Here is a 112,681-nt window from a genome sequence, read left to right as displayed (position 1 = left end):
GTCCTCGGCACCGGCGAGGCGGCCACCACTCCGCTGATCTCGCAGATGGAGGACATGACCCGCTGCAGGCAGTTCACGCTGTCCAGCCAGGCGGCGTTCAAGGAGTCGAACACCTCCCCCGCCGACATCGACCACCTGATGATCTACGACGCCTTCGCGCACGTCCCGCTCTACGGCCTGGAGGACATGGGCTTCGTCGGCCGCGGCGAGTCGGGTGCGTTCGTCGCCGAGGGGCACACCTCCCCCGGCGGACGCCTGCCGCTGAACACCAACGGCGGCGGCCTGTCCTACACCCACACCGGCATGTACGGGATGTTCGCGATCCAGGAGTCCGTACGCCAGCTGCGCGGCGAGGCCGCCGCGCAGGTCGACGGGGTCGGCACCAGCCTGGTGCTCGGCAACGGCGGCATGTTCATGAGCGCGGCGACCCTGATCCTCGCCAACCAGCGCTGATCCCCACCACCCGAAGGAGCAGACCCATGGCAAGCACCGACCGACAGGTCGTCATCATCACCGGCGCCGGCCGCGGCCTCGGCCGCGCGCACGCGCTCGAGTTCGCCCGCCGCGGAGCCGCGGTCGTGGTCAACGACCTCGGCGCCGGCCTCGACGGCACCGGCAAGGCCGAGGACCCTGCGCAGCAGGTCGTCGAGGAGGTACGCGCACTCGGCGGCGAGGCGATCGCCAACGGCAGCGACATCAGCGATCCCGAGGGCGCCCAGAAGCTGCTGCAGGACGCGCTCAACGAGTGGGGCAGGGTCGACGTACTGGTCAACAACGCCGGCATCCTGCGCGACCGGATGCTGGTCAACATGTCCATCGACGAGTGGGACGCGGTGATCAAGGTCCATCTGCGCGGCACCTTCGCGCCGATGAGCGTGGCGGCGCAGCACTGGCGTGAGCTCTCCAAGAGCGGCGAGGACGTCGATGCCCGGATCATCAACACCACCTCCTCCTCCGGGATCTACGGCAACCCGGGGCAGATCAACTACGGCGCCGCCAAGGCGGGCATCGCGGCGATGACCGTCATCGCCGCCCAGGAGCTGCGCCGCTACGGCATCACGGTCAACGCGATCGCACCCGCAGCGCTGACCCGGATGACGGAGAACCTCAACCCGAACCGGCCGCAGGTGGCCGAGGGCGAGTGGAACCCGGGCGCGCCGGAGAACGTCTCCCCCGTGGTGGCCTGGCTGGCCTCGCCGTCCGCGCGCGAGGTGACCGGCCGGGTCTTCAACGTACGCGGCGGGCACGTCAGCGTGGCCGAGGGCTGGGTGGCCGGCCCGACCGAGGAGAAGGACGGCCCGTGGACCGTCGAGGAGCTCGACGTGGTGCTGCCGAGCATGATCGCGGAAGCCCGGGCGAACTCGCTCACCAGCGGAAGGACTCCGGAAGCATGAGTCTGGACCAGTCCGTCATCGGCGTACGCTCCGAGCCCGAGGAGCGGTCCTGGACCGGCGCCGACACGCTGCTGTACGCCCTCGGGGTCGGCGCCGGGCACGACGATCCGCTGGCCGATCTGAGCTACACCAGCGAGCACGGCGACGACGCCTGCCCGCAGCAGAAGGTGCTGCCGACGTTCGGGGTGATGGTCACCTGGGGCGCCCGGCGAGGCGGACGGAGGATGGGTGACTTCAACCCCGCCTTGCTGGTCCACGCCGAGCAGGAGGTCGTCCTGCACCGGCCCCTGACCGCGGACGGGACCGTCTCGCTGACGTCCCAGGTGACCGGCATGTACGACAAGGGCTCGGGAGCACTGGTCGCGAGCGAGGCCGAGGCGGTCGACCCGGCGACGGGCGAACCCGTCGTGACCACGCGCAGCTCCGTGTTCATCCGGGGCGAGGGCGGGTTCGGGGGCGACCCGGGGCCCAGAGTCGCCTCGCCGATCCCCGACCGCGATCCCGACGAGCTGGTGACGATGCCGACCTGGCCCGGGCAGGCCCTGCTCTACCGGCTCAGCGGCGACCGCAACCCGCTGCACTCGGACCCGCGCTTCGCCGCGCGAGGCGGCTTCGAGCGCCCGATCCTGCACGGGCTGTGCACCTACGGGGTCACCGGCCGCGCACTGATCGGCACGATCGCCGGAGGCGACGGCGACGCGATGGCCTCGATGGCCGGCCGGTTCTCCGCGCCGGTCCTGCCCGGCGAGACCCTGCGGGTCGCGATGTGGCGCGTCGATGCGGCGACGACCGCCTTCCAGACTCGGAAGGAGGACGGCACGGTGGTCATCGACCGCGGGCTGACCACATGGCGCTGACCGTCGACCGCTCGGGAGCTACTCGGCCACCTGAGCCGCGGGCTCGGCGACCTCCCCGACGAAAAGCCGCTGAGCCAGCGCGATCGCGTGCCGAGACACCCGTCGCGCCTGGCGCTTGGTCTCGCACGCGGCCGTCATCCGGGCCGCCTCACCGATGAGCGCGGTCAGGATGGCGCCGAGCAGCTGGTTCTCGTCGCTGACACCGAGACCGAGCACCTGCAGGTTGCGGCGGATCCACTCGATGTTGCGGCGGCGGCGCATCATCTCGAACCCCGGCGGACCGTCGCCGGCGTAGAAGACGGGCAGCAGCTCGCGGTCCTCCCAGACCGCGTCGAGGTAGGCCAGCGCACCTGCCTCGAACTGGTCGAGCGGGGCCTCGATGCCGCTCTTGCGCGCCTTCGCCACGCTGGCGGCCGCCGCCGCGGCCAGCCGGTCGACGTACTCCTCCCACAGGGCGAGGTAGAGCTGTTCCTTGCCACCGAAGTGGTGGTAGACGCTGCCGACGCTGGAGCCGGCACGGGCGACGACGTCGGAGACACTGGCGACCGCGTAGCCCTTCTCCGCGAAGACCTCGCGCGAGGCGTCCAGGAGCTGACGGCGCGTCTCCTCGGTCTTCGCCCAGCGACGCCCTCCCGGGCGCTGCGATTCGACCTCTAGGGCCATCGTTCACTCCTCGTCGTGGTGCCGGGATCTTCTCACAATATGCGGATTTCCTCTTGACGACGAACCGCTACTGCGTGACTCTTCTCATAGTTCTATTCTAGAAAACGATTCTAGAAACTCACTCTAACCGAAGGAGCGGGCAATGATCGACTTCGCGCTGGGAGAAGAGCACCGAGCAGTCAAGGAGGCCGTACGCCAGTTCATCACCAAGGAGGTGATGCCACTGGAGGACCAGGTCCTCCTCAACGAGCGCAACGGCCGTCCTGCGCTCGAGCCGGGACAGCTCAAGGACCTGCAGGCCAAGGCCCGCAAGTACGGCTACTGGGGCATCAACACGCCGGAGCAGTACGGCGGCATGGCCGCGGGAGCCGTGATGTCGGCGATCATCGCGGGCGAGGCCGGGCGCACGTTCGTGCCGTTCCGCTTCGGCGGCAGCGCGGACAACATCCTCTACGCGGGCACCGAGGAGCAGAAGCAGGAATACCTCATCCCCACCATCGAGGGCGAGCGCCGCAGCTGCTTCGCGATCACTGAGCCCGGCGCGGGCTCCGATGCCCGCAGCATCCGGACCAGAGCCGTTCGCGACGGCGACGACTGGGTGATCAACGGCGAGAAGGTCTTCATCACCAACGGCAACGAGGCCGACTTCGTCATGGTCTTCGCCGTCACCGACCCGGAGAAGGGAGCCGACGGCGGCGTGACCTGCTTCCTGGTCGACCGGGCGATGGGCTGGGAGTCCACGCCCATCCCGACCATGGGCGAGTGGGGCCCGGCGGCGCTGAGCTTCCAGGACGTACGCGTCCCGAACGACCACATCCTCGGCGAGGAGGGCAAGGGCTTCGAGCTGGCGATGCAGTGGATCGGCAACGGTCGCTTCATGATCCCGGCCGGGGCCATCGGCGCCGCCGAGCGGATGCTCGAGATGGCGATCGAGCACGCCAACAACCGTCACTCGATGGGCCAGGCGATCGCCAACTACCAGTTCATCCAGGGCCACATCGCCGACAGCGCCGTCGAGCTCGAGGCCGCCCGCTGGCTGACCCTGCACGCCGCGTGGCAGGTCGAGAACAAGATGGACGCCCGACACACCTCCTCCATCGCGAAGCTGTACGGCACCACCATGGCCAACCGGGTCGTCGACCGTGTCCTCCAGATCCACGGCGGGATGGGCTACACCAAGGAGCTCCCGCTCGAGCGCTGGTACCGCGAGCTGCGTCTGCTCCGCATCTTCGAGGGCACCGACGAGATCCAGCGCCGTACGATCGCCCGAAACCTGCTCAAGGGCAACGTCAAGGTGGGAGCGTCGTTGGCATGAGCACCCTCGACGCCGACCGACTGCAGGAGTTCTTCCGGCCGAAGTCGGTCGCCCTCGTGGGGGCGACCGACAAGTCGGGCTGGTCGCTGAGCACCTACAACAACCTTCTCCAGCACGGCTTCTCCGGTGACGTGCACCTGGTGAACCCCAAGACGCCTGTCGTCCACGGTGTCGAGACCCACCGCAGCCTCTCCGCCATCCCGGGACCGGTCGACCTCGCCTACGTCATGACGCCGATCGAGGTCGTACCGCTGGTCCTGGAGGAGGGTGCGGCCCGCGGCATCCGCAACTACGTCATCCTCACCGCCGGCTACGGCGAGGTCGGCGGGGAGGGCGCGATCCGCGAGCAGGAGGTCGCCGACATCGCCCGCAGGCACGACCTCACCGTGCTCGGGCCGAACGGGAACGGGTTCATCAACGCGGCCGACTCGATCACGCCGTACGGCCTGCCGATCCCCCCACCGCTCCTGGGCGGTTCCGTCGGGGTCGTGCTGCAGAGCGGCGCGCTGGCCAGCAACGTGCTGGCCTTCGCCCAGGCGCGCAACATCGGGATCTCGCTCCTGGTCTCGATGGGCAACGAGACCGCGATGTCGGTGACCGACGTGATGAACGCGCTGGTCGAGGCGCCCGACACCAAGGTGATCGCCCTCTTCCTGGAGAGCATCCGCCACCCCGAGGAGTTCGCCGAGATCGCCCGGCGGGCGCTGGCGGCGGGCAAGCCGATCGTGGCCCTCAAGATCGGCCGCAGCGTCAAGGCGTCCCGGACCGCGCAGGCCCACACGGGTGCGCTGGTGGGTGACGACAAGACCGTCGACGCCGCCTTCCGTCAGCTCGGCGTGATCCGCGTGGGCTCGCTGGAGGACCTGATGGTCACCGCCGGGATGCTCGCCGAGACCGGTCCGCTGCCGGGAAACCGGATCGGCGTCGTCACCCCCTCGGGCGGCGCCTCCGAGATCATCTCCGACCGTGCCGAGGACGAAGGCCTGGACCTGCCGGAGTTCGCCGAGGCGACCACGGCAGCCCTGCGCGAGGTGCTGCCGCCCTTCGCCACGCCCAACAACCCGCTCGACGTCACCGGCTACGTGCTGCTCGACCGGCAGCTGATGTCGAAGGCGCTCGACGTCGTCGCCGCCGATCCCGGTGTCGACGTCATCATGCTCCTCCAGGACATGCCCCGGACGACACCCGACTTCGACCTCGCGGTGGAGACCTACCGGCACACGGGCGGGGTGATCCGCTCCTCGCCCAAGCCGGTCGTGATCGTGGGCAACGTCCTGATCGATGTGAGCGAGACCGGACGGGCCCTTCGGGAGGCGGCGGGCTACCCGCAGATCGCGGGTGGCATCGAGCACGGGATGACGGCCCTGGGCCACGCGGTCCGCTGGTCGCAGACCTACCGGCGTCATCAGGCCGGCGAGGACGCGCCGGTCGAGGTCGAGGTGACGGGGGCGGACGGGCTGCCACCGCGCACCGGCACGTGGACCGAGCGTCATGCATCGGCGTTCCTGGCGGCCCACGGCATCCCGATGGTGCCGTCCCGGGTGGCCACCTCCCCCGAGGAGGCCGCGCGCCACGCCGAGGAGGTCGGCTTCCCGGTGGTGCTGAAGGCGGCCGCCGACGACCTGGAGCACAAGAGCGACCTCGGCGGCGTGGAGCTCGGCCTCCAGGACGCCGAGTCGGTCCGCACCGCGGCGGCACGGATCGCCGACTCCCTCGCGAAGGCTGGCCACGACGGCACCACGACGGTCGTCCAGCCGATGCGCTCGGGAGGTACGGAGCTGCTCGTCGGTGTCGTCCGCGATCCGTCGTGGGGGCTCACCCTGGCGGTGGCGATGGGTGGCATCTGGGTCGAGATCCTCGGCGACTCCCAGCTCCGCCTGCTGCCGGTCTCACAGGCCGAGGCCCGGCAGGCGGTCGAGTCGCTGCGCAGCGCCGCCGTCCTCCGGGGTGCCCGCGGCCAGGCTCCCGTCGACCTGGACGCGCTCGCCGCCGTGGTCGCCAGGATCGGCGCGATCGCCGTCGCTCTCGGCGACGACCTCGAGTCGCTCGAGGTCAACCCGCTGCTGGTCTCCGGGGACCGGATCGAGGCGCTCGACGCCCTGATCACCTGGCGGGGCTGAGCCGGTTCACCGTGGCCCGGGGTGCGATCCGCATCCCGGGCCTCGGCATCCGCTAGGTTGCGTCCCACATCACCCGTCGACGAGGAGTCTCAGATGCCCACACCCGCCCTGCGTTCAGCCCAGATGATGGCGCTCGCGTTCATGAGCATGGTCGTGGTGCTGGGAGTGGTCGTCTACCTCAGCGTCCCCGACGCCGACCTGGCGCTGCCGTCGACGTACGTCATCGGGGGTCAGGTCGTGGCCGGGGTCGTCATCGCCCTGATCCTCTCGACGATCGGGTTCCGGGTCGCTCCGATCACCCCGGGCACCGACCCGGAGAAGGCGAAGGGCGAGGCGCTGCAGAAGCACCAGATGTCGCTGATCCTCCGGCTCGTGCTCAGCGAGCTGGTCGCGCTCGTCTCGCTCGCGCTCGCGTTCATCCTCACCGAGGGCCAGGTGGTGGCGTACCTCGTCGGCGCGGCCATCTCGGTGCTCCTGATGGCCCTCTTCGCCTACCCCTCGGCCGGCAACGTCGGCCGGGTGGAGGCCAGCCTCGACAGCGCCGGGGCGCAGTCGAGGCTGGCAGACACACTCGGCGTGGTCTAGACCGTCAGGTCGATCCCCTCGGCGGCGAGCGCCTCGCGGTAGGCCTCGACGTTGCGCAGCTTCACGTTCTCGTAGCCACGCACCATGTCCGGGAGCTCCGCGATGCGGACGGCCCGGGCGTAGGACTCCTCGGTGAGGTCGGCGGCGAGGCCGGTGACGAGCGCGGTGTAGTGCGCGAGCAGGGCGCGCTCGGTGCGGCGCACGTGGGCCTGACCGAACGGGTCGAGGAACGTGCCGCGCAGGAACTTCAGGGTCGCCAGCAGGCGGAGCACGACGTGGGTGCGCGGCCCGAAGGTCATCTTGCGGCCCTTGAGGAGCGCGCCGAAGACCGGCGGGGAGAGCTTGAAGCTGATCTTGCCCTGGACCTCGGCACGGACCCCGTCGAGGGCGGCCGGGGCGGTGAGCAGCCGGGCGACCTCGTACTCGTCCTTGTAGGCGGTGAGCTTGAACAGGTAGCGGGCGACCGCCTCGGAGAAGCGGGTGTCCCCGGTCACCGCGCGCTCGGCGTTCCAGATCCGGTCGACGACCTCGACGTAGTCGCGGGCGGTCTGCTGGTTCTGGTAGGCGACGAGCTGCGGGGCGCGGAACTCCGCGAGGCGGCGGACCTCACCGTCGAACGTCGCCTGCTCCAGGGCCGGGACGACGATCTGCTCGGCCGGCGCGGTGGCCGTGCCGGTGACCTTGGCGAACTCCTCCGGCGCGGCGACCGAGGCACGACCCCAGCGGAACGCGGCGACGTTGGCGCTGACCGCGACCCCGTTGATGCCGATGGCCTCCTCGATCGCCTCGGCGGGGATCGGGAGCGCGCCGGCCTGGTAGGCGGCGCCGACCAGGAGGAAGTTGGCCGCGGCGGTGTTGCCGAAGAGCGTGTCCGCGGCGGAGAGCGCGTCGAAGGCACGCAGCGAGGACGTCGTGCCGTTCACCCGGGTGAGCAGCTCGTCGTCGGCCGGGTAGGCGATGTCCTTGTCGTAGACCATCGGGCCGGTCGGCGTCTTCGACGTCGACACGACCGCGCGGGTGCGTGCCGGGTCGCCGTAGGCGAGGTTCTTGCCCTCGGCCAGGGTGAGCAGGTCGAAGCCGAGCAGCGCGTCGGCCGAACCCGGGGTGACCCGGTTGGAGGGGTCGATCTGGCCCGGGCCGAAGCGCAGGTGAGCCGTCACCGGGCCCGCCTTCTGGCTCATCCCGACCTGGTCGAGCGACTCCACCCCAAAGCCCGCGCGCAGTGCGGCGGTCGCCAGCACCTGGTTGACCGTCACGATCCCGGTGCCGCCGATGCCGGCCATGAAGACGCCGTAGGTCCGCTCCAGCTCGCCGTAGCCCGGGTCGGCCACCTCGGGCGGCGTCGGCGTGGACTTCTTGGCCTTCTTGGCGCTCGGGTCGGTCTCGACGGCCATGAACGAGGGGCACTCCCCCTCGACGCAGGTGTAGTCGGTGTTGCAGGAGGTCTGGTCGATGCGGGTCTTGCGGCCCAGCTCGGTCTCGACCGGCTGCACGGAGAGGCAGTTGGACTTCACGCCGCAGTCGCCGCAGCCCTCGCAGACGGCCTCGTTGATCACGATCCGGGTGTTGCGGGCCTCGATCGTGCCGCGCTTGCGCTGACGGCGCGCGTCGGCGGCGCAGTGCTGGTCGTAGATCAGCACGGTCACACCCTCGACCTCACGCAGCTCCCGCTGGGCGTCGTCGAGGCGGTCGCGGTGCCACAGGCGTACGCCTGCGGGGAAGTGGGCGCGGCGGTAGCGCTTCGGCTCGTCGGCGACGACGATGATCGCCTTGACGCCCTCGTTCATCAGCTTGTGGGTCAGCTGCGCCATCGCGACCTCGCCCTGCCGCTTCTGGGCACCGGTCATCGCGACGACGTCGTTGTGGAGCAGCTTGTAGGTGATGTTGACGTTCGCTGCCACGCACGCCTGGATGGCCAGCTGCGCGGAGTGGAAGAAGGTGCCGTCACCGACGTTCTGGAAGGTGTGGCCGGCGTGGCTGTAGGGCGCCTGCCCGATCCACTGCGAGCCCTCGCCGCCCATCTGGGTGATGCCGACGACGGCGCTGTCCTCACGCTGCGAGGCGGTCACCAGGGTGTGGCAGCCGATGCCGCCGCCACCCAGGCTCCCCTCCGGGAGCGCGGTCGAGCGGTTGTGCGGGCAGCCGGAGCAGAAGTACGGCGTACGCGAGGTCGAGAGCAGCGGCAGGTCGATCCGGACCGGACCGGCGGGCTTCAGCTCGGCGCGGCCCTTCAGCGCGCGGCGCAGCGGCGCGAGCAGGCGGCCGGCGGTCAGCTCGCCGTCGAGCGGCACCAGCGGGACACCGGCGCGGTCCTTCTTGCCGATGATGACGGGGGCCGACGGCTCGCCGTAGAGGATCTCGCGGATGCCCTGCTCGATGAAGGAGGTCTTGTCCTCGACGACGACGATCTCCTCGAGCCCCTCCGCGAAGGCCTCCACGATGGTCGGCTCGACCGGCCACATCATGCCCAGGCGCAGCACCCGGATGCCGGCGGCCATCAGCTCGTCGTGGTCGAGGCCGAGGTCCTTCAGACCCTGGCGCATCGAGTCGTAGCAGGAGCCGGAGGCCACGATGCCGACCTTGGCGTCGGGTGCCTTGACCTCGATCCGGTTGAGGTGGTTCTCGGCGGCGTACGCCTTGACGACGTTCATCCGGGGGCCGTAGAGCTTCGCCTCGGCGCCGACGATCCGGTCGGGGAAGAGCTCGATCTTGGTCGGCTCGTAGGTGTAGGGGACGCCGTCCCACTGGGTCTTCGGGGTGACCGGGTCCAGGACGCCGATCTCGGGGTTGACCACCCAGGCGCCGTCGGCGACGTCGGCGACGATCTTGAGCGCGACGACGCAGCCGGAGGCGCGGGAGAGGGCGATGCCCTCCATGCCGTACTCGACGATCTCGGAGGCGTTGCGCGGGAAGAGCACCGGGATGCCGAGGCTCGCCAGGGTCCGCTCGCTGACCGCGGGCACGGTGGAGGACTTCGCGGCCGGGTCGTCGCCGACCAGCATCAGCATGCCGCCGCTGGGGTGCGCGCCGTACATGTTGGCGTGGCGCATCGCGTCCAGCGCCCGGTCGACGCCGGGACCCTTGCCGTACCAGACCCCGGTGACGCCGTCGTAGCGCTCGGTGTCGAGGGTGACCGCCGACTGCGAGCCCCACACGGCGGTCGCGGCGAGCTCCTCGTTGAGGCCGGGGACGACGGTGATGTCGTTGTCGGCCATCTCCTTCGGCAGGCCCAGCAGGAGCTGGTCGAGACCGCCGAGCGGGCTGCCCGGGTAGCCGGAGATGAAGGTGCCGGTCCGCAGTCCGCGGCGCTGGTCCAGGGCGCGCTGCTCGACGAGCATCCGCGCGATCGCCTGGATCCCGGTCAGCAGCACGGGGCCGGCTCCGACGCGGTAGCGGTCGGCCAGGTCGTAGGCCTCGAACGATGTCCCAGGCTCGAAAACTGCGGTCATAGGGGTGACTCCTCAATCTGCCGGGCGGCACTGGTGGTCCGTCTGGAGCAATTGCCGGGACCGCCGGGTGAGGCAGTCCCGAGGAACCACCCGCAGGGTGTGCGGGTGGCCTGGGTCACATCATCGTGGATCGAGCCTGCGTGATGCCAATCACCAACGGCGCCCTCACCAGGCGACGCTGAGGTACTGCGTCTCGAGGTACTCCTCCAGCCCGGCCCGCGCGCCCTCGCGCCCGATGCCGCTCTGCTTCACGCCGCCGAACGGAGCCGACGGGTCGGAGACCAGACCGCGGTTGACGCCGACCATCCCGGCGTCGATCCGCTCGGCCACGTGCAGCGCCTCGCCCAGCTCGCCGAAGACGTACGCCGCCAGGCCGAACTCGGTCTCGTTGACGGCGGCGAGCAGCTCCTCGGTGTCGTTCCAGGCCACGATCGGGGCCACCGGCCCGAAGATCTCCTCGCGCAGCAGCGGCGAGTCGGCCGGTACGCCGGTCAGGACCGTGGGCGCGTAGAAGTAGCCCTCCGAGGCGGGGACCTCGGCGCGGTGGGCGACCACGGCGCCCGCGGCCACGGCGGCGTCAACGAGGTCGGTGACGGTGGCGTAGGCCTTGGCGGAGATGAGCGGGCCGATGTCGCTGCCCTGCTCGGCGGGACCGACCTTCAGTGCCTCCACGGCGGCGCCGAGGCGGGCGGTGAACTCCTCGGCGACGTCGGCGTGGACGTAGAGCCGGTTGGCCGCGGTGCAGGCCTGTCCGCCGTTGCGGAACTTGGCGACCATCGCGCCCTCGACCGCGGCCTCGACGTCCGCGGAGGACGTCACCACGAACGGCGCGTTGCCGCCGAGCTCCATCGAGGTGTTCACGACCCGGTCGGCGGCCTGGCGCAGCAGCACCCGGCCCACGCCGGTCGAGCCGGTGAAGGAGATCTTGCGGACCCGGGCGTCGGCGAGCCAGGTGCTGACGATGCCGGGTGCGTCCATGCCGGGGACGACGTTGACGACGCCGTCCGGCACCCCCGCCTCGGCGATCAGCCGGGCGACCGCGAGCGCCGTCAGCGGCGTCTCGGCGGCGGGCTTGAGCACGACGGTGCAGCCGGCCGCGAGGGCCGGCGCGATCTTGCGGGTGGCCATCGCCGCCGGGAAGTTCCACGGCGTCACCAGGGCGGCCACGCCCACCGGCTTGTGCGTGACGATGGTGCGGGTGCCGCCGGCCGGCGAGGCACCGAAGTCGCCGTGCGGTCGCACGGCCTCCTCGGCGTACCAGCGGAAGAACTCGGCGGCGTAGACGACCTCGCCGCGGGCGTCGGCGAGGGACTTGCCGTTCTCGAGGGCGATCAGCGCGGCGAGCTCGTCGGCGTCGCGCAGCATCAGGTCGCGGACCCGGTTGAGCAGGTCGCTGGGGGTGCGGGGCGGCAGCGCCGACCAGGCCGGGAGCGCCGCGGCCGCAGCGTCGACGGCCGCGGTGGCGTCCTCGGCGGTGCCGTCGGCGACGTCGGCGACGTGCTCACGGGTCGCGGGGTTCTCGACCGCGAAGACGCCGGCGGCGCCCGGGCGCCACCTGCCCCCGACGAGGATGCCGCTGCCGGGCTCGAGGGCGTCGAGGTAGCCGGTCTGCACAGGCTCGGTGCTCGTGGTCACTTGGTCTCCTCCAGTGCGGTCGTGAGTACGTCCAGGGCCTCGTCGAGCAGCTCGTCGGAGATGCTCAGCGGGGGCAGGAAGCGGATGACGTTGCCCCAGGTGCCACAGGTCAGGGTGATGACACCCTGGCTGTGAGCGTAGGCGGCGACGGCCTTGGCGACCGCACCGTCGGGGTCGCCGGTGGCCGGGTCGACGAACTCGGCGGCGATCATCGCGCCCCGGCCGCGGACGTCACCGATGCGCGGGTCGGTCTTCTGCAGCTCACCGAGCCTGCCCAGCAGGCGCGCCTCGATCTCGCGCGCCCGGGTGAGCAGGTCCTCGGCCTCGATGGTCTCGATCACGGCCAGTGCGGCGGCGGTGGCGAGCGGGTTGCCGCCGTAGGTGCCGCCCAGGCCGCCGGGGTGGACGGCGTCCATGACCTCGGCGCGGCCGGTCACCGCGGAGAGCGGCAGGCCGCCGGCGATGCCCTTGGCGCTGACGACCAGGTCCGGCACGACGCCGTCGTGCTCGACGGCGAACCAGGTGCCGGTGCGGCCGAAGCCGGACTGCACCTCGTCGGCCACGAAGAGCACGTCGTTGGCACGGCACCAGTCGGCGAGGGCGGAGAGGAACCCGGGGGCGGGGACGATGAAGCCACCCTCGCCCTGGACCGGCTCGATCACGATCGCGGCGAGGTTGTCGGCGCCGACCTGGGTCTCGATCAGGGACGTCGCCCGGGCCGCCGCCAGCTTGCCGTCGATCTCGTCGGCGTCGCGGAACGGGTAGGACATCGGGGCCCGGTAGACCTCGCCGGCGAACGGACCGAAGCCGTGCTTGTAGGGCATGTTCTTGGCGGTCATCGCCATGGTGAGGTTGGTGCGCCCGTGGTAGGCGTGGTCGAAGACCACGACCGCGTCCTTCCCGGTGAACGAGCGAGCGATCTTGACCGCGTTCTCGACGGCCTCGGAACCGGAGTTGAACAGGGCGGTGCGCTTCTCGTGGTCGCCGGGGGTGAGCCGGGCGAGCTGCTCGGCGACGGCCACGTAGCCCTCGTAGGGGGTGACCATGAAGCAGGTGTGGGTGAAGGCCGCGACCTGCTCCGAGACAGCGTCGACCACCCGGGCGGCGCTGGAGCCGACGGTGGTCACCGCGATGCCGGAGCCGAGATCGATGAAGCGGTTGCCGTCGACGTCCTCGACGATCCCGCCGGACGCGCGCGCGGCGAAGACGGGCATGGTCGTGGCCACGCCCTGGCTCACGGCCGCGACCTTGCGGGCCATGAGCTCCTGGGAGCGCGGGCCGGGAAGCGGCGTACGCAGGAGACGGGACTGTTCGAGGGACTGGTCGAGCGGCTCGGTCATGGGATCAGCATGAGCCTCGGCGACACATGTCGTCCAAGACCTTTTGACTACTACAATCATGCCCCATGAGCATGGATCTGCGACTGCTGCGCTACTTCGTCGCCACCGCTGACGCCGGGTCCGCGACGCAGGCCGCCGAGGTGCTGCACGTGACCCAACCGGTGCTGTCCCGGCAGCTGCGCCAGCTCGAGACCAACCTGGGCGTGCCGCTGTTCGCCCGAGAGGGGCGGCGGCTGCGGCTCACCCGGACGGCCGAGGACCTCCTCCCCCGCGCCCGCGACCTGCTCACGCACGCCGAGGACCTCGAGCGCGCGGTCGGCGTGCTCGCCTCGGGCCGGCTCGACGAGCTGCATCTCGCCGTGCCGTCGACGACGCTCACCGACGTGCTCGCGCCGTTCCTGGCGACGCTCGGGCCCGAGGACCCGGTCGCCATGGTCCGCGAGCTCGACCCGCGCGGGGCGGTCGCGGCCGTCCGCGCCGGCGCGGACCTGGCGATCGTCACCCGGCCGCCGGCCCGGTCCCTGGCCTCGCGCGCCCTCGCCGTGCTGCCGGTGTGGGCCTACGTCCGGCCCGGCGACCCGTGGGCGGGGCGGGGGTCCGTGGACGTACGCGACCTGGTGACGCGGCCGCTCGTGCTCCTCACCGACGACCTGCGGCCGCGGCCGATCCTGGACGCGGCGGCCGAGGACGCCGCCGTGGGCTACGGCGACGTCCTCGAGGTTTCCAACGCCCAGGTCGCGCAGGCGCTCGCCGCCTCCGGCCGCGGGATCGCGGTGGTCTCCGACGACCCGCGCTTCGGCCTGGTGCCCCTGCACATCGACGCGCCGGCGGGGCGGGTGCGGATCCGGCTGTACGCCGCGTGGGACCCGCAGCACCACGCCGCCGAGGCGCTCGCCGGCCTGGCCGAGCGGCTCTCGGCGTTCTGCGTCGAGCGCTACGGCGCCGAGGTCGCGGTGCGCTGAGCGGGCACCTTCAGGGCGGTCAGGATCCGCTCGGTGACCTCGGCGACCGCCCCGAGCCCGTCCACGGTGGCGAGCAGGGCGCGCGCGGCATAGCCGTCGGCGAGCGGCCCGGTCTCGGCGGCGTACACCTCGAGCCGCCGGCGGATGACCGCCTCGGTGTCATCGGCCCGACCCTGCTCCCGGGACCGGGCCAGGAGCCGGCCGACCAGCTCGTCGGGGTCCGCCTCGAGCAGCACCACGGCGTCGAGCCCGACACCCGAGGTCTCCAGGATCGCGTCGAGCTCGGCGACCTGCTGCGGGGTCCGCGGGTAGCCGTCGAGGAGGAACCCGCCTGCGCAGTCACCGGCGGCGAGCCGGTCGGCGACCATCGCGTTGGTGATCTCGTCCGGCACGTACTCGCCCGCGTTCATGTACTCCTGTGCCGAGACGCCCAGCGCGGTCCGCTGGGCGACGTTGGCCCGGAAGATGTCGCCGGTCGAGATGGCCGGGACGGCGAAGCGCTCGGCGATGACGGTGGCCTGGGTGCCCTTACCGGCACCCGGCGGACCCATGAGGAGGAGGCGCATACGAGTCGGGGACCTTTCTCGAGGTTGGCGCGCTCACCCCCACGATGAGCGCGCCGGATCAGAGGCTAGGCACCGCTCCGCTGCGATCACGTTGCAATGACCCGGCGAGCGATCTCCTCGCCCACCCGTACGCCGCCGTCGACGTGCTGGAAGCCGTGGCCGGCGACGTCGCTGCTGCCGAACTCGATCGGCCCGAGCGGCTCGCGCAGCACCGCACCCCAGCGGGTCAGGCCACCGAGGTCGAAGCTGGTCCCGTACGCACCGCCGGTGAGCTCCTGGTGCTGCCAGTCGCTCTCCACGAAGGTGAGCGGCTCGAGCGCCGCGTCCCCGAAGTAGGCGGCCAGCGACTCGAGCACCTGGCGCCGGCGCTCGGCGTCGGAGAGCCGGCCTACCGCGTCCGCGCGCTCGTCGGAGACGAAGCCGACCAGCGTGCCGCGCGACTCGCCCTCGGGGGTGTTGTCGTAGACCTCGTGGACCAGCTGCCAGGGCGCGAAGCCGGTGCCGCTGAGCCCGTCGGCACGCCAGAACGGCGTCTCGTACTGCGCCTGCACCTTGATGACCAGCCCGAACGACTGGTGCTCGCGGGCGATCCGGTGCTCGGCCGGAAGCTCGGGGCTGAACCGGATCCGCCTGACCAGGGTCGGCGGCACGGCGAGGACCAGCCGGCGCGCGGCATGGATCTCGGCGCCGACGTGGACAACGGCGCCGTCCTCGTCCCACTCGATGTGCGAGACGTCCTGGCCGAGCCGGACGCGATCACCGAGTCGCGAGGCCAGCGTCAGCGGCACCCGCTGCAGGCCACCGACGACCCGGCGGTCGAGGATCACATCGGCGTCGACGAGGTTGCTGAACGAGCCCGCGCTGGCGGCCATCTGCACGGCCTGGAGGGCGGAGAAGGAGCGGGCGGGCTTCGTCAGCATCGCCGGCCCGATGTAGAGGGCGATGTTGTCGATGGCGACCGGGTCGTCGCACTGCTGCTCGAGCCAGGCGCGGAACGAGACGCTGTCGAGGTGAGCGGCGTCGTCGAGCTCCCACGGCCTGGCCGGGTCCATCGCGGCAGCGAGGCCGTCGAGGGTCTTGGTCAGCTGCGCGATGGCGGCCGCGGTGGACTCCCCCACCGGCAGGTCGTCACCGAAGCGGTGCGCGGCACCGGCCTTGTCGACGTAGAGCGACTCGCCGTCGCGGAAGCGCGGGTAGGTCGACAGGCCGAGCTCGTCGAGGATGCCGAGGAGGGCGTCCTGGTCCGGCGAGACCCACTGGCCGCCGATCTCGAAGTCGGCCTCGGCGCCGGGCGCTCCGTGCGCCTCGGTGCGCAGCCGGCCGCCGACGCGGTCGCGGGCCTCCAGGACGAGCACGTCCTGGCCCGCCTGGGCCAGTCTCCAGGCCGCGGTCAGGCCGGTCACGCCGGCGCCGACCACGATCACGTCGTGGGTGGTCATGTCAGTTCTCCTGTGTGTCGGTGTCGGTAGCGGTGGGGCGCCGGTCGGGGCGCTGGGCCAGCAGCGGGAGGCTCGGGTCCCAGCGGGTGCCGTCGGCCTCGTCGCGCTTGCGGCGGGCGATGCCCGAGAGCGCCTCGAGGACGACCCGGTTGGCGAGGAACGAGGTGATGTCGGCGTGGTCGTAGGGCGGGGAGACCTCGACCACGTCGATCCCGACCACCGGCAGCTCGTAGGCGATCCGCCGGACCGAGTCGAGCAGCTGGCGGGCGGTCAGGCCGCCCGGCTCCGGGGTGCCGGTGCCGGGGGCGTGGCCGGGGTCGCAGACGTCGATGTCGACCGAGAGGAAGACCCCGTCGCACTCGTCGGTGGCGATGGTGAACGCCTCGGTGAGGCACTCCTCCAGGCCGCGGTGGACGATCTCGGTCATCTCGTAGGACCGCATGCCCTGCTCGGCCATCCAGTCCAGCGTCTCGGGCTCGGGCCAGTAGCCGCGCAGCCCCATCTGCAGGAACCGGTCGCCGCGCAGCGCACCGGACTCGATGAGCCGGCGCATCGGCTGGCCGTGCCCGATCAGCGAGCCGAACTCGATGTCGCCGGTGTCGGCATGGGCGTCGAAGTGGATCATCGAGACGCGTCCCTGGCCGAGGTGCTGGGCGACGCCGGCGGCGTCCGGCCAGGCGATCGTGTGGTCGCCGCCCAGCACCAGCGGGATGGCGCCGTTGCTCGTCACGGCGTGGACGGCCTCCTGCAGGTCGCTCACCGAGCGCTCGGCGTCGCCGGAGAACATCTCCACGTCACCCGCGTCGAGCACGCGCAGGTCCTTCAGCGCGTCGACCCGCATCGCCAGCGAGGGCCGCGAGCCGTCGTGGGCCAGATAGCAGGTCTGCCGGATGAACTGCGGGCCGAACCGGGTGCCCGACCGGTGCGACGTACCTCCGTCGAAGGGGGCACCGAGGATGACCACATCGGCACCCTCGTACGTCGCGGGGTCGGCCCAGTCACACCGGTCGACACCCAGGAAGGTGATGTCGGGGCCGAACTGGGTTCCGTAGCGAGCCATGGTGATCTTCTCTCTCGTTCGATTCGTCGGGTGGAGACGGGTTCAGCGGGGTGTGCTCATTCCTCGGTCGGGTCGACGACGAGGAACCGCTCGCCGGGGCGGCGGGCGAGGTAGAGGAAGTAGTAGGCGAGGGCGGCGACCACGACACCGGCCGTGATCACGACGTCCACGCGGGCGGAGCCGACCAGCGCGTAGCCGATCGCGCCGATGACGACCAGCGGCGGGAGCGGCCACAGCGGCATCCGCCAGCCCTGGGCGGCAGGCCCCTGGCGACGGGCGCGGAGCGCGGCGATCGCCACGACGACGTACATCGTGGAGATGACCACCGAGGTCACCCCGAGCAGCGCCTCGATCTCGACGGCGCCGGCCAGGATCGCGCCGGGGATGCCGATGACGAGGGTGGCCAGCCACGGGGTGGCGTAGCGGGGGTGCAGCTTGGTGAGGACGCCGTTGACCGGCGCGGGCCAGGAGCGGTCGCGCGCGGAGGCGTAGACGACCCGGGCGTTCTGGAGCACCATCACGATGACGGCGTTGAGGATCGCGATGGCGATGGCGACGTTCACGGCGACCGCGACGCGCTCGCCGCCCCAGGCGGCGACCCACTGGGAGAAGTTGCCGGAGGCGAGGTCGCCGAGGTCGTCGACCGCGAGGACCGTGGTCACGGTGGGGACGAGGATGACGAGACCGCCCAGGCCGAGGGTCCAGAAGATGACGCGGGCGACGTTGCGGCGCGGGTCGACGATCTCCTCGGAGAGGTAGACCGTGGTGCCGAAGCCGCTGACCAGGAACGTGCTCACCGCGAGACCGGAGATGAGGATCGCCAGGGTGAAGGGCTCCAGGCCGTTCTCACCGATCACGTGCGGCGAGACCAGTTCGCCCGGGCCGCGCTGGACGTGGCCGAGCCCGAGGATCGTGACGACGACGGCGGCGATCATCTCGAGCGCGAGGAAGGTGCCCGTGACGACGGCGTTGGCCTTGATGTTGAGGATCGCGGTGGCGGTCGAGAGGAGCATCACGATCGCGCCGGTCGCGGCCCGCGGCAGCTCCACCAGGTCGGCCAGGTAGTCGGCGGTGCCGAGGGCGAAGATCGGCGGGATCAGCCAGAGCAGCACGCCGGCCAGGGAGAACGTCAGCCAGCCCATCGACCTGCCGAGGGTCTGGGTGACCATCGCGTACTCACCGCCGGAGCTGGCGGTGCGGGTGCCGAGCTCGGCGTAGCAGGCGGCGATCGCGACCGAGACCGCGAAGCCGGCGACGACGGCCAGCACCGCGCCGCTCCCCTGCGTCGCGAACAGCTCCGGGACGATGATGAACAGGCTCGAGGCGGGCGTGATGCACGACAGCACCAGCAGGACCGCGGCGCCGGGTCCGAGCACCCGCGCGAGCCGCCGCCGCTCCGGCGCCGACTTCACCCCCTCGGGGCTCACCTGCATGGATTCGATCATCGCGGGTCTCCTTGTGATGAGGGTACAGCGAGTTTTGAACGCTGTACAAAACTTTGAACGGCATTCAAAGTGACTCAGATCACCGCTAGAGTCAAGGGGTGGGACCGAAGATTTCGCCACGCGAGCACAAGGAGACACTGTCGAGGTGACGCGCACACGCTCCAACCGACGCCTGGAACGACCCCGCGAGCAGGTGCTCGCGACCACCCTGGAGATGGTGGCCGAGGAGGGGCTCGCCAAGGTGACGATGGCCTCCCTCGCCGCCCGGCTCGGCACCAGCGGTGGCCACCTCCTCTACTACTTCGGCACCCGCAACGGCCTGCTCCTGGAGACCCTGCGATGGAGCGAGAACGCCTACGCCGCCCAGCGGGCGCCGATCTTGGAGAAGGCCGAGAAGGACGGCTCCGGAGGCGTCGAGGCACTGCTCTCCTTCGCCGATGTCTACCTCGCCCTCGACGAGCGCGACCCGCGCTGGCTCCTCTGGCTCGAGCTGTGGGCACGGGCGCCGTACGACGCCGAGCTCGCCGCCGCGCAGCGCGCGATGGACGACGAGTGGCACGCCGACCTGGTCCGGCTCTTCGCCGCCGCGCTCCCCGAGCTGCCCGAGCGCGAAGCCGTCTCCGAGCGCCTGCGAGCGATGTGGGACGGCTTCAGCATCGGCATCGTCACCGGCGGCGGGACGACCCTGCGCGAGCGCACCCTCGAGCACACCCGCGCAGTCGTCACCGGACAGGCAGAGTAGCGGGAATGCCGATCGCGTCCTGGTTCCCCGAGGCCCAGCTGGGCATCTTCGTCCACTGGGGCATCTACAGCGTCGATGGTGTCGCGGAGTCCTGGTCGTTCTACGACGGCCGGGTCCCCTACGCCGACTACATGGCCCAGCTCGACGGCTTCACCGCGTCGAGGTTCGACGCCGACGCGTGGGCCGAGCTCTTCGAGCGGTCGGGGGCGACGTACGCCGTGCTCACCGCCAAGCACCATGACGGGGTCGCGCTCTACGACACCGAGGCCAACGACCTCTCCGTGGTCACCAGGACTCCTGCGGGCCGTGACCTGGTGGCCGAGTTCGTCGAGGCCGTACGCCGCCGGGGGCTGAAGGTCGGCCTCTACTTCTCCCACCTCGACTGGTCCCACCCCGACTACGCGACGGTGCGACCGGCCGTGCAGCACCACGTGGTGCAGGACAATCCCTACGCCGTCGCGCGGCCCGGCGCGGAGGAGCCCGAGCGCTGGGAGCGCTACCTGGAGTTCCACCGCACCCAGATCCGGGAGCTGGTGGCCCGCTTCGAGCCGGACCTGCTCTGGTTCGACGGCGAGTGGGAGCGCGACGAGCGGCAGTGGCGCATGCAGGAGCTGCGTGCCGAGCTGCGCGAGCTCGCGCCGGGGCTGGTGGTCAACGGCCGGATGCTCGGCCACGGCGACTACGTGACCCCGGAACAGGGCGTCCCGATCGTGCCGCCGGACGGCCCCTGGGAGCTGTGCCTGACCATCAACGACTCCTGGGGCTGGCAGCCTCAGGACGACAACCACAAGTCACCGCGCCAGCTCGTGCGCACCTTCGTCGAGACCATCGGCGGCGGCGGCAACCTGCTGCTCGACGTCGGCCCGCGCGGGGACGGCACCATCACGCCCGAGCAGACCGAGCGGCTCGAGGCGCTCGGCGAGTGGGTCTCCCGCCACTCCCCCGCGGTCCACGGCATCCGCCGCGGCCTCCCCCACGGTCACTTCTACGGCCCGAGCGCCGTCTCGGCGGACGGCCGCACCCTGTTCCTCTACGTCCTGGACCGCCCCAACGACTACGTCGTGGTCCGCGGCCTGCGCAACCAGGTCCTGAAGGCGTACGTCCTCGGGACGGGCACCGAGCTCGACCATCAGCGCATCGGCGGTCTCCACGACGTCCCCGGCTGGGAGTACGTCTTCACCACCGACGACGCCCTGGACCCGCTGTGCACCGTGATCGCCCTCGAGCTCGACGGCGAGGTCTCGGTCCACCGGGAGCACGAGGCCCACTAGTCGTCCAGGACGTAGCCCAGATATCGCTCCGGGTTCGACAGGAACCGCCGGGTCAGGCTGACCGGCTCGGCGTCGTCGTAGGCGACCTGCTCGATGCGCCCGTCCTCGTCGAGCTGCAGGATCTTCGCGCCGGGCACCGCGAGCAGCGTCGGGGAGTGCGTGGCGATGACGAACTGGGATCCCTGGTCGGCGAGCTCGACGATGCGGGCGACCAGAGCCAGGCAGCCCTTGACCGAGAGCGCGGCCTCGGGCTCGTCGAGGATGTAGAGCCCGTTGGGCCCGAACCGGTGCACCACCAGGTCGAGGAACGACTCGCCGTGGGAGCGCTCGTGGAGCGAGACCCCACCGTAGGCGTCCGAGGAGGCCAGATCGAGCCGCTCGATCTCGGTGGCGACGTTGTAGAACGACTCCGCCCGCAGGAAGTAGCCGTTGCGCGGCCGCCTGAGGCCGCGCTCGACACGGATGTAGTCCGCGAGGGACGACTCGGTGGCGCGCGTCGCGAACCGGAACGAGGTGGAGCCGCCCTCGGCGTTGAACCCCGAGGCGACCGCGACGGCCTCGATGATCGTGGACTTCCCGGTGCCGTTGTCGCCGACCAGGAACGTCACCCGCTCGTCGAGCTCGATCCCGTCACCTGCGGCGAGCTCGCGGACCGCGGGCAGGGTGAACGGGTAGCGACCGGTGTCGTGCCGGGGATCGAGCGCGATCCGAGCGATGAAGCGCTCGTCGAACGGCATGCTCAGCCCGCGCCGGGGTCGATGGGCGGGCGCCGTGTGCCGCTCGGGTCGAGCCGCTCGAGGACGGCGCCGGCGATCTCGGCCAGCTGGTCGACCTGCTCGGCACTCAGCGAGTCGAAGACGTACTCGCGCACCGCGTCCACGTGACCAGGGGCGGAGGTGACCAGCTTCTCGTGACCGGCGTCGGTGAGGCGTACGTTGGTCGCCCGGCGGTCGCCCTCGCAGGCGTGCCGCTCGATGAGGCCTCGGTCGACCAGCCGCTTGACGACGTTGGAGAGCCGCGGCAGCGTCGCGCTGGTGTAGCCCGCCAGCTCGGTCATCCGCAGCGTGTGGTCGGGCACCTCCGAGAGCATGGCCAGCACCCCGTACTCGAAGTGGGTCAGGCCGGCGTCGCGGCGCAGCTGGGAGTCGAGAGCGCCGGGGAGCAGCTCGAGCACGGCGATGAAGCGGACCCATGCCACCCGTTCCGGTGGCGACAGCCAGTTGCCCTCCACGTCAGGGAGTGTGCCGCAGAAAGTTGCTCGGAACAAACACCGCTCGCCTAGAGTTAGTTCAAGCAACAACTATTGGGTCGAACGCAGGAGACCGCCATGACCACCGCACCCGAGAGCACGACCGCCGCCGCGGACGCCCTCCTTCCGCAGGCGCATCCGTTCGCCCAGCACCTGCGGACGGTCCAGGCACGCGAGGCGGTCGACCCGCACCGCGTCTGGACGCCGGCCGACGGGCCGCTGCCGAGCCTCTACCTGTCCCACGGCGGCGGACCGCTGCCGCTGCAGAGCCCGGAGTGGCTCGACCCGCTGCACGCCTGGGCCCGCTCGCTGCCCCGACCGAAGGCCATTCTGGTCATCTCCGCCCACTGGGAGTCGGCGCCGCTCTCGATCAGCGCGACCCGGCCCGACGAGCTGGTCTACGACTTCGGCGGCTTCGACCCGATCTACCACTCGGTGCGCTACGACACCCCGGACGCGAGCGAGCTCGCCCGCACCACCGCGGCGCTGATGCCCGAGACCGAGACCGCCCACCAGCACACCCGCCGCGGTCTCGACCACGGCGCCTGGGTGCCGCTGAAGATCATGTACCCGGCCGCCGACATCCCGGTCGTGCAGCTCTCCCTGCCCACCGAGGACCCCGACAAGCTGCTCGCCCTCGGCGAGCGCCTGCGGCCGCTGCGCGAGGAGGGCGTGCTCGTGGTCGGCTCGGGCCACATGACCCACGGCCTGCCGTTCATCACCCGCGAGATGATGACCGAGAACAAGCCCGCCGGCTGGTCCTCCGACTTCGACTCCTGGGCCGCCGATGCCCTGGACCGCGGCGACGTCGCCGAGCTGGCCAGGTTCCGCACCGCCGCCCCCGGCATGCCCTACGCCCACCCGACCGTGGAGCACTTCACCCCGCTCTTCGTCACCCTGGGCGCTGCCACCGACCCGACGGCCCCAGTCACGACCACCCTCGACGGCTACGGCCTAGGCCTCTCCCGCCGCTCCATCCAGGCGGCCTGACGTCAATTCTTGCGCCGAGGCGTCGATTTCTGACGGCGAGGAGTCAGTTCCTCGCTGCTAGGAATCGACCTCTCGCGCCCAGAAACCGACCTCTCGGCGTCAGAAACTGACGCCTCGCGGTCGGGAGCGGAGTTGGACGGAGAGGACCGGGGCCAGGGGCAGGTGGGACAGCAGGAGTGCCTGGTAGGCGTGGTAGACGTCGGGCTTGCCGTGCCAGATCACGTGCGAGGGACGGTTGTGCTCGTCCAGCTCGTGGTGCCAGCTGCCGAGCTCGCGGTCGATCAGGTACGTCTCGATGTACGCCTCGAACCGCTGGCGCCACTCGTCGTAGACCACCTCGCCGGTGCGGGTGTGCAGGGCGCCGGCCGCGGCGAGCGCCTCCGCAACCACCCAGTGCAGCCGTAGCCGGGTGACCGGCGTGCCGTCCCACGAGGTCGTGTAGACGAAGCCGGGGCCGTCGCCGGAGTCGACCCAGCCGACCTCGACCGCACGCGCGAAGAGCGCCCGCGCGTCCTCGACCAGCCACGACGGCGCGTCCGGCAGGCTCGCATCCAGGTGCAGGAGCAGCCGGGACCACTCCAGCAGGTGCCCGGGCGTGCAGCCGTACGGACGGAAGGGGTCGCCGGGACGGTCGGCGTTGTAGTCCAGCAGCGGCGACCAGGAGAGGTCGAAGTGCTCGGGCAGGTCGTAGCCGTGGGAGCGGGCGACACCGTGGATCAGGTGCTCGGCGATCGCCAGCGCTCGCCGGTGCCACGCGGCGTCGCCGGTGACGTCACCCGCGGCCAGGAACGCCTCCACGGTGTGCATGCTGGAGTTGGCCCCGCGGTAGGCCTCGCCGGAGCGAAGATCCCGCTCGAGGCTGTCGACCACCCGGCCGGAGTCGTCGAGGAAGTGCTGCTGCATCACCCCGAGCGCCTCGTCGAGCAGCGCGTCCGCGCCCGGCACCTCGGCCGCGAAGCCGCTGCTCGCGGCCAGGACCACGAAGGCGTGGGCGTAGGCCTCCTTGAGGGTGCCGACCGGCTCGCCCTCGCCGGAGACCGAGGCGTACCAGCCACCGAGCTCGTCATCACGCAGCGCACCCGACAGCGCCCGGATGCCGTGCGCGGCGAGCGAGGCCGCCTCGGGGACGTCTCCGCGCAGGTGCGCGAGCGCGAAGACGTGGGTCATCCGGGCGGTGATCCAGGTGTGCACCGGCTCGGCCGGATCCGGTCGGCCCGACTCGTCCAGCCACCAGAACCCGGCGGCCGAGGCCGCCGACGCCCGGGCGAACCCGGCCAGCCGGCGGCACTCGGCATCCGCATCGATCATCGGTCGATCATCCCTTGACCGACCCGGCCATCAGCCCGCCCACGAAGTAGCGGCCGAGCAGGATGTAGATGATCAGCGTCGGGACGGACGCGATCAGCGCGCCCGCCATGCTGGCGGAGTAGTCCTGCAGCTGACCGCTCGCCAGGAAGTTGAGCGCGATCGTGACCGGCCCGTTGCGCGAGGTCGAGAAGAAGAGCGCGAACAGGTAGTCGTTCCACGCCGAGGTGAACTGCCACATCAGCACCACCACGAACGCCGGCGCGGAGATCGGCAGGATGATCGAGGCGTACGTCCGGAGCATGCCGGCACCGTCGACCCGGGCGGCCTCGACGAGCTCGACCGGGACCCCCGCGTAGTAGTTGCGGAAGATCAGCGTGGTGATCGGCAGACCGTAGACCACGTGCAGCACGATCAGGCTCGGCACCCCCGAGGGGACGCCGAGGTTGCTCATCAGCTGGACCAGCGGCACCATCACGGCCTGGTAGGGGATGAACATCCCGAACAGGATCAGCGTGAACACCACGTCGGCACCCGGGAACCGCCACTTCGAGAGCACGAACCCGTTCATCGAGCCGAGCACCGAGGAGATGATCGAGGCCGGGATGACCATCGCGAAGGTACGTCCCAGGGCCGGCCCGAGCTGCTCCCAGGCGCGCGCCCAGCCGGCCGTCTCCCAGGACTCGGGAAGCCTCCAGGCGTTGGCGGGGGTGGCATCGCCGAGCCCCTTGAAGCTGGTGACGATCAGGACGTACGCCGGGATCAGGACGATCAGCGCGAAGACGATCAGCAGGACGTACTTGACGGCGCGCCAGATCCCCCGCGAGCGCTCACCCGGGATCTTGGTAGCAACGGCTGCCGGGATGGCATCGGTCGTCATCGGCGGCGCTCCTGACGGTAGGTGGAGACGAGGTAGGGAACGATCAGGATGGCCACGATCAGCAGCAGGACGGTGCCGATGGCGGCCGACTTGGCATAGTCGCCGCGGGTGAACTCGATCCACATCTGCGTGGCCGGCACCTGGGTCGTGTAGTTGGTCTGGCCCGCGATGGCCATGATCAGGTCGAAGACCTTCAGCGACATGTGGCCGATGATGATGATCGCCGAGAGGGCGACCGGGCTCAGCTGCGGGAAGATCACGTGACGGTAGAGCTGCCACTCCGAGGCGCCGTCCATCCGGGCCGCCTCGCGCAGCTCCTCGGGGATGCCGCGGAAACCGGCCAGGAAGAGCGCCATCACGTAGCCGCTGAGCTGCCAGATCGCGGGGACGGCGATCGCGAGGATGCCCCACCGCTCGTGGGTCCACCACGGGTTCTGCAGGAAGCCGAGGTGGAGGGACTCGAAGAGCCGGTTCAGCCCGGAGGCGCGCTCACCCTCGGCGTTGTTGAGCAGCCAGCGCCAGACCACACCGGAGGCGACGAACGAGACCGCCATCGGGAACAGGTAGATGGCCCGGAACAGGGACTCGCCACGAGCCTTGCGCTCCAGCAGCCAGGCCCACAGGAACCCCAGGCACAGAGTGCCGACGAGGAACGTCGCGGTGTAGAGCAGGAGGTTGCGCAGGGAGTAGATGAAGTCGTCGTCGGTGAACAGGTCGCGGTAGTTGTCCAGACCGGCGAACCCCTGGGACGGCCCGATGGTGTGGCGGTCCTGCAGGGAGGTGTTGATGTTCGACCCGATCAGGCCGTAGACGAAGACGCCGATGACGATGACGGTCGGCAGGATCAGGAGTACGGGTGCGACCCACCCGTGGCCGCCGATGCGGCCCTTGGGCCGTCGTGGCCGCTTGACGGCGCTGGGCACCGTGGAGGACATGTGTCCGTCCTTTCACAAAGGGCGGCCGAGGGGCCACGGCAGATGGTGCGGCCGCAGCCCCTCGGACCAGATGGATCTCGTCAGGCTCGGGAGAGCCCGGATCACTCGGGCTTGTTGTCCTCGGCGGCCTCGACGAGGCCTTCCTGGAGCTCGGCGACGTCCTTGTTGCTGCCGAACTTGGCAACCGCGGCGGTGATGTCGGTCAGCCAGTTGACCGAGGTCGCGGCGCCGTGGGCGAGCGAGGACACGATCTCGTCCTCGCCCCACGACTTGATCGCGGTCTGCTGGTACTCACCGAAGTCGGCGGTGTCGGCCGTGGTGCTGGCCGGGATCGAGCCCTTCGCCTTGTTGAAGGCCACCTGGCCCTCGTCGCTGGCGATGGTGTCGAGCCAGGCCTCGGTGCCGTCGGGGTTGGGGCCGTCCACCGGCATGGTGAACGAGTCGGCCAGGAAGTCGAAGACGCCGTCGGTGCCCGGGACCGGGACCGCGGTGTAGTCGGTGCCGAAGGTCTTCTTCTGCTCCTGGAACGCCGCCTCGGCCCAGTCACCCATGACGTTGAACGCGGCCTGGCCGTCGATGACGAGCTGCGTCGCGTCCGGCCAGTCGAGACCCTGGCGGTCGGTGTTGGTCAGCGAGAGGAGCTTGCTGTAGTCCTCCAGCGCACCCTTGACCTCGCTGCCGCCCCAGTCGGTGGTGCCGTCCCACAGACCGTTGTACGCCTCGGCGCCCAGATCGGCGAGGAGCACGGTCTCGAGCAGGTTGACCTGCGTCCAGTCGGTGGCGATCGAGAGCGGGATGATGCCCTTCGCCTTGATCTTCTCCAGGTCGGCGATCCACGCGTCGATCGAGTCGTAGCTCTTGTCGGCCTCGATGCCGGCCTTCTTCAGGACGGCCGGGTTGGCCCAGAGCATGTTGGCGCGGTGGATGTTCGACGGGACGGAGTAGATACCGCCGTCCTGCTTCAGCCGGTCGAGCAGGCCCTCCGGGAACTGCTCGTTCCAGCCCTTCTCCTCGTAGAGGTCGGTGAGGTCCTCGATCTGACCGGCGTTGATGTAGTCGGTCAGCTCGGCACCCGCGTGCGCCTGGAAGGTGGCCGGCGGCTCACCGTTCTGCAGGCGGGACTGGAGCACGTTCTTCGCGTCGCTGCCGGCACCACCGGCGACGGCACCGTTGACGAACTTCAGGTCGGGGTTCTGCTCGTCGAACACCTTGACCAGGGCGTCGAGCCCGGCCTTCTCACTGCCCTCGGCCCACCAGGTGAAGACCTCCACCTCATCGGTGCTGCCGCTCTCGTTGTCGCTCCCGCAGGCGGACACCGCCAGCAGGCTCAGGGCGGCCAGGCCGGCGGCCAGGGCCTTACGCGTTGCGTTCATCTTGAATCCTCCGGTTGCGCGACCGCCACGTCGGTGTGTGATCTGGGTTACTCGCGGTCGCGTGCCGGGACAACGTACGCCTCTCGGTTCTGTCCAGTCAACGCATAACGCAGGACGTTTTCAACCTGAGATCTGTCGCAAATCGACATAATCACCTACAGTCACGGCATGACCACTCCGGAATCGCGGCTGCGCGCCGCCAACCGTTCCCAGGTCCTGGACCTGCTGGGGCGGTCGGCGCCGGTCAGCCGCGCCGAGCTCGCCCGGCGCACCGGACTCTCGCGCAGCACCGTGTCGAGCATCGTCCAGGAGCTGCTCGCCGCCGAGCAGATCGTCGAGACCACCGGCGCCGCGCTGGCCCGTGGCGGCGGGCGACCACCCTCGCTCCTCACCGTCAGCGGCTCTCCCGGCTCGCTCATCGGCGTCGACATCGGCCATCGCCACGTCCGGGTCGCGGTCGCCGACCTCGCCGCGAAGCCGCTCATCGACCACGAGATCCGGCTCGACGTCGACAACTCCGCGGTCGAGACCATCGACCGCGCCGCGGCACTCGTGCGCGAGTGCCTGGCCGAGGTGGGCATCGACCCGAGGACCGACCGTGTCCTCGGCGTCGGCATGGGGATCCCCGGCCCCGTCGACCCGCACAGCGGCATCGTCGTCTCCCCCATCCTCGGGAACTGGATGGACCTGGCACCGGGCGAGGAGCTCGCCCGCCGCATCGGCCTGCCCGTCCAGATCGAGAACGACGCCAACCTGGGCGCGCTCGCCGAGATCGAGTACGGCGCGGCGCGCGACGTCGACGACGTCATCTACGTCAAGGCGTCCAGCGGGATCGGCGCCGGGCTGGTCCTCGCGGGCAAGCTCTACCGAGGGATCACCGGGATCGCCGGCGAGATCGGCCACGTACGTTTCGAGGACAACGGCCCGATCTGCCGGTGCGGCAACCGCGGCTGCCTGGAGAAGGCCTTCGGCGGGTCCCGGCTGGTCGAGCTGCTGCAGCCCGCCTACGACGAGACGCTCACCGTCGAGCGCCTGCTCGAGCTCGCCCAGGAGGGCGACATCCGGGTCAACCGGATCCTCGACGACGCCGGCCGCGCCGTCGGCCGGGTGCTGGCCGACCTCTGCAACCACCTCAACCCGGCGCTGATCGTGGTGGGCGACACGATGCGCCAGTCGGAGTCCTTCGTCCTCGGCATCAAGGACTCGATCGACCGCTTCACCCAGCCCGACACCGCCGCGGCCCTCGACGTGGTGCCCAGCGAGCTCGGCGACAACGCGGGCGTCATGGGGGCGCTGGTGATCGCCGGCTCGGCCGCTCCGGCACAGCCGGGAACAATATGAGCGCCCGCTTACGTTGGGGGTGACGTGACTTCACTCTTCTCGCAGCTGAGCCTGGGTCAGACGACCCTCCCCAACCGCGTCCTGATGGCGCCACTGACCCGGATGCGCGCCTCCCAGCCCGGCGACGTGCCCAACCCGTTGATGGCCGACTACTACCGTCAGCGCGCCTCGGCGGGTCTGATCGTGTCCGAGGGCACCCAGATCTCGCCGCAGGGCAAGGGCTACATGGACACCCCGGGCATCCACTCGGCCGAGCAGGTCGAGGGATGGCGCCACGTCACCGACACCGTCCACGAGGCCGGCGGCCGGATCGCGGCGCAGCTGTGGCACACGGGCCGGGTCTCCCACGAGTCCTTCCACGACGGCGACCTCCCGGTCAGCGCCTCCGCGCTCCCCTACCGCAACCGCACGACCGTACGCGGCGAGGACGGCACCCCCACCCGGGTCAACTGCCCCACGCCCCGCGCCCTGGAGACCGCCGAGATCGCGGACCTGATCGAGGACTACCGTCGCGCCACCCGCAACGCCCGCGAGGCCGGCTTCGACCTCGTCGAGATCCACGCCGCCCACGGCTACCTGCTCCACCAGTTCTCCAGCGCGAGCAGCAACGAGCGCACCGACTCCTACGGTGGCTCGCTGGAGAACCGCGCCCGCCTCACCCTCGAGGTGCTGGACGCGGTCATCGCCGAGTGGGACGCCGAGCACGTCGCCATCCGGATCTCCCCGATCGGCTCGTTCAACGGCCTCGAGGACCCCGAGGGCGCCGAGATGGGGCTCTACCTGGCTGCCGAGATCGGCAAGCGCGGCATCGCGTTCCTGCACCTGTCCGAGCCCGACTGGGCCGGCGGCCCGGAGCTGAGCGACGACTACCGCAAGAAGCTGCGCGCCGCGCACCCCGGCCCGATCGTGGCCGCCGGCGCCTACACCTCGGAGAAGGCCTCCCGGCTGCTCGAGGCCGACCTGATCGACGCGGCCGCGTTCGGGCGTACGTTCATCGCCAACCCGGACCTGCCCCGGCGCCTGGAGCAGAGCCTGCCGCTCAACGAGCCCGACCTCTCGACCTTCTACGGCGGCGGCGAGGCCGGCTACACCGACTACCCCGAGTGGACCGCCTGAGTTCACTCCGGTCTCACCTGAACCCGCACGGCGGAGGCGTCTTCTCTGGCATCGTCCTCCGCCATGCGGGTTCTCGTGACTTCTGCCCTGTCTCTCGCGCTCCTCGGCGGCGCGCTCTCCCCCTCGTCGGCGGCTCAGGCATCCGAGCCCGCCCCTGACCAGGTCGCGCTGGTCGACCCGCTGATCGGCTCCTCGAACGGCGGCAACACCTACCCCGGTGCCGTACGTCCCTTCGGGATGCTCTCCTTCAGCCCGACCTCGACGGCGGGCGACCAGACCAACACCGCCGCGTCGAACGGCTACTCCTACGACACCACGCGGCTGCGCGGCTTCTCGCTGACCCATGTCAACGGCGCGGGCTGCCACCCCGGAGCCGCCGGGGACGTGCCGATCTTCCCGCACACCGCGGAGATGACCGGGTCGCCGACCGCGGACGTGACCGATGCGACGTACGCCTCGGACTTCAGCCACGCCGACGAGCTGGCCGAGCCGGGGCGCTACCGGCTGGGCCTGGCCAACGGCGCCGAGGTCGACACCGCGGTGACGACCCGGGCCTCGGTCAGCGACCTGACCTTCCCGGCGGACAAGCCCGCGAACCTGCTCTTCCGGACCTCCAACTCGCTCAACGGCAGCGAGAGCGCGGTGACGCGGATCGACGAGGCGAGGCGGACGGTCAGCGGGTCGGTGCTCACCGGCGCGTTCTGCGGCCGTCGCGGCAACGGCGGCGGGAGCAACAAGCGCTCCTACTACCGGCTCTACTTCACCGCGCAGTTCGATCGCTCCTTCTCCGGGCACGGCACCTGGGTCAACGGCGAGCTCCAGCCGGGTTCGACCGAGGCACGCGGCGGTGAGGGCTACGAGACCGGCGCAGCCCGCCAGGGGCAGGGCTCGGGCGGCTACGTCTCCTTCGACGCCGACCGCGATCAGACGGTGCGGATGCGGATCGGGATCTCCTACACCAGCCTGGCGGCGGCCGAGAAGAACCTCGCCACCGAGATCGGGCGGCGCGACACCGTCGCCTCCGTCGCCACGGAGGCCCGGGCGGAGTGGCGCCGGGCTCTCTCCTCGATCGAGGTCGCCGGCGGCACCTCGGCGGAGCAGACCGCGTTCTACACCGGCCTCTACCACTCCTACCTGCAGCCCAACGTGATCTCCGACGTCGCCGGCACCTACTGGGGCAGCGACCAGGAGGTGCACCGGATCGAGCGCGGCCAGCAGGCGCAGTACGGCAACTTCTCCGGCTGGGACCAATACCGCGCCCACACCCAGCTGCTCGCCCTCCTCGAGCCGCGCGTCGCCGGCGACTTCGCCCGCTCCCTGCACGCCTACTCCCGCCAGCACGGCGGTGTCTGGGATCGCTGGGTCCACCTGAGCGGCTGGACGCACGTGATGACCGGCGACCCCTCTGCTCCCACGCTGGCCGGGTTCTACGCCTTGGGCGTGCGCAACTTCGACGCCACCGGCGCCTACGAGTCGCTGGTCCGCCAGGCGACCGTGCCGCACCCCGACGGGTTGTCCGGCTATGGCTGCCCGGGCCAGTGCATCGGCCAGCGGCCGAACCTGGCCGACTACCTCGCCAAGGGGTACGCACCCCAGGACACCTGCCGCTGCTGGGGAGGTGCCGCCGAGACCCTCGAGGACGCCGTCGCCGACTACTCGCTCGCCGACTGGGGTCGCCGCCTCGGCGCCTCCTCGTCCGAGACCGACGCACTGATGGAGCGGGCGGGCTGGTGGCAGCACACCTTCAACCCGTCGGCGACCACCACGGACGGCTACCAGCAGGCGCGCAACGCCGACGGGAGCTGGGTCCCCGGCTTCACCCCGTCGACGCAGACCGGCTTCGCGCAAGGGAGCAGCGCGACGTACACCTGGATGGTTCCGCACGACGTGGCCCGGCTGGCGGAGGCCGTCGGCGGGCGCGAGCGGGCGATCGAGCGGCTGGACGCGTTCTTCCACAAGGCCGACGGCTCCTGGCAGCACACCGGCGGCGACGCGCTGCGCTACGACCCGACCAACGAGCCCGGCATCCACGTCCCGTGGATGTACAACGCGCTCGGCGCCCCCTGGAAGACCCAGGAGACGGTCCGCGCGATGGCCTCGCTGGCCTACGGGACCGGACCGCGTGGCCTGCCCGGCAACGACGATCTCGGCACGATGTCGGCCTGGTACGTCTTCGCCGCGATGGGCATCTACCCGCAGGACCCCGCCCGCGCCGAGATGCTCGTCTCCAGCCCCCTCTTCGAGCGCGTCGTGATCCACCGCGGCAACGGCGTCGACATCACCATCGAGTCCCCCGGCGCCGGCGCCGAGAACATCTACGTCCAGGCCGTCACCCTCGACGGCACGCCGCGCACCCGGTCGTGGCTGCCCGAGTCGGTGATGAACCGCGGCGGCACCGTCCGCATCGACGTCGGCCCCTCCGCCAACAAGGAGTGGGGCACCGCCGAGGCCGACCTGCCGACCTACCACACCGACTGACCAACGCCGCCGCTGGTGGATGCGCTCGCGCCGGCGACGTCTCGTCGCCTCGTATCTGCGAAGATGCGGGGCGTGAGCACTTCGACGACGTCACGCGGCAACGCTCTCGACCGGTTCTTCCAGATCAGCGCACGCGGCTCCACGGTCGGGCGTGAGGTCCGGGGTGGTGTGGTCACCTTCTTCACGATGGCCTACATCGTCGCGCTGAACCCGCTGATCCTGGGCTTCGCGGAGGATGTGAACGGCGACCTCCTCGGCGGCACCAGCGGCGACAACCTGGCGGCGATCGCCGCCGGAACCGCGCTGGTGGCGGGCGTGATGACGATCCTGATGGGTCTCGCCGCCAACTACCCGCTGGCGCTGGCGACCGGGCTCGGGCTCAACGCGTTCGTGGCCTTCTCGATCGCCAGCCAGATGACCTGGGCCGATGCGATGGGTCTGGTGGTGATCGAGGGCCTGGTGATCCTCGTGCTGGTCCTGACCGGGTTTCGGGAGGCCGTCTTCCACGCCGTCCCGCGCGAGCTCAAGACCGCGATCTCGGTCGGGATCGGCCTGTTCATCGCGGTGATCGCCTTCGTCGACGCCGGGTTCGTACGCCGCATCCCCGACGCCGCGAACACCACCGTCCCGGTGCAGCTCGGCCCGACCGGGCAGCTCGCGGGCTGGCCCGTGCTGGTCTTCGTGATCGGCCTGGCCCTGGTGATCACCCTGTGGGTGCGCAAGGTGCGGGGCGCGATCCTGATCTCGATCGCGGCGACCACCGTGCTGGCCATCATCGTCGAGGCCGTCACGGATCTCGGCGCGAGCAGCGCGGAGAACCCGACCGGCTGGTCGCTCAACGTGCCGGCCGTGCCGGACAAGATCATCGACTGGCCCTCGTTCGCGACGCTGGGCGAGTTCAACCTGCTCGGCTCCTTCGAGAGCGTCGGCATCGTGACCGCCGTGCTGCTGGTCTTCACGCTCATGCTCGCCGACTTCTTCGACACCATGGGCACGATGACCGCGATCGGCGCCGAGGCCGGGCTGCTGCGCGAGGACGGCACCCCGCCGCGTACGCGCTCCATCCTGGTCGTCGACTCGCTGGCCGCCGCGGCCGGAGGCGCCGGTGGCGTCTCGTCCAACACCTCCTACGTCGAGTCGGCCTCCGGCGTCGGTGAGGGCGCCCGCACCGGCCTGGCGGCGGTCGTCACCGGCGTGCTCTTCCTGCTGACCACCTTCCTGGCCCCGCTGGTCACGGTGATCCCCTCGGAGGCGGCGGTGCCCGCCCTGGTGCTGGTCGGCTTCCTGATGATGCAGCAGGTCAAGGACATCAACTGGGCCGACCCGGAGATCGCCATCCCGGCGTTCCTGACCATCGCGCTGATGCCGTTCACCTACTCGATCTCGGTCGGTATCGGTGCCGGCTTCCTGGCGTACGTGCTCATCAAGGTCGTCCGCGGCAAGATCAAGAGCGTGCACCCGCTGATGTGGCTGGTGGCGGTCATGTTCGCCGTCTACTTCGCGATCCACCCGATCTCGAGCTGGATCGGCTGATGAGCGAGCTCGCGCCGGACTCCAATCGGCAGCCGTTGCGCGAGGTGGTCGCCCGCGACATCCGTCGCAAGATCATGGCCGGTGAGCTGGCTCCGGGCGACCGGCTGCGCGAGCAGGCGCTCGCCACGGAGTACGGCGTCTCCCGGGTCCCGGCGCGGGAGGCGCTGCACGTGCTGGCCCAGGAGGGCTTCGTCGACACCGTGCCGCGACGCGGTGCGACGGTGGCGTTCCCCTCCGCGCAACGGACCCGGCAGCTCATGGTGATCCGGGAGAACCTCGAGATCCTCGCGGCCGGTCTCGCTGCCCGGCGGCGAGGCGGCGACCAGGGCGCGGAGCTGACCGAGGTGCTCGAGCTCGGCACCCGGGCGACCGCCACCGGCGACTACGCCGCGCTGCCGGAGCTGATCGCGCGGTTCCACGACGCCATCGGGATCGCCTCGGGCAACGACGAGCTCGCCAAGATGACCCGCTCGCTGCGGATGCAGGTGCGCTGGGTCTTCGAGATGCAGCTCGAGGAGCGCTCGGACCAGTCCTGGAGGCACCACCAGGAGATCGCCGAGGCGGTCCTGGCCGGGGACCAGGAGCGGGCCGAGTCCTCGATGCGCGCCGACGTCACCCGTGACGCCGACCTGCTCGTCGACCTGCTGGTGGCCCGGGCGGAGCGCCAGCGGTCCTGACTCCGGCTTAACCAGACCGGGCGGCTTCTGAAACGGGGACGAAACCGCGCGCTGTTTGTATACAAGAATGATCGAACGGTATACGGAGCCGCCCGTGCTGGTGGCCGGCAACAGCGTCACCAGGTCGTTCCCCAACGGCACCACCGCGCTCGCCGAGGCGAGCTTCGAGATCCGCGCGGGCGAGTTCGTCTCCTTCGTCGGGCCCTCGGGCTGCGGCAAGTCGACGATGCTCCGCATGGTCGCCGGGCTCGACCTGCCCACCAGCGGCAGCGTCGAGCGCGGGGACGGCGAGGTCGGCTACGTCTTCCAGGACGCCACCCTGCTGCCGTGGCGTACGGCCCTGGGCAACGTGGTCCTCCCGCTGCGACTGGCCGGCACGAAGAAGGCCGAGGCCGAGGAGCGGGCACGCGCAGCGCTCGAGGTCGTCGGGCTGGCGGCGTACGCGGACCATCGGCCGGCCCAGCTCTCGGGCGGGATGCGGATGCGGGTCTCGATCGCCCGCTCGCTGGTCCAGCGGCCGGAGCTGTTCCTCTTCGACGAGCCGTTCGGCGCCCTGGACGAGATCACCCGCCAGGACCTCAACAGCCAGCTCGACACCCTGATGGCGACCGACCCGTTCACCGGGATCTTCGTGACCCACTCGGTCCCCGAGGCCGTCTTCCTCTCCGACCGGGTCCTGGTCTTCTCCTCCCAGCCGGGCCGGATCGTCGCCGACCTGCGCATCGACCTGCCGCGGCCGCGCCCCGAGGGGCTGCGCTTCAGCAGCGAGTACGCCGAGCTGTGCCGCCAGGTCTCCGACGCCCTTGCCGGCGCCCACCGCAGCACCGGCCCGACGTCGGAGGAGGCCGCATGACCACGATGATCGAGACCCAGCCGCAGAGCCGCCCGCTGACGACGGTCCCGTTCCTCCGCTTCGACCCCGGCCACGGCAGCCGGACCGTCCGCTGGGTCGCCCCCGTCCTCACCCTGGTGATCGTTCTCGGGGTGTGGACGCTGGTCAGCACCCAGCTCCTCTCCCCCACCCGCCAGTTCCTGCTGCCCTCGCCGTGGGAGGTGCTCGAGGCGGGCTTCCTGCAGGAGGCCGGCCGGACCGAGATCTTCACGGCCCTGTGGTCGACCACGAGGATCGCCCTGGTCGGTCTGGTGCTGGCGATGGCGATCGGGGTCCTCTTCGCGATCGTGATGAGCCAGGCCCGCTGGGCGGAGGCGTCGTTCTACCCCTACGCCGTGATCCTGCAGACCATCCCGATCCTGGCGATGGTGCCGCTGCTCGGGTTCTGGTTCGGCTACGACTTCACCTCGCGGCTGGTCGTGTGCGTGCTGCACTCGCTGTTCCCGATCATCACCAACACGATGTTCGGCATCGCCTCGGTCGACGACAACCTGCACGACCAGTTCTCGCTCTTCCGCGCCTCGCGCTGGCAGCGTCTCGTCCACCTGCAGCTGCCCGCCGCGCTGCCGGCGGCACTGGCCGGCTTCCGGATCTCGGCCGGGATGGCGGTGGTCGGCTCGATCATCGCCGACTTCTTCTTCCGGCAGGGCCAGCCCGGCATCGGCCGGCTGATCGACACCTACCGGCAGAGCCTCGACACCGACCTGATGATGGCCGCCCTGGCCGCCTCCTCGCTGGTCGGGATCGTCCTCTTCCTGCTATTCGGCGCCATCCTGCGCGCCGTCGAGACCCACCGCTCCCCGCGTCGCTGACCCCCACCCCTGGAGAGAACCCCATGACGTACGCACGTTGGACCCGCATCACCGCCACCACCGCCCTCGCCGCGCTCGCCCTGACCGGGTGCGGCGGCAGCGAGGAGGCGATCGGTGACCCCGACGCCCCGAAGGGATCGCTCGCGGCCGCCTGTCCGGCGACCGTGGTCATCCAGACCGACTGGTACGCCACCCCCGAGCGCTCCCCCGCCTACAACCTGATCGGCCCCGACGGCGAGATCGACGTCGACAAGGGCGCCTACGTCGGCGAGATCGGCGACACCGGGGTCACCGCCGAGATCCGCCTCGGCGGGCCGTTCATCGGCGGCCAGCCCGTGACCGCGCAGCTGTACACCGACGACACCATCGACCTGGGCGTGGTCGCCACCGACATCGCGATCCGCGACTACGAGAAGTTCCCCACCCGCGGGGTGTTCACGATGATGCAGAAGTCGCCGTTCATGGTGATGTTCGACCCCACCAAGTTCCCCGACGTGAAGACCTGGGACGACGTCAAGGCGACCGGCGCGCCGGTCCTGCACGCCCAGGGCGTCAGCTGGGTCGACTACCTGGTGCACGAGGGCCTGGTCGACGAGAAGCAGCTCGACGGCTCCTTCGACGGCAGCCCGAGCCGGTTCGTCGCCGACGACGGCGCGCTCTTCCAGCAGGGCTACGTCAGCAACGAGCCCTACCGCTGGGAGCACGACGTCGCCGAGTGGGCGAAGCCCACCGCCCACCTGATGCTCGACGACGCCGGCTACCAGGTCTACCAGCAGGCGTACGCGGTCCGGGCCGACGACGAGGAGGCGCTGAGCCCGTGCCTGGAGGAGCTGGTGCCGTTGCTGCAGCAGTCGGAGCTCGACTACCTCGAGGACCCGAAGCCGGTCAACGACACCCTGATCGAGATCGCCGACGCCATCAAGGACGGTCCTCCGATCACCCCGGGCGGCAACGAGAACTCGGTCAAGGTCCAGGTCGAGGCGGGGCTCGTCGCGAACGGCCCGGACGGCGCCTACGGCAGCTTCGACGTCGCGCGCGTCGACAGCGTGATCGAGACGATGACCGCCGTGCTGAAGGACGGCGGCAAGGACGTCCCGGAGATCACCGGCGACGACCTGGTCACCAACGACTACATCGACCCCGAGATCAAGCGTTGACCCCTACGCAGGCAAGCACCGTGATCGCTCGCATCCTCGGGGCCCGTACGCCCGCCGGACTGGTCGATCTCAGGATCGACGGCGGCGTTGTCTCGACGGTCTCCGACCCGTCCCCCATCGGGCCGGAGACCGTCATGGATGCCGACGGAGCGGTCGTGATGCCGGCCTTCGTCGACGCCCACGTCCACCTCGACAAGGCGCACCTGCTCGGCGCCGGTGGGCTCGAGCCCACCGGCCCGGGCGTGGGCCCGGCGATCACGCTGATGCAGGAGGTGCGGCGTACGCAGCCCGCGGGGATCGTCGAGGTCGGCGCCCGGCAGGGCGTGGAGTCACTGGTGCGCCACGGGGTCGTGGCGGCACGTGCGCACGTCGAGGTCGACGCCGACATCCGGCTCGACATGCTGGACCTGCACATCGCGCTGCGCGAGGAGAACGCCGAGCGGATCGACCTGCAGCTCTCGGTTTTCCCGCAGAACGGGATCACTCGCGAGGTGGCCGCGCTGATGAGCGCCGCGCTGCGCCACGGCGGCGGGGTCGTCGGCGGCTGCCCGTACGTCGACGACGACCAGGAGGCCCACCTCGACGTCGTCTTCGGCCTGGCCGAGCGGTTCGGGCTCCCGGTCGACCTGCACCTCGACTTCGACGACGACCCGTCGCGGTCGATGGTCGCGGCCGTCGCCGAGCGCACCCGCGCCCTCGGGATGCAGGGCCATGTCACCGTCGGGCACGTCACCAAGCTCGCCGCGATGCCCGTGGACGAGCAGGAGGTCGCCTACGCCCTGATGGCGGAGGCCGGGATCTCGCTGGTCGTGATGCCGGCCACCGATCTCTACCTCGGCGGGACCGGTGAGCCCGGCAGCCGGAGCCTCGCCCCGCTGGAGCGAGCCCACGCCGCCGGGGTGCGGGTCGCGGTCTCGAACAACAACCTCCACAACGCCTTCTCCCCCTACGGCAACGGCAACCTGCTCCAGGCCGCCTGGACGGCCGGGCTGACCCGGCAGCTGGTCGGTCCGCAGATGCTGGACCTGCTCGTCGCCTCGATCACCGAGCACCCGGCCCAGATCCTGGAGCGGGCCCCGCACGGCACCGCGGCGGGCGACGTCGCCGACCTGGTCGTCCTCGACACCGACGACCCCCGACTCGTCGCGCTCCAGGTCCCCTCGGTGCTGGCCTCGACCCGGTCGGGAACACTCGTGCACCGGCAGCGCAGGATTCGTACGCAGACCATGGAGGTCACCTCATGACCAGCAGGACGCTTCGCAACGCCACCCTCGCCGACGGCTCCCGGGTCGACGTCGCGCTGGCCGACGGCCGGATCTCGGCGGTCTCGCCGCCGTCCTCCGCCACGGCCGAGGGCGACACGGACCTGGGCGGCGCGCTCCTCCTGCCCGCCCTGGTCAACGGCCACGCCCACCTGGACAAGACCTTCCTCGGCGCCGGCTGGCAGCCGCACCGCCCCGGCACCACCGTCCGCGAGCGGGTCGCTGCCGAGCACACGCTGCGTGCCGAGGTCGCCGTGCCCGTGGTGGAGCGCGCCCGCGCGCTGGCGGAGCAGATGATCTCCTTCGGCACGGGGACGGTGCGTACGCATGTGGACATCGACCCCGAGGTCGGCCTCGCCGGTCTGGAGGCCGTCCTGGAGGTGCGCGAGGCGCTCCGCGGCCGGCTGCGGATCGAGATCGTCGCCTTCCCGCAGAGCGGGATCACCACCTCACCGGGCACCGAGAAGCTCCTCGAGGAGGCCCTGGCCGCGGGCGCGGACCTCGTCGGCGGGCTGGACCCGGACGGCTTCGACGGCGACGCCGAGGCCCACCTCGACGTCGTCTTCGGCCTCGCCGCCCGGCACGGCGCCGGCGTCGACATCCACCTCCACGACCTGGGCGCGAGCGCCGTCCGCCAGTACGAGCTGATCGCCGCGCACACCCGCATCGAGGGGCTGGGCGGGAGGGTCAACGTCAGCCACGCGTACGGCCTCGGCTCGATTCCCCTCGACCAGGCCCGTCGCGTCGGTGGGCTCTTCGCCGAGGCCGGCGTCGCGGTGCTGACCAACGGGCCGGCCGGGCCGATGCCGCCGGTGCTGGCGCTGCGCGAGGAGGGCGCGACGGTCTGGTCCGGCTCGGACAACATCCGCGACGCCTGGTGGCCCTACGGCGACGGCGACATGCTCGCGATCGCGCGTCAGGTCGCCTACCAGTCCGGCTTCCGCACCGACGAGACCCTCGCCGTCGCCCTCGACCTCGTCACCGACGCCGCCGCGCGGGCGGTCGGGATGGAGGCGTACGGCATCGTCGTCGGCGCGCCCGCGGACCTGCTGGTCCTCGACGTGCCGACGCCGGCGGCGGCGATCGCGGCCGCCCCCACCTCGCGGACCGTGCTGCATGCCGGCGAGGTGGTGGCGACACGCGTCGAGACCGTCGAGCTGGGCGCGATCAGCCCAGCATGTCCTTGACCAGCGGCACGACCTGGGTGCCGTAGAGCTCGATCGAGCCCATCAGGTCCTCGTGACGCACCTGGCCCTGGTCGTACTTCAGGTCGAAGCGGTCCACGCCGAGCACCTTGATGGTGCCGGCCAGCTTCCGGGCGACCGTCTCGGGCGAGCCGACGTAGAGGGAGCCGCCCTCGATCTCGCGCTCGAAGTCGCCGGGGCTGGGCGGCGGCCAGCCGCGCTCGCGGCCGATCTGGGTCCGCATCGCCAGCCAGCCCTCGTAGACCGTCTCGCGGGCCTGCTCGTCGGTGGCCGCGACGAACCCGGGCGAGTGGACCGCGACGCGCTGCCGCGGCACCCCGAACTCGTCCTGGGCGCGCTCGAAGAGGTCGATGTAGGGCGCGAACCGGTCGGCCGGGCCGCCGATGATCGCCAGGAAGAGGCCGAAGCCGTGGCGGGCGGTACGGACGACCGACTCCGGGCTGCCGCCGACGCCGACCCAGGCGGTCAGGCCGTTCTCCGTGCGCGGGAAGACCTCCTGGTCGGTGAGCGCGGCGCGGGTGCGACCCTCCCAGGTGACCTTCTCCTCCTTCAGGAGCGCGGCGAGCAGCTCGAGGCGCTCCTCGAAGAGCTCCTCGTAGTCGGCGAGGTCGAAGCCGAACAGCGGGAACGACTCGGTGAACGAGCCGCGTCCGGCGACGATCTCCGCGCGGCCGTTCGAGACCGCGTCGAGGGTGGCGAACCGCTCGAAGACCCGCACCGGGTCGTCGGAGCTGAGCACGGTCACCGCGGAGCCGAGCCGCAGCCGCTCGGTGCGAGCGGCGACCGCGGCGAGCACCATCTCCGGGCTGGAGACGGCGAAGTCGCGGCGGTGGTGCTCGCCCACCCCGAAGAAGTCGAGCCCGACCTGGTCGGCCAGCACGCCCTCCTCGACGATGTTCCGGATCACCTGCGCGTGGTGCTGCGGCTTGCCCTCGGCGTCGCGGGTGACCCCGCCGAAGGTGTCCAGGCCGAACTCGATCCCAGTCATGCCCGTTGAAACATCAACCAGTGATGGCGCATTCCCAGGGCTGTGCCGGGACCTCATGGGTCTCGGAGGCCAGGTGGCGCCACAACGTCCCGCCGTGCTCCAGGTCGAGCCGACCGTCCGGGCAGGCCTCGGGCGGTACGTCTCGCCCAAGCACGGTGACCGACCCGAGCACCCGGTGCGGGCCGAGGATTCCGGGGGCCAGCGACGCCGCGTCCAGGGTCAGCGACTCGACCAGAATCGGACGTCCGTCGTGCTCGTGGGCCGACCAGGTGGTGCTCACCCGACCGGGCCGCTCGCCGTGGCGGCCGAGGACGAGGGTCTCGCGCAGCGCGAGCCGCGCCCCGGGGCCGAGGGTGACCCGGGTGTCGCGGGTGACGTCGGCGCCGGCGGAGACGACGAACGGCTCGCCGGCCCAGACCAGGGTGGCGTTCGCCGCGAGGGTGATGCGCACCGACCAGGACGCATGGCCGCCGTCCATGTCGTACGCGACCGTCCCGGCCGGCTCGACCAGGGTCAGGCACGCACCCTCCCCCACCTCGACCTCGACCGTGACGTCGTCGCCGGCCAGGAGCATCGCGCCGTCCGGGACCAGCGAGATCCGCGCCGAGCGCGTGTCGCTGGCCAGCAGCATCGGCCGCAGCGCCGGGGCCGTGGCCGGGCCGGCTACGTCGGTCTCGATGCGCACGCGCGTGCCGTCGACCGCTCCGACCCGCACCCGGGTCAGGGCGCCGCCGGCCAGCTCAGGCGTGCTGATGGTCGTGGACATGCTCGGCGTCGTGCTCGTGGGTGTGGCTGCTGCCGTCCGCGTGGAAGTGCGGCGCCATCGGACCGGGGTCGGCCGGCACCAGGTCGCCGCCGCGGTGGCGGGCCAGCTCGGACCGCACCCAGGCGATCAGCGCCTCGACGGAGGCCGGGTCCGTGCGGGAGAGCGCGATGACCGGGCGGCCCTCGCGCACCGACCCCGCGTCGGTGACCATCGCTGTCGGGTCGACACCGACGTACGGGGCCAGGTCGGTCTTGTTGACGACGAGCAGGTCGGCGCGCTCGATGCCGGGGCCACCCTTGCGGGCGACGTCGCCGCCGCCGGCGACGTCGATCAGGAAGATCTGGGTGTCGACCAGCGCCGGGGAGAAGGTCGCGGTGAGGTTGTCGCCGCCGGACTCGACCAGGACCACGTCCAGCGGCGCGAACTCCTCCTCGAGCTCCTCGACCGCGATCAGGTTGGCGGTGACGTCGTCGCGGATCGCGGTGTGCGGGCAGGCGCCGGTCTCGACGGCCCGGATCCGGGCCGGGTCGAGCACACCCGCGGAGCGGAGGAAGCGAGCGTCCTCGTCGGTGTAGATGTCGTTGGTGACCACGCCGATCTCCAGGTCGGCGGAGAGCTCGCGGCACAGCAGCGCGATCAGCGAGCTCTTGCCGGTGCCGACCGGCCCGCAGACCCCGATGCGCAGCCCCCTGCCGTTCTTGGCTCCATCGTTCGTCACAGTTTCAGGCACTGAACAACCTCCTGGTCGTGTCGGCGTGGGCGAGTGCCCACAGGTCGAGCTGGGGTGCGCTGGGCGCGGGAATCTGGTCGGGATCGGTGAGCGGGGCGACCTCGGTGGCGAGCCGATCGGCCTCCGGGAGCAGGTCGTGCACCCAGGAGGTGGCGTCGAGCGGATCGAGGGGCACCAGCTTGAGGGCTGCCGAGGCGACCGTCTGCAGGTCGTCGTACGCCACCAGCCGGCCCAGCGAGGCCGGCGCGAGCCCACCGGCGGCGGCCGCCGCGGCCAGGACGAGCGGACGGCACGGCCGCTCGAGGCGGGCCACCGACGCGACGTGCGGTGAGTCCGGGAACAGGCGCCTGACCAGCCGCAACAGCGCGCGGCCGAGCGTGCGCGAGGTGTCCCGCATCGGGGCCGCGGGGGTGCGGGCCGCCCACGCATCGACGACCGGCTCCAGCGGCAGACCGGCGCGCAGCCGATGCAGCGCCACCGCCGCCGTGCCCGCCTCGACCCGCACGACGCTGGCCAGTCGCGACCGCATGAAGACCGGCACCTGCTCGGCGGTGAGCCCGGCGCGTACGGCTGCCTCCAGCTGGCCCGACTGGGTGTGGCCGGCGACCGGGAGACGGGCGTCGGCCAGCAACATCATGAGCAGGTTCTCGGACATCGCGATCAGAACATCGAGTAGAGCTGGGTCAGCGGCAGCTCGGTCGCAGGGGCAGGCTCGATCAGCTCGCCGTCGACGTGGATGCGGAACGTCTCGGGCTCGACCCGGATGTCCGGGGTCGCGTCGTTGTTGACCATCTGCGCCTTCCCGATCTCCCGGGTCGGCTCGATGCCGACGAGGCGACGACGCAGACCGAGGCGATCGGCGAGTCCGGCGTCGAGCGCTGACGGGGCGACGAAGGAGACCGCGTGGTCCGCACCCGGCCCGACCAGCGCCGGTCGCATGAGCACCGGCTGCGGGGTCGGGATGGAGGCGTTCGGGTCGCCGAGGGCACCCCAGATCAGCGCGCCGCCCTTCATCACCACCTCGGGCCGGATCCCGAAGAACCGCGGGTCCCACAGGACCAGGTCGGCCATCTTGCCGGGCTCCACCGAGCCGACCTCGGCGGCGATCCCGTGGGCGATGGCGGGGTTGATCGTGTACTTCGCGACGTACCTCTTCGCTCTCACGTTGTCGGCCGGACCACCCAGCGGGCCGAGGCGGGCCTTCATCGCGTGGGCGACCTGCCAGGTCCGGCAGATGACCTCGCCGATGCGGCCCATCGCCTGGGCGTCGGAGGAGGTGATCGAGAGCGCGCCGAGGTCGTGCAGCACGTCCTCAGCGGCGATCGTGGTCGCCCGGATCCGGGACTCGGCGAAGGCCAGGTCCTCCGGCACCCGTGGGTTGAGGTGGTGGCAGACCATCAGCATGTCGAGGTGCTCGGCGACGGTGTTGACGGTGTGCGGCAGGGTCGGGTTGGTGGAGCCGGGGATGACGTGCGGCAGCGAGGCGACCGAGAGGATGTCGGGCGCGTGCCCTCCCCCGGCGCCCTCGGCGTGGAAGGCGTGGATCGAGCGGCCGGCGATCGCGGCGACCGTCGACTCCAGGTAGCCCGCCTCGTTGAGCGAGTCCGAGTGCAACGTGACCTGCAGACCGTGCTCGTCGGCCGCCCGCAGCGAGGCATCGATGGCGGCCGGGGTCGAGCCCCAGTCCTCGTGGACCTTGTACGCCGCGGCCCCGGCCAGCGCCTGCTCGGCCAGGCCGGCCGCGGAGACGGTGTTGCCCTTGCCCATCAGCAGCAGGTTGACCGGCAGATCGTCGAGGGCGCGGTGGACGGTCTGCAGATGCCATGGCCCACCGGTGACCGTCGTGGCCTTGGACCCCTCCGACGGCCCCGTACCACCACCCCCGATGGTGGTGGTCCCGGTCGAGATCGCCTCGACGATCTGGGACCGGGACAGCAGATGTACGTGGACGTCGATGGCCCCGGCGGTCAGGATCTTGCCCTCGCCGCTGACCACGTCGGTGCCCGGTCCGATGATCAGGTCGGGGTGGACGCCGTCGGCGATGTCGGGGTTGCCGGAGCGGCCCAGGGCGACGATCCTCCCGCCGCGGATCCCGACGTCGGCGCGGACGATGCCCCAGTGGTCGAGCACGAGCGCGTTGGTGATCACCGTGTCGAGCGCACCCTCGGACGACGGCACCGTGGACTGGTTCATCGACTCGCGGATCGACTTGCCGCCACCGAAGACCGACTCCTCGCCGCCGGCGGTCAGGTCGTCCTCGACCTCGATCCACAGGTCGGTGTCACCCAGGCGCACCTGGTCACCGGTCGTGGGGCCGTAGAGCGCGGCGTACTCGGTCCTGGTGATCTCCACCATCACCCCTCCTCGATCTGGCTGTGCTTGATCTGGATGCCGGGCACGACGCGGGCGCCCTTGAACGCCACGATCGCGACCTCCCGGGACGCACCCGGCTCGAACCGGCGCGAGGTGCCCGCGGGGATGTCGAGCCGGAACCCTTCGGCCGCCTCACGGTCGAAGGAGAGCGCCGAGTTCACCTCGGCGAGGTGGATGTGGGAGCCGATCTGGACCGGCCGGTCGCCGGTGTTGAGGACGACCAACGTACGCCGCTCCGACTCGCTCCGGTCGGTGTTGAGCCGGATGGTGCCGTCGGCGACACGTACGGCTCCGGGACCGCTGGACTGCACGGACATGCTGGCCTCCTCAGGCGATGGGCTGGTGGATGGTGACGAGCTTGCGACCGTCGGGGAAGGTGGCCTCGACCTGCACCTCGACGAGCATGTCGACCACGTCGGGCATGACCTGCTCGCGGGTCAGCACGGCACGTCCCCGCGTCATCAGGTCGGAGACCGAGGCCCCCTCGCGCGCCCGCTCGATCACCCAGGTGGAGAGCAGGGCGACCGACTCGGGATAGTTGAGGAGCACCCCGCGGGCGAGCCGGTCGCGAGCGACCATCCCGGCCACGGACAGGAGCAGCTTCTCGGTGTCGGACGGGGTCAGATGCATGTCGCCAACTCTCTCGACTCTCTAGACGGCCAGCTGGGATCGGACGTGATCGTGTGCCTCGGAGCCGCCGTCACCGCGTGCGGTGATCCGGCCGGACTCGAGGATGTAGTAGGCGGAGGCCGTACGCAGCGCGAACCCGACGTGCTGCTCGACCAGCAGCACCGTGAGGTCGCCGCGCCCGGTGAGCTCGGCGATCACCCGCTCGATCTCGGCGACCACGTTGGGCTGGATGCCCTCGGTCGGCTCGTCGAGGATCAGCAGCCGCGGCCTGGTCAGCAGCGTACGCGCGATCGAGAGCTGCTGGCGCTGACCGCCGGAGAGGAGCCCGGCGCGCCTGCCGAGCAGCTCCTTGAGCGCGGGGAAAAGGTCGAGCATCTCGCTGATCCCGGCCCGGTCGCCGACCAGCTGGAGGTTCTCCAGCGCGGTCATGTCGCCGAAGCTCTGCTGGCCCTGCGGGACGTAGCCCAGCCCTCGCCGGACACGCGCGCTCGGCCTCAGCGCGGTGACGTCCTCGCCGTCGAGCAGCACCCGGCCGCTCTTGGCCCGGACCAGCCCGACCGCCGCCTTGAGCAGGGTCGTCTTGCCCGCGCCGTTGTGTCCCATCAGCGCCACCGCGGCGCCGGTCGGGACCTCGAGGCTGACCTCGTGGAGCACCGTGGTCCGGCCGTAGCCGCCGGTGACCGACTCGATCCTCAGCATCAGGCGTCCTCTCCTAGATAGACCCGCTGCACCTCGGCGTCCTCTCTGATCTCGGCGGCCGTGCCCTCAGCGATCACCTTCCCCGCGTGCAGCACGGTCACGATGTCAGCGAAGCGTCGTACGAAGTCCATGTCGTGCTCGATGACCACGACGGTCCGCTCGGGGCTGATCCGGCGCAGCAGCTCGCCGGTCTCCTCCCGCTCCTCGGCCGACATCCCGGCGACGGGCTCGTCGAGCAGCATCACCGAGGAGTCCTGGACCAGCAGCATGCCGATCTCCAGCCACTGCTTCTGGCCGTGCGAGAGCACGCCCGCGGGCCGGTCCGCCAGCTCCGTGAGCCCCACGGTCTCCAGCACCTCGGCAACCTGCTCGGGTGTTCCCCGTCGCGGCAGCATCAGCCGCCACCGCGCCCGGTGCACGCCGGCGGCGATGTCGAGGTTCTGCAGCACGCTCAGCTCCTCGAAGACCGTGGCCGTCTGGAACGTACGTCCCACCCCGAGGCGGGTGATCCGGTGCGATGCCAGCGCGAGCAGATCGCGTGTGCGATACCGCGCCTCACCACTCCCCTTCGCCAGACCGGTCAGAGCGTCGACGAGCGTCGTCTTCCCGGCTCCGTTGGGGCCGATCAGGAAGTGCAGCCGACCCGGCTCGAGGCTCAGGGACACCCCGTCGATCGCGACGAACCCGTCGAACTCGACCCGCAGGTCGCTCACCTGCAACGTCTCCACGGTCATGCCGTCACCTCCTCCCGCACCCGGGTCTCTGCTTCGTCGGACGTCTTGGCCGCCGAGCGGCGCGAGAGGAGGCCCCTCACCAGCCCCAGCAGCTGCGCCAGCCCGCCCGGCAACAGCAGGATGACCAGCACGAACAGCGCCCCCTGGAAGTAGGACCAGGACCCGGGGAAGGCCTCCGAGAGCGAGGTCTCGGCGTAGCCGACCAGGAGCGCGCCGACGGCCGGGCCGAGCAGCGAGGCGCGACCGCCCAGCGCGACCCCGGCGAGCAGGCCGATGGAGGCGACCACGCCGACGTCGTCGGGCGAGACGATCCCGGCGATCGGCACGAAGAGCGCACCGCCGATCGATGCGAGGACGGCCGCGATGACGTACGCCGCGAGCTTGACGTTGGCCGGGTCGGTGCCGAGGAACCGGACCCGCTCCTCGCCGTCGCGGACGGCGACCAGCAGCTCACCGAAGCGGGTGCGGTAGAGCCAGGCCATCGCCAGGATCGAGACCAGCAGGATCCCGGCGGCGATGAAGTAGAGCATCCGCTTGTTGGCCGGGTCGAACAGGGCGTACCCGAAGAAGCCCTGGAAGTTGTTGAGCCCGTTGGCGCCGCCGGTGGTCTTGACCTGGCCGACGAGCAGGATCGCGAAGGCGGCCGCGAGCGCCTGGCTCAGGATGGCGAAGTACGCCCCCTTGATCCGCCGCTTGAACACCGCGAGCCCCAGCAGGCCCGCCACCAGTGCCGGCAGGACGAGGATGACGACGAGCGTGAGCCCGCCGTTGCGCAGCGGCTCCCACCAGCCCGGCACCGTGGCGTCACCGTAGAGCGCCATGAAGTCCGGCACCCCGCCGGGGCCGGCGTCGGCGAGCTTGAGGTGCATCGCCATCGCGTAGGCACCGATGCCGAAGTAGAGCCCCTGGCCGAGCACCAGCATCCCGCCGCGGCCCCAGGCCAGGCCGATGCCGACCGCCGCGATGGCGTAGCAGCAGTACTTCGCGAGCAGGCCGAGGCGGAAGTCGGACAGGACCGCCGGGGCGAGGACGAGCAGGGCGACCGCGAGCAGCAGCCAGCCGACGTACGGAGAGCTGTGCTTGATTCTCAGGGTCTTCATGCTCATGCCAGGCTCCTGGTCCGGACCGAGAGGATGCCCTGCGGGCGCAGCTGCAGGAACGCGACGATCGCGAGGAAGACGATCACCTGGGCGACCGAGCCGGTCAGGGCGTGGGCGAGGAAGGCCTGCAGCAGACCGATCCCGAGGGCGGCGACGATCGTGCCCTTGAGGTGCCCGATGCCGCCGACCACGACCACCAGGAACGCCTGCACGATGTAGGACGTGCCGAGGTTGGGGCCGGTCGACCCGAGCAGCGTGAGCGCCACCCCGGCCACACCGGCCAGGCCGGACCCGATGAAGAAGGTGGCCCGGTCGGTGCGGCGGGTCGAGATGCCGATGGTCTCGGCGAGGTCGCGGTTGCCGACGGTCGCCCGGATCTGCCGCCCGAGGGCGGTGAACCGGAGCACCATCAGCAGCGCCGCCACGCAGGCTCCTGCCAGGACGATGATGAAGAGCCTGGTCAGCGGGAAGTCGTAGCCCAGGATCGGGATCGACCCGTCCAGCCAGCCGGGCGCGGGCACCTCCTTGGCCGGAGCCCCGAAGATGTCGCGCGCGACCTGCTGCAGGACGAGACCGACACCGTAGGTGACCAGCAGCGTGTCCAGCGGCCGGGCGTACATCCACCGCAGGACGCTCGCCTCGAGCGCCAGCCCGAGGAGCCCGCCGACCACGAACCCCGCGGGGAGCGCGATCAGCAGGCTCAGCTCGGTGCTGGCGACGATGGTCGAGACGACGTAGGCGGTGTACGCGCCGGCCATGATGAACTCGCCGTGGGCCATGTTGATCACGCCCATCTGACCGAAGGTCAGGGTGAGCCCGAGGGCGATGAGGAGCAGGACCGCACCGGCGGAGACGCCGGTGAAGACCTGGGCGAGCAGCGTGTCCAACGGGCTAGTTCTTCCACCAGTCGTAGGACTTCAGGTAGGGGTCCGGCTCGATCGGCTCGTCGCTGGACCAGACGGTGTCGATGAGACCCGCGGAGTTCACCTGGCCGATCAGTGCGGTCTTGGCGATGTGGTGGTTCTCGCCGTCGACCTCCACGGTGCCCTCAGGGGCGTCGTAGGTGACACCGTCGGAGGCGTCGATGACGTCCTCGACGGCGAACGAGTCGGCCTTCTCGACCATGCCCTTCCACAGGTGGAGCGAGGTGTAGGCCGCCTCCATCGGGTCGGAGGTGACCGCCTTGGCGCCGTTGGCCGCCTTGAAATCGGTCACGAACTTCTGGTTGGCCGGGCTGTCGATGGTCTGGTAGTAGTTCCAGGCCGTGTACTGCCCCTCGAGGTTGCCCACGCCGACGCCCGGGACCTCCTCCTCGGCGATCGAGACCGAAAGCACCGGCATCGCCGAGGCGGTCAGGCCCTTGCCCTTGTACTCCTTGAAGAAGGCCACGTTGGAGTCGCCGTTGAGGGTGTTGAAGACCGCGTCCGCACCGGCGGCCTTGACCTTGTCGACGACCGTGCCGAAGTCGGTCGAGCCCAGGGGCTGGTACTCCTCACCGAGCACCTCGATGCCGTTGGCGGCGGCGTACTGCTTGATGATCTTGTTGGCCGTGCGCGGGAAGACGTAGTCGGAGCCGACCAGGAAGATCGACTCGATCTTCTTCTCCTGCTTGAGGAAGTCCAGGGCGGGGATGATCTGTTGGTTGGTGGTCGCGCCGGTGTAGAAGATGTTGTGCGAGGACTCCAGGCCCTCGTACTGCACCGGGTAGAAGAGCAGCGCGTCGTTGCCCTCGAAGACCGGCAGCATCGCCTTGCGCGAGCTGGAGGTCCAGCCGCCGAAGACGGCCGCGACGCAGTCGTCCTGGATCAGCTTGGTCGCCTTCTCGGCGAAGACGGTCGGCTCGGACTGGCCGTCCTCGCTGACGATCTCGAGCTTCTTGCCGAGGACGCCGCCGTCGGCGTTGATCTCCTCGGCCGCCATGGACAGGGACTTGAAGACGGTCGTCTCGCTGATCGCCATCGTGCCGGACAGGGAGTTGAGGAAGCCGATCTTGACGGTGTCACCGCTGGTGTCGACGCAGCTCTCGCTGGTCGCGGTGTCACCGGTCTTGGCGCCGCCACAGGCGGTCGCGGTCATGCCCAGGGCGAGCACCGAGCCGGCCGCGAGGATGCGGCTCGAGAAGTTCGTACGCACGGGATGGGGGTCCTTCCATCGGACAATTGCTCTCGAATGGAAGGAATCTAGGGACGGGTTGTTTCGCCCGTGTGTCAGGCCCGGGGAGGGTTTGTTTCCAGATGGAAACGCCGGACGTCGACAGGGCTCAGGGGAGCGAGTCGAGGGCCGCCCGAAGGTCGTGGACGACCCGGGCGACGGCCTCGGTCCGCTGCCGGGCGCGGAGCTCCCGGGCGACCGAGCTGCCGACCGGCGAGAGGGCGACCACGGCGCGGCGCTTGTCCTCGGCGTGGACCTTCCGCAGCACCAGCCCGCGCTCGGCGAGCCGGTCGACGTGACGGGTCAGGGTGCCGGCCGGGAGGGCGGCGCCGTCGGCGAGCCGCGTCATCGTCTGGCCGGGCTCGTCGAGCAGCACGCTGAGGATGCGCCACTGCTCCGCAGTGAGGTCGAAGTCGGCGTACGCCTCCGCGAGAGCACGCTCGATCCGGCGCTGCGCCCGGGCGAGCAGCACGGCCAGATCCGTGTCCACCGTCTCGGCAACCTTCATGAGTCCTCCCCACGATCGCTGTCTGCCGTACCCTAACCACCCAACGGCTCAATGGTGAGTCATCAGGACAACATTCCGTCCGGGAGCAGGTGTCGATGACCCCACCGTCGTACACGCCGTCCTCCCATGCCCTGCTGGGCCTCGCGCCCCGTCCTCCGGGCGCCCTCTCGATCGCGTTCGTGGTGCCGATGCAGGGACCGACCGGCATCTACGGTCCCGGCTGCCTGGCCTGCGGCGAGCTCGCCGCCGAGGACCTGAACAGCGGCGGCGGGATCGCGGGGAGCCCGGTCGAGCTCGTCGCGGTCGACGCCGGGCGTTCCCCTGACGAGGTGGCCGCCGAGGTCGCGCGGCTCGTCGAGCTCGGCCGGGTCGACGCCATCGCCGGCTGGCACATCTCGGCCGTACGTCAGGCGATCACCGCCCGCGTCGGCGGCCGGGCGCTGTACGCCTTCGCCGCCATGCACGAGGGCGGGGACGACACTCCCGGGGTCTTCATGATCGGGGAGCGCCCGGTCAACCAGCTGCTCCCCGCCACTGCCTGGATGCGGGCCAACCACGGCATCTCCCGCTGGGCGGTGGTCGGCAACGACTACGTCTTCCCGCGCGTCACCGGCTCGACGGCCCGGGCCGCGCTGCACGGGTCGCCCTCGGAGGTCGTGAGCGAGACGTACGTCCCGCTGGGGACCCGCGACTTCGCCGGCGTGCTGCGCGGCCTGGAGGGTGGCGGGCAGGACGGGGTGATCATGCTGCTGATGGGGCAGGACGCGGTGCACTTCAACCGCCAGTTCGCCGCCGCCGGGCTGAGCTCGTCGCTGACCCGGCTGAGCCCTGCCGTCGAGGAGAACACTCTGCTCGCCGGCGGCGTCGGCGCCAACGCGAACGTCTTCGCGGCCGCTGCCTACTTCGACGGCCTCACGACCCCCGAGTCGGCGGGCCTGGCCGAGCGCTACTACCGCCGCTTCGGCGAGTACGCCCCCTCCCTCAACGCCGTGGGCGAGTCCTGCTACGAGTCGCTGATGTTCCTGCGTCAGATCGGCGACGCCTGCGGCGGGCTCGAGGTCGAGCCGGCGCTGCGTCTCACCGACCACCACACCTACTCCAGCCCCCGCGGCCTGATGCGCATGCAGGGCAACCTCGTGGACCAGGACGTCTACATCGCCGCCGCCGACGGCCTCCGCTTCGAGATCCAGGAGCAGATCGCGTACGCCTCCTAGTGTCCGCGTCGCTCCGTTGACTTCGAGTGCACTCCAACTCCTAGCGTGCGCGGCATGACCTTCGAGAACCCCACCCAGGACCCCATCTCCCGCTCCGCGCGCCACGACCACGGCCGCGAGATCCTCGACGCGATCGACGGCGAGGCCGGAGCCCGAGTCATCGACGCGCTCGCCGACATCGCCCCCGAGCTGGGTCACCAGGTCGTCGCCTGGGGCCTTCGGCGACATCTACGCACGCCCCGGCCTGGAGCCGCGGGACCGCCAGCTCGTCACCCTCGGCATGCTCACCGCCCTCGGCGGCTGCGAGCCCCAGCTCGAGGTCCACATCAACGCCGCCCTCAACGTCGGCCTGACCCCCGAACAGATCATCGAGGCCTTCCTCCACTCCGCGGTCTACTGCGGCTTCCCGCGCGCCCTGAACGCCACCTTCACCGCCAAGAAGGTGTTCGCCGAACGCGACCTCCTCCCCCTCGCCTGACCGCAGCATTGGGTCACGCGGCGAGGCTGCGGTCGAGCAGCACCTTGCGCAGCCGGATCTCGGCTGGCGACAGGGTTGGTGGGTCCGGTGCCCTGGTGTCGGGCGGTGGATCTTGTCGCCAGGTGTCGGGTGGTGGGCTGGTGTAGCTGTGCCCGGTGGGTGTGGTGGTGATGATGCTGCCGTCGGGTCCGGGTCGGGCCCGCCAGCCGAGGGCCTCTTTCGCCTGATTGCATCTTTCGCAGAGGCCTTGCAGGTTTGCGGCGCTGGTTTCGCCGCCGTCGGTGTGGCGTTCGATGTGGTCGATGTTTCGGATCGGGGCATCGCAGCCATTGGTGCGGCAGATCCCGCCATCACGCGTCGCGATGAACTCCGCGAGCCCGTCGGGGGCCTTCCTGGAGCGGGACTCCATCGCCACCAGTTGCCCGGTCGGGTCGGTGAACAGGCGCCGGACGAAGACCTCGGCATCAGCGAGCGCTTCACGAGCCCACACAGCAGGGACGGGTCCGCAGCCCTCGACCATGGCGGGCTGATCAGCATCATGGGCGAAGGCCTCGGCGCTCATCACGATCTTGACCTCGATCCGAGGCTTCACACCGCCGCTCTCGCCGCCGGTGACCCGGTCGACAAGGGTGTCGGCCATGACCTGGCCTCGGGTCCGCCCGTCACCGGCAGCACGGGCCGCGTTGGCAGCCTGATCGAGCGCGGCGAAGACCGCGACGCCGTCCTTGACGGGGAGCAGGGCGCCGAGCCAGGTCATCGTGTCCGGGGCCGGCCGCAGGCTGACGCGGCGGTCCTTGGTCGCGTTCGCGGCGCGGGCAACGACGGCGGCTTGGTCGAGGGTGATGGCCAGCTTCTTGGCGGCGTCCTCAAGCTGTCGCAGCCCCATCGACACCGCCCGGGCCGGCTCTCCGGCAGGGCCGGTGGAGCAGAGCTGCTCGTCGATGGCGCGGCGGTCATCGAGGGAGAGGCAGGCGGTCTCGCGGGCCAGGATGGTGGCCTGCCATTGGGAGAACTGCCCCGCCTTCATCAGCGCGAAGGTGTGCGGCATCTCAGCGACCAGGATCTTGGCCAGCCCGAGCAGCTTCGCGCCCTTCTCCGGGGAGACCCGGCGCGCCAAAGCGACCTGGGAGGCCACCCCCTCGCCCAGCTTCCGGGCAGGTACCCCAGCCTCTAACTGGCGCGCATGGACCGCTTCCTCGAGACGTACCGCCGCTTCTGCCTGGACGGCCTCAGCGGCGCACTTAACCTCTTCGAGACGGCTGATCCAGTCGACCAGCTCCCCCTCGGACGCACCCGAAGGTGGCCCAGCGAGGAGTCGATCGACGGTCTCGTTCATACGCCTTATTATATGCGATCGAGCACCATCAAGCGGCCCATTTAGGCTGATCAGAACCACGTTACGCAGTAAGCGAACAAGCCACGTGAACCCGCACCACACCCCTCGCCGCCGCCCCGATACAGGCGAAATCTTTTCTCGATCGGGTGCCGAGTCCAGGATGGCCGCAGGCCACCGGCGAAGCCGGCGGGCGAAGCCCGTCCTTGACGCGGCGCGCGATCGAGAAACACTCAAGGAACGGGTCGGCGGCGAACCCAGAAACGAAAGAACAGTCGCCAACCGAGGTCTCCCGAGGTCTCCCTAAGAAGACTCCTACCCTCCACCAACCCGAAGAGCATCGTCGATCTCGCCCAGCTTCGCCGCAGACAGAACGCCGGCCCGCTCGATCAGATCCTCCCGCGAGAGAGTGGTCAGCCACGTACACGGAGTGAACCCCGGCCGCGGAAGCGCAACCCGAAGGACCCCTTCACAAGGCAGCCCATCCGAGGCCCCCACCCCCACTTCGACACCCAGCCCGGTGATGTCGACCCCCGCCGGAGCGACGACCTGCATCACCTGGATCCCGGACGGGCCCTCATCCGACAACAGCACAACCAGCCGCCGCTCGTCGAACTCCACCCACCAGACTTCGCCACGCTGCACATGTACTCCTGAATCAGGGCGACAGGCCGGCGCCCGCGTGAGGACAGACGATCGTGCGCTCGCCGCAGGTCACAGCGTAGGCCGCTGGTGGTCGGACGAGGCCGGGCGACTCGATCAGCGAGCAGGTTCCCCGACACCCACCGAGAACGCGATCCACGTGTCGACCGCTCCGCCGGCCCCCACGGTCTCGGACCACGACGGATCACCGTCCGCGGTGACCCGCTCCCAGAACCGCGCGGCCGCACGATTCTGGTCCTGGTAGGCGACCGCCCACTCCCCCGGCGCATCGGCGACGACCGCCCGGGCGAACTGGAGCCCGAGCCCGGCCCGGCGAGCGCCGGCGACGACGAAGAAGCTGTTCAGGATGCGTACGGACTCATCGGCGGCTCGGACCAGGGCGAACCCGATCGGATGGGTTCCGGCGGTCAGGATCCAGGCGCGCCAGCCGGGGTCGGAGCGGAGGGCCGCGTCGAGTCGCTCGGAGCGGAAAGTGCCGTCGGCGAACGGAAGGGTGGAGCTGAAACGCGACATGTCGTGGCGGAACAGCAACCAGAGGTGGCGGAGGACGAGATGGTCCTCGGTCCGGGCGAGGCGGGCGATGACCGGGGCCGGGATGTCGTCGAGGTCGGTGTGAAGTGTCGTCATACGCGAAAGCCTCGGGGCGCGGCGCGCTCCGAGGCTTTCCGTCATTCTCTCATGTCGGGCGGCGCGCGGTCCCGGGAAATGGACGGCGGCGGAACGACCCGGGTCACTAGAGTCCTCGGCGATGACCACGGAGACCGGTTCGGACGACAGCAGCCTGGCGCTCATCGGTCCGGACGCCGACCACGAGGATGCGGAAGCCGCACTGCTCGACGCCGGATGGGTGCGCTGCGGAGCGGGCGACTGGGCCATCGCCCTGAGCTCGCCGGCCGGACGTGCGGCAGCCCGGATCAGTCCTTTCGATCCGGCAGGGCCGTACAACACCGCGTTCTACCGCGAGGCGGCTGCTACCGGCCAGGTGCCGGCGCTGTTCGGCCATCGCCGGCTCACGGGCGGTGGGGACCTGCAGATCCTGGAGCTGCTCGAGCGCGTTCCCGAGGACGAGGCGAGGGCGTTCGCGCGGACGATCCAGGAGTCCGGTAGCGGAGTCCTCGAGGTGGCGCTCCGGATCCACGAGCGGCTGAGGCGGGAGCAGCCGTGGCCAGGACCCCTCGACCTCAACCCGACCAACGTGATGCGTACGTCCGACGGCCGGCTCGTGATGATGGACGTGTTCGCCCTCGACGGGCCGCGGCTGTACGGAACGGCAGCGACGGATCCTGATCTCGTGGCTGCGCGGATCCCGGCGAGCGAGCGGCGGTTCATCGCCGAGATCCCGCTCGCCACGACGGGCGGGCGGCAGGACGCGCAGATGCGCGCGATCGGCTCGGCCCTCGACAGGGCCGATGCCCGCAGGCACGCTCAGCAGCCATGACGTACGGCGCCTCGGCCCGGATGATCGCTCACCCGGGCCGAGGCGCCGTCGGCCGGGTCAGGCGATGTGGAAGTCGCTCACGTTGACGTCGACGGCTTCGACGTCGATGTCGAAGTAGTCCTCGACCGCCTCGATCACCTGGGTGCGGATGGTGACGGCGTTGGCCTTGACCGGGGTGCCGTACGCGATCACGTAGGACACCGTGATGTTGGCGACGTCGCCGGCGATGTCGACCACGGTGCCCTCGTCGTCGATGGCGTGTACGCCGTCGACCTTGGCCACGATGTGGTGGACCAGGCGCTCGACGAGGCCCTCGCTCACCGTCGACCTGCCGCGCTCCTCGCGAGCGGCGCGAGCGGCGCGCAGGACACCGGTCAGGGTCGAGTCGGCGGTCGGCTCCGGCTCGAGGACCGGCTCCGGCGCGAAGCCGGGGGCCGGGGTCTCGGACACGATCTCCTCGACCGCGGCGGGCTCCTCGACCGGCTCGGTCACTGCCTCGTCGACGAGCGTCTCGGTCTCCTCGGCCTCGGTCTCGGCCTCGGTCTCCGTGGGCGTCTCCTCGACGACGTCGGCCGGCTCGACGGCCGCCTCGGCCTCCTCGACAGGCTCCTCGACAGGCTCGTCAACAGCCTCGTCGGTCACCTCGGTCACCTGGGTCTCCTCGGCGTCGACCTCCAGCTCGCCCGCCTCGTCGGTCTCGGGAACCAGGACGACGTCCTCGGTCTCCACCGGCGCCTCCTCGGCGGCGACCTCCTCGACAGCGGCCTCCTCGGTCGCACCCTCCTCGACCTGCGTCTCGCTCTCGACCGGCTCGTCCACCTCGACGACCTCGTCGACCTGCGCCGCGTCGCCCTCCAGCGACTCGGCGGGCTCGTCCTCTGCCTCGGCCTCGACCTCGGCGACCGCCTCCGCAGTCTCCTCGACGTCCGACTCGACCGATTCGCTCGCGTCGGCCGGCTCGAAGGACTCCACGACCTCGGGCTCCTCGTCGGCGTCCGCGGTCACCACGGCGTCCTCGACCTCGGTCGGCTCCTCGACAGCGGCCTCCTCGACGACCGCCTCACCCTCCGGCTCGACGACGGTCTCCTCGGCCTCGACCTCGGTGGACTCGATCGCGTCGGCGGGCACGAAGGTGTCCTCGGCGTCGACCTCGGGCTCGACCACCGAGTCGGTCTCGGTGGCCTCGACGACGTCCTCGGTGACCTCCGGGACGACGACCTCGTCCGTAACGTCCGAGGCGTCCGTCGCCTCGGCGTCGGTGGCCTCGACAACCGCCTCGGTCTCCACCGGAGCCTCATCGACCGGCGTCTCCTCGACCGCAGGCTCCTCGACAGCGACCTCCGCGACCTCCGCGACCTCCTCGGTGGTCTCGGCGACGGGGGCTTCGGCGTCGACACCCTCGAGCGGCGCCTCGTCATCAGCCTCGACGGCCTCGGTCTCGGCGACCTCACCCACGACGTCGCTGCCCACCTCGACCTCCTCGACGGCGAGCTCGGCCACCTCGGCGGCCGGGGTCTCCTCGGTGTCGGTGACGACGTGCTCCGGGTCGGAGAGCGGGTCGAGGGCAGGGGCCTCGGCGATGGGCTCGACGAGGTTCTCGACAACCGGCTCGGCAAGCGGGTCAGCGACCGGCTCGGCAACCGGCTCGACGACCGGCTCGACGAGCGGCTCGGCCACCGCCGGGGCGGGGGGCTCGGTGACGTACGCGCTGGCCTCGGGGGTGGCCAGGCTCTCGCCGTAGCCGGGGGCGGAGACGTCGATCGACTCCCCCTCCCCGGCCTTCGGCTGCTCGTTCTTGTGGCGGCTGAAGATGCCGCTGATGAAGTCGGACATGGCGTCGCATTCCTTCGAGTGGAGGGAGGGTTGTGGTCGAGCGCTCACAGCTGGGCGTGATGCTAGGGCCGGCACGCGGTGAGTCGGGTCACGTGTCTTTGATTCCCCTGTCTTGTACCCCAACGGTGACCGCGGTGAGGAGGGTCTGTGTCAAACCTTCCGGGGAGATTCGCCCACCGTTCAGCCAACGTCGGAGACCCGCCGGAGCACGCGCTGTAGAACGACGGAAGAGCACGTACGTCACGACGTTCCGCCCAGGGAGAGACGATGAATCCACTGCTGCTCCCGCTGGTCGCCGCACAGGCCGCGTACGTCCACCGGACCATCGGCAAGGAGCCCCGTCCGGAGGGTCCGACGAAGGGCTTCGTGCCCCGCCCGGAGGCCGAGGGCGGAGCCGACAAGCTGCGCCTGCTGGTGATCGGTGACTCGTCCGCCTCGGGCCGCGGCGCACCCACCCACGACCTCGCCTTCGCGGGCTCGATGGCACGCGCGATCGCACAGCGGACCGAGCGTCCGGTCGAGTGGCGGGCGCTGGGGAAGTACGGCGCGACGAGCGAGCGGATCCGGCACGGCATCCTCACGCAGGTCACCGGCCAGTGGGACCTCGCCGTGCTCCTGGTGGGGGTCAACGACATCCTCGCGCGCCGCTCGGTCGAGGCGTGGACGCGGGATCTGACCGCGATCGTGGAGACCCTCCAGGAGCACGCCGTGCACACCGTGCTCCCGGGGATCCCGGAGTTCGGCGCCTTCCCGTCGCTGCCCCGCACCCTGCGGCGCTACCTCGCCGAGCGCGGGAAGACGCTCGACGTGGCAGCGCGACTGGTGTGCGCCGGGCGGACATCGGTGGAGTGGGTCAGCTCCGCCGACCTCGGTCCCGCCGAGCCGTCCTTCTTCGCGGCCGACGGGTTCCACGCCTCACCGGCGGGCTATGCGCGGTGGGCGCAGGCGATCTGCGACCACCTCGATCTCTAGGCCGACCCAGTGCCGGGCACCACGAGCTGGGCCAGCGGCACGTGGTGCTGACCGGCGTGGACGTCGCGGTCGCGCAGCGAGCCCTGCGAGACCGGACGCGGATAGGAGATCTTGACGACGTTGAGCGAGGGGATCCGGAAGATCTGGACCGACCCGGGATCGACCCGGTAGAGACCGGCGACGACGCCCTCGTCGAGGAAGGTCTCGTCGGCGGCGATCCGGTAGCCCTCGGCGTCGCGCATGAACAGCTCCATCGTGATCCAGAACGGCCCGGCGTTCTTGGAGCGGACCTCGATCGCGAGGTCCCCCAGGGTGGTCTCAGGCATCGTGCTTCTCTCCCATCTCGTCGGTGAGCTCGGTGCGGAACATCGCGGTCGGCGTCAGGCTGTCGACGGCGTGGTTGAGCACGAACTCGTACGCAGCGCCCCGCTCGACCTCGGCCGGCGAACCCGGGAACGCCAGGCTGGGCAGGTAGTCCATGTCCTGGGTCGGCAGGTGGAGCATCAGCGGGTTGGCGACCTTGGCGACGGCGGTGGCCAGGTCCTGGTCGGCGGCCCGGACCAGCAGCATCACCCCGACCTCGCGCGGCGGCTCGGTGGACGGGTCGAGGTCGCCGAGGACGGCGTCGTAGCCGTAGAGGCGCAGGTCGTAGTCGTAGTCGTCGCTGGTCAGACCGAGGGTCTGCTCGACCCGCTGGGTGAACACGACATGCATCAGCGCGGCCCAGCCCTCGATGTCCTTGAGGATCAGCGGGTCCCGGATCGCGGAGAACGACATCGTCTCGTAGCCGGTGATCCGGGAGCCCTCGAGCTTGATCGTGTGCTGCTCGGCGTGGTGGAACCGCGACCCCTCGACCCGCACCCGGCGCTCGTCGAGCGCGGTGTAGACGGCATCGCGCACATCCAGCGTGCCGTCCGGCTCCCGCATCTCGAACGGGTTCGCCGTCTCGTACAGCATGTGGGCGGCGACCGAGATCGGCGTGCACGCGGCGCTCTCGTCGAGCGGCTCGATGGTGAACCCGGTCCGGTCGACGGTCGCGAAGACCCCGCCCGCCCGCGGGTTGGTCGTGCACTGTCCACCGCACTCGACGATCTTGGCCGCGTGCCAGGTCGGCCCGGCGGGCATCCCCTTCAGCAAGGCGTACGCAGCGGCGTTGGCCGTGTCGGTCGCCCGCCCGGCCAGGACCACCTGAGCCCCGGCGGCGAGGGCCTCGGCGATGGGCTCGTGGCCCATCATGGCGACGATGTGGGTGCAGTCCTCGAGGGTCGCGCCGTCGAGGTCTCCCAGCGGCGGCAACGGGTGGATCCGGCCGGCCTCGAGCGGTTCCTTCAGATCGGCGGCCCGCTGCTCGCTGTAGATCCGGGCGACCTTCATCGACAGGCCCTCCTCGGCGAGCAGGCCGGCGACGATCCCGGCGACCCAGTCGACGCCGTCGTCGGTGCCGCTGGTGCCGCACGAGCCGACGATGAGCGGGATCCCGGCATCGGCCGCGGCCCGGAGCAGGAGCCGCAGGTCGCGGGCGACCGCGGCAGCCGTGGTCTTCGGCTTCGAGGCGCCCAGGTAGTAGGGGCCGGAGTCGGTGGAGCCGCCGTCGACGGCGATCACGTCCGCCCCCAGCGCGATCCCACGGGTGATCGTCTCCTCCGGGAACCCGGCGCCGAGCATCCCGCTGGGCACCAAGATGCTGACGGAGTCAGCGGTGTCGCTGGTCATCTGTTGTCTCTCTTCTCGATCAGGTGGGCGTTGACAGCGTGTTTCGGGCAGCCCGCGAGCGCGTCGATGAGCTCCGTGGCTCCCTCGATGCCAGCGGCGCGGCGGGCCTGGGCGGTCTGCCCGGCCAGGTGGGAGTGGACGACGATGCCGGGCACCCCGCGCAGCGGGCTCCCGGCCGGCAACGGCTCCTCGGCGACCACGTCGAGCGCGGCCCCGGCGATCCGGCCCTCGCGTACGGCGGCGACGAGCGCGTCCTCGTCGAGGATCGCGCCGCGCGCGGTGTTCACGAGCACCGCACCGGGCTTCATCAGCGCGAACGCGGCGGCGTCGAGCAGTCCTCGGGTCCGTGGGGTGAGCGCGGTGTGGACCGAGACGTAGTCCGCGTCGGCCAGCAGCTCGGGCAGCTCGACGAACCGTACCTCCGGGTCGCTCCGCTCGGCCTCGGCCACAGCGGTGGTGCACAGCACCGTCATCCCGAACGCCCGGGCCAGCGGCACGACGGCGCGGGCAGCAGCGCCGTAGCCGATCAGGCCCAGGGTCGAGCCGCGCAGCTCGCGGCCGTCCCCGCGCGGCCAGCCGCCGGACGCGACGCCGGTCGCGCTCTCGACCAGCCGGCGGGAGGAGGAGAGCAGCAGCCCGATCGTGTACTCGGCGACGGCGTTGGCGTTGATCCCGGGCAGGTTGCTGACCGTGATCCCGGCACGCGCGGCCGCCTCGACATCGATCGCGTCGTAGCCGACCCCGGTGCGTACGACCGCTCGCAGCCGGTCGGTGGACGCGAGGACCTCGGCGGTGAGCGGGTCGTGCCCGACGAGGGCGCCGTCCACCCCGGCCAGGTCCGCGACCAGGTCTCCGGACGGATAGCGGGTCTCGTGGCCCCGGGAGCGGAGCAGGTCGTCGACCTCGTCGCCGGGCCGCAGGTAGTCGGTGGTGATCAGGATCCGGGCCACCGCGCTCACACCGCCTTCTCGGCGTCGCCGCGCCGCTGGAGGCGGTCGATCCGCACCACGATCACGACCGCGACCGCCGCGACGACGGCGATGTCGAGCAGCATCGTCGGCCAGCCCAGGACGTCCACGGCCCCGCCGATCAGCGCCGGCCCGAGGAAGGCACCCGCCTGCCAGCCCACCGCATAGAGCGCCGCGTACGTCCCGAAGACCCGCGCCGAGGGCGCCAGGTTCCACAGCACGACCACGGCGTTGACCAGGAAGGCCGAGGCACCAGCGGCGCCGATGCAGAACGCCACGACGGTGCCGGTCGGGGTCTGCACCACGGTGCCGAGGAGCATGGCGGCCGCGAAGGTCGCCATGCCGGCGATCATGGTGCGCAGCCGGCCGAAGCGCTCGGCGAGCAGGGCGGTCGGATAGGCCGCGAGCAGGAACGCGACCCCGCTCGGAAGGGTCAGCCCGCCGGCGTCGCCGCGCGACATCCCCAGGGTCTCCATGCCGTAGGGCGTGACCAGTGCGCGCGAGCCCGCCCAGGCGCTGCCGAAGACCAGGATCGCCACGATCAGCAGCAGCCGGCTGCGGTCGGGGTCGCGCACGATCTCCCCGATGGTGTCCCCGATGCGCGCCTGTCCGACGGCCGTCGACTCCTCCGCGGCGTCCTCGGCCGCGTCCTCGGCCACGGCCGCCCGGTAGCCGGGTGAGGAGCTGTCGCGGATCGAGAGGCACAGCACGGTGACCGAGACGAGGGTGATCAGCGCGATCACCGCGAAGGAGAGGGCCAGATGGTCATCGACCAGCAGGATGCTGACCAGGGCCGCGACGATGACGGTGAGGCTGGAGGCGATCTTGACGGCGGCGTTGGCCCGGCTGCGGCGCTCGGGGGCGATGAAGTCGGGCACCAGCGCCTCGCCGATCGGCTTGAACGAGTTCGAGACCAGCGCGAACGCGACGATGACGACGATCAGCAGGGGCAGCGAGTCCGCGGTGTGCGGCAGGGTCACGAACAGCAGCGCCGCCAGCGGCATCCCGACGGCGAGGTAGGGCATCCGCCGGCCCCATCGGGTGCGGGTGCGGTCGGACCGGTTGGCCATCCAGGGCTGGATGAAGATGCCGAGCAGGTTGTCCATGCCCATGATGAAGCCGACCAGCGCGGCGCTGGCCAGGTGCTCGCGCAGCAGCGGCGGCACCTGGCTGTCGTAGAAGTTCCACATCGACTCCTGGGCGAAGACCGCCAGCGCGACGAGGAGGGTGATCCGGCGGGGCCCGAGCTGCCGTGATGGTGCGGTGGGAAGGGTGGTGCTCACAAGACGGACCTCCGTGATCTCAGGACTGTGGCGGCGCTCACAGTAGTTTTGCTACAGCAAAACAGTCAAGAGGTGGCACCGCAGAAAAAGTGGCCTAGGATCTGCTTCATGCCGATCTCCTCCCCCGAGACCACGCCGGAGACCACGACGGTGGCCGAGCGCGTCTATCAGGCCTTACGCAGCCAGATCGGGTCCGGCGAGCTCGAGCCGGGCGCCAAGGTGACCGAGCGAGGCATGGCCGAGCGTCTCGGCGTCAGCCCGACCCCGGTCCGCGAGGCGATCCGGCGGCTCGAGCTCGACGGGCTCGTGGAGCGGGTGGGGCCGCGTACGACCCTGGTGGCCCGGATCGAGGAGGACGCCAGCCACGACCTGGCCGAGGTGGAGGTCGCGCTGCGCGGCCTGGCCGCCCGGTTCGCCGCGCGGCACGCCACCGACGACGAGCTCGACGCGCTCGACCGCCTGCTCGACGAGGCCGACGACCTGGTGATCCTGATCCGGGCACGCCACCGCGACGACAAGCCGGTCGAGAAGCATGCCGACCGCTTCCTCGACGTGCTCGGGCGCTTCAACGAGCAGGTCAACGCCGCGGCCCACAACCCTGTCCTGCTGCGCCTCCTGGAGCAGTCCCGCTCGCTGACCCGGTCGCGGCAGCGCGAGATCTCGCGGGCACACCTCCTCGCCGGCGACGAGTTCGGCGCCGACCGCTACGCCGAGCACCGCGCCCTCGTGATCGCCCTGCGTGCCCGCGACGCCGCCGAGTCCGAACGCATCGTCACCGAGCACGCCGCCCGCGGGCTCCTCGACCTGCGGCGCGAGATCTAGTGGCAGGGGTCTTCACCGGCTTCGCCACGATCAGCGTCCTCATCGCCCTCGGCGCCCTGCTCGCCCAGCTCAAGATCCTCGACCAGCACGGCCAGCGCACCCTGTCGACCCTCGCGTTCTACGTCGCCAGCCCGGCCCTCCTGATCACGGTCATGGACGACAGCGATCTCGGCTTCGTCTTCTCCGGCAACCTGGTCGCCGTCGCCGGCGCCGTGCTGGTCTCGGGCACGCTGATCGTCGTCGTCGCGCGCCTGCGCCGCCGCGACCTGGGCACCACGGTGGTCGCGACGCTGTGCGGCTGCTACGCCAACGCAGGCAACCTCGGCCTCCCGATCGCGTCGTACGTCCTGGGCGACCCGGTCCTGGTCGCGCCGACGCTCCTGCTGCAGATGCTCGTGCTCCAGCCGCTGGCGCTGGTGATCCTGGACGCCGACGCGAGCACGACGAGGCTCTCGTTCTGGGCGATCCTGCGCCGTCCGCTGACCAACCCGATCACCGTCGCCTCCCTGATCGGGGTGGCACTCTCCGTCACCGGTCTCGACCTGCCGACCGCGGTCTCCGATCAGCTGGACCTGGTCGCCGGCATGGCGGTCCCCTCGATGCTGATCGCCTACGGGGTCGCGCTCCGGCTCGGCCCGCTCCCCGGTCGCGGCGTGCCGCCGCTCGACCTGGCCGCCGTGGTCGCGACCAAGCAGGTGGTGCAGCCGGTGGCGGCGTACGTCATCGGGCGGTTCCTGCTCGGGCTCGACGCCGAGGCCCTGCTGGCAGTGACCGTGCTCTCGGCGCTGCCGACCGCCCAGAACGTGTTCGTCGTCGCGCAGCGCTACAACCGGGCCGTGCTGCTGGCCCGGGACGTCATCTTCGTCAGCACGCTGGCGACCGTGCCGGCGATCCTGCTGGTCGTCGTGCTGCTCACCTGAGGCGACGGCCGAGCCCCGACAAAAGACCCTTGCGACCGCATTCCTTCCGGCGTACCCTCGCGATATATCGGGACACTACGCCGACAGTCGAAGCGGCTTTCATCAAAGGGAGACAGCATGAGCAACCTCGACCACCTGCGGGTGAGTGAGGCTGATCGGGAGGAGGCGTCGGCGAGGCTCGCCGAGCACTACTCGACCGGCCGGCTCACCGATGACGACTACTACGAGCGCCTGGACGCGGTCTGGTCCGCGAAGGTCCGCGCCGACCTGGAGATGCTCTTCACCGACCTGCCGAAGACCGCCCCGCAGCCGCCGCAGGTCATCCGCCGCCCCCGCCAGGGCCGCCCGCGAGCCTTTCCGTTGATCGCCTGCTTCCTGCTCGTGGCGATCGGGCTGGTCGTGATGGGCGTGCCGTGGTGGGTCTTCGCCGCGATCGCGGTCGGGGCGCTCGTCTTCCGCAAGGGACACCACCACGGGCACCACCACGGGCACCGTCACCACCAGCACTTCCATCGTTCCGTGCACTGAATTCCGGATTCCATGGCCTCCACGCGGGCTCACCACTAGGTTGTGCCGCGGCCGCCCCGGCGGCCACGACCCCACAACCGAGCCGGTAAAATTGCCGCCAAGATTGTTTACAATATCTCGTGGTGTGCATCACACTGGCGACCTGCCTGCGACCGAGCGGGCGACCAGCCCACGAGGAGTCCCCCGATGAACCGCTCCCCCGCCCGCACCGCGCGCCGCGGTCTGGCAACCGCACTCGTCCTCGCCCTTCCGCTCGCGCTCGGCGCCTGTGGTGGCGGGTCCGCCGACGAGGGTGCCGACGGTGCCACCGAGATCACCGTCGGCGTGATCCCGATCGTCGACGTCGCCCCCATCTACCTGGGAGTGGAGAAGGGCTTCTTCAAGGAGGAGGGCCTCGACGTCAGTCTCGAGCTCGCCCAGGGCGGTGCCGCGATCGTCCCCGCGGTGGCCAGCGGTCAATACCAGTTCGGCTTCTCCAACACGACCTCCCTGCTCCTGGCCCAGACCCAGGACGTGCCGATCGAGGTCGTCACCGCCGGCGTCAACGCCACCGAGGACCCGGCGGCCGACATGGCCGGTGTCCTGGTCAAGGCCGGCAGCGACATCACCTCGCCGAAGGACCTGGAGGGCAAGAAGGTCGCGGTCAACACGCTCAAGAACATCAACACGACCACGACCAACGAGCTCGTCCGTCAAGACGGTGGCGACCCGACCAAGATCGAGTACGTCGAGCTGGCCTTCCCCGAGATCGGCCCGGCCATCGAGAAGGGCGACGTGGACGCGGGCCAGGTCGTCGAGCCGTTCCTCACCATCGGCACCCAGGCCGGCATGACCGACCTCGGCTCCAACTTCGTCGCCGCCGACCCGGGCCTCGCGGTGGCGGAGTACTTCACCTCGACGAGCTACGCCGAGTCCGACGCCGACACCGTCGAGGCCTTCACCACCGCGATGAACCAGTCGCTCGACTACGCCCAGCAGCACCCGGACGAGGTCAAGGAGATCCTCCCGACCTACACCGACATCGACGACAAGGTGCTCGCCGAGCTCAACATGCCGCAGTGGACCTCCGAGATCGACGCCGCCTCGATCCAGAAGCTCGCGGACCTCTCCGAGGCCGACGGTCTGTTCGCCAAGGACCCGGACGTGGACGCTCTGCTTCCGTGACCGTCGCCACCCTGCCCCTGGCCGGCACCCGACCCCAGCGGGTCGCCGGCCGCGGCCGCGACGCCGCCCTGGGCGTCCTCGGCCTGCTCGTCGTCGTCGGCCTGGCCGAGGCGCTGCCGCGTCTCGGCATCGTCGATGACAGCTATCTCCCGCCGGCGAGCGCGATGTTCGCCGAGCTCGTCGACCAGCTCGGCGAGGCCGCGTTCTGGAGCGACCTCGCGGCCACCCTGCGCGGCTGGGCCACCGGCCTGGCCGTCGCGATGGCCGCCGGCATCGTGCTCGGCGTGGTCATCGGCTCGGTCGGCTTCCTGCGCGACCTGACCGCCTCCACGATCGAGTTCCTGCGTCCGATCCCCTCGGTCGCCCTGATCCCGCTCGTCGTGCTGCTCTACGGCAGCCGGCCGACCTCGGCGCTGATCCTGGTCGTGTACGCCTCGTTCTGGCAGATCCTCGTGCAGGTGCTCTACGGGGTCGCCGACGTGGACCCGGTCGTGCGCGACACCGCCCGCTCCTACCGCTTCTCGCGGCTGGCCACCGTCCGCACCGTCCTGTGGCCCACCGCGCTCCCCTACGTCATGACCGGCTTCCGCCTGGCCGCCTCGGTGGCGCTGATCCTGGAGATCACCGCCGAGCTGATCATCGGCGTGCCCGGCCTCGGCAAGTCCATCGGCGTCGCCCAGTCCTCCGGCGCGGTCGAGAAGACCTACGCCCTGGTCATCGTCGTCGGGATCATCGGCGTCCTCGTCAACCTGGTCGCGCGGGCCCTGGAACGGCGCACGCTCCGCTGGCACGTCTCGGTCCGCAAGGAGGCCCGATGAGACTCCTTCGCACCATCGGCTATGCCCTCGCCCTCCCGATCGTGCTGGTCGCGGTGTGGTGGTTCGCCTCGGCCGGCTCCACGAGCGTCTTCTGGCCGCCGCTGTCCAAGATCCTCGGCGTCTTCGGGGAGACCTGGACCGCCGACCGCTGGCGAGGCGACGTGCTGCCGAGCCTGTCGCGGCTCGCGGCCGGCTATCTGATCGCGCTGGCCGGGGGCGTGCTCCTCGGGGTCGTCATCGGCCTCCACCGCTCAGTCCGCGCGTTCTGCGAGCCGACGCTGGAGTTCTTCCGGGCGGTGCCACCGCCGGTCCTGGTGCCGGTGATCGCGCTGTTCCTGGGCTACACCGGCGACGCGTCGAAGATCGTCACGATCGCGCTCGGCTGCCTGTGGCCGATCCTGCTCAACACCGTCGAGGGCGTACGCGGCCTCGACGAGGTCATGCTGGACACCGCGCGCTGCTACCGGCTGAGCGCGTGGACTCGGTTGCGGCAGGTCGTGCTGCGCGGAGCCTCGCCCCAGATCGCGACGGGCGCGCGGCAGGCGCTCTCGATCGGCGTCATCCTGATGGTGATCAGCGAGCTCTTCGGCGCCAACCACGGCCTCGGCGCCTCGATCGTGCAGTTCCAGCGCAGCTTCGCCGTCCCGCAGATGTGGACCGGGATCATCCTCCTCGGAGTGCTCGGCTTCCTGCTCTCGGTCCTGTTCCGTCTCGTCGAGCACTACTCGCTCGCCTGGTACCGCGGCCTGCGCCAGGCCGACCGCGGCGCCTGATCCGCACCTGAGGAGAACCCGTGTCAACTGCGCTGGACGTACGCGGTCTGAAGAAGACCTACACCACCGGCGGCACCTCGCTGGAGGCCATCGAGCAGCTCGACTTCTCGATCGGCCAGGGCGAGCTGGTCTGTATCGTCGGCCCCTCCGGCGCCGGCAAGACCACCCTGCTGCGCTGCATCAGCGGCCTGCTCGAGGCCACCGCCGGGGTCGTCGAGCTCGACGGCACCGCCGTCACCGAGCCGCCGGCCGGGATGGCGGTGGTCTTCCAGGAGTACGGCCGCTCCCTGTTCCCCTGGCTCACCGTCCGGCAGAACGTCGAGCTGCCGCTCAAGGAGAAGAAGATCCCGCGCGCCCGCCGGACCGAGCTGGTCGAGGAGGCGCTGACCGCCGTGGGTCTGGCCGACTCGGCCTCCTCGCATCCTTGGCAGCTCTCCGGCGGCATGCAGCAGCGGGTCGCGATCGCCCGCGCGATCGCGTACGAACCCTCGGTGCTGCTGATGGACGAGCCGTTCGCCGCCGTCGACGCCCAGACGCGGGCCGATCTCGAGGATCTCGTGCGCGAGCTGTGGAAGCGGCTCGGCGTCACGGTTCTCTTCGTCACCCACGACATCGACGAGGCGGTCTACCTGGGTGAACGGGTGCTGGTGCTCTCCAACCGGCCGACGGTGATCCTGGAGGACGTCGCGATCGACCTTCCCACCGAGCGCGACCAGCTGAGCACCCGCTCGGCTCCGCGCTTCGCGGAGCTGCGCGCACGCGTCTACGAGCTGATCCAGAAGGCGAAGAAGGGAGAGCGGCCGGCATGATCGTCGCGGTTCTCGGGCTCGGTGAGGCCGGCTCGGCATTCGTGGCCGACCTGCTGACGGCGGGCGTCACGGTGCGGGCCTACGACCCGGCGGTCGGCGCCCCGCCCGGCACGGTCGCGTGCGCCTCGGAGGCCGACGCCGCCGACGGCGCCGACCTGGTGATCAGCGTCAACTCGGCCACCGACTCGGTCGACGCCGCCCGCAACGCACTGCCCGGGCTGTCGGCGACGACGGTCTGGGCCGACGTCAACACCTCCTCGCCGGGGCGCAAGCGCGAGGTCGCGGCGGTGCTCGAGGGGCGCTGCGCCTTCGCCGACGTGGCGCTGATGTCGACCGTCCCCGGCCTCGGCATCCGGGTGCCGATGCTCGCCGCCGGCCCGGGTGCCGGCGAGGCGGCGCGGCTGCTGGGTGCCGGTGGCGCGAGCGTCGAGGTGATCGACGGCCAGGTCGGCGACGCCGCGACCCGCAAGCTGCTCCGCTCGGTCTTCTACAAGGGCCTCGGCGCCGCTGTCCTGGAGAGCCTGGCTGCGGCTCGCGCCGCCGGGCTCGAGGAGGAGACCCGAAGCGAGATCATGCGCGAGCTCGACCGGGCCTCGGCCGCGACCCTCGACCGTCTCGTCGAGGGCAGCCACCGCCATGCCGTACGCCGCTCCCACGAGATGGCGGCCGCCGCCGAGATGCTCGACGACCTCGGCGTACCCGGCCGGATCGCCCGCGCCAGTCGCGACTGGCTCGAGGAGATCTCCGAGGCCGGGTCCTAGCGGGACGAGGCGACCTCGCGCACGGCCTCGAGGACGCTGGCGAGGTGCTCGCGCACCGCGGTGTCCGCGGCAGCGGGGTCACGCCGGGCGAGCGCCTCGATGATCGCGAGGTGCTGGGGCAGCGAGACCTGGGAGCGACCGGGACGGTAGGCGAGCCGGTACTGGTGACGTACGCTCCGGCCCTGGAGCCGCGCAAGCGTCTCGGCCGCGACCTGCTGGCCGGAGATCGCCACGAAGCGCTCGTCGAGCCGGGTGTTGAGCTTGGAGTAGGTGCCGACGTCGCCGGAGGCGACCGCGGCCGACATCTCCTCGCCCAACCGGCGCAGCTCGGCGATCTCCTCGTCGGTGATCTTCTCGGCCGCCTTGGCCGCGCACAGCGCCTCGACGGCGGCGCGGACCTCGATGATCTCGACGGCCTCCTCGATGCTGACCACCCGCACCCGGGCACCACGGTTGGCGATCCGCTCGACCAGACCCTCGTGGGTGAGGTCGATCAGGGCACCGCGGACGGCACCGCGGCTGGCGCCGAGCGACTCGGAGAGCTCGGCCTCGACCAGGCGCTGGCCGGCGACGAGCTCACCGTCGAGAATGTCGCGGCGGATCGCCTCCGCCACGTCGCGCTGGGTTACCTGGGTCGGCGAGACCGCCACGTGTCCTCCTTGGTCGGGTCCACGGAGCGTACCAATATTGTTGACAATCTTGGTAGACGATCACCCGGCCGCGGGCGCGATGATCCAGACGGCTGCGTCGGTGGGCAGGTCGCCGACGATCGGGTCGCCGCTGTACATCACGATCTCGCCCTCGGGCAGCGGCGTCGGCTCCATGCCACAGTTGAGAACGACGATCAGGTCGGTCCTTGCCCCCAGACCGGGCACAGCCGCGGAGCCGCCGACCCCGCCGCGCCGGAACGAGACGACGCCCTCGGGCGCGTCCAGGATCTCCACGTCCTCATCGGCACCGAGCGCGTAGGCCCGTCGCGCCGCCAGCGCCGCCCGGTAGAACTCCAGCGTGGAGTCCCTGACCCCGTTCTGCGCGGCCACGGTGAGGTCCACCCACTCGGCCGGCTGCGGCAGCCACGGCTGCGTGGGCAGCTCCTCGTCGGGCACCTGGCTGAACCCGAAGGGCGGCTCGAAACCGCTCCACGGCAGCGGCACCCGGCAGCCGTCACGACCGCCCTCGCCGGTCTCCGACCACGGATCCTCCTGGTACTCCGGCGGCAGGTAGACCTGGGGCAGGCCCAGCTCCTCGCCCTGGTAGAGGTAGGCGGACCCCGGGAGCGCCAGCATCGTCAGGGTCGCCGCGCGCGCCCGGTGGAGCGCCTGCAGCCCGTCGCCATAACGCGAGCGGTGGCGTACGACGTCGTGGTTGGACAGGACCCAGGTCGGTGCCGCCCGCGAGGGGCCGAGCGCCTTCAGCGTCGACTCGATGACCTCCGCGAAGGCCTCGGCCGACCAGGGCGCCTGCAGCCAGGAGAAGTTGAAGGCCTGGTTGAACTCGTCGGCGCGTACGTAGCGGCGCAGCTCGGCCGGGCCGGGGGTCCAGGCCTCGGCGACCATCATCCGGTCGCCGTCGAAGGAGTCGATCAGCTTGCGCCAGGCGCGGTAGATCTCGTGGACGCCGATGTTGTCCCACATCGGCGCGTCGGTGACGCCGCGCTCGTACATCACCGCGGCGTCCGAGGTCAGCGCGAGTCCCTCGGGGACGACCTGGTCGCGCAGCTCCTTGAAGAGCCCGTGCGCGATGTCGACCCGGAAACCGTCCACACCGCGGTCGAGCCAGAAGGTGAGGATCTTGGTGAACTCCTCGACCACCTCGGGGTTGTGCCAGTTGAGGTCGGGCTGGTCGTCGTCGAAGAGGTGGAGGTACCACTGCCCGTCCGGGACCCGCGTCCATGCCGGCCCGCCGAAGACCGAACGCCAGTTGGTGGGTGGCTCCTCACCGCTCTCACCGCGGCCGTCGCGGAAGATGTAGCGCTCGCGGGCCGACGACCCAGGGGCATCGGCGAGCGCCTCGACGAACCACGGGTGCGCCGAGGAGGTGTGGTTGGGGACCAGGTCGACGATCACCTTCAGGGCGAGCTCGTGAGCCCGCGCGATCAGATGGTCGGCGTCCTCCAGCGTGCCGAAGATCGGGTCGACGTCGCAGTAGTCGGCGACGTCGTAGCCGTGGTCGTTCTGCGGCGAGGTGTAGAAGGGGCAGATCCAGATCGCGTCCACGCCGAGAGCGGCGAGGTAGTCCAGGTGATCGGTGATCCCCGGCAGGTCACCGAGCCCGTCACCGTTCGAGTCCGCGAACGAGCGCGGGTAGATCTGATATGCGACAGCTTCGCGCCACCATGGCTGGTCCACGTGGATCCCTATCTCCTCAGTTGGCCACCAGTACCCCGATCTTGTCGATGCGATCCTCGGGGTTGTCAAACCGGGCGGCCCGAAACGGCCCATTATTCGAACGGATCCGGCGCCTGAAACGCCGAAAAACCGGGGATGCCCGAAGTCGGCTCGTGGCATGTAGGCTTGTCTGCGTTGAAGGAGGCGTCCCCACGCGCTTCGCGGTTGCTCTCGGTGACCGTTCGTGCAGCACTTGGTCTTCCGCAGAAGCAGAAATCAGGACTCGTGGATTCAACGCCCAAGGGCGGCACGGAGTCGCCCTGTGTACACAAGGATTAGATTCATGACTCAGGGAACCGTGAAGTGGTTCAACGGCGACAAGGGCTTCGGCTTCATCGCCCAGGACAACGGGGGCGACGACGTCTTCGTGCACTTCTCCGCGATCCAGACCCAGGGCTACAAGACCCTGGACGAGAACCAGCGCGTCGAGTTCGACGTCACCCAGGGCCCCAAGGGCCCGCAGGCCGAGAACGTCCGCCCGGTCTGACCAAAGACCTAGCTGACCTTTCAGCAAAGGCAGCCCCGCTCCTGCTTCGGCAGGGCGGGGCTGTCCCCTTTTTCCGGCGTCTCTTCGGGTCAGGCCTCGGGGAGCCTGGTGACGTCGACCCAGCCCCGGGCCTCGCTGATCGTCTCCAGGTCACCGAGGGTGAGCGCGATCGTGGTGTTGGCGCCGCCCGCCGCCGGGTAGACCACGTCGAAGCGCTTCAGCGAGGCGTCGAGCCAGACCTCGGCCGACGCGGGGTTGCCGAACGGGCAGACGCCACCGATCGCGTGGCCGGTCATCGGCTCCACGTCCTCTGCGGCGAGCATCCGCGCCTTGGTGCCGAAGTGGGCCTTGAACTTGGCGTTGGCGATCTTGGCGTCGCCGGCCGCGACGACGAGGATCGCGGCGGTGCGGTCCTCGGTGTAGAGGCTGATGGTCTTGGCGATCTCCGCCGGCGAGACGCCGAGGGCGATCGCGGCGAGCTCGACCGTCGCCTTCGACTCCGCCGACTCGATGATGTCTCCACCACGTCCGAATCGGTCCAGGTGCATACGGGCCAGCTCGATCGACATGCTCGCAGCCTAGCTCCGCGTCCCACCGCCGAAGGAGTCGGCGACCGCGCGGCCGGTGAAGATGCGGTACTCCATCGGAGAGGGCGACCCGAACGGCGACGGCGGCACCGCGCCACAGGCGATGACCAGGTTGCCGGGGCGGCGGCCCTTCAACGTCGCCGGCTCGGCCCCGACGACCATGTCGCCGAGGTCCCGGGCCGCCGCGATGAAGTCACGCGCCTGACGGAACGGCGCCCTGTCGACGAGGTTGGCGACGAAGACCCCGTCGGGGGCGAGCACACGGCGTACGTCCTCGACGAAGGCAGCGGTGGTGAGCTCGGCCGGGGTGCGGCCGCCGGCGAAGGCATCGAGGATCACCAGGTCGGCGAAGCCGTCGCGTACGCCACCGATGCCGCTCTTCCCGTCGACGGGACGCACCTTGATGCCGCTGCGCGGCGGCAGCGGCGCCTCGTTGCGTACCCGCTCGATGACCTCGGTCGAGGGCTCCAGCACGATCTGGGAGGAGCGCGGCCGGGTCGCGTGGACGTAGCGCGCCAGCGTCATCGCGGCACCGCCGACGTGCAGAACTCGCACTGGCCCCGGGGGCAGCCGGTCGGTAACATCCCCGATACGCCTCATGTAGTCGAACACGAGGCGGGTCGGATCCCCCAGGTCGACGGCCGACTGCCGCATCTCGTCGAGCTCGAGCACGTATACATCGTCGGCCATAGCGCCCATACCCTACCCCCCACATGGAAATAGGGGACCTGTTCCTCTATTGTGACCTGCGCGACAACGGCACCATTGCCCGCTATGGATGCATCCTGGATACCCCTAGGGGCATCCAAACATGTTTCCAGATCTACCTCGCCGATCCCCCACACCCCATCCGGCGAGGAACGAGAGGAAGTCAAAGCAGCGTGACAAGCATCGAAGAAGTCACGATCGGGGCGTTCAGCCAACCCCTGGTTGGGATGTCGTTCATCATCTCCGTGCTCGGCTCGTGGGTCGGTCTGACCTGTGCCGCCCGCGCGCGCCGGCGCGGCACCGGCACCGGAGCCTGGCTCTGGCTCTTCGGCGCGGCCGCCTCGATCGGCGGCGGCGCGATCTGGTCCATGCACTTCATCGGGATGCTCGCCTTCGACAGCCACGTGGCGTACGCCCTCGACGTCGGCACCACCCTCATCTCGCTCGCCGTCGCCATCATCGCGGCGATGGTCGGCATGCTCATCGCGACCGCCATGCGCGGCAGCGCGGGCTACATCGTCGGCGGCCTGGTCACCGGCGCCGGCGTGTGCGCGATGCACTACACCGGCATGTACGCCATGGACATGAGCGCCAAGATGGTCTGGAAGCCGGGGGTCGTCGTGGCCTCCGTCGTCATCGCGCTGGTCGCCTCGGCGCTGGCGCTGTTCTTCGCCTTCAACGTCACCACGCTGCTGATGCGCGTGGGCGCCGCCGTCATCATGGGCGTCGGCGTGTGCGTCATGCACTACACCGGCATGCTCGCCCTCGAGATCCACAGCTCCCCCGAGGACAAGCTCGGCCACGTCAGCGGCGCCGACCCGGTCTACCTGGCGATGCCGATCTTCGCGATCTCGGCGGGCATGCTGATCGTGATCGGCTTCGCCACCATGTTCGCGGGCATCAACGACGATCTCGACGACCCGTGGACCCCGGGCCAGCAGGCGGCGTCGTCGAACTCCGGCGCCCACCCGATGCTGCCGCAGCAGCCTGCCCCGGGGCAGCTGTCCTTCCCCGGCCGCGAGCCCGAGCTGCTCTCGCAGCAGCCGCTCCAGCCGCTCCCGACGCGTCAGCCGGCCGCCTCCGGCAGCCCGCAGGCGAACCAGCCCGCCGGCGACAGCATCGGCAACATGTTCGCCCAGCGCCCTCAGCGTCCGACCCAGCTGCGGCCGCAGAACGGACGCTGGACGCCCCGGCCCTACGCCCAGCAGCCCTCCACCGCCTACCCGGAGCGGCGGGCGGACCTGTTCAACCCGCAGGGTGGACAGCCGGGCGAGGAGACGGGCAACGAGCCGCCTGCCCAGCAGCAGCCCCGGGCGCCGCGCAACCCGGGCTGGCTGCCGCCGCGCAACAACAACCTCTAGGGCCTCACTCCCAGAAGACGCGCTCGACCACACCGTGGGCGAGGCGGGTCATCCGTAGGTAGTCGTTGACCAGCTCGTCGGTCGCGCCCGCCGGATAGCCGAGGATGGCCGCGACGGCGTGCTGCTCCACCGGGCCGGCGGGCAGTGAGTCCGCCGGACGGCCGCGCGCCAGAGTGACCGCGTTACGGACCCGGCTGACCATCCGCCACGCCTCGATGAGCGTCTCGGCGTCGTCGGCCCCGATCAGCGAGGCGTCGCGGGCGGCCTGCAGCGCCTCGACGGTGCGCGGCGTACGCAGCCCCGGGACGGCGTACGCATGCCGCATCTGCAACAGCTGGACGGTCCACTCGATGTCGGCGAGCCCGCCCCGGCCGAGCTTGAGATGGGTGTTGGGGTCGGCGCCGCGCGGCAGCCGCTCGTGGTCGACGCGGCCCTTGATGCGGCGCACCTCGATGATGTCGTCCTCGCTCAGCCCGCCCTCGGGGTAGCGCAGCGGGTCGATCATCTCGGTGAAGGCGTCGCGCACCTGCGGGTCGCCGACGACGGCGTCGGCGCGCAGCAGCGCCTGCGACTCCCAGATGCCCGACCACTTCGCGTAGTAGGAGGCGTAGGCCGGCAGCGTCCGCACCAGCGTGCCCTGCCGCCCCTCGGGGCGCAGGTCGGCGTCGAGCTCCAGGGGCGGGTCGGCCCCGGGGAGGGCGAGCAGCCTGCGCAGGTCGGCGATCACCTTGAGCGCGAACTGGGTCGCCTCGCCGGGGTCGGCGCCCTCGACGGGCTGATGGACGAAGAGCACGTCGGCGTCGGAGGCGTAGGAGAGCTCGAACCCGCCGTAGCGGCCCATCGCGATGATCGCGATCCGGGTCGGCGGCCCGGCCAGCTCGCGGCGGCCGACCTCCTCGGCCACGACGGTGCGCAGCGAGGCCTCCAAGGTGGCGTCGGTCAGCCGGGAGAGCGCCGCGCCGATGGTGTCGATGTCGGCCTCGCCGAGGAGCTCGGCGGCCGAGATCCGGAACAGCTCGCGACGGCGGATCGCCCGGATGTGGCGTACGGCCTCCTCGGCGGAGGTGGTGGTGCGCCGGCGCGCGGCGCGGGCGACCATCTCGTCGGTCAGCGCCTCGGCGGAGAGCGGCGCGAGATCGTGGCCGAGCAGGCGCAGCGCCTCGGGCTCGCGCTCGAGCAGCGCCGTGGTGTAGCGCGAGGTGGACAGGATCGTGGCGAAGTGCTGCGCGACCAGGCCCTCGTCGCGCAGCGAGCGCAGATACCAGGGCGTGGCGCCGAGGGCGTCGGAGATCCGCCGGAACCCGAAGAGCCCGGCGTCGGGGTCGGCGCCCTCCGAGAGCCATTGCAGCATCACCGGCAGCAGCGCACGCTGCAGCGCCGCGCGGCGGGAGACGCCCGTGGTGAGCGCCTCCAGGTGTCGCAGCGCCGCCTTCGGGTCGGCGTAGCCCAGCGCGGTCAGCCGCTCCTCGGCAGCCTTCGCGGAGAGGTGGGCCTGGCCGGACGGGATCCGGGCGACCGCGTCGAGGAGCGGTCGGTAGAAGAGCTTCTCGTGGAGGCGGCGTACCTCGATCCGCTGGTGGCCCCACTCCTTCTCCAGCCGCACCACCGGGTCGCGCAGGTAGCCGAGCGAGCGCGCCAGCCAGCGCAGCGACTCCTCGTCGTCGGGGACGACATGGGTGCGCCGCAGCCGGTGGAGCTGGAGGCGGTGCTCCATCCGCCGCAGGAACGCATAGGCCTCGTGCATGGCCTCGCCGTCCTCGCGACCGACGTAGCCGGAGCGGGTCAGCGCCGCCAGCGCGGAGAGCGTGGTCGGCTGGCGGATCCCGGTGTCGGTGCGGCCGTGCACCAGCTGCAGCAGCTGCACGGCGAACTCCACGTCGCGCAGCCCGCCGGCGCCGAGCTTGAGCTCGCGGTCGGCCTCCCGGGACGGGATGTGGGCGATCACCCGGCGGCGCATCGCCTGGGTGTCGGAGACGAAGCCGTCGCGCTCGGCGGCCTTCCACACGAACGGGTTGACGGCGTCGACGTAGGCCTGGCCCAGGGCGAGGTCGCCCGCGGCCGGGCGGGCCTTGAGCAGCGCCTGGAACTCCCAGGTGCTCGCCCAGCGCTCGTAGTAGCCGACGTGTCCGGTGATCGTGCGCGAGAGCGCACCGGCCTTGCCCTCGGGTCGCAGCGCGGCGTCGACCGGCCAGATGGCGCCCTCGCCGGTGTGGGCCGAGCAGACCTGGATCAGGTTGCTGGCGAGCTGGGTGGCGACCCGCAGCGAGACGTCGTCGCCGACTCCCTCGCCGGCCTCGTGGACGAAGATCACGTCGACGTCGGAGACGTAGTTGAGCTCGTGGCCGCCGCACTTGCCCATCGCGACGACGGCCAGCCGGACCTGGTCGGCATCCTCGCCCACCCGCGCGCGGGCGACGGCCAGGGCGGCGTCGAGGGTCGCGCAGGCCAGGTCGGAGAGCTCGGCGGCGACATCGTCGACCGGGAGCTGGTGGGCCAGGTCGCGGGCGGCCAGGCGGAGCAGCCAGCGGCGGTACTCCACCCGCAGCGCGTCGACCGCCTCCGCGTCCGGGACCGTGGCCACCGGGCTCTCCTCGGCCGGGTCCGCGCCGACCACCGCGAGCAGCGATGCCCGAAAGACGTACGCAGCGGGCCTGGTCGTGCCGAGGGTCGGGTCGGCCAGCTCGCGCCAGTGAGCGGGATGACGGGCCAGGTGGTCGGCCAGGGCGGGCGAGGCGCCGAGCACCGAGACCAGCCGCATCGCGGTGCCCTCGTCGCCGGCGAGCTCCTCGACGAAGCCGTCGCCCTGGGACTCGGCGAGCATGACCAGACCGGCCAGTGCCGCGTCGGGGTCGGCCGCCTGACCCAGGATCGCCAACAGCTCGTCGGCGCCGGCGCCGAGACCTGCCAGATCCGCCAGGGCCGTGTCCGGGTCGTTGAAACCGAGCCGGAGCAGCTCGCCCTTGCCTGGCAACGTCATGGCCCCGATTCTGTCACCTGAGCGAGAGGTCAGGCGCTCCAGGGCCTCGGGGTCGGGATGACCCCTCCGCGGGTGCCGCCGGGGGCGACGGCGGCGCTGCGCTCACGGACCAGGCGCGCGAACCCGAAGGCCAGCGGCTGCCAGGTCTTGATCAGCTCCCGCTCGGCGAAGGTGGCCGTCGCGACGACGTCCTCGACGCTGCGTCCGATCTGCTCGAGCTCCTCGACGGACTCCTCGGCCCAGACCGCGACCGCGGCGGCGTCGACCTCGGGGTGGAACTGCACGCCCCACACGGTCGGGGCGAACCGCGCCGCCTGGACCTGCCCGTCGATCGAGCTGGCCAGCTGGACGGTGCCCTCGGGCAGCCGGCCGACGACGTCGCGGTGCCAGTGCATGGCGCGGTCGTCGCCCGCCAGCAGGCGCATCAGTGGGTCGAAGAGGACCTCGGGCTCCCAGGTCACCTGGCGCACGCCCACGGTCAGCCCGAACGGGCTGCGCTCCACGGTGCCACCGAGGGCCAGCGCGGCCAGCTGGTGGCCCAGGCAGATCCCGAGCGTCGGGATCCCGGCCTCGGCGGCCTGCGCGATCCGCTCGCGGGTGACCTGGAGCCAGGGGTGCTCATCGTCGGAGTCGGCGTCCATCGAGCCGCCCATGACGAGCAGCCCCGAGTAGGAGGCGTCCAGCGACGAGAGCGGCGGGATCGGTTCGGCGTATGCCCGACAGACGTCGACACACATGCCCGCCTCAGCCAGCCAATGACCGAACAACGCCGGCGGAACTGTCTCCTCGTGCTGAATCACAAGCACTCGGGGAAGACTCAACGACATCACTCCCACTCTCCCGTTCGATCCAGTGTGGCAGCACCGGATCGGAAGTGTGGAATCGGGCTTGAGTTTCCTTGACAACCAGTTTGCGGGCTCAGATGACCGGGAGCATCCGGGAGCGCTCGTAGGCGGTCACCTGCTCGCGGTAGGCGGCCCATTCGGCGCGCTTGTTGCGCAGGAAGAAGTCGAAGACGTGCTCACCGAGGGTCTCGGCGAGGAGCTCGGAGTCCTCGGCCATCCCGATCGCCTCGTCGAGGTTCTCCGGCAGCGGGTCGATGCCGAGGCTCTTGCGCTCGCGCTCGGTCAGCGCCCACACGTCGTCCTCGGCCTCACGCGGCAGCTCGTAGCCCTCCTCGATGCCCTTCATGCCGGCCGCCAGGATCACGGCGAAGGCCAGGTAGGGGTTGCAGGCGGCGTCGAGGGACCTGACCTCGATCCGGGTCGACTGGCCCTTGAGCGGCTTGTACATCGGCACCCGGACCAGCGCCGAGCGGTTGTTGTGACCCCAGGCGACGTGAGCCGGTGCCTCTCCCCCGCCGATCAGGCGCTTGTAGGAGTTGACCCACTGGTTGGTCACCGCGGTGATCTCGCCGGCGTGACGGAGCACGCCACCGATGAAGCTGCGGCCGGTCTTGGAGAGCTGGTATTCAGCACCGGGCTCGTAGAAGGCGTTGGCGTCGCCCTCGAACAGGCTCAGGTGGGTGTGCATGCCGGAGCCCGGGTGCTCGGTGAACGGCTTGGGCATGAAGCTCGCCCAGATGCCCTGGCTCAGCGCGACCTCACGGATGACCGTACGGAAGGTCATGATGTTGTCGGCGGTGCTCAACGCGTCGGCGTAGCGCAGGTCGATCTCGTTCTGGCCCGGCCCGCCCTCGTGGTGGCTGTACTCGACGCTGATGCCCATGGCTTCGAGCATCGTGATCGCCTCGCGCCGGAAGTCGGCGCCCATCGACTGGGCGGTGTGGTCGAAGTAGCCGCTGGAATCGACGGGGGTCGGCTCGCTGCCGTCGCGCGGGTTGTCCTTGAAGAGGTAGAACTCGATCTCGGGGTGCGTGTAGAAGGTGAAGCCCTTCTCCGCGGCGTTGGACAGGGTGCGCTTGAGGACGTAGCGCGGGTCCGCGTACGACGGCGACCCGTCGGGCATCACGATGTCGCAGAACATCCGGCCCGTGGACGGGCCGTCGGTGCGCCACGGCAGGATCTGGAACGTGCTCGGGTCCGGGAGGGCCAGCATGTCGGCCTCGGTCACCCGAGCGAACCCCTCGATCGCGCTGCCGTCGAAGCCGATGCCCTCCGCGAAGGCGCTCTCGAGCTCGGCCGGCGCCACCGCGACCGACTTCAGATAACCGAGCACGTCGGTGAACCACAGTCGCACGAAACGTACGTCCCGCTCTTCGAGTGCGCGGAGCACGAAGTCCTGTTGCTTGCCCATGCGTGAACACTAACGGTCCGACGTTACAGCTGAGATCTTCGCGCCACGGTCAGCGGCCGGGACCCCTGAAGATCGAGATCACCAGCGCCACCCCGAACCCGGCCAGGGCCGCGCCGAGGACCGACCAGGCGGTGCTCGTGCCGCCTCCGCCGAGATAGCCCATGCCGGTCAGCGCCAGCGCACCTCCGGCCAGGAGAAGCACGACGGCCACCAGCAGCCCAAGAGCCTTACCCACAGTCATGGCACCGCAATCTAGTCTCGGTCTAGGTGATGACCAGGGCGAGGGTCACCAGCGAGGTCATCCAGGAGACGAAGCTGCCGACGAGGAAGTATTCGGTCACGTCGTTGATGCTCGGCCCGTCGCTCTCGCCACGGAACGACTGCAGCTCCGGCCAGCGGATCAGCCCCTTGGCCGCCACCACCAGGCCGGCGGCGGTGAGGCTGCCGGTGAGACCGAGCCCGAAGATCGTCAGCCGCTCGAGCGGGCCCAGGAGCCGTCCGCCCTTGAGATTGTTGCCGGCGACCCCGTCGAGCGGGTTGGCCACCTTGGCGACGTCGAGGACGAGCTGCACCACGACGTTGCCGGTCGAGATCTGGACCAGCAGGCCACCGAAGGCGAGCAGCACGGCCTCGGGGCGCGCCGCCTCGACCCAGGCCCAGGGGGCGTTGTCCGCCCAGGCGGCGACCGGGCCGCCGACCTCGCCGGCCACCGGGGCCAGCAGCACCCCGAGGAAGATCGTCGCGCTCAGCAGGGCCAGCGGGATCCCCGGACGGGGGTTCCTGTCCGACCCCTGCGGCGGGTGGGCCAGGAAGCCCCACAGCACCGCGATCCCGGCGATGACGATCACCGCGGCCAGGTCGCCGCCGAAGAGGGCCGAGAGCAGACCGAACGCGATCACGACCACGGCGCCGATCGCCTCGGGCACCCAGCGGATCCGCCGGAGCGGGTCGATGAGCGCGTGGGCGAAGTCGACCGTGCCCACGCCGATCAGGAGCAGCGCTATCCAGCTCATGCCGCCGCCTCCGTAGCGCAAGCGCCAGAATACGGACACGGCGGCATGATGACCTGATTGTTCGCTCGCTTGCGCTCGCTCATCGAATCTCCCCGAGCAGCTCGTCGGCGCGCACGATCACGGCGATGCCGTCGCGCCGGACGCGCTGGGAGACCGCGGAGGGGGTGATGTCGAGCTCGGCGGCGATGGCCTTCTGAGACATGGCGGAGAGCATGCCAGAAAGCACCGACACCGAGGCTCGATCCAGCCGAGAGAAGAGCTCGTCGCGCGCGACCAGCGCGGCGTTGACCGCCGCCGGGTCCGGCCCACCCGCGTCCTCCGCGGGCTGATACCAGGTCCGTACGCTGCGCGAGGCCGCCTTGTTCTCGGCCCGCTCCGCCGCCTCGATCGCGTCCCGTGCCGACCACCAGCCCGGCCCGTCCTCGACCCGGGGGTCGTCTCGGAGCACGCGGGTGGCACCCCAGCTGATGCCGTGGCGTACGCCGACCACGGGGTGGAGCGCGATCCGCAGCCGGAACGCGGCCCGGATCGCGACACCGACGGTCTCGAAGGCGCCCTGGTACTCGTCGCCGACCGTGATCCGCAGCGGATCGACCGGTTGCCACTGCCGGTTGATCTCCTCGACGGCATCAGCGAACGCCTCGTGGACCTTCGCGCGGTCGGACGTGGTGCGCGAGCCCACGAGGTCGCCGATTACCGTCGCTACATACACCATGTGAAGACTATATCTTCATTTTCGAGTTATGAAGGTATTTGCTTTATTTGCCTCCAGTGAAGCCATTACCTTCACCCCCGCTCTTGGGCCGTTACTCCACCGGGACCCGGGCCTCGATCTCGGCGAGCCAGGCGGCCGGGGAGGCGTCGGACGGCATCCGCCAGTCACCACGAGGCGACATGGTGCCACCGTTGGAGACCTTGGGACCGTTGGGCAGCGCCGAGCGCTTGAACTGGTTGGCGAAGAAGCGCTTGACGAAGACCTCGAGCCAGGAGCGGATCTCCTTCATCTCGTACGCCGTCCGCTTCTCCTCCGGGAAACCCGGGGGCCACTCGCCGGCTTCGACGTCGTGCCAGGCGTTCCACGCCAGGAAGGCGATCTTCGAGGGCGTGAAGCCGTTGCGGACGGTGTGGAAGAGGGTGAAGTCCTGCAGGGCGTACGGGCCGATCTTCTGCTCCGTCGACTGCAGCACCTCCCCCGGCACCAGCTCGGGCGAGATCTCCTGGTCGAGGATCGCCTGGAGCACCTCGTCGGCGGTGCCGTCGAACTGCTCGGTCGTGATCACCCAGCGGATCAGGTGCTGGATCAGGGTCTTCGGCACGCCGGCGTTGACGTTGTAGTGCGACATCTGGTCGCCGACGCCGTAGGTCGCCCAGCCGAGCGCGAGCTCGGAGAGGTCGCCGGTGCCGAGCACGATGCCGCCGCGCTGGTTGGCGATGCGGAAGAGGAAGTCCGTACGCAGCCCCGCCTGGACGTTCTCGAAGGTGACGTCGTAGACCGGCTCGCCGTCGCCGGCCGGGTGGCCGATCTCCTTGAGCATCTGGGTGGCGGTGGGGCGGATGTCGAGCGTCTCGTAGGTCGTCCCGAGCGCCTCCATCAGCTTGATCGCGTTGGACTTGGTGTCGTCGGAGGTGGCGAACCCGGGCATCGTGAACGCGAGGATGTCGGAGGTCGGCCGACCGAGCCGCTCCATCGCCTTGGCGGCGACGATCAGCGCCTGGGTGGAATCGAGCCCGCCGGAGACGCCGATGACGATCTTGGTGTCCGGGCCGATCGACTGGAGCCGCTTCTCGAGCCCGGAGACCTGGATGTTGTAGGCCTCGTAGCACTCCAGCGCGAGCTTGTCGGGGTCGTCGGGGACGAACGGGAACCGGTCGACCTTGCGGCGCAGCCCGTCGCCGGTCAGCGGCGGCGCGAGCTCGAACTCGATCTCGGAGTGGAAGGTCCCCTCGGCCCGCCGGTTGTCGTCGAAGGTGCCCTGCCGGATCCGCTCGGCGCGGATCCGCTCCAGGTCGACGTCGACCACGGTGCGCCGCGGGCCGTCCGGGAACCGCTCGGTCTCCCCCAGCAGCTCGCCGAGCTCGTACGCCATCGTCTGCCCGTCCCAGGAGAGGTCGGTCGTCGACTCACCCTGGCCGGCAGCGGTGTAGACGTAGGCCGCCATGCACCGCGCGCTCGCCGACTGCACCAGGAGGCGGCGCGCGTCGGAGCGGCCCACGGTGATCGGGCTGGCGGAGAGGTTGAGCAGCACGGTCGCGCCGGCCAGCGCGGCCTTGGCGCTCGGCGGCACCGGGACCCACATGTCCTCGCAGACCTCGACGTGGAAGACGAGATCCTTGATGTCGGTGCACCGGAAGAGCAGCTCGTTGCTCAGCGGCACCTCCTCGCCGCCGAGCATGATGGTGCCGTCGGCACCGTCTCCCGTGCCGTACCACCGCTTCTCGTAGAACTCGCGGTAGGTCGGCAGGTAGGTCTTCGGCACCACGCCGAGCACCTCGCCGCCGTGGATCACGACCGCGGTGTTGAGCACCCGGTCGCCGTGGCGCAGCGGGGCACCGACGACGATCACCGACAGCAGCTCCTCGGAGGCCACCACGATCGCGCTGATCGCCGCGTGCACGGCATCGAGGAGGGTCCGCTGCAGGACGAGGTCGTCGATCGAGTAGCCCGAGAGGCACAGCTCCGGGAAGACCGCCACGGCGACTCCCTCATCGGAGCACTCGCGGGCCTGCGCGATCACCTCGCGGGCGTTGGCGGCGGGGTCGGCGACGGAGATCGGGATGGTGCACGCCGCGACCCGCGCGAAGCCATGGGAGTAGGCGGAGTAGAAGTCCACACCCGGAGTCTAGGCGCGATGGCCCGTCCGGCCACCCGATGCCCGCCGCCGACCAGGTGCGACCTCAGGACAGGTCGCGGATTCGGATGTTCCGGTAGGAGACCACGTCCGGGGTGCTGCCGTGCGCCTGGACCCCGACGTGACCGGTCAGTCCTCGGCTGCTGGAGTCGGGGTCGTTCGGGCGACCGGGGAAGGGCAGCCCGGGCAGGTTCTCGAACTCGTTGATCACGACACCGTTGCGGATCACGGTGTAGTGCTGCCCGACGACGCGGACCTCGAGGTCGTTCCAGGTGCCCTTCGGGGTCGGGCGCGCCTCGGCCAGGGTGAGGTCGGCGAAGCCGTAGATCGACCCGGTCTTGCGGGGGTCGTTGCTGCCGCCCTCCGGCGAGTCGTTGACCTGGATCTCGTGGCCGCAGTTGACCGCGATCCAGGAGAGGTTGCCGGTCTCGCTGCCGTTGTACGTCGTCGGGCACCCCTCGACCGGGCCCCACAGCTCGGGGAAGCGCACCTGGACGCCGCTGTTCCCCCGGGCCGGACCGGGCGCGTCGTCGCGGAACTGGAGTCGCAGCGAGAAGTCGCCGAACTCCCGTGCCGGGTACCACAGGGTCCCGAACCCGCCACCCGCTCCGGCGCGGCTGCGGATGGTGCCGTCCGGCACCAGGTCGAAGCCACCGTCGCCGGCGTACGCCCAGTCCTCGAAGGAGTCGGCCGAGCCGTCGAAGAGCTGGTCGTAGCCGGCGACCTTCCCCACCTGGGAGCGGGCGGCAGCGGACTGCAGCCGGCTTGCCTCGGCCCGCGTGACCTCTCCGGCGACGACCAGATCGGCGGTGACGCCGCGGACGTGTGTCACGAAGGCCCCGTGGTTCGGCCACGTCCGCTCGTCGTCGATGACGTCGTTGATGGTGCAGCCGGAGCGCAGGGTGCTGTTGGCGACACCGCTGTCGAGATCGAGGAAGACCACGTGCGGGCGTGCATCGGGCGCCGGGCAGGTCGTCGACGGCGCCTCGGCAGGAGTCGCGGAGGCGGGTCCGGCGGGTCCGGCCAGGCAGAGGGCGGCGAGGCCGAAGACGACCGACCCGATGGCGAGGCGGGTCCGAGTGCGGCGTGGGTGGAGGAAGTGGGACATCGAGACTCCGAACGTCGGGACGCCGAATGAGATGTGATGCGCGTCACGCCGGATGCTAATGGCGACCGCTGCCGACTTTCAACCGTTTCTGAACGACTTTCGTTGGACGTCTGCGAAAGTCGGGTGCGGGGTGCCTGGGGATCAGTGCGCCGGGCGCTCCATCACGATCTCCTCCGGACCGCCGTCGATGGGGCTGGGGACCGAGGCCGTCTCGACGAAGCCGAGCCGCTCGTAGACGGCGTGGGCGCGGTCGTTGCCGACGAGGTGGGTGAGGCGAACGGGCAGGTCGCCGGCCCGGTCGATCACCTCGGCCAGCAGCGCGCTGCCGGCGCCGGAGCCCTGGGAGTCGGGGAGGACGTACAGCTTCCAGAGCATCAGGTGGTCCTCGAAGAGCGAGTAGGAGGCCATCGCGACGACCCGGTCGTCGATCTCGGCGACGAGCACGGTGCCGGCCCTGATCCCGGGCAGCACCGCGTCGGGGGCCCACCACTTCGCGATGCCCTCCTCGACGTACGCCTCCCCGGTGATCGGCGGATACGTCGCCCGCCAGGTCGTCACCCCGACGTGGATCACCGCGTCGAGGTCCTGCGCCGTCGCCTCTCGCACCCGCATGGACGCGACGATAACCAGGAGCGCCGGGACTGTCGTTCGGTTTAGCGTCGGACCGTGCTGATCCGACGCGAACGTCTCGAGGACGTGGCCGACATCCGTGCGGTCACCGCCGCCGCCTTCTCCGGTGTGGAGCACTCCGCACCGTCGATCGAGCCCGACGGGGTCCCCGGCGAGGCGACGCTGGTGGGGTGGCTGCGCGAGGATCCGGGCTGGGTCCCGGAGCTCTCCCTGGTCGCCGAGGCCGACGGCGAGATCGTCGGACACGTGGTGGCCACACGTGGCACGCTCGCCGGCCGGCCGGCGCTCGGTCTCGGTCCGGTCAGCGTCTCCCCCGCCCGGCAGCGCGACGGCGTCGGCTCCGCGCTGATGCACGCCGTCCTCGGCGCTGCCGATGCGATGGGCGAGCCGGTCGTCGTCCTCCTCGGCTCCCCGGCCTACTACGGCCGCTTCGGTTTCGTGCCCGCATCCTCACTCGGCATCGAGGCGCCCGATCCCTCCTGGGGCGACTACTTCCAGGCACGGCCGCTGGCGGCGTACGACCCGGGTCTTCGGGGCCGCTTCGCCTATGCCTCGCCCTTCGACCGACTGTGATCACCACCACAGCGCGGACGCCACCGTGTCGGCCTACGCTGGAGATAGTCCGTGGACTCCATCAGGGAGCTGCGAGATGACACCAGAAAGGCTCGATGATGAGCACGAACCCCTCTGCCGAGGAGACCGCCCCGTACGGCACCGGTGCTGCCGGGAACGCTCCGGCCAAGCCCGTACGCAAGGTGCGCACGCATCATCTTCGCGAGATGAAGCAGCGTGGCGACAAGATCACGATGCTCACCTCCTACGACATGTACACCGCCCAGATCTTCGACGAGGCCGGGGTCGACCTGCTGCTCGTCGGTGACTCCGCCTCCAACAACGTCCTCGGCAACGAGACCTCGCTTCCGGTGACCGTGGACGAGCTGCTGCCCCTGACCCGCGCGGTCTCGCGCAGCGTGAAGCGGGCGATGGTCGTCGGCGACCTGCCCTTCGGCTCCTACCAGGCCTCCCCCGAGCAGGGCTACCTGACCGCGGTGCGGTTCATGAAGGAAGCCGGCGCCCACTGCGTGAAGCTCGAGGGCGGCGCCGAGATGGCTCCAGTGATCAAGAAGCTGACCGAGGGCGGCATCCCGGTCATCGCCCACATCGGCTTCACCCCGCAGTCCGAGCACGTGCTCGGCGGCTACCGCGTCCAGGGCCGCGGAGACGCCTCCGACCGGGTCATCGACGACGCCAAGGCCGTCCAGGAGGCCGGCGCGTTCGCGGTCGTCATGGAGATGGTCTCCGGTGAGGTCGCCGCGCAGATCACCAAGGAGCTGGAGATCCCCACCATCGGGATCGGCGCCGGCCCCGACTGCGACGGCCAGGTGCTGGTCTGGCAGGACGCCTTCGGCATGCGCAGCGGCAAGATGGCCCGCTTCGTGAAGCAGTACGCCGATGTGAAGTCGGTCCTCTCCGAGGGCGCCGAGGCCTACATCTCCGACGTCAAGGGCTCGACCTTCCCGGGGCCTGAGCACACCTTCTGATCCCTCGGGCGATCTCCTGGGAGCTTCGTCAAGGTATGCAGGCCGAGGCACACATCCCGTGCTGAGTTCCACGAGGGATGTGTGGCTTCGGCTACATACCTTGACGAAGCGTCAGCGGTGGGCCGGCCTGGCGAGGCCGACGAGGCGGGCGACCACGAGCGCGACGTAGAAGACACCGGCGACCTGCTCGACCATGACGACCGAGCGCGAGTGGGGTTGGACGGGGACGATGTCGGAGAGGCCGAGCGAGGTCAGGGTCGTGAACGAGAGGTAGAGCAGCTCGAACCAGGTGCGCTGGGTGTCGAACGATCCCGGCCAGATCACCTGCACGGCCGCGAAGAGATAGGCGAAGGCCCAGGCCACGACCGTGAACGCCGCTCCGGTCGCGAAGAGCTCGTCGCGGGTCACCTCGTCGTCGTGGAAGAGGTAGCGGATCATCGCGTAGGAGACGAACATGTAGAACGGCACGTGGAAGAGCGCCGAGACCAGCACGACCCAGCCCTCGTTCGGCGCGACCGCCTCCCAGACCGCGAAGACCGTCGCCGGCGCACCGAAGAGGATCGCGACCCAGGACAGAGCCGGGGTGAGGCGTACGGCCGCGACCGCCACCACGAGCAGCAGCAGCTGGAGCACGCCGATGCCCGCACGCCCGAGGGTCGAGCCGTCGAGGAACGGGTAGGCCAGGACGGCGACCAGCTGCCCCACGAGCAGCACGGCCGAGGGATGCTCCCGCATCGCTTTGAAGGCGTTCGTCACAACCGCACACCCTAGAGCCCACGCGGCCAGTACCGTCGACACCATGCGCGCTGCCATGGCTCTCGCCTCCGTGATAGCTCTTGGGCTCTCCACCGCCGCCTGCGCCGGAGACTCCTCTCCCGCCACGACACCGCCGCCGCTGAACCCGTCGGGTTCGACCAGTGCGCCGGCGAGCGCGTCCTCCTCGGCTCCCGCGGCCGTGCTGCCGACCTCCGACCGGGTGCCGGAGCTCGATGTGCAGGTGGTCAACGACGAGCTCGACCACCCGTGGGACGTCGCCGACATCGGCGAGGACCGGTTCCTTCTCACCGAGCGCGACCGGGCCGTCCTGTCGCTGGTCGAGGGCGGCGAGCGGCGCGAGATCCCGCTCGAGGACAACGACATCTGGGTCTCCGGGGAGACCGGCCTGATGGGCCTCGAGATCGACCCCGGCTTCGCCGAGAACCGGCGCATCTACACCTGTCAGGGATGGAACGACGGCCAGGACGTACGCGTCATCTCCTGGACCCTCGATGCCGGGCTGACCAGGGCCACCCAGGACCGGACGCTGATCGACGGCTTCCCCACGAGCAGCGGCAGGCACGGCGGCTGCCGGCTGCTGATCAGCGACGACGGTGCGCTGTGGGTCGGCACCGGCGACGCCGCCGACGAGAGGAACCCGCGCAGCCTCGACTCCCTGGGCGGGAAGACGCTGCGGCTCGACCCGGAGACCGGCCAGCCGTGGCCGGGCAACCCGTGGGCCGGCGACGAAGGCCCGCGACGGTTCATCACGAGCTTCGGCCACCGCAACGTGCAGGGCCTGGCGCAGCGGGCCGACGGCACCATCTGGTCGGTCGAGCACGGCCCCGACCGCGACGACGAGGTCAACGAGATCACGCTGGGCGGCGACTACGGCTGGAACCCAGGTGCCGGCTACGACGAGTCGGTGCCGATGACCGACCAGGACCTGCCCGGCAAGCAGATCGAGGCGGCCTGGAGCTCGGGCAACCCGACCGTCGCGACCGGCGGCGGCACCTTCATCCCGGTCCAGGAGCGGTGGGGCGCCTACGGCGGGGCGCTCGCGGTCGCCGTGCTCAAGGACCAGGAGCTGCTGATCCTCTCCTTCGACGAGTCCGGGAAGCTCACCGAGGAGCGGGCGCCCGAGGCGATGCAGGACTACGGGCGGCTGCGTACGGTCTCGCTGGCCGCCGACGGTGATCTGCTCGTCACCACCGACAACGGCGGGGAGGACGTGCTGCTCCGGGTCACCCCGCGCTGAGGGTCACCCGGAGCCGATGATCACCGATCCTCGTTGCCGGCGTCGCCCTCCCAGGCCTTGTCCTCCTTGTCCCAGCGCTCGTTGTTCTCCTGCACGTGCTCCAGCGCTCGGGAGGCCTCCGCGTAGGAGGCGTAAGGGCCGAGGCGGTCCTTGGCCTTGCAGCCCTCGTACGGCTCGACGGTCTTGTGCTTGAGGCAGTAGTAGAACTCGCCCGCGTGCTCGTCGCTCATACTCCCAACCTACCGTTGCCCGAGATGTTCGCGTGGGCAACAGCGCTGTTACACGGATTTCAGTAGGTTGCCTCCATGAGCCAGATTTTCGACGCCTACGAGACTCGGGATCCGGCCTATGACGAGATGTTCGTCGGCCGCGAGCTCCGGCCTCCCTATCAACGGCTCGGCGACTCGCTGGGCCGGCTCAGCGAGTCGGAGCTGATCAGCCGGGTCGAGGCGATGCAGGCCAGCTATCTCGACCAGGGCGTCACCTTCGACATCGGCGGCGAGGAGCGGGCCTTCCCGCTCGACATCGTGCCGCGGGTCATCGAGCGGGACACCTGGGCCACGATCGACAAGGGCGTCCAGCAGCGGGTCAGGGCGCTGGAGCTGTTCCTCGCCGACATCTACGACGAGGGCAAGGTCTTCGACGACGGGGTGATCCCGCGCGAGGTGATCACCACCTCCAGCCACTACCACCGCGCTGCCGCGGGGGTGCACCCGCCCAACGGCGTACGCGTGCAGGTCTCGGGCATCGACCTGGTCCGCGACAACACCGGCGAGTTCCGCGTGCTGGAGGACAACGTGCGGGTCCCCTCGGGCGTCTCGTACGTCATGACCAACCGTCGCGCGATCTCGGCCGCGCTCCCGGAGGCGATCGCCGAGCACCGGATCCGGCCGGTGGCCAACTACCCGCAGAAGCTCCTCGCGGCGCTGCGCGCGGCTGCTCCCGCGGGTGTCGCGGACCCCACCGTGGTCGTGCTGACCCCCGGCGTCTACAACGGCGCCTACTTCGAGCACGCGCTGCTGGCCCGGACGATGGGGGTCGAGCTCGTCGAGGGGCGCGACCTGGTCTGCCGCAACGGGCAGGTGCTGATGCGGACGACCAAGGGGCTGGCCCCGGTGCACGTCATCTACCGGCGTATCGATGACGAGTTCCTCGATCCGGTGCACTTCCGGCCCGACTCGATGCTCGGCTGCGTGGGGCTGATCGACGCCGCCCGGATGGGCAACGTGACGCTGGCCAACGCGGTGGGCAACGGCGTCGCCGACGACAAGCTCGTCTACACCTACATGCCCGACATCATCCGCTACTACCTGGCGGAGGACCCGATCATCAAGAACGTCGACACCTGGCGGATGGGCGATGCGTCCTCCCGCGAGGAGGTCCTCGACCGGCTCGACGAGCTCGTGCTCAAGCCCGTCGACGGCTCCGGCGGCAAGGGGATCGTGATCGGGCCGGCGGCCTCGGCCCGCGAGCTGGAGGTGCTGCGCGGCAAGATCCTGGAGGATCCGCGCTCCTGGATCGCCCAGCCCGTGGTGCAGCTCTCGACGGTCCCGACCTTCACCGATGCCGAACCGGAGGGCGCAGGAGGGCACCGCCTCGGGGCGCGGCATGTGGACCTGAGGCCGTTCGCGGTCAATGATGGCGACAAGGTCTGGGTTCTTCCCGGTGGCCTGACTCGGGTGGCGCTCGCAGAGGGCGAGCTGATCGTGAACAGCTCACGTGGCGGCGGCTCGAAGGACACCTGGGTGCTCGCCGGACCGACGTCGTCCCGGCCGTCCGGCCGGGGTCAGAGTCAGGGTCAGAGTCAGGGCCAGTCTCAAGCGCAGGGGGTTGCGTGATGCTGAGTCGCATCGCCGAGTCGATGTTCTGGATCGGACGCTACGTGGAGCGTGCCGAGGACACCGCGCGGATACTCGACGTGCAGACCCAGCACATCCTCGAGGACGCCGCCACCGACGAGGAGACGGCCTGCCGTTCGCTGCTGGCGGTGATGGGCGTCGAGATCCCGCCCACCGAGAAGGTCGGCCTGCCGCAGATGCTGGACATGCTGGCGTACGACACCACCGCACCGACCTCGATGGCCTATGCGCTGGGCGCCGCCCGGGAGTCGGCCCGCGGGGCTCGGGAGACGCTCTCGGTGCCGTTGTGGGAGGCGCTCAACACCACCTACCGGGCGATTCCGGCCGGCCAGTTCAAGCACATGCGGGCGCCGTTCATCTTCGGCTGGGTGCGCGACCGGGTGGCGCAGATCAACGGCACCGCCGACGCCACGATGATGCGTGATGAGTCCTGGCAGTTCCTGATGCTCGGGCGCTACGTCGAGCGCGCCGACATGACCTCGCGGCTGGTGGCGACCACGTCGCTGACCTCCGCCGGCGGTGCCTCGCAGTGGAACTCGACGCTGCGCGCCTGCGGGGCGTACGACGCGTTCCTGCGGGTCAACAAGGGGGTCGAGACCGAGCAGGCCGCTGCCGAGTTCCTGCTGCTGGACCGGATCTTCCCGCGCTCGGTGGTGCACGCGCTGCAGCGGGCCGAGGGGGCGCTGGACACCCTGGAGGGGACCACGCGCCGCGCCGGTTTCACCGACGAGGCCCACCGGCTGATCGGCCGGATGCGGGCGTCGCTGGAGTATCGCTCGCTCCACGACCTGCTCGCGGACCTGCCCGCCGAGATGGAGCGGCTCCAGGTCACCTGCGCCGAGGCCACCGAGGCGGTCACCAAGCGCTACTTCGCCGGCGCCGAGGCGCTGGCCTGGCAGCCGGTCTGAGGAGTCTGATCGAGATGAGCATGCAGTTCCGCATCGTGCACACCACGACGTTCACCTATGAGCGGGCCGCGGTCGCCTCCTACAACCAGGCGCGGCTGACGCCCCTGACCACGCCCGACCAGATCGTGGTCCACCACCGCATCGACGTCTCCCCCAAGCCGTGGACCTATGAGTACAAGGACTACTTCGGCAACGAGGTCACCGCGATCGAGGTGCTCGAGGCGCACCGGACCCTGAAGGTCTCCGCGACCAGCACCGTCCAGGTCGACCGGAAGCCCGGAGCCGCGCCGGTGCTCACCTGGGAGGAGGCCGCCCTGCCCGGGGTCGCGGACCGGTTCATCGAGTTCCTGGGCCTGCCCCCTGTGGTGGCGCCCGACGAGGAGCTCGCGACCCGGGCCAAGGCGATCGCGGCCTCCGCGGCGCTTCCCGGTGAGGCCGCGGTCGAGATCGCCCGGGCGGTCGCCGAAGCCTCGGCCGCGGCGCCGGACGCCGCCCACCAGCTGCTCGGGGCGCTGCGTACGGTCGGGATCCCGGCCCGCTACGTCTCCGGCTACGTCTACCCCGGCGGCGCCCACTCCTGGGTGGAGTGGTGGGACAACGGCTGGCACGGGATCGACCCCGCCACCGGCACCGAGCCCGGCGACGCGTACGTCGGTGTGGGCACGGGCCGTGACCACACCGACGTCGAGCCGCTGCGCGGGATCTACTCGGGCCCCGAGCAGCCGGCCGTCGAGGTCACCGTCGAGATGACCCGGCTCGCCTAGCCACGCTCAGATCGAGGACTCCGCCGCGAGCGCGTTGATGACCTTCGCCAGCGCGATGTCGCGGCTGGTGACCCCGCCGGCATCGTGGCTGGAGAGCCGGATCTCGACGTAGGGGTAGCGCAGGTCGATGTCGGGGTGGTGGTTGGCCTCCTCGGCCTTCGCCCCGATCGCGTTGACCAGCGCGAGACCGGTGATGAAGTCACCGGTCTCCACGCGGGCCACGATGCTGTCCGGGGCGCCGGCCTCGAACGTCCAGCCCGTCAGCTGCTCCTGGGCGACCTGCTCGGCGGTGAGGGTCGTGGTGTCAGGTTCCATACCCCCACCCTGCCATCGCCGAGGTCGTCGCGTCATCCGGGCCACCGCCGAGCTCACTCCTCGCGCTGCGCGAGCCGGTTGCGTACGCGGTAGACGGCTGCGTGATGGTCGTAGTCGTCGCTCATCACGGCGGCCAGGCGCAGCGGGCCGAGCGCGTCCTCGAGCCGGTCCTGACGCTCCAGGACGCGACCCAGGGAGTGCTGGCTCCACGCGTCGCTGGGGTCGCGCTCGACGAGCCAGCGCAGCTCGGCCTCGGCCTTCGCCAGCTGGGCCCGCAGCATGTAGGCCCACGCCCGCATGCTCCGCAGCCCGAGGTTGTCGGGGTCGTCGGCCAGCGCCGGCTCCAGGATCTCCAGCGCCTCCACCGGGAAACGCCGCGAGAGCAGGTCGTGGGCCGTCCGATAGGCCACCTCGTGCGAGGTCTGGCCCGGGAAGACGACAGCCGGGGCTACGTACTCGAAGTCTTCGTTCTCTGTCATCACACCCTCCGAACGTGATACCCCACCACGGTATTCCATCCGAGCCCGCGATGGGAGCACCATGGTGACGGTTAGGAGGTGAACGCGCATGCACGCATCAGTAGGTGACCACCTCGTCGTCATGGGCCAGCACGTCGGCGACCACATGCGAGAGGCCGAGATCATCGAGGTCAGCCACCCCGACGGCAGCCCGCCCTACCTCGTACGCTGGAGCGACAGCGACCACGAGTCGCTCGTCTTCCCAGGTCCGGATGCCCACATCGAGCCCGCCTCGCACTAGACTTTTCCTGCGGACGGGCTGGCCGGGCGATCGCGTCGTAGAGATACGTCGAGGAAAGTCCGGGCTCCACAGGACAGGGTGGTGGCTAACGGCCACCCGGGGTGACCCGCGGGACAGTGCCACAGAGAACAGACCGCCGCTACCCTCCAGGTAGCGGTAAGGGTGAAACGGTGGGGTAAGAGCCCACCAGTCCTCGTGGTGACACGAGGAGCTAGGTAAACCCCACCCGGAGCAAGACCAGACAGCATGCGCTCGAGGGCTGTCCGCCCGAGCATGCGGGTAGGTTGCTAGAGGCCATCGGCAACGATGGTCCGAGATGGATGGTCGCCGACTACAGAACCCGGCTTACAGGCCAGCCCGTCCGCATTTAGGCCTCTGATCAGGCAGGACGCTGATCCAAGGAACCGTCAGTCCGCACTGAGTCGACCGGCCGGTGACCCGGTTGGCGTCCGACGGGGCACACCGAACCTGCGCATGTCCCCGTCGGCAGAGTTGCTCGGAGGAGAACCCTGCCCCGGCGCCGCCGGATCCTCGCGATGGTCAACGCCATGAAATTCTCCGGGTGGTGATCCGTCCTACCTCGGCGTGAAAACGAGGCTGTCCCCGGCCAAGCCTGCAGGGCGAACCTGAAACGCTAGGTTATCGAGGCTGGCGACGCTCCAACCCTCCCGGAACTTGGCCGACTGTCCTGGCTGGAGCGGTCCTTTACCCCGGAGAGGCCTGTGTCTAAGCCGAGCACCCGATCGCCCGGCTCCGACCCGAAGATGGGACCCCAGTCATACTCAGGGTCTCCAATACCGGCCTCCGTGATGAGTGACGTGTCGAACTCCCCGTTCTTCGACTTGTTCTTGACCGTGATGGTGAAGTAGACGACCACCGCCTGGGTGGCCGCTGCTGGATCTTGGGGCCTGACCTCGACAGGCTCCAACACGGTCACCTCCAGGGGAATCCGCTGCACACAGCCAACACTGCCGCCCCTGCAGGTGAAGTGGACCTCCGTCTGGACGGTCTGGCCGTACTTCGAGTTCCGATCCTCGTCCTCATCGGCGTCCGGCGCCGAAGATGCATCAGCGGTCGACCCCTCTGTCGACCGTTCAGTCGGTGAGTCCGCTGCCTTGGTCGACGTGCTTCGTTCACTCCAGACTCCGATGCCAAGAGCCACGGCGATCACGAGCAGGAAGGCACCCGGCATTAGGAGCTGCCGACGTCTCCGGCGACTCGGCCTCAGCCGTCGGAAGGTCAGCTCAGTCCGGAGCGGACCCTTGTCCTCGCTGACCAGCTCCCAGTCAGCGTTCCCCTCCTTCGCCGCTGTGCTGGCCTCCCTGCCGCGGACCACCTTGACGGTCTTGAACTCATACGGTCCATCATCGTCACCCGTCGGGTTCTCCGACATCCCACCAGGTTCATCGATGTGCACCGCTCTGCATCCTTCGCATCAGTCCGGTGCGGGTGCACCGAAGCAGCCAGTCCCGAGGCCTAGGAGAACCTAGGTCGCCGACATATGCCTTGGGGCCGTTTCCGGGCGTGGTCAGAACACTGGCCCGAATGCTGCTTGAGCCACCGACCCCAATCCTGGGTATGCAGTGATCGTCCTGCCGGCCACCTGCGGGTCAACCTCACCAGAGTGGCTTGCGTGGTAAAGACACCTGTATCGGTCCAGTCAGTCAGCCCGCCCCTCGGAACGACGGAGACGATTGGAGAAGCCGGTGCCCGGAATTGAGTGTGAGGTGCTCGACCAGTTCTTCGAGGCGCTAAGAGGCGACGATCGAGTCGCGGAGCAAGTCATCGCTGAATTGGATCCTCTGCTGCGGGGAGCAACGTTACCGACCGCGGCAAGGGTGACCAGAGTTCTGGACGCTGGCAGCGGGGACGAGAACGCATGATCCAGCTCCAAGCCATCCGCATACAGGAGTTCCGCGGAATCCGGGACATGACACTGACCCTCGGCTGCAAGTCCTTCGTCGTGTGGGGACCTAACGGCTCCGGCAAGAGCGGTGTCGTGGACGCCATCGACTTTGCCCTGACAGGAAGCGTGCAGCGCCTCACCGGAACGGGCACTGTGGGCATCAACGTGCGAAAGCATGGGCCACACGTCACGCGCAGGGACGATCCCGAGTCAGCGAAGGTCTCTCTGACCGTTCGTGACCCGGATACCGGCGACGAAGCGGTGCTGATCAGGACGGTGAAAGCACCGGCGAGCTACCACCTCAGTCCCGATACCGCAGAGATGCGCGCAAAGATTGACGACGCCGGTTCTCATCCGGAACTCACTCTGTCTCGGCGGGAGATCATCAAGTACGTCGTCTCCGAGGCGGGCAAGCGCGCTCAGGATGTGCAGATCCTGCTGAAATTGGGGCGGATCGATGAAATCCGCCGAATCTTGAAGACCGCACAAGGAAGCTGCAGCTCCACCAGCAGGAAGGCGAACTCAGACGTAGTGGCCGCCGCGGAGTCACTCAGACGCCACCTCGATCTTCCGAAGCTGCTGATGGAGGACTTCGCGGGAGCCGTCAACCGGCATCGTGAGGTCCTTGGGCTGGAGCCCCTCGACCGGATCACCGCACGATCAGACCTGACTGCAGGCGTGAATCGGGTCACCACCCCAACTCTGAACAAGACGTCGGCGTCCAGCGACGTGAAGGCATTGTCGGATCGGATTGATGATGAGGCCAGGACAGAGCCAGCGCGCGCTCGGCTCGGGGATGCTCTGGCAGACCTCGACGCAGATCCGGAGATCCTTCTAGCGCTTCGCCACCGCACGCTGGTGGAGACCGGCCTCAGCCTGCTCGATGAGGCCATCTGTCCTTTGTGTGACACAGAGTGGTCGGATGTCGACGCCCTTCGCCAACACCTCTCGGACAAGTTGGCGCGATCCGAACGCGCACAGCAACTGGGCAGACGGATTCAGTCAGCTGTCGAGTCCATCCGATCCGATGCGCGCGACCGATCTACACTGGTGGAGACCGTCATTCCCCATGCACGAGTCTTGGGTGCCGTCGAACTGCTGGATCACCTGAGCAGATTCCGCGACGATCTGCAGGATTTCTCCAGATCCGGATTCTCTGTCGAGCAGGTCCTGGAACAACGCGACCGTCTCACTGGTGAACCAGTTCCAATACCAGGACAACTGCGGGAGCTCCTCGATGCACTGGTGCTAAAGATCGAGGCGGTGCCGGACAACTCAGAGGCCTCTCAGGCAACAACCTTTCTGACTCTTGCCTCCGAGCGGTGGACGAAGCTCTGCCAAGGCAGGTCTGCGGCCAAGAAGGCACGAACCGCGATGGAGGCCGCCATCGCTGTCTATGAGACATACTGCAAGACCGCAGACAGCTTGCTGACCTCGCTGTACGAGGAAATCGAGGTTGAACTCAGCTCCTTCTACCGGTTCATCAACTCGGATGAGGACAAGACCTTCAAGGCAACCCTGGAGCCGTCCGCGGGATCCCTCGACCTCAAGGTCGGGTTCTATGGCCAGGGAATGTTTCCCCCGGCGGCGTACCACAGTGAAGGCCATCAAGATGGAATGGGAGTGTGCCTGTACCTCGCCCTAGTGCGACGACTCCTAGGCACCGAGTTCAGTTTCGCAGTACTCGACGACGTGGTGATGTCCGTGGACAAGGACCACCGTCGGCAGTTCTGCGAGTTGTTGAAGAACTACTTCCCGGACGTGCAGTTCATCATTACGACGCACGACGAGGTTTGGGTCCGCCAAATGCAGGGGTCAGGCGTGATAAGCAAGGCGACCCAGGTACGGTTCCACGGCTGGAGCGTGGACGATGGGCCGCAAGTGGACATCGGCCAGGAGATCTGGGACCGCATCGACGCTGATTTGGTATCGGACGACGTGCCATCGGCTGCCGCCAAGTTGCGTCGTCACCTCGAAGCGACGCTGGCTGACCTCGCCGGCCGCATCGGTGGCAGGGTGGCCTACCGACCTGAGAACAACTACGAACTAGGTGACTTCACCACCGCCACGGTAAGCCGCTACAAAGATCTTCTGAAGAAGGCCTCGAGTTCCGCCAACACCTGGAACAACACCTCAGCGAAGCAGGTCGTCGACGATCTCAAGGCTCAGTTTCAGGAAGCATGGGAGAACCAACAGTCTTTGAACTGGGCAGTCAATCCGACGGTGCACTACAACGAGTGGAACAACATGACGGCTGCGGACTTTAAACCTGTGGTATCGGCTTGGAGGTCCGTATTCGACTTCTTCCGATGCGAGAACAGTGACTGCGGCGCTTGGGTCTTTGTCGTCGGTCACCCAGCACCAGAGGCGCTTAGATGTCCGTGTGGCAAGTTCAATCTCAACCTGGTGAGCAAGTAGTAGGGAGCCATGCCGAAGGTCGAAGCAGCTTTCCGTCGTGCCCGGGTCGCGGCCGTCGAGCAGATGGCCCTGTGCGAAGTCGGAAACATCAACTGGACTGAGCCATCGATCACAGAGATCGTCCTGGCGCGCGCAGCTGCAGACGTCACCGTTGTCCCCTTCACCCAGAACGCAGAGTCGACAAGCGGCGCAGATTGGATCTGGTGGTGGACTGATTCGACGGCAGCATACGGGATGCTGGTTCAGGCGAAGCGCCTCAGAATCACTCAAACCAGGAAGTGGTCATTCAACTTCGACTATCGAACCAAAGGCGCATCTCATAGCCAACAGCAGGCCCTTATGGTCACAGCGCGTTTGCTCGGACTCGTTCCTGTTTATGCCCTCTACCTAGGCAGCACGGGCTACCGTTCATGCCAGCCGAGGTGCGCGCATTTCATGCCCACCGGGGACAAAGATTGTGTTAAACGCTCAATTTCACTGATGCCAGCCCTATTGGCTCAACATGCCTTGATTACAGATGGTCCTTCCACTTATGGCGCTTCAGTGGCGCTCGAGGGCCTCTGGGATCCCGGCGGGTACGGGGTTCCATTGATCCCGGCACTCCGGTCCCAGATGACGGATGAGGTCCAGAAATTCCTCAAACAGCGCCAGGACGGCGTTCGATCTGTCACGCGTGCCATGATCGACCGGGTCCTGCGCGTTCGCGCAGAGCAAGAGGCCGAATCTCCAGACCGCCCGAAATCGGATATCTACTCAGCAGACAGTAATAGATACTTCAGCCGAATTCCGAACGATACGGGAACTTGGGGCGTCGATTACTTCCGACAGATTCTAGACCCACTACTGTATTCTCCACCGGACTACGTGAACTCAATCCAAACCAACGAGTTCCGTGAAGAAATGATCCCAGATCGCCTCCGATCCAACATCGCCGGAATAGTGGTCGTGCGACTCACCGAGGAGGATCAGTAGCCTTCTGCCTTGCCGCCGAACCATAAGTGACAAATTCGAACCGTGCCGAGCAATGCATCAGGCGGACGAATCTCGACACCGCATCATGCTGGGTCCCGCCGCAGCCTCCCCCTCTCGGCTCGCGTGGCATTGAGACATCAGCGGAGCTGGACGCACTGTAACCCGAACCCGTCCACCGGTTCACCGGAACAGGCCGGCGGCAGCCGTCAGCAGTGGCGCACTTCCACCTGCCGCTGCGATGACAACCGCAGCACGACGAGCAGCCTCAGGGCTGGCAGGCGATCGGAGTCCGGCAGGTGTTTCACGACCAGCCACTGGAAGGCCCCGAGCACCACGATGAGCACCGTCAGCGCTACCAACGGTTGCCAAAGTTCCATCATCATGTCCTCGCATACGAATGGGATAACCATGGGAGTGGCGGACTCGGAGGTCCGCCTTATAGCTATCCGCGAGAAATGTTCAGCAGTGGACCGCGGAAGAGATCAACGGGCAGATCAACTGACCGGATCACAACTCACGATACCCGAGGTCACGAGCTGGTTCGAAAATCGGAGGCTGGTCACCCGAGCCGCCTCATCGATGCCGATGCCTCGGGCAACGAGGATTCCGCCCAGGCCGCGATGCCGGCTCGTCGGGTCCCGCCGCAGCCTCCAACAACATCCTCCTGCCGTGCGGAGCATCCAGCCCGTTCCTCCGTTCGTCGATCGTCCGGTGTGCAGACCGCGCGGAGCGCGTAATTACTGATGCTCCCTGCGGTCGGAGGGTTCCCGAGGGCACGGAGTGCCGCTTGGTCACCAGCTGGGCGGAGCCCAGGTTGGTGGCAGCCTGGCTGCACTCCGACTGCAGTCAGCGGCTCCGCCGGAGGCGCCTGGGCGGCAGCCCAGCGGCGGAGGAGTAGGAGAGACGGCCTGACGACTACTTGAGGTTAACCTCTTGAGCACCCGCAACGGATTCTGCTTGGTAGTCGGATCGGTTCTGTTTGCGGCACTGCGGACAGTGACTGCCGCTGAATGCGTGGCCTACCTGTCTCTGGGGCCAGGCTGCTCTCGGTGCCTCGAGGAGTTGGGCCGCGGTCAGGTAGGTCCCCGAGGTTGACAGTAGGTCGATGGACCGCTGTCCGTGAACTGCACGCCGGGGAAGGGCAACTTACTGTCCACAGGCTGCCTTCGGGACAGAGTTATCCACAGGCCCAACAATGTCAGTCGACCATGTCGGTGACCTCGGTTGTGATGTGCACAGGGACAACATCACAGACCACCCCGACGGACAGCAGACCTACGTGACCCTGGCGTCCATTCTCACTGCGACCACCGAGCACGCCGATGAGGCAAGTCTCTGCGACTTCGGGCTGAATCTCCAGGCCGAAGAACGGGAGCTGAACTGCGGAGCATGGTCGCCGGCCTGGGCACCGTCCCTGGAACGGCTCACTATCACCGACTCGGCCGATCTACTCCTGGTCCTCCTCGACGAGCTCCGTCAGCAGACCCACGATGAGGTGGCCATCGTGGCCCTCGCCGCAGCCCGACTATAGGTGATCGACGGCATCCGCCACCTGGATCGAATGACCAAGGAGGTATCTGTTAGAACGTTTAACGCCAGGGCGGCGACACTCAAGTCGCGTACCACCTCGGTCTAGCCGGGCAACTCCGTTGGATTGACCGGTCGACGTTCGATGGCCCAGGCTTCGCGGTCCAAGGTCGTGAGGGTGACCGCGACAAAGCCACGTATCCGTTGGACGTCTTGAAGCTCTCCGGTTGTTGCGGTGCGACCCTCCTCGATCAACTCCTTCCTGATCCCATCCATGTACAGCACGCCGAGCACCGCGCCTTCGACTGCCTTCCACTCACGTGATGGAAGCATGCGCGCCAACGTTCCAGCATGTGCCTCGTAGGCGCCGGTCGGCAGTGGCCCCTTCTCGGGACCCCAAGTCCCATCGGCGGCAACACTCTCAGTGACAGCGACGACCTTGTGTAGATCGGTGCATAGGAGACGCATTGCGGCGCGCTGAGCGAACTTGTCCTCGCGGCGTGCGATCGCATAGTTAACGCCCCCAGTGACGACCGCCCCAACGACGACGCCAACTATTCCTACGATCGCGACGATCATCGTGGGAGTCTATTGGCCCTGCGGAGAGTTCAATGTCGATTTGAGCCAACACCTGCTGGAGAATGCCGCCCTCACCTGGGTCCGACGGAACCATGTCGCCCGCGGGGACCTCGCGGAGCCGGAGCCGCTTGGGATACCTCTGGCCCGCCAAGCATAGGCGCCACGGGGGCAGTGCTCGACTGCCTGGTGGACGCTGGCTGCAGAATTGGACCGCCCCTAGACCGAAGGTGGCGACTCCTGCCAAAGAGACTGGAGCTGGAGGTCGCCCAATCTGGGGATCATTCCGCAGACTTTGCGCACCACCGAGATGCGGTTGGCCAGACTCGCGACGCGGCCCTCCAAGAGCCGCACGTCCACGACTGAGAGCGGCTGGAAAGCGAGGCCTTCTGTGGCTGTCCACGGGTGGAGGGGAACAACGGAGAAAGACGTGCAATCAATCGTAAAGGCGATGCAGGAGTCTTCCAGCAAGTGGATCCCCAACCGGTACACGGGCCGCCTTGGCCGAGGGCGGGTGGGTTGGACGGAGACGCCCAAGACGTCTGGCGGAGTGTTCGACACCGTCGATGAGGCCCCAACCTGGGCGGCACGGTTCACATTCACTCCCGGCAACGGTCACGGCGGTGCTCACTGTGACATTGCGGTCTATGACCGCGGGACAGCGCGAGAAGTAGTTGTCACCCCTGCCTACGCGATGGGCGCCGGTGCTCGGGCTAAGGATATCCGAGACGGAATGGTCTCGGCGGCGACCTAGATATCGTGCCGCGCCCCTGCGGTTCAACGATCTTACACAGAAGGGACATCCCGTGGCTCTACCAGACGAGTACAAGAAGGACTTTGCATACTTGGAAGACCTTTCACGGAAGGGCAGTCTCGATGCGTCGAACGCGATCTACCAAAAGCTAAAGGAGAAGGGCAGAAACCTCCCTGAAGTTCAGAGAGCTCTCAACAGCCTGAGAGTCAACTACTGATGATACGAATCCGTCGTATGCACATATTCCCAAGAAGGCGCCATGGGTCTAATTTCCCGTAAGGATCGGTCGCGATCCTCGAACGACGGAGCCCCGAACTGGGCAACTGATCCGATCGCTTCGCAGAGCAGATTTTCTGAACCGACTCCGCCTATCTTCGATCTGGTTCAGGAAATGATCACCGCCGTCGAATACGGGTCGCCCTACGTCGCACTGCAGCGCATGTTGATGATGATCAAGGTTCAAGCCATCCAGTTTGCATCTGCCCTCCCCGGGCACGGCGGAATGCCCAACCTCGAGGAGATCTTCGATACCATCTTGTTGCGCGACGACTTTGATTCCGAAATGCTCTTCGATGCGCTGACATACTTCGGACCACCCGGCGTTGCGACCCGAAATTCCCTGATCGAACAGATTCCCGGTTTCTTGGCCGCACTTGAGGATGCAGCTAGGGGTGGCTACCTCCAAGGCGATTAGCCGACGCCAAAGCAGCACAGCTGACGCTGTTTAGCGGCTTCATTTACAAATATCTGCGACACTTCGCAATTACCCCCAAATCATGATGTCCAGTGCGATCGCGAGGATCAGCATCACGATGGCGCTGGCGAGGGCTACTCCGCCAGTGAGCGGGATCAGCGGCGGTGGCAGCTCGCGCCGGTGATAGTCGGGGCGTCCCACGGACGGTTCTGGTTGTACTGATAGTTGCTCACTGCATTGCTCGTTATCTAGAGGTCTAGAAACCGGACCGCGTTGCCCTCGAAGGCGCGACCCTCCTGGATGTAGCCGTCCAGCGACACGAGGCTGCGACGCCTGGTCTGGGTCTTGATCGAGGACACAGGTGCGTTGGCCCGGGCAGCCGACGTGGCGAACCCTGAGCGGAGCGAATGCGCCCAGCAGGCCGACGGGTCCTCCCCGACGGCTTTCACGTAATCCCGCACCTGTTCGTCCACCAGCACGGAGTCAGGCCTCTTGCCCCGGATCCTTCCACCACGGAACAGCGACTGGAACAGCGGACCGCTCTCGGATCCTCGGACCTCGAGCCATCGCTGCACGGTCCTGGTCGCACAGGTCTGTGCATGTCCGGTCAGCGGCACGTACACGTACTGGCCCACGCGGAGTCGGTCCGTCTTGGACTCGCGGATCCGGAGACGCATCCCCTCCTCGAGGAACGTGACGTCGGTGAGATGCAGGCTTGTGACCTCAGAGCGGCGGAGACCACCGAGGAAGGCGGTCAGCAACATCGCTCGATCCATGATCCCTTTGGTGTCGTCGGCGCAAGCGTTGGCCATCTGCGCGATGAGCCGCTGAGTGATAGCCCGAGCCTTGCGGGGCGCGTACTGCTGCTCCCGCTTCAGGTGGTTGATCGTGACCAGGATGGCGTTCGAGGCACGGTCGGCGTAGGCGGGGAACGACCAGCCCTGCCGCTGGAGCTCCGACCTGATGCCGATCAGCCGGCGGGACAGGGTGGACACCTTCAGGATGCGATCGCCCTCAGCCTCCCGAAGGGCGGCGAAAGAAACGCAGCGGTTGCAGGTCCCATCGGCGTCCTCGTCCGTCGGCGGTGCACCGTAGTAGTAGAGGAAGGGCAGCACCACGGTCTCCCGGACCGGAGTTGGCTCTACCCCAGCCCGAGCACACCAGTCGGTGAAGTGACGGACGTCGTCGGCGTACGCCTGCTTGGTTCCGTCGGCGAGGCCCTGGCGTCGGACGTCGTTGGTGTAGGCCAGGCTGTCGAAGGATTCCTCATAGGCCGTAAAGGAAGCGCGAAGCGAGGTGAATCCGCGTTCCAGCAACATGCCCTCCCAGTGGCGGGACTACCGCTTTTAGTTCTCTCTTATCGTATCTAATTCTGAGCGTCGAGAATAGCCCCAAAAACGGATCGCATAACGCGCGACGAGGTCCTCGGCCACCTTTGTTTGAGACGGCTTTTTCTCAAGCAGGTGGGATCGATTAGAAGGGTTAGGTGAGGACGTGGCGATAGCGATAACTCTCAGTTGCGAGCTCGCACGCCGACGGTCTGATACCTATCTAGTAAACTACGGATCGGATGGACATGAGCTCGCTTCGCAAAGCGATCCGCGAAATGGTCCTGCAACTCAGAGTGGCGGAATTGGTACACAGGTCCGACCGCACGAAGCAATCCAATTCGGTGCATGTCCTCTAGGAATCCCAAAAGGTCCCGCGGCGCGTTTCCTTGACGCCTGAGTCGGCGTGCAGCTGCGCCGAACCACACCGGGGATCGGTTGGCGAAGGGCATTGATACAAACCACCAGAGCCCGAACCAAATAGCAGCTTCAGCCAGGGTCACTCGTGCGTCAAGGTCCTGGGCCCCTAAGGCCGATGAGCTGAGGACCCAGGGCATCGTCGCCGAACCAACAGCTAAACCTATAGCAGGAAACCAAATTAAAGTCGAACGGAGAACTCGCGTAGCGCGAAGCGAGGCCTCGCCGCTCATCGCAGCATTGGTGCTTACCTTCTCTGCTCCAAAGCGCCAAAACACGCTCGCTACAGCGCCAATCAACGCGAATAGCGCTGTACCTACGAGCCATGCTGGCGTGTCCAGCGGGGCATAGAGGATAGTCGCTGCTGTGACCATAATCACCAGGGGAGCAACTAAATGCCACTTCGCAGCGCCGCCTTTCCAAGATGGTAAATCCGCGTTACGGGCGGGCTCGTGCGCAATTCCAGAAATCCCGAGGCGGTGTGCCACGACGCCCACGAAGACTCCGATGGCTACGGCGCATAACGGACTGAGAAGGAACATTGCTGTCTCCACCAGAGTGGCGTCATCGTCTGGCAGAAGTAGGAATGCCAAAGCGAGCCACCCAATCGGGAAAACCCATCCTGCGGCTTTCATGATCGACCGACTGGCCTGTTCCCGCTCTGAGAAGACCTCAGAGCCGAGACGCCACCACGCAAAGTCGCGGCCTCTCGGCTCGCCCTGCAGATTTCGTGGCTCTGTCATGTGGTTGGCGAGCCACGTCAGCCATCGAGTGGCGTCGCCGGATTCGTAACTTCGACGTGGGCGAAACGTACCCTGCTTCGCTGCAGGACGCTGTTGGATCAGGGAGACGACCACGTGCTCCAACAGGTATTCGCGGAGCGAGGTCTCGGTTGGGAACTTCTCGGGGTCCGCCAGATCGTTTGCGGACGGCGCCGTCGTTCGCCCGTCTGCCGTCGGTAAGAAGGTGGTTTTCAGTAGCCAAAGTCCAAGAGGTGTCGAGCAGACACCTGCCAAAGGGCTTCGTGGCCGATCACGCTGGTCCCGCAAGTCCTGGATTATGGGTCCCCATGCCTCGTCAGGCCGCCGGCCAATTACCTTGCTGAGGTACTTGGCCGCGTCCTTCGGGCGGATTGGGTCTGGCCGAAGCACCAACGCCCGATACAGGACGACATTGAGTGCGTCAACGACATCTGCGTACTCGCTAGACCTACTGGTGACCAGAATTCTAGATTCTCCCAAGTCACGATTTAAGGCTGTGAGGGCCAACCGGCGGCGCTCCAGCGGCATTTCGTCGAGCCCGTCGACAACCAACGTGAGATGGGGCGAACTGCGCTGCGCCAGGAACCCAAAGTCATCGGATCCGAACGCCAGTTTCAACTGGCCCGTGACCCAATCCCATAGCTTGGGTTGGACCTCAGGGTCCCAACTCGAGGCCGAGAGGAAGACCGGTACGGTCATGTTCTCAGAAGAACTCCGGGTGACATGGAGAAGAATCTGCACAGCCAAGGTGGTCTTTCCGGCGCCCGGTCCACCTACGAGCACCAGACGTCCGCTGGGCATCGCAAGGAAACGCTCGGCGATCACCCGTGCGTCGTCCATCCCGCCCCCGCTGAAGGCTGAACGCGCAGATTTTGTCGCGATGTCGACCACCGCCGGATCCTGGACGATTCGCCATCGCACCGCCATCGGCTCAGGGCTGTCCAGCGCCCGCAGCATCGCCTCTTCTTCCCATTGGCCAGCCACCAACTCACGGAGGCGGTCTACTTTCGACGCTGCACTCTCCACTTCCGCAACCGTCGTGGCGTCCCGCCTCATCTTCAACCACCCGGCAATCAGTTCAGGGACGACCACCACCAGACCGACTGCTGCTCCGACAATGCTTGCCACCGTCGCCGACTGCTGAATCCCCTTCGTGGCCCAAGCGGCGGCCAAGCTAACCAGCGCAGCCGCAATGGCCACCAGCACCATCGCGAATCCGATATCAGCGATACGTCGTCGAAAACGCATGTCCGAAAGTATGGCTGAAACCTCTGCCCTCTGGACGGGGATCGACGAGAGCAAACGACACGCTCGCGCATCCCGGTCAGCGCAGACAGGCCCACGCAGCAGCTAACTGGCACCAGCCAGGCCAGCGGAGAGCGATCTCTGGGAGAAGATGACCTTCGGCTTCCGGGCCCGCCGAGTTGGGCTGTCGAAACGTATCAAGATCTGGGAAAACCTGTCGGGTTTGCTGACAGGGCGGGCGATCGCACGTTCGAGCGGGGCCAGGCGTGGCGCGGGCCAGATCGTCATTGAGGTGATTCCGCCTGCGGGCGCTGCCATCCGATGCTCGAAGGGGTGAGGCCGAACTGCGCGAGGAAGTCCTCGGCTAGGAGGAACGCAGCACTCTTGCGCGCCGCGACGTCCCTCAACTGACCGACGGTGGTCTCGATCGGCACGAAGCGACGCACGTCCCGCGACCACGGCGGCTGGTCGTACCCAATCAGCATCCCATTGCCAACCCGCTCAGGCGTGACGAATGCGAACGGCTGGTTGTCGGACCGGAGGAGGTCAATGCGGACTGTCGTGCGGCCTTGAAATCCGCGTTGTTCGGTAACCGCGGCGACCAGGTTGACGAACTCCGCGACGACCCCATACAAAGCTTGGTCTGCGACGGTGTTCTTACCGCTAATCGGTGCCAGCGAGCCGAGGCTGTTGACCGCGACTACGACAGATCCGTCGTGCAACAGTTCGATATGGGAGCGGTCGCTGCGCTCGTCTGGCTCACCGAATACCCGTCCGAAAACCCACCGGCGTAGCCCAACCCGCGGGTTGTTTAGCCCGTCGCCGAGGCTCCGAATCGCGCTGTAGTTGAGCCGTTCCTCGACCTCCGGCCGGAGACCGCCAGTACCAGCAGCGGTGTTGAGGATGTCCTTCGCCTCGTCCCCACTCGATGGCGCCGCCGCCGTCGGGACGGGCGTCGTCAGGCGTCCAACCGCGACAATCCACGGCTCCCTAGCGAGATCTACCTGGTCAGCAACGTGCTCGACGAGTCCGGCGAGCGCTTCCTCATCGCGCCGACGCCGATCGAACCGGTCCTGATATGCACGCTCGATGTCATGCTCGCGCATCCAATGCGTCTGTGTTCCGTCACGATAGGGCCATCCGGAAGATCTGTCTTTGCCCACGATGTGCGGTGCGTCGGGACTCGACGGGACGTTAACAACGAGCACTCCGTCGACCTCGGTTGGACTCCGCCGTAACGGATAGAACTCGATCCCGGCGATCGGTGGCTCGACCCTTGTATAGAGCCATGCACGCATCTTCCGGTCGAGCGAGTCACTCAACTCTATTGGGCTGACACGCATGGCACGGCTAGTGCTGCGCTCCTCCTGGACTCCGATTACGATGAGGCCGCCGCGGGAGTTCGCGAGTGCTGCGACGTCCTTAGCGAACTCGTCACCTGCGGCTGCACCGGTGTACAACTGACGCTTCCAGTCGAGACTGTCGCTCTCAGCAACACCACGGTCGGCCGACCTGACTACCATGGTGTAGTCGAGTGGCCCAGACTCACCGAGTGCAGCTTGGATCGCGGTGTTGAACAGTGGCATGGCCCGATCCTGACGCATTGACAGGGCAGGCGGAGCCAGTTCCTCGAATAGGCAGCGTTGCGTGAGCCCCCTCCGGCAGCGAGGGACTGTCACAGGCCAGCCACCGACAAGTCGACGCGCGGTGGCCTGAGTCCGCACAGAGTTCGCAACCTGCCCGGCCCGAACCAGCTGTAACCAACCTGACCAACCTATTTGGGCAGGTCAGAAGAACCCGACCAACCTGGCCAGCTTGAACCAACACGCGTAGCCCGACCCCGGCTTACAGGCCAGCCCGTCCGCTTCACCCCTCTGACTTGCCGCGGCGTGGGTACGGTCCCCGATTCCGGGGAAGCTGCACGGCGGCCCTCTCCCCTGTCGCGGGATCCCGCTAGCGTGCTCGAGCAGCGCGCGCCCGCGCTCCGGACGTAGCCGCGGGGACCCGGATCACCGTCCCGCGGACCTGGGAGTGAGGCGCCCCGCGGCTCATGCGACGAGGCCGCAGAAGGGAGCAGCGTCGTGGCAGGTCTCCTCCGTCGGCTCGGTGGCTTCTGCGCCCGGCACAGCCTGCTCGTCATCGGTGCCTGGGTCCTCGTGCTCGTCACCGTGGTCGCGGCCGTCTCGATCCTCGGCGCCAAGACCAGCAACGACCTCGCGCTGCCCGGCACCGGCAGCCAGGAGGCGAAGGACCTGCTCTCCGACCGGTTCCCGCCCCAGCAGAACGGGGTCAACCCGATCGTCTTCCACGTGAGCAAGGGGAAGCTGACCGACTCCGCCAACAAGCAGGCCGTCGACGACGCGGTGAAGGAGATCGGGAAGCAGCCGCACGTCCACACCGTGACCAACCCGCTGAGCAGCGACGGGCAAACCGCCGGCCTGCTGTCGAAGGACGGCCGTACGGCCTTCGCGCCGGTCCTGATGGACGTCGGGTCCGGCGACCTGACGGAGGAGATCGCCGGCAACGTCCTGGACGCCACCCACCCCGCCGAGAAGGCGGGCATCACCACCGCGGCCGGCGGCTCGATCGGCTCGACGCTGTCGACCGACGAGTCCCGGACCAGCGAGGTCGTCGGGATCATCGCGGCGATGATCATCCTCAGCCTGGTGCTCGGGAGCCTGGTGGCGATGGGGCTGCCGATCATCACCGCCGTGGTCGGGCTCGGCGTCGCGCTGGCCTCCGTCGGTCTGGTCGGCCACCTCCTCGCGATCCCGTCCGCCGGGCCGACCCTGGCCACCATGATCGGCCTCGGCGTGGGCATCGACTACGCGCTCTTCCTGATCACGCGCCACCAGGACCAGCTGGGCGAGGGGATGCCCGTCCGCGAGTCGATCGCGCAGGCGGTGGCGACCTCCGGCAGCGCCATCGTCTTCGCCGGCTGCACCGTCGTGGTGGCCCTCCTCGCGCTGGGCGTGGCCGGCATCCCGCTGGTCTCCGCGCTCGGGTACGCCTCGGCCATGGCCGTGGTCGCGGCCGTCCTGGTGGCGATCACCCTGCTGCCTGCTTTCCTGGGGTTGTTGGGCCGCCGGATCAGCTGGGCTTCGCTGCCGGCGCTCATGCGTCCGGGACGTCGGCGCGGCAGAGGCCTGTGGGTGACATGGGCCGGGGTCGTCCACCGCCACCCGTGGGTGGTCGCCGGCGTCTCGCTCGCGGCCCTGGTGCCGCTCATCATCCCTGTGTTCAGTCTCGAGCTCGGCCAGGAGGACGTCGGCTCCACCTCCGAGGAGACGACCGAACGGCAGGCGTACGACCTGATCAGCGCGGGTCTGGGCGTCGGCTACAACGGTCCGCTGCAGGTCGCCTCCTCGCTCGACCCGCCGGCGGCTCCGAGCGAGGAGTACACCCAGAAGTACGACCAGGCGATGTCGCTCAAGTCCGATCTGGAGAAGAAGCAGAAGGAGCTGCCCCAGCAGAAGAAGCAGCTCCAGGCCGAGCAGGCACAGCTCGAGGACGAACAGGCACAGCTCGAAGCCGAGCAGGCGTCCCTGGAACGACAGAGCGCGCAGCTCCAGGCGCAGCAGGCGGACCTCGAGCGGCAGGCCGGCGCGCTGCGCGCGCAGCAGGCGGATCTCGAGCGGCAGGCGGACCGGCTCCGCGCCGAGCAGCGGAGGCTCGAGGCCGAGCAGGCACGCCTCGAGGCCCGCCGCGACCAGCTACGCCGCGAGGCGAGACGGCTGGCGGCGCAGGCCCGGCCGCTCGTCCGGGAGGTCGTACGCCTCCGGGCCCGCGAGCGCGTCCTGGAACGCCGCATCGCGCGAGCCGAGCGGGAGGGCGACGAGGCCCGGGTGGAACGGTTGCAGGCCCGCCTCGACGCGGTGGAGGCCGAGCTGGCCGCCGTCCGGAAGAAGCTCGCGCCGCTGGAGAAGGAGGCCCGCAGCCTCGCCCGGCAGGCCCGTCGGCTGCAGGCGCAGGCACAGCGCCTCCAGCAGCAGGCCGACGCACTGCAACGGCAGGCCGACTCGCTCGCCCGGCAGAAGGCCGAGCTCGAGCGTCAGGCGGCCTCGCTGCAGGCCGAGGGCAACGAGCTCCAGGCCATGGCCGACTCGCTCCGGGCCCAGGCCGACTCGCTGCGCCGGCAGGGGGACGCGCTGGAGCAGCAGGCGCAGGAGCTCCAGAAGAAGGCCGACGACCTCGAGGCCGCACAGCAACAGGCCCAGCAGGAGCAGAAGGAGGCCGAGCAGCTGCAGGACGAGCTCACCCAGATGATGACGGCGGCGGGCGGCGACGAACGTGGCACCGATCTCCGCGTCGTGAACCTGCAGGAGAGCCTCTCGGACACCGACGGGGTCGCGACCCTCACCCCGCCGCAGATCAACAAGAAGGGCGACGTCGTCCTCCTCTCCGCGGTGCCGACGACCTCCCCCGCCTCCGACGACACCGCCGACCTGGTCGAGCACGTCCGCGACTCCGTGCTGCCGAGGACGAACGAGGGCACGGGCGTCACGTCGTACGTCGGTGGCTACACCGCGTCCTACGTCGACCTGGCCTCCCTCATCTCGGCCCGGCTGCTGCTGGTCATCGGGACCGTGATCCTGCTCGGGTTCCTGCTGCTGATGGTGGCCTTCCGTTCGCTGCTCATCCCGCTCCAGGCGGCGGTGACCAACCTGCTCTCGGCGGCCGCCGCGTTCGGTGTCCTGACCGCCGCGTTCCAGTGGGGCTGGGGCATCGACCTGCTCGGCATCGACACGGCCTCCTCGACGGTGCCGATCGCCAGCTACGTACCCCTGATGATGTTCGCGGGGCTGTTCGGGCTCTCGATGGACTACGAGGTGTTCCTCGTCAGCCACGTCCAGCAGCACGTCCATGAGGGGTCCGAACCCCGGCAGGCGGTCCGCTCGGGTCTGGTCTCCAGCGCCCGGATCACCACCGCCGCCGCCCTCATCATGGCGTCGGTGTTCGCCAGCTTCATCCTCGACTCCGACCCGACGATCAAGCAGTTCGGCGTCGGCCTCTCCGTCGCGGTGCTGCTCGCGGGGATCCTCGTGGTCACGCTGGCGCCGGCAGCGCTGGTGATCTTCGGACGCGCGGCCTGGTGGCTGCCCGGATGGCTCGACAGGCTTCTTCCCCACATCTCGATCGAGGGCGAGCCGGCGCCGGCCGCCAGGACTCCGGGCGTCCCGGTGACGTCACCCCGCCACCGGGACGACGACGGCGCCGGGGTGTCGTAGGTTCCGTCGTCGGTCAGGGGTCACTGATCGAGGTTGCGGACAGCGATGCCGTCCAGCGCCCTCTTCACTGCCTTCTCCACGGCAGAGGCGGGCACGCCGGCCGGAACGACGAGCATCCCGATCGATGCCTCGCTCTCGTCGGCGAAGGTGCGATGGACTGCGGCCAGTGCCTGCTCGATCTCCCGCTGAGGGTCCGTGCACTCGCGTCGAAGCCACCGGCGAAGCACCCGGTTGTGTGCCGCGACGACTGCCGCTGCGGTCATCTCGGCACGGAGCTCCGCCTCCGGGGAGGCGTCGGCCCAGTGACTCAGGTAGCGACGGAAGAGACGCTGGTAGCGGGCCCCGCTCACCAGCTCGCGCTCGCGGAGCGCCGACACGGTGGACGTGAGCCCGTAGCGCTCCCGCGCACGCTCGCCCTCCGCGACGTAGTGGAACAGCACGATCTTGACTGCGTCGGTGACGGCGGCGAGGCCGGCGTTCGAGGGCGAGGAACGCAATCGCTCCTCGATCCGGGCGAGGAGCTCGTCGTGGTCGGGGAAGATCACCGCTTCCTTGGAGCCGAACGAGCGGAAGAAGGTGCTGCGGCTGACACCCGCTTCGGACGCGATGTCGTCGACCGAGGTGGCGGCGTACCCCTTGATCCCGAACAGGCGAAATGCCGCGTCCGTGATCTCGTCACGCGCTGCTGCCATCACTCACCCTTTTGGATCGATCCCTGGACATCATGCCTCATGACACTTAGTCTCACTCATTGACACTGAAGTTCACAAGGGAGTCCCGTTGAGCGCCGAGCCCACCACCGCACCCGATTCCCCGGGCGCCGAGATCGACCTGCACACGACCGCCGGGAAGCTGGCCGAGCTGGAGCGTCGTCTCGATGAGGCCGTCCACGCTGGTTCCGCCAAGGCGGTCGAGAAGCAGCACGCGAAGGGTCGCCAGACCGCGCGTGAGCGGATCGAGATGTTGCTGGATGAGGGCTCCTTCCAGGAGGTCGACGAGCTGGCCCGGCACCGCTCCACCGCGTTCGGGCTGGAGAAGAACCGTCCTTTCGGTGATGGTGTGGTCACCGGGTACGGCACGATCGAGGGCCGTCAGGTCTGTGTCTTCTCCCAGGA

Annotated in this window: 105 protein-coding genes and 1 other RNA gene (1 of these 106 cut by a window edge); 48 read left to right on the top strand and 58 right to left on the bottom strand. The window is 69.5% G+C overall.

Annotated features, from left to right (window positions below):
* The 3 genes in view from ACZ6WN_RS26305 to ACZ6WN_RS26295 are tightly spaced (at most 26 nt apart) and all read left to right on the top strand, a layout consistent with a single transcriptional unit that may run on beyond the window.
* Nucleotides 1-453, top strand: partial view of a thiolase C-terminal domain-containing protein gene (locus ACZ6WN_RS26305; RefSeq protein WP_465868968.1) — the 3' portion only. It extends 690 nt beyond the left edge of the window; the window shows 453 of its 1,143 coding nt (coding positions 691-1,143); the start codon falls outside the window, past its left edge; it ends in the stop codon at nt 451-453.
* 26 nt (nt 454-479) lie between these two features.
* Nucleotides 480-1,394: an SDR family oxidoreductase gene (locus ACZ6WN_RS26300; RefSeq protein WP_465868967.1), complete on the top strand. Its 915-nt coding sequence runs from the start codon at nt 480-482 to the stop codon at nt 1,392-1,394.
* Entirely contained in the window at nt 1,391-2,251 is an 861-nt protein-coding gene (locus ACZ6WN_RS26295; RefSeq protein WP_465868965.1) for a MaoC/PaaZ C-terminal domain-containing protein, read from the top strand. The genes ACZ6WN_RS26300 and ACZ6WN_RS26295 overlap by 4 nt, the downstream gene beginning before the upstream one ends.
* Nucleotides 2,252-2,269: 18 nt before the next feature.
* Here ACZ6WN_RS26295 and ACZ6WN_RS26290 read toward each other — a convergent pair whose 3' ends face one another.
* Complete coding sequence (locus ACZ6WN_RS26290) at nt 2,270-2,914, bottom strand: TetR/AcrR family transcriptional regulator (RefSeq protein WP_465868964.1); 645 nt, start codon at nt 2,912-2,914, stop codon at nt 2,270-2,272.
* Between the two features lie 142 nt (nt 2,915-3,056).
* On the opposite strand from ACZ6WN_RS26290, the gene ACZ6WN_RS26285 reads away from it, so the two are divergent.
* From ACZ6WN_RS26285 to ACZ6WN_RS26275, 3 genes are all read left to right on the top strand, one after another.
* Nucleotides 3,057-4,229 (top strand): acyl-CoA dehydrogenase family protein, encoded by a 1,173-nt coding sequence (locus ACZ6WN_RS26285; protein ID WP_465868963.1) that lies wholly within the window; start codon nt 3,057-3,059, stop codon nt 4,227-4,229.
* Nucleotides 4,226-6,349 carry an acetate--CoA ligase family protein gene (locus ACZ6WN_RS26280; RefSeq protein WP_465868961.1) on the top strand — a complete coding sequence of 708 codons (2,124 nt, stop codon included), beginning with the start codon at nt 4,226-4,228 and terminating at the stop codon, nt 6,347-6,349. The genes ACZ6WN_RS26285 and ACZ6WN_RS26280 overlap by 4 nt, the downstream gene beginning before the upstream one ends.
* Before the next feature lie 93 nt (nt 6,350-6,442).
* Nucleotides 6,443-6,934, top strand: coding sequence for a hypothetical protein (locus ACZ6WN_RS26275; RefSeq protein WP_465868959.1), 492 nt, complete (start codon nt 6,443-6,445; stop codon nt 6,932-6,934).
* On the opposite strand, the gene ACZ6WN_RS26270 is transcribed toward ACZ6WN_RS26275, so the two are convergent.
* The 3 genes from ACZ6WN_RS26270 to gabT all read right to left on the bottom strand — a co-directional run bounded on the left by ACZ6WN_RS26270 (nt 6,931) and on the right by gabT (nt 13,358).
* The gene (locus tag ACZ6WN_RS26270) at nt 6,931-10,383 is read right to left on the bottom strand and encodes an indolepyruvate ferredoxin oxidoreductase family protein (RefSeq protein WP_465868958.1); all 3,453 of its coding nucleotides are present in this window, start codon (nt 10,381-10,383) and stop codon (nt 6,931-6,933) included. The genes ACZ6WN_RS26275 and ACZ6WN_RS26270 overlap by 4 nt on opposite strands.
* A 165-nt stretch (nt 10,384-10,548) precedes the next feature.
* Entirely contained in the window at nt 10,549-12,018 is a 1,470-nt protein-coding gene (locus ACZ6WN_RS26265; RefSeq protein ID WP_465868956.1) for an NAD-dependent succinate-semialdehyde dehydrogenase, read from the bottom strand.
* Nucleotides 12,015-13,358, bottom strand: a complete 1,344-nt coding sequence (gene gabT / locus ACZ6WN_RS26260; RefSeq protein ID WP_465868954.1) for a 4-aminobutyrate--2-oxoglutarate transaminase — start codon at nt 13,356-13,358, stop codon at nt 12,015-12,017. The genes ACZ6WN_RS26265 and gabT overlap by 4 nt, the downstream gene beginning before the upstream one ends.
* 65 nt (nt 13,359-13,423) lie before the next feature.
* Between gabT and ACZ6WN_RS26255 the strand changes: the two genes are divergently transcribed.
* Complete coding sequence (locus tag ACZ6WN_RS26255; protein WP_465868952.1) at nt 13,424-14,320, top strand: LysR family transcriptional regulator; 897 nt, start codon at nt 13,424-13,426, stop codon at nt 14,318-14,320.
* Here ACZ6WN_RS26255 and ACZ6WN_RS26250 read toward each other — a convergent pair.
* From ACZ6WN_RS26250 to ACZ6WN_RS26235, 4 genes are all read right to left on the bottom strand, one after another.
* Nucleotides 14,293-14,886, bottom strand: a complete 594-nt coding sequence (locus ACZ6WN_RS26250; RefSeq protein WP_465868950.1) for an adenylate kinase — start codon at nt 14,884-14,886, stop codon at nt 14,293-14,295. The genes ACZ6WN_RS26255 and ACZ6WN_RS26250 overlap by 28 nt on opposite strands.
* An 86-nt stretch (nt 14,887-14,972) precedes the next feature.
* On the bottom strand, nt 14,973-16,325 hold the full coding sequence (locus tag ACZ6WN_RS26245; RefSeq protein WP_465868948.1) for a flavin monoamine oxidase family protein: 1,353 nt from the start codon (nt 16,323-16,325) through the stop codon (nt 14,973-14,975).
* A 1-nt stretch (nt 16,326) separates the two neighbouring features.
* Nucleotides 16,327-17,385, bottom strand: a complete 1,059-nt coding sequence (gene speB, locus ACZ6WN_RS26240; protein ID WP_465868946.1) for an agmatinase — start codon at nt 17,383-17,385, stop codon at nt 16,327-16,329.
* Nucleotides 17,386-17,441: 56 nt separating this feature from the next.
* Complete coding sequence (locus tag ACZ6WN_RS26235; RefSeq protein WP_465868944.1) at nt 17,442-18,830, bottom strand: APC family permease; 1,389 nt, start codon at nt 18,828-18,830, stop codon at nt 17,442-17,444.
* A gap of 145 nt (nt 18,831-18,975) precedes the next feature.
* Here ACZ6WN_RS26235 and ACZ6WN_RS26230 point away from each other — a divergent pair, with 145 nt between their 5' ends.
* The gene (locus ACZ6WN_RS26230; RefSeq protein ID WP_465868943.1) at nt 18,976-19,572 is read left to right on the top strand and encodes a TetR/AcrR family transcriptional regulator; all 597 of its coding nucleotides are present in this window, start codon (nt 18,976-18,978) and stop codon (nt 19,570-19,572) included.
* A 5-nt stretch (nt 19,573-19,577) separates the two neighbouring features.
* Nucleotides 19,578-20,843: an alpha-L-fucosidase gene (locus ACZ6WN_RS26225; RefSeq protein WP_465868942.1), complete on the top strand. Its 1,266-nt coding sequence runs from the start codon at nt 19,578-19,580 to the stop codon at nt 20,841-20,843.
* Here ACZ6WN_RS26225 and ACZ6WN_RS26220 read toward each other — a convergent pair.
* Nucleotides 20,840-21,580, bottom strand: coding sequence for an AAA family ATPase (locus ACZ6WN_RS26220; protein WP_465868940.1), 741 nt, complete (start codon nt 21,578-21,580; stop codon nt 20,840-20,842). The genes ACZ6WN_RS26225 and ACZ6WN_RS26220 overlap by 4 nt on opposite strands.
* A 2-nt stretch (nt 21,581-21,582) precedes the next feature.
* A complete protein-coding gene (locus ACZ6WN_RS26215; protein WP_465868938.1) occupies nt 21,583-22,074 on the bottom strand; it encodes a MarR family winged helix-turn-helix transcriptional regulator in 492 nt (163 codons plus the stop codon).
* Between the two features lie 96 nt (nt 22,075-22,170).
* Between ACZ6WN_RS26215 and ACZ6WN_RS26210 the strand changes: the two genes are divergently transcribed.
* Complete coding sequence (locus ACZ6WN_RS26210; RefSeq protein WP_465868937.1) at nt 22,171-23,082, top strand: dioxygenase family protein; 912 nt, start codon at nt 22,171-22,173, stop codon at nt 23,080-23,082.
* 99 nt (nt 23,083-23,181) lie between these two features.
* Here ACZ6WN_RS26210 and ACZ6WN_RS26205 read toward each other — a convergent pair whose 3' ends face one another.
* The 4 genes from ACZ6WN_RS26205 to ACZ6WN_RS26190 form a co-directional block, all read right to left on the bottom strand.
* On the bottom strand, nt 23,182-24,390 hold the full coding sequence (locus ACZ6WN_RS26205) for an AGE family epimerase/isomerase (RefSeq protein ID WP_465868936.1): 1,209 nt from the start codon (nt 24,388-24,390) through the stop codon (nt 23,182-23,184).
* Between the two features lie 7 nt (nt 24,391-24,397).
* Nucleotides 24,398-25,267 carry a carbohydrate ABC transporter permease gene (locus ACZ6WN_RS26200; RefSeq protein WP_465868934.1) on the bottom strand — a complete coding sequence of 290 codons (870 nt, stop codon included), beginning with the start codon at nt 25,265-25,267 and terminating at the stop codon, nt 24,398-24,400.
* Nucleotides 25,264-26,202, bottom strand: coding sequence for a carbohydrate ABC transporter permease (locus ACZ6WN_RS26195; protein ID WP_465868933.1), 939 nt, complete (start codon nt 26,200-26,202; stop codon nt 25,264-25,266). Before ACZ6WN_RS26195 ends, ACZ6WN_RS26200 begins: the two co-directional genes overlap by 4 nt.
* A 101-nt stretch (nt 26,203-26,303) precedes the next feature.
* Entirely contained in the window at nt 26,304-27,575 is a 1,272-nt protein-coding gene (locus ACZ6WN_RS26190; RefSeq protein WP_465868931.1) for an ABC transporter substrate-binding protein, read from the bottom strand.
* 168 nt (nt 27,576-27,743) lie between these two features.
* On the opposite strand from ACZ6WN_RS26190, the gene ACZ6WN_RS26185 reads away from it, so the two are divergent.
* The 10 genes from ACZ6WN_RS26185 to ACZ6WN_RS26140 all read left to right on the top strand — a co-directional run bounded on the left by ACZ6WN_RS26185 (nt 27,744) and on the right by ACZ6WN_RS26140 (nt 40,030).
* The gene (locus ACZ6WN_RS26185; protein ID WP_465868930.1) at nt 27,744-28,916 is read left to right on the top strand and encodes an ROK family transcriptional regulator; all 1,173 of its coding nucleotides are present in this window, start codon (nt 27,744-27,746) and stop codon (nt 28,914-28,916) included.
* Between the two features lie 24 nt (nt 28,917-28,940).
* The gene (nemA, locus tag ACZ6WN_RS26180) at nt 28,941-30,032 is read left to right on the top strand and encodes an N-ethylmaleimide reductase (protein WP_465868928.1); all 1,092 of its coding nucleotides are present in this window, start codon (nt 28,941-28,943) and stop codon (nt 30,030-30,032) included.
* 75 nt (nt 30,033-30,107) lie between these two features.
* Nucleotides 30,108-32,510: a GH92 family glycosyl hydrolase gene (locus ACZ6WN_RS26175; protein ID WP_465868926.1), complete on the top strand. Its 2,403-nt coding sequence runs from the start codon at nt 30,108-30,110 to the stop codon at nt 32,508-32,510.
* 63 nt (nt 32,511-32,573) lie between these two features.
* Entirely contained in the window at nt 32,574-34,043 is a 1,470-nt protein-coding gene (locus ACZ6WN_RS26170; protein WP_465868925.1) for an NCS2 family permease, read from the top strand.
* The gene (locus ACZ6WN_RS26165; protein ID WP_465868923.1) at nt 34,043-34,720 is read left to right on the top strand and encodes a GntR family transcriptional regulator; all 678 of its coding nucleotides are present in this window, start codon (nt 34,043-34,045) and stop codon (nt 34,718-34,720) included. Before ACZ6WN_RS26170 ends, ACZ6WN_RS26165 begins: the two co-directional genes overlap by 1 nt.
* A 67-nt stretch (nt 34,721-34,787) precedes the next feature.
* A complete protein-coding gene (locus ACZ6WN_RS26160) occupies nt 34,788-35,573 on the top strand; it encodes an ABC transporter ATP-binding protein (RefSeq protein WP_465868922.1) in 786 nt (261 codons plus the stop codon).
* Nucleotides 35,570-36,424, top strand: coding sequence for an ABC transporter permease (locus tag ACZ6WN_RS26155; protein ID WP_465868921.1), 855 nt, complete (start codon nt 35,570-35,572; stop codon nt 36,422-36,424). The genes ACZ6WN_RS26160 and ACZ6WN_RS26155 overlap by 4 nt, the downstream gene beginning before the upstream one ends.
* Before the next feature lie 23 nt (nt 36,425-36,447).
* Complete coding sequence (locus ACZ6WN_RS26150; protein WP_465868919.1) at nt 36,448-37,581, top strand: hypothetical protein; 1,134 nt, start codon at nt 36,448-36,450, stop codon at nt 37,579-37,581.
* Nucleotides 37,582-37,601: 20 nt separating this feature from the next.
* Nucleotides 37,602-38,825, top strand: coding sequence for an amidohydrolase family protein (locus ACZ6WN_RS26145; RefSeq protein WP_465868918.1), 1,224 nt, complete (start codon nt 37,602-37,604; stop codon nt 38,823-38,825).
* Nucleotides 38,822-40,030 (top strand): amidohydrolase, encoded by a 1,209-nt coding sequence (locus tag ACZ6WN_RS26140; protein WP_465868916.1) that lies wholly within the window; start codon nt 38,822-38,824, stop codon nt 40,028-40,030. The genes ACZ6WN_RS26145 and ACZ6WN_RS26140 overlap by 4 nt, the downstream gene beginning before the upstream one ends.
* Here the strand turns inward: ACZ6WN_RS26140 and ACZ6WN_RS26135 are convergent.
* The 13 genes from ACZ6WN_RS26135 to ACZ6WN_RS26075 all read right to left on the bottom strand — a co-directional run bounded on the left by ACZ6WN_RS26135 (nt 40,011) and on the right by ACZ6WN_RS26075 (nt 50,727).
* Complete coding sequence (locus ACZ6WN_RS26135) at nt 40,011-41,036, bottom strand: Atu2307/SP_0267 family LLM class monooxygenase (protein ID WP_465868915.1); 1,026 nt, start codon at nt 41,034-41,036, stop codon at nt 40,011-40,013. The genes ACZ6WN_RS26140 and ACZ6WN_RS26135 overlap by 20 nt on opposite strands.
* A 13-nt stretch (nt 41,037-41,049) precedes the next feature.
* Nucleotides 41,050-41,802 (bottom strand): urease accessory protein UreD, encoded by a 753-nt coding sequence (locus tag ACZ6WN_RS26130; protein WP_465868914.1) that lies wholly within the window; start codon nt 41,800-41,802, stop codon nt 41,050-41,052.
* Nucleotides 41,777-42,520 (bottom strand): urease accessory protein UreG, encoded by a 744-nt coding sequence (gene ureG, locus ACZ6WN_RS26125; protein WP_465868913.1) that lies wholly within the window; start codon nt 42,518-42,520, stop codon nt 41,777-41,779. The genes ACZ6WN_RS26130 and ureG overlap by 26 nt, the downstream gene beginning before the upstream one ends.
* A 4-nt stretch (nt 42,521-42,524) precedes the next feature.
* Nucleotides 42,525-43,187 (bottom strand): urease accessory protein UreF, encoded by a 663-nt coding sequence (locus ACZ6WN_RS26120; protein WP_465868912.1) that lies wholly within the window; start codon nt 43,185-43,187, stop codon nt 42,525-42,527.
* Between the two features lie 5 nt (nt 43,188-43,192).
* Nucleotides 43,193-44,887: an urease subunit alpha gene (locus ACZ6WN_RS26115; protein ID WP_465868910.1), complete on the bottom strand. Its 1,695-nt coding sequence runs from the start codon at nt 44,885-44,887 to the stop codon at nt 43,193-43,195.
* The gene (ureB, locus tag ACZ6WN_RS26110) at nt 44,887-45,222 is read right to left on the bottom strand and encodes an urease subunit beta (protein WP_465868908.1); all 336 of its coding nucleotides are present in this window, start codon (nt 45,220-45,222) and stop codon (nt 44,887-44,889) included. Before ureB ends, ACZ6WN_RS26115 begins: the two co-directional genes overlap by 1 nt.
* Nucleotides 45,223-45,232: 10 nt before the next feature.
* Nucleotides 45,233-45,535 (bottom strand): urease subunit gamma, encoded by a 303-nt coding sequence (locus ACZ6WN_RS26105; protein ID WP_465868906.1) that lies wholly within the window; start codon nt 45,533-45,535, stop codon nt 45,233-45,235.
* A 21-nt stretch (nt 45,536-45,556) separates the two neighbouring features.
* Nucleotides 45,557-46,234, bottom strand: a complete 678-nt coding sequence (locus ACZ6WN_RS26100) for an ATP-binding cassette domain-containing protein (RefSeq protein WP_465868904.1) — start codon at nt 46,232-46,234, stop codon at nt 45,557-45,559.
* On the bottom strand, nt 46,234-46,968 hold the full coding sequence (urtD, locus tag ACZ6WN_RS26095) for an urea ABC transporter ATP-binding protein UrtD (RefSeq protein ID WP_465868903.1): 735 nt from the start codon (nt 46,966-46,968) through the stop codon (nt 46,234-46,236). The genes ACZ6WN_RS26100 and urtD overlap by 1 nt, the downstream gene beginning before the upstream one ends.
* A complete protein-coding gene (gene urtC / locus ACZ6WN_RS26090; RefSeq protein WP_465868901.1) occupies nt 46,965-48,074 on the bottom strand; it encodes an urea ABC transporter permease subunit UrtC in 1,110 nt (369 codons plus the stop codon). The genes urtD and urtC overlap by 4 nt, the downstream gene beginning before the upstream one ends.
* Nucleotides 48,071-48,955 carry an urea ABC transporter permease subunit UrtB gene (gene urtB / locus ACZ6WN_RS26085; RefSeq protein WP_465868900.1) on the bottom strand — a complete coding sequence of 295 codons (885 nt, stop codon included), beginning with the start codon at nt 48,953-48,955 and terminating at the stop codon, nt 48,071-48,073. The genes urtC and urtB overlap by 4 nt, the downstream gene beginning before the upstream one ends.
* 4 nt (nt 48,956-48,959) lie before the next feature.
* On the bottom strand, nt 48,960-50,201 hold the full coding sequence (gene urtA / locus ACZ6WN_RS26080) for an urea ABC transporter substrate-binding protein (protein WP_465868899.1): 1,242 nt from the start codon (nt 50,199-50,201) through the stop codon (nt 48,960-48,962).
* A 127-nt stretch (nt 50,202-50,328) separates the two neighbouring features.
* Nucleotides 50,329-50,727 carry a MarR family winged helix-turn-helix transcriptional regulator gene (locus ACZ6WN_RS26075; protein WP_465868897.1) on the bottom strand — a complete coding sequence of 133 codons (399 nt, stop codon included), beginning with the start codon at nt 50,725-50,727 and terminating at the stop codon, nt 50,329-50,331.
* 95 nt (nt 50,728-50,822) lie between these two features.
* On the opposite strand from ACZ6WN_RS26075, the gene ACZ6WN_RS26070 reads away from it, so the two are divergent.
* Both ACZ6WN_RS26070 and ACZ6WN_RS26065 read left to right on the top strand, forming a co-directional pair.
* The gene (locus ACZ6WN_RS26070) at nt 50,823-51,941 is read left to right on the top strand and encodes a substrate-binding domain-containing protein (protein WP_465868895.1); all 1,119 of its coding nucleotides are present in this window, start codon (nt 50,823-50,825) and stop codon (nt 51,939-51,941) included.
* 226 nt (nt 51,942-52,167) lie between these two features.
* A complete protein-coding gene (locus tag ACZ6WN_RS26065) occupies nt 52,168-52,419 on the top strand; it encodes a carboxymuconolactone decarboxylase family protein (RefSeq protein WP_465869272.1) in 252 nt (83 codons plus the stop codon).
* A 13-nt stretch (nt 52,420-52,432) separates the two neighbouring features.
* Here the strand turns inward: ACZ6WN_RS26065 and ACZ6WN_RS26060 are convergent, their stop codons facing one another.
* Both ACZ6WN_RS26060 and ACZ6WN_RS26055 read right to left on the bottom strand, forming a co-directional pair.
* Nucleotides 52,433-53,755: an HNH endonuclease gene (locus ACZ6WN_RS26060; RefSeq protein WP_465868894.1), complete on the bottom strand. Its 1,323-nt coding sequence runs from the start codon at nt 53,753-53,755 to the stop codon at nt 52,433-52,435.
* A gap of 756 nt (nt 53,756-54,511) precedes the next feature.
* Nucleotides 54,512-55,042 carry a GNAT family N-acetyltransferase gene (locus ACZ6WN_RS26055; protein WP_465868892.1) on the bottom strand — a complete coding sequence of 177 codons (531 nt, stop codon included), beginning with the start codon at nt 55,040-55,042 and terminating at the stop codon, nt 54,512-54,514.
* A gap of 121 nt (nt 55,043-55,163) precedes the next feature.
* Between ACZ6WN_RS26055 and ACZ6WN_RS26050 the strand changes: the two genes are divergently transcribed.
* The gene (locus ACZ6WN_RS26050) at nt 55,164-55,853 is read left to right on the top strand and encodes a hypothetical protein (RefSeq protein WP_465868890.1); all 690 of its coding nucleotides are present in this window, start codon (nt 55,164-55,166) and stop codon (nt 55,851-55,853) included.
* Nucleotides 55,854-55,910: 57 nt separating this feature from the next.
* Here the strand turns inward: ACZ6WN_RS26050 and ACZ6WN_RS26045 are convergent, their stop codons facing one another.
* Nucleotides 55,911-57,686, bottom strand: a complete 1,776-nt coding sequence (locus ACZ6WN_RS26045; protein ID WP_465868889.1) for an Asp23/Gls24 family envelope stress response protein — start codon at nt 57,684-57,686, stop codon at nt 55,911-55,913.
* Nucleotides 57,687-57,953: 267 nt separating this feature from the next.
* On the opposite strand from ACZ6WN_RS26045, the gene ACZ6WN_RS26040 reads away from it, so the two are divergent.
* Nucleotides 57,954-58,658 carry an SGNH/GDSL hydrolase family protein gene (locus ACZ6WN_RS26040; protein WP_465868887.1) on the top strand — a complete coding sequence of 235 codons (705 nt, stop codon included), beginning with the start codon at nt 57,954-57,956 and terminating at the stop codon, nt 58,656-58,658.
* Here ACZ6WN_RS26040 and ACZ6WN_RS26035 read toward each other — a convergent pair.
* The 4 genes from ACZ6WN_RS26035 to ACZ6WN_RS26020 are packed head-to-tail and all read right to left on the bottom strand — an operon-like array spanning nt 58,655 to nt 62,622.
* A complete protein-coding gene (locus tag ACZ6WN_RS26035) occupies nt 58,655-58,984 on the bottom strand; it encodes a DUF4387 domain-containing protein (RefSeq protein ID WP_465868885.1) in 330 nt (109 codons plus the stop codon). The two genes, ACZ6WN_RS26040 and ACZ6WN_RS26035, sit on opposite strands and share 4 nt — an antisense overlap.
* On the bottom strand, nt 58,977-60,371 hold the full coding sequence (locus ACZ6WN_RS26030) for an acyclic terpene utilization AtuA family protein (protein WP_465868884.1): 1,395 nt from the start codon (nt 60,369-60,371) through the stop codon (nt 58,977-58,979). The genes ACZ6WN_RS26035 and ACZ6WN_RS26030 overlap by 8 nt, the downstream gene beginning before the upstream one ends.
* A complete protein-coding gene (locus tag ACZ6WN_RS26025) occupies nt 60,368-61,330 on the bottom strand; it encodes a phosphoglycerate dehydrogenase (protein ID WP_465868883.1) in 963 nt (320 codons plus the stop codon). The genes ACZ6WN_RS26030 and ACZ6WN_RS26025 overlap by 4 nt, the downstream gene beginning before the upstream one ends.
* Nucleotides 61,327-62,622, bottom strand: a complete 1,296-nt coding sequence (locus ACZ6WN_RS26020; RefSeq protein WP_465868882.1) for an MFS transporter — start codon at nt 62,620-62,622, stop codon at nt 61,327-61,329. The genes ACZ6WN_RS26025 and ACZ6WN_RS26020 overlap by 4 nt, the downstream gene beginning before the upstream one ends.
* 108 nt (nt 62,623-62,730) lie before the next feature.
* Between ACZ6WN_RS26020 and ACZ6WN_RS26015 the strand changes: the two genes are divergently transcribed.
* From ACZ6WN_RS26015 to ACZ6WN_RS25980, 8 genes are all read left to right on the top strand, one after another.
* Complete coding sequence (locus tag ACZ6WN_RS26015; protein WP_465868881.1) at nt 62,731-63,444, top strand: GntR family transcriptional regulator; 714 nt, start codon at nt 62,731-62,733, stop codon at nt 63,442-63,444.
* Nucleotides 63,444-64,364 carry an AEC family transporter gene (locus tag ACZ6WN_RS26010; RefSeq protein WP_465868880.1) on the top strand — a complete coding sequence of 307 codons (921 nt, stop codon included), beginning with the start codon at nt 63,444-63,446 and terminating at the stop codon, nt 64,362-64,364. Before ACZ6WN_RS26015 ends, ACZ6WN_RS26010 begins: the two co-directional genes overlap by 1 nt.
* A gap of 117 nt (nt 64,365-64,481) precedes the next feature.
* Entirely contained in the window at nt 64,482-64,892 is a 411-nt protein-coding gene (locus ACZ6WN_RS26005; protein ID WP_465868879.1) for a DUF1707 domain-containing protein, read from the top strand.
* Between the two features lie 186 nt (nt 64,893-65,078).
* Nucleotides 65,079-66,056: an ABC transporter substrate-binding protein gene (locus tag ACZ6WN_RS26000; RefSeq protein ID WP_465868878.1), complete on the top strand. Its 978-nt coding sequence runs from the start codon at nt 65,079-65,081 to the stop codon at nt 66,054-66,056.
* Nucleotides 66,053-66,874 (top strand): ABC transporter permease, encoded by an 822-nt coding sequence (locus ACZ6WN_RS25995; RefSeq protein ID WP_465868877.1) that lies wholly within the window; start codon nt 66,053-66,055, stop codon nt 66,872-66,874. Before ACZ6WN_RS26000 ends, ACZ6WN_RS25995 begins: the two co-directional genes overlap by 4 nt.
* A complete protein-coding gene (locus tag ACZ6WN_RS25990; protein ID WP_465868875.1) occupies nt 66,871-67,647 on the top strand; it encodes an ABC transporter permease in 777 nt (258 codons plus the stop codon). The genes ACZ6WN_RS25995 and ACZ6WN_RS25990 overlap by 4 nt, the downstream gene beginning before the upstream one ends.
* Nucleotides 67,648-67,667: 20 nt before the next feature.
* Nucleotides 67,668-68,456, top strand: a complete 789-nt coding sequence (locus tag ACZ6WN_RS25985; RefSeq protein ID WP_465868874.1) for an ABC transporter ATP-binding protein — start codon at nt 67,668-67,670, stop codon at nt 68,454-68,456.
* The gene (locus ACZ6WN_RS25980; RefSeq protein ID WP_465868872.1) at nt 68,453-69,217 is read left to right on the top strand and encodes a DUF1932 domain-containing protein; all 765 of its coding nucleotides are present in this window, start codon (nt 68,453-68,455) and stop codon (nt 69,215-69,217) included. Before ACZ6WN_RS25985 ends, ACZ6WN_RS25980 begins: the two co-directional genes overlap by 4 nt.
* Here ACZ6WN_RS25980 and ACZ6WN_RS25975 read toward each other — a convergent pair.
* Nucleotides 69,214-69,867, bottom strand: coding sequence for a GntR family transcriptional regulator (locus ACZ6WN_RS25975; RefSeq protein ID WP_465868871.1), 654 nt, complete (start codon nt 69,865-69,867; stop codon nt 69,214-69,216). The two genes, ACZ6WN_RS25980 and ACZ6WN_RS25975, sit on opposite strands and share 4 nt — an antisense overlap.
* A gap of 60 nt (nt 69,868-69,927) precedes the next feature.
* The gene (locus ACZ6WN_RS25970) at nt 69,928-71,565 is read right to left on the bottom strand and encodes a glycoside hydrolase family 13 protein (RefSeq protein ID WP_465868870.1); all 1,638 of its coding nucleotides are present in this window, start codon (nt 71,563-71,565) and stop codon (nt 69,928-69,930) included.
* A 322-nt stretch (nt 71,566-71,887) separates the two neighbouring features.
* Between ACZ6WN_RS25970 and ACZ6WN_RS25965 the strand changes: the two genes are divergently transcribed.
* Nucleotides 71,888-72,091, top strand: coding sequence for a cold-shock protein (locus ACZ6WN_RS25965; protein WP_008357755.1), 204 nt, complete (start codon nt 71,888-71,890; stop codon nt 72,089-72,091).
* Nucleotides 72,092-72,180: 89 nt separating this feature from the next.
* On the opposite strand, the gene ACZ6WN_RS25960 is transcribed toward ACZ6WN_RS25965, so the two are convergent.
* Together ACZ6WN_RS25960 and ACZ6WN_RS25955 are read right to left on the bottom strand one after the other, a co-directional pair.
* Nucleotides 72,181-72,660, bottom strand: a complete 480-nt coding sequence (locus tag ACZ6WN_RS25960) for a YbaK/EbsC family protein (protein WP_465868868.1) — start codon at nt 72,658-72,660, stop codon at nt 72,181-72,183.
* Nucleotides 72,661-72,669: 9 nt separating this feature from the next.
* Nucleotides 72,670-73,368 carry a spermidine synthase gene (locus ACZ6WN_RS25955; RefSeq protein ID WP_465868867.1) on the bottom strand — a complete coding sequence of 233 codons (699 nt, stop codon included), beginning with the start codon at nt 73,366-73,368 and terminating at the stop codon, nt 72,670-72,672.
* Nucleotides 73,369-73,613: 245 nt separating this feature from the next.
* Between ACZ6WN_RS25955 and ACZ6WN_RS25950 the strand changes: the two genes are divergently transcribed.
* On the top strand, nt 73,614-74,747 hold the full coding sequence (locus tag ACZ6WN_RS25950; protein WP_465868866.1) for an MHYT domain-containing protein: 1,134 nt from the start codon (nt 73,614-73,616) through the stop codon (nt 74,745-74,747).
* 4 nt (nt 74,748-74,751) lie between these two features.
* Here ACZ6WN_RS25950 and ACZ6WN_RS25945 read toward each other — a convergent pair whose 3' ends face one another.
* The 9 genes from ACZ6WN_RS25945 to ACZ6WN_RS25905 all read right to left on the bottom strand — a co-directional run bounded on the left by ACZ6WN_RS25945 (nt 74,752) and on the right by ACZ6WN_RS25905 (nt 85,562).
* On the bottom strand, nt 74,752-77,724 hold the full coding sequence (locus ACZ6WN_RS25945; RefSeq protein WP_465868865.1) for a bifunctional [glutamine synthetase] adenylyltransferase/[glutamine synthetase]-adenylyl-L-tyrosine phosphorylase: 2,973 nt from the start codon (nt 77,722-77,724) through the stop codon (nt 74,752-74,754).
* A gap of 29 nt (nt 77,725-77,753) precedes the next feature.
* The gene (locus ACZ6WN_RS25940) at nt 77,754-78,461 is read right to left on the bottom strand and encodes a type 1 glutamine amidotransferase (RefSeq protein ID WP_465868864.1); all 708 of its coding nucleotides are present in this window, start codon (nt 78,459-78,461) and stop codon (nt 77,754-77,756) included.
* A gap of 181 nt (nt 78,462-78,642) precedes the next feature.
* Entirely contained in the window at nt 78,643-79,980 is a 1,338-nt protein-coding gene (gene glnA / locus ACZ6WN_RS25935; RefSeq protein ID WP_045550195.1) for a type I glutamate--ammonia ligase, read from the bottom strand.
* Nucleotides 79,981-80,029: 49 nt separating this feature from the next.
* Complete coding sequence (locus ACZ6WN_RS25930) at nt 80,030-80,221, bottom strand: hypothetical protein (protein WP_465868862.1); 192 nt, start codon at nt 80,219-80,221, stop codon at nt 80,030-80,032.
* 22 nt (nt 80,222-80,243) lie between these two features.
* Entirely contained in the window at nt 80,244-80,993 is a 750-nt protein-coding gene (locus tag ACZ6WN_RS25925; RefSeq protein ID WP_465868861.1) for a hypothetical protein, read from the bottom strand.
* Between the two features lie 79 nt (nt 80,994-81,072).
* Nucleotides 81,073-81,708, bottom strand: a complete 636-nt coding sequence (locus tag ACZ6WN_RS25920) for a SatD family protein (protein WP_465868860.1) — start codon at nt 81,706-81,708, stop codon at nt 81,073-81,075.
* A 91-nt stretch (nt 81,709-81,799) separates the two neighbouring features.
* Nucleotides 81,800-83,824 (bottom strand): NAD(+) synthase, encoded by a 2,025-nt coding sequence (locus ACZ6WN_RS25915; protein ID WP_465868858.1) that lies wholly within the window; start codon nt 83,822-83,824, stop codon nt 81,800-81,802.
* Nucleotides 83,825-83,888: 64 nt separating this feature from the next.
* Nucleotides 83,889-84,950 (bottom strand): 3-keto-disaccharide hydrolase, encoded by a 1,062-nt coding sequence (locus tag ACZ6WN_RS25910; protein ID WP_465868857.1) that lies wholly within the window; start codon nt 84,948-84,950, stop codon nt 83,889-83,891.
* A gap of 141 nt (nt 84,951-85,091) precedes the next feature.
* Nucleotides 85,092-85,562, bottom strand: coding sequence for a GNAT family N-acetyltransferase (locus tag ACZ6WN_RS25905; RefSeq protein WP_465868856.1), 471 nt, complete (start codon nt 85,560-85,562; stop codon nt 85,092-85,094).
* 54 nt (nt 85,563-85,616) lie between these two features.
* Between ACZ6WN_RS25905 and ACZ6WN_RS25900 the strand changes: the two genes are divergently transcribed.
* The gene (locus tag ACZ6WN_RS25900; RefSeq protein WP_465868854.1) at nt 85,617-86,153 is read left to right on the top strand and encodes a GNAT family N-acetyltransferase; all 537 of its coding nucleotides are present in this window, start codon (nt 85,617-85,619) and stop codon (nt 86,151-86,153) included.
* Nucleotides 86,154-86,248: 95 nt separating this feature from the next.
* Nucleotides 86,249-87,121, top strand: coding sequence for a 3-methyl-2-oxobutanoate hydroxymethyltransferase (panB, locus tag ACZ6WN_RS25895; RefSeq protein WP_465868852.1), 873 nt, complete (start codon nt 86,249-86,251; stop codon nt 87,119-87,121).
* A gap of 111 nt (nt 87,122-87,232) precedes the next feature.
* Here the strand turns inward: panB and ACZ6WN_RS25890 are convergent, their stop codons facing one another.
* Entirely contained in the window at nt 87,233-87,877 is a 645-nt protein-coding gene (locus ACZ6WN_RS25890; RefSeq protein ID WP_465868851.1) for an ion channel, read from the bottom strand.
* Between the two features lie 43 nt (nt 87,878-87,920).
* On the opposite strand from ACZ6WN_RS25890, the gene ACZ6WN_RS25885 reads away from it, so the two are divergent.
* A complete protein-coding gene (locus tag ACZ6WN_RS25885) occupies nt 87,921-89,135 on the top strand; it encodes a PQQ-dependent sugar dehydrogenase (RefSeq protein ID WP_465868850.1) in 1,215 nt (404 codons plus the stop codon).
* A gap of 20 nt (nt 89,136-89,155) precedes the next feature.
* Here the strand turns inward: ACZ6WN_RS25885 and ACZ6WN_RS25880 are convergent, their stop codons facing one another.
* On the bottom strand, nt 89,156-89,365 hold the full coding sequence (locus tag ACZ6WN_RS25880; protein ID WP_465868848.1) for a hypothetical protein: 210 nt from the start codon (nt 89,363-89,365) through the stop codon (nt 89,156-89,158).
* A gap of 75 nt (nt 89,366-89,440) precedes the next feature.
* Between ACZ6WN_RS25880 and ACZ6WN_RS25875 the strand changes: the two genes are divergently transcribed.
* The 3 genes from ACZ6WN_RS25875 to ACZ6WN_RS25865 are packed head-to-tail and all read left to right on the top strand — an operon-like array spanning nt 89,441 to nt 92,666.
* Entirely contained in the window at nt 89,441-90,973 is a 1,533-nt protein-coding gene (locus tag ACZ6WN_RS25875) for a circularly permuted type 2 ATP-grasp protein (RefSeq protein ID WP_465868847.1), read from the top strand.
* Nucleotides 90,973-91,902, top strand: a complete 930-nt coding sequence (locus tag ACZ6WN_RS25870; RefSeq protein ID WP_465868845.1) for an alpha-E domain-containing protein — start codon at nt 90,973-90,975, stop codon at nt 91,900-91,902. The genes ACZ6WN_RS25875 and ACZ6WN_RS25870 overlap by 1 nt, the downstream gene beginning before the upstream one ends.
* 14 nt (nt 91,903-91,916) lie before the next feature.
* Nucleotides 91,917-92,666, top strand: a complete 750-nt coding sequence (locus ACZ6WN_RS25865; protein WP_465868843.1) for a transglutaminase family protein — start codon at nt 91,917-91,919, stop codon at nt 92,664-92,666.
* A 6-nt stretch (nt 92,667-92,672) separates the two neighbouring features.
* Here the strand turns inward: ACZ6WN_RS25865 and ACZ6WN_RS25860 are convergent, their stop codons facing one another.
* Nucleotides 92,673-92,981 (bottom strand): 4a-hydroxytetrahydrobiopterin dehydratase, encoded by a 309-nt coding sequence (locus ACZ6WN_RS25860; protein ID WP_465868842.1) that lies wholly within the window; start codon nt 92,979-92,981, stop codon nt 92,673-92,675.
* Nucleotides 92,982-93,034: 53 nt separating this feature from the next.
* Nucleotides 93,035-93,460 carry a tetratricopeptide repeat protein gene (locus ACZ6WN_RS25855; RefSeq protein WP_465868840.1) on the bottom strand — a complete coding sequence of 142 codons (426 nt, stop codon included), beginning with the start codon at nt 93,458-93,460 and terminating at the stop codon, nt 93,035-93,037.
* Nucleotides 93,461-93,548: 88 nt separating this feature from the next.
* Here ACZ6WN_RS25855 and ACZ6WN_RS25850 point away from each other — a divergent pair, with 88 nt between their 5' ends.
* Both ACZ6WN_RS25850 and rnpB read left to right on the top strand, forming a co-directional pair.
* Nucleotides 93,549-93,740 carry a DUF1918 domain-containing protein gene (locus tag ACZ6WN_RS25850; RefSeq protein WP_045551181.1) on the top strand — a complete coding sequence of 64 codons (192 nt, stop codon included), beginning with the start codon at nt 93,549-93,551 and terminating at the stop codon, nt 93,738-93,740.
* A 14-nt stretch (nt 93,741-93,754) separates the two neighbouring features.
* Nucleotides 93,755-94,104: RNase P RNA component class A (gene rnpB, locus ACZ6WN_RS25845), an RNA gene on the top strand.
* 270 nt (nt 94,105-94,374) lie between these two features.
* On the opposite strand, the gene ACZ6WN_RS25840 is transcribed toward rnpB, so the two are convergent.
* Complete coding sequence (locus tag ACZ6WN_RS25840) at nt 94,375-95,157, bottom strand: hypothetical protein (RefSeq protein ID WP_465868838.1); 783 nt, start codon at nt 95,155-95,157, stop codon at nt 94,375-94,377.
* 462 nt (nt 95,158-95,619) lie between these two features.
* Here ACZ6WN_RS25840 and ACZ6WN_RS25835 point away from each other — a divergent pair, with 462 nt between their 5' ends.
* Nucleotides 95,620-98,064, top strand: coding sequence for an AAA family ATPase (locus tag ACZ6WN_RS25835; protein WP_465868837.1), 2,445 nt, complete (start codon nt 95,620-95,622; stop codon nt 98,062-98,064).
* A 9-nt stretch (nt 98,065-98,073) separates the two neighbouring features.
* Entirely contained in the window at nt 98,074-99,036 is a 963-nt protein-coding gene (locus tag ACZ6WN_RS25830) for a DUF6615 family protein (protein WP_465868835.1), read from the top strand.
* Nucleotides 99,037-99,242: 206 nt separating this feature from the next.
* Here the strand turns inward: ACZ6WN_RS25830 and ACZ6WN_RS25825 are convergent, their stop codons facing one another.
* Entirely contained in the window at nt 99,243-99,413 is a 171-nt protein-coding gene (locus ACZ6WN_RS25825; protein WP_465868833.1) for a hypothetical protein, read from the bottom strand.
* A gap of 818 nt (nt 99,414-100,231) precedes the next feature.
* Between ACZ6WN_RS25825 and ACZ6WN_RS25820 the strand changes: the two genes are divergently transcribed.
* On the top strand, nt 100,232-100,567 hold the full coding sequence (locus ACZ6WN_RS25820) for a hypothetical protein (protein WP_465868832.1): 336 nt from the start codon (nt 100,232-100,234) through the stop codon (nt 100,565-100,567).
* 101 nt (nt 100,568-100,668) lie between these two features.
* Here the strand turns inward: ACZ6WN_RS25820 and ACZ6WN_RS25815 are convergent, their stop codons facing one another.
* Nucleotides 100,669-101,142 (bottom strand): hypothetical protein, encoded by a 474-nt coding sequence (locus ACZ6WN_RS25815; protein ID WP_465868830.1) that lies wholly within the window; start codon nt 101,140-101,142, stop codon nt 100,669-100,671.
* A gap of 1,142 nt (nt 101,143-102,284) precedes the next feature.
* On the opposite strand from ACZ6WN_RS25815, the gene ACZ6WN_RS25810 reads away from it, so the two are divergent.
* Nucleotides 102,285-102,587: a hypothetical protein gene (locus ACZ6WN_RS25810; protein WP_465868829.1), complete on the top strand. Its 303-nt coding sequence runs from the start codon at nt 102,285-102,287 to the stop codon at nt 102,585-102,587.
* Between the two features lie 248 nt (nt 102,588-102,835).
* On the opposite strand, the gene ACZ6WN_RS25805 is transcribed toward ACZ6WN_RS25810, so the two are convergent.
* The 3 genes from ACZ6WN_RS25805 to ACZ6WN_RS25795 all read right to left on the bottom strand — a co-directional run bounded on the left by ACZ6WN_RS25805 (nt 102,836) and on the right by ACZ6WN_RS25795 (nt 107,924).
* Nucleotides 102,836-103,906, bottom strand: a complete 1,071-nt coding sequence (locus tag ACZ6WN_RS25805) for a tyrosine-type recombinase/integrase (RefSeq protein WP_465868827.1) — start codon at nt 103,904-103,906, stop codon at nt 102,836-102,838.
* Between the two features lie 194 nt (nt 103,907-104,100).
* Nucleotides 104,101-106,341 (bottom strand): NACHT domain-containing protein, encoded by a 2,241-nt coding sequence (locus ACZ6WN_RS25800; protein ID WP_465868826.1) that lies wholly within the window; start codon nt 106,339-106,341, stop codon nt 104,101-104,103.
* Between the two features lie 281 nt (nt 106,342-106,622).
* Nucleotides 106,623-107,924, bottom strand: coding sequence for an AlbA family DNA-binding domain-containing protein (locus ACZ6WN_RS25795; protein WP_465868824.1), 1,302 nt, complete (start codon nt 107,922-107,924; stop codon nt 106,623-106,625).
* A 495-nt stretch (nt 107,925-108,419) separates the two neighbouring features.
* Between ACZ6WN_RS25795 and ACZ6WN_RS25790 the strand changes: the two genes are divergently transcribed.
* The gene (locus ACZ6WN_RS25790) at nt 108,420-111,566 is read left to right on the top strand and encodes an MMPL family transporter (protein ID WP_465868823.1); all 3,147 of its coding nucleotides are present in this window, start codon (nt 108,420-108,422) and stop codon (nt 111,564-111,566) included.
* Nucleotides 111,567-111,586: 20 nt separating this feature from the next.
* On the opposite strand, the gene ACZ6WN_RS25785 is transcribed toward ACZ6WN_RS25790, so the two are convergent.
* Nucleotides 111,587-112,258, bottom strand: a complete 672-nt coding sequence (locus ACZ6WN_RS25785) for a TetR/AcrR family transcriptional regulator (RefSeq protein ID WP_465868821.1) — start codon at nt 112,256-112,258, stop codon at nt 111,587-111,589.
* Nucleotides 112,259-112,346: 88 nt separating this feature from the next.
* Between ACZ6WN_RS25785 and ACZ6WN_RS25780 the strand changes: the two genes are divergently transcribed.
* A partial coding sequence (locus ACZ6WN_RS25780) for a carboxyl transferase domain-containing protein (protein WP_465868820.1) occupies nt 112,347-112,681 on the top strand: 335 nt, incomplete at its 3' end.

The organism is Nocardioides sp. NPDC054178 (assembly GCF_055585005.1).
Note: the sequence above shows the minus strand (reverse complement) of the source record. Positions and strands in the feature narration are given on the sequence as shown.

Coding starts and splice junctions, on each gene's coding strand:
- ACZ6WN_RS25820 (WP_465868832.1), top strand. CDS start 100,232: ATGTCAGTCGACCATGTCGGTGACCTCGGTTGTGATGTGCACAGGGAC.
- ACZ6WN_RS26155 (WP_465868921.1), top strand. CDS start 35,570: ATGACCACGATGATCGAGACCCAGCCGCAGAGCCGCCCGCTGACGACG.
- ACZ6WN_RS25920 (WP_465868860.1), bottom strand. CDS start 81,708: ATGGTGTATGTAGCGACGGTAATCGGCGACCTCGTGGGCTCGCGCACC.
- ACZ6WN_RS25880 (WP_465868848.1), bottom strand. CDS start 89,365: ATGAGCGACGAGCACGCGGGCGAGTTCTACTACTGCCTCAAGCACAAG.
- ACZ6WN_RS25810 (WP_465868829.1), top strand. CDS start 102,285: ATGATCACCGCCGTCGAATACGGGTCGCCCTACGTCGCACTGCAGCGC.
- ACZ6WN_RS25955 (WP_465868867.1), bottom strand. CDS start 73,368: ATGGCCGACGATGTATACGTGCTCGAGCTCGACGAGATGCGGCAGTCG.
- ACZ6WN_RS25980 (WP_465868872.1), top strand. CDS start 68,453: ATGATCGTCGCGGTTCTCGGGCTCGGTGAGGCCGGCTCGGCATTCGTG.
- ACZ6WN_RS26270 (WP_465868958.1), bottom strand. CDS start 10,383: ATGACCGCAGTTTTCGAGCCTGGGACATCGTTCGAGGCCTACGACCTG.
- ACZ6WN_RS25860 (WP_465868842.1), bottom strand. CDS start 92,981: ATGGAACCTGACACCACGACCCTCACCGCCGAGCAGGTCGCCCAGGAG.
- ACZ6WN_RS25885 (WP_465868850.1), top strand. CDS start 87,921: ATGCGCGCTGCCATGGCTCTCGCCTCCGTGATAGCTCTTGGGCTCTCC.
- ACZ6WN_RS26255 (WP_465868952.1), top strand. CDS start 13,424: ATGAGCATGGATCTGCGACTGCTGCGCTACTTCGTCGCCACCGCTGAC.
- ACZ6WN_RS26300 (WP_465868967.1), top strand. CDS start 480: ATGGCAAGCACCGACCGACAGGTCGTCATCATCACCGGCGCCGGCCGC.
- ACZ6WN_RS25795 (WP_465868824.1), bottom strand. CDS start 107,924: ATGCCACTGTTCAACACCGCGATCCAAGCTGCACTCGGTGAGTCTGGG.
- ureB (WP_465868908.1), bottom strand. CDS start 45,222: ATGTCCGTGCAGTCCAGCGGTCCCGGAGCCGTACGTGTCGCCGACGGC.
- ACZ6WN_RS26170 (WP_465868925.1), top strand. CDS start 32,574: ATGCGGGGCGTGAGCACTTCGACGACGTCACGCGGCAACGCTCTCGAC.
- ACZ6WN_RS26290 (WP_465868964.1), bottom strand. CDS start 2,914: ATGGCCCTAGAGGTCGAATCGCAGCGCCCGGGAGGGCGTCGCTGGGCG.
- panB (WP_465868852.1), top strand. CDS start 86,249: ATGATGAGCACGAACCCCTCTGCCGAGGAGACCGCCCCGTACGGCACC.
- ACZ6WN_RS26030 (WP_465868884.1), bottom strand. CDS start 60,371: ATGACCAGCGACACCGCTGACTCCGTCAGCATCTTGGTGCCCAGCGGG.
- ACZ6WN_RS25870 (WP_465868845.1), top strand. CDS start 90,973: ATGCTGAGTCGCATCGCCGAGTCGATGTTCTGGATCGGACGCTACGTG.
- ACZ6WN_RS25945 (WP_465868865.1), bottom strand. CDS start 77,724: ATGACGTTGCCAGGCAAGGGCGAGCTGCTCCGGCTCGGTTTCAACGAC.
- ACZ6WN_RS25830 (WP_465868835.1), top strand. CDS start 98,074: ATGCCGAAGGTCGAAGCAGCTTTCCGTCGTGCCCGGGTCGCGGCCGTC.
- ACZ6WN_RS26060 (WP_465868894.1), bottom strand. CDS start 53,755: ATGAACGAGACCGTCGATCGACTCCTCGCTGGGCCACCTTCGGGTGCG.
- ACZ6WN_RS26165 (WP_465868923.1), top strand. CDS start 34,043: ATGAGCGAGCTCGCGCCGGACTCCAATCGGCAGCCGTTGCGCGAGGTG.
- ACZ6WN_RS26070 (WP_465868895.1), top strand. CDS start 50,823: ATGACCCCACCGTCGTACACGCCGTCCTCCCATGCCCTGCTGGGCCTC.
- ACZ6WN_RS26250 (WP_465868950.1), bottom strand. CDS start 14,886: ATGCGCCTCCTCCTCATGGGTCCGCCGGGTGCCGGTAAGGGCACCCAG.
- ACZ6WN_RS26140 (WP_465868916.1), top strand. CDS start 38,822: ATGACCAGCAGGACGCTTCGCAACGCCACCCTCGCCGACGGCTCCCGG.
- ACZ6WN_RS25950 (WP_465868866.1), top strand. CDS start 73,614: ATGTCGTTCATCATCTCCGTGCTCGGCTCGTGGGTCGGTCTGACCTGT.
- ACZ6WN_RS26115 (WP_465868910.1), bottom strand. CDS start 44,887: ATGGTGGAGATCACCAGGACCGAGTACGCCGCGCTCTACGGCCCCACG.
- gabT (WP_465868954.1), bottom strand. CDS start 13,358: ATGACCGAGCCGCTCGACCAGTCCCTCGAACAGTCCCGTCTCCTGCGT.
- ACZ6WN_RS25940 (WP_465868864.1), bottom strand. CDS start 78,461: ATGTGTGTCGACGTCTGTCGGGCATACGCCGAACCGATCCCGCCGCTC.
- ACZ6WN_RS26160 (WP_465868922.1), top strand. CDS start 34,788: ATGATCGAACGGTATACGGAGCCGCCCGTGCTGGTGGCCGGCAACAGC.
- ACZ6WN_RS26275 (WP_465868959.1), top strand. CDS start 6,443: ATGCCCACACCCGCCCTGCGTTCAGCCCAGATGATGGCGCTCGCGTTC.
- ACZ6WN_RS26150 (WP_465868919.1), top strand. CDS start 36,448: ATGACGTACGCACGTTGGACCCGCATCACCGCCACCACCGCCCTCGCC.
- ACZ6WN_RS25825 (WP_465868833.1), bottom strand. CDS start 99,413: ATGGAACTTTGGCAACCGTTGGTAGCGCTGACGGTGCTCATCGTGGTG.
- ACZ6WN_RS26035 (WP_465868885.1), bottom strand. CDS start 58,984: ATGCCTGAGACCACCCTGGGGGACCTCGCGATCGAGGTCCGCTCCAAG.
- ACZ6WN_RS25850 (WP_045551181.1), top strand. CDS start 93,549: ATGCACGCATCAGTAGGTGACCACCTCGTCGTCATGGGCCAGCACGTC.
- ACZ6WN_RS25910 (WP_465868857.1), bottom strand. CDS start 84,950: ATGTCCCACTTCCTCCACCCACGCCGCACTCGGACCCGCCTCGCCATC.
- ACZ6WN_RS26050 (WP_465868890.1), top strand. CDS start 55,164: ATGACCACGGAGACCGGTTCGGACGACAGCAGCCTGGCGCTCATCGGT.
- ACZ6WN_RS25930 (WP_465868862.1), bottom strand. CDS start 80,221: ATGACTGTGGGTAAGGCTCTTGGGCTGCTGGTGGCCGTCGTGCTTCTC.
- ACZ6WN_RS26075 (WP_465868897.1), bottom strand. CDS start 50,727: ATGAAGGTTGCCGAGACGGTGGACACGGATCTGGCCGTGCTGCTCGCC.
- ACZ6WN_RS26105 (WP_465868906.1), bottom strand. CDS start 45,535: ATGCATCTGACCCCGTCCGACACCGAGAAGCTGCTCCTGTCCGTGGCC.
- ACZ6WN_RS26040 (WP_465868887.1), top strand. CDS start 57,954: ATGAATCCACTGCTGCTCCCGCTGGTCGCCGCACAGGCCGCGTACGTC.
- speB (WP_465868946.1), bottom strand. CDS start 17,385: ATGGCTCGCTACGGAACCCAGTTCGGCCCCGACATCACCTTCCTGGGT.
- ACZ6WN_RS26200 (WP_465868934.1), bottom strand. CDS start 25,267: ATGACGACCGATGCCATCCCGGCAGCCGTTGCTACCAAGATCCCGGGT.
- ACZ6WN_RS26220 (WP_465868940.1), bottom strand. CDS start 21,580: ATGCCGTTCGACGAGCGCTTCATCGCTCGGATCGCGCTCGATCCCCGG.
- ACZ6WN_RS25855 (WP_465868840.1), bottom strand. CDS start 93,460: ATGACAGAGAACGAAGACTTCGAGTACGTAGCCCCGGCTGTCGTCTTC.
- ACZ6WN_RS26005 (WP_465868879.1), top strand. CDS start 64,482: ATGAGCAACCTCGACCACCTGCGGGTGAGTGAGGCTGATCGGGAGGAG.
- ACZ6WN_RS26015 (WP_465868881.1), top strand. CDS start 62,731: ATGCCGATCTCCTCCCCCGAGACCACGCCGGAGACCACGACGGTGGCC.
- ACZ6WN_RS25960 (WP_465868868.1), bottom strand. CDS start 72,660: ATGTCGATCGAGCTGGCCCGTATGCACCTGGACCGATTCGGACGTGGT.
- ACZ6WN_RS25905 (WP_465868856.1), bottom strand. CDS start 85,562: ATGCGGGTGCGAGAGGCGACGGCGCAGGACCTCGACGCGGTGATCCAC.
- ACZ6WN_RS26285 (WP_465868963.1), top strand. CDS start 3,057: ATGATCGACTTCGCGCTGGGAGAAGAGCACCGAGCAGTCAAGGAGGCC.
- ACZ6WN_RS25875 (WP_465868847.1), top strand. CDS start 89,441: ATGAGCCAGATTTTCGACGCCTACGAGACTCGGGATCCGGCCTATGAC.
- ACZ6WN_RS25785 (WP_465868821.1), bottom strand. CDS start 112,258: ATGGCAGCAGCGCGTGACGAGATCACGGACGCGGCATTTCGCCTGTTC.
- ACZ6WN_RS26185 (WP_465868930.1), top strand. CDS start 27,744: ATGACCACTCCGGAATCGCGGCTGCGCGCCGCCAACCGTTCCCAGGTC.
- ACZ6WN_RS26225 (WP_465868942.1), top strand. CDS start 19,578: ATGCCGATCGCGTCCTGGTTCCCCGAGGCCCAGCTGGGCATCTTCGTC.
- ACZ6WN_RS26295 (WP_465868965.1), top strand. CDS start 1,391: ATGAGTCTGGACCAGTCCGTCATCGGCGTACGCTCCGAGCCCGAGGAG.
- ACZ6WN_RS26280 (WP_465868961.1), top strand. CDS start 4,226: ATGAGCACCCTCGACGCCGACCGACTGCAGGAGTTCTTCCGGCCGAAG.
- ACZ6WN_RS25865 (WP_465868843.1), top strand. CDS start 91,917: ATGAGCATGCAGTTCCGCATCGTGCACACCACGACGTTCACCTATGAG.
- ACZ6WN_RS25800 (WP_465868826.1), bottom strand. CDS start 106,341: ATGCGTTTTCGACGACGTATCGCTGATATCGGATTCGCGATGGTGCTG.
- urtD (WP_465868903.1), bottom strand. CDS start 46,968: ATGACCGTGGAGACGTTGCAGGTGAGCGACCTGCGGGTCGAGTTCGAC.
- ACZ6WN_RS26205 (WP_465868936.1), bottom strand. CDS start 24,390: ATGATCGATGCGGATGCCGAGTGCCGCCGGCTGGCCGGGTTCGCCCGG.
- ACZ6WN_RS26120 (WP_465868912.1), bottom strand. CDS start 43,187: ATGTCCGAGAACCTGCTCATGATGTTGCTGGCCGACGCCCGTCTCCCG.
- ACZ6WN_RS26130 (WP_465868914.1), bottom strand. CDS start 41,802: ATGTCCACGACCATCAGCACGCCTGAGCTGGCCGGCGGCGCCCTGACC.
- ACZ6WN_RS26210 (WP_465868937.1), top strand. CDS start 22,171: ATGACCACCGCACCCGAGAGCACGACCGCCGCCGCGGACGCCCTCCTT.
- ACZ6WN_RS25815 (WP_465868830.1), bottom strand. CDS start 101,142: ATGATCGTCGCGATCGTAGGAATAGTTGGCGTCGTCGTTGGGGCGGTC.
- ACZ6WN_RS26235 (WP_465868944.1), bottom strand. CDS start 18,830: ATGATCGAATCCATGCAGGTGAGCCCCGAGGGGGTGAAGTCGGCGCCG.
- glnA (WP_045550195.1), bottom strand. CDS start 79,980: ATGGGCAAGCAACAGGACTTCGTGCTCCGCGCACTCGAAGAGCGGGAC.
- ACZ6WN_RS25835 (WP_465868837.1), top strand. CDS start 95,620: ATGATCCAGCTCCAAGCCATCCGCATACAGGAGTTCCGCGGAATCCGG.
- ACZ6WN_RS25925 (WP_465868861.1), bottom strand. CDS start 80,993: ATGAGCTGGATAGCGCTGCTCCTGATCGGCGTGGGCACGGTCGACTTC.
- ACZ6WN_RS25965 (WP_008357755.1), top strand. CDS start 71,888: ATGACTCAGGGAACCGTGAAGTGGTTCAACGGCGACAAGGGCTTCGGC.
- ACZ6WN_RS26195 (WP_465868933.1), bottom strand. CDS start 26,202: ATGTCCTCCACGGTGCCCAGCGCCGTCAAGCGGCCACGACGGCCCAAG.
- ACZ6WN_RS26000 (WP_465868878.1), top strand. CDS start 65,079: ATGAACCGCTCCCCCGCCCGCACCGCGCGCCGCGGTCTGGCAACCGCA.
- ACZ6WN_RS26135 (WP_465868915.1), bottom strand. CDS start 41,036: ATGACTGGGATCGAGTTCGGCCTGGACACCTTCGGCGGGGTCACCCGC.
- ACZ6WN_RS26045 (WP_465868889.1), bottom strand. CDS start 57,686: ATGTCCGACTTCATCAGCGGCATCTTCAGCCGCCACAAGAACGAGCAG.
- ACZ6WN_RS26190 (WP_465868931.1), bottom strand. CDS start 27,575: ATGAACGCAACGCGTAAGGCCCTGGCCGCCGGCCTGGCCGCCCTGAGC.
- ACZ6WN_RS25805 (WP_465868827.1), bottom strand. CDS start 103,906: ATGTTGCTGGAACGCGGATTCACCTCGCTTCGCGCTTCCTTTACGGCC.
- ACZ6WN_RS26055 (WP_465868892.1), bottom strand. CDS start 55,042: ATGACGACACTTCACACCGACCTCGACGACATCCCGGCCCCGGTCATC.
- ACZ6WN_RS26100 (WP_465868904.1), bottom strand. CDS start 46,234: ATGCTGAGGATCGAGTCGGTCACCGGCGGCTACGGCCGGACCACGGTG.
- urtC (WP_465868901.1), bottom strand. CDS start 48,074: ATGAGCATGAAGACCCTGAGAATCAAGCACAGCTCTCCGTACGTCGGC.
- ACZ6WN_RS26245 (WP_465868948.1), bottom strand. CDS start 16,325: ATGACCACCCACGACGTGATCGTGGTCGGCGCCGGCGTGACCGGCCTG.
- ACZ6WN_RS25990 (WP_465868875.1), top strand. CDS start 66,871: ATGAGACTCCTTCGCACCATCGGCTATGCCCTCGCCCTCCCGATCGTG.